The organism is Pseudomonas sp. KU26590 (genome assembly GCF_026153515.1).
Classification (GTDB): domain Bacteria; phylum Pseudomonadota; class Gammaproteobacteria; order Pseudomonadales; family Pseudomonadaceae; genus Aquipseudomonas.
The window spans coordinates 4,529,921-4,645,263 of the sequence record NZ_CP110644.1 but is presented as its reverse complement, the minus strand read 5'-3'; the positions used below and the strand labels follow the sequence as shown (position 1 = coordinate 4,645,263).

Annotated in this window: 100 protein-coding genes, 1 tRNA gene and 3 pseudogenes (2 of these 104 running past the window's edge); 61 read left to right on the top strand and 43 right to left on the bottom strand. The window is 60.4% G+C overall.

The genetic code is table 11. From position 1 onward, the window contains the following. On the bottom strand, positions 1-831 hold the 5' portion of the coding sequence (locus tag OKW98_RS20670) for an FAD-dependent monooxygenase (protein ID WP_265386441.1). The gene continues 318 nt to the left of window position 1, outside the view; only the first 831 of its 1,149 coding nucleotides appear in the window; its start codon is at positions 829-831; its stop codon lies beyond the left edge, outside the window. A gap of 359 nt (positions 832-1,190) precedes the next feature. Here OKW98_RS20670 and OKW98_RS20665 point away from each other — a divergent pair, with 359 nt between their 5' ends. The 4 genes from OKW98_RS20665 to OKW98_RS20650 all read left to right on the top strand — a co-directional run bounded on the left by OKW98_RS20665 (position 1,191) and on the right by OKW98_RS20650 (position 7,457). After that, complete coding sequence (locus OKW98_RS20665; protein WP_265386440.1) at positions 1,191-2,240, top strand: 2,5-dihydroxypyridine 5,6-dioxygenase; 1,050 nt, start codon at positions 1,191-1,193, stop codon at positions 2,238-2,240. A gap of 234 nt (positions 2,241-2,474) precedes the next feature. Then, positions 2,475-2,933 (top strand): MarR family winged helix-turn-helix transcriptional regulator, encoded by a 459-nt coding sequence (locus OKW98_RS20660; RefSeq protein ID WP_265386439.1) that lies wholly within the window; start codon positions 2,475-2,477, stop codon positions 2,931-2,933. A 427-nt stretch (positions 2,934-3,360) separates the two neighbouring features. Beyond that, positions 3,361-3,879 carry a (2Fe-2S)-binding protein gene (locus OKW98_RS20655; RefSeq protein ID WP_265386438.1) on the top strand — a complete coding sequence of 173 codons (519 nt, stop codon included), beginning with the start codon at positions 3,361-3,363 and terminating at the stop codon, positions 3,877-3,879. Continuing rightward, a complete protein-coding gene (locus OKW98_RS20650) occupies positions 3,876-7,457 on the top strand; it encodes a molybdopterin cofactor-binding domain-containing protein (protein WP_265386437.1) in 3,582 nt (1,193 codons plus the stop codon). Before OKW98_RS20655 ends, OKW98_RS20650 begins: the two co-directional genes overlap by 4 nt. A gap of 951 nt (positions 7,458-8,408) precedes the next feature. On the opposite strand, the gene OKW98_RS20645 is transcribed toward OKW98_RS20650, so the two are convergent. The 3 genes from OKW98_RS20645 to OKW98_RS20635 form a co-directional block, all read right to left on the bottom strand. Then, positions 8,409-9,053 (bottom strand): TetR family transcriptional regulator, encoded by a 645-nt coding sequence (locus OKW98_RS20645; RefSeq protein ID WP_416147474.1) that lies wholly within the window; start codon positions 9,051-9,053, stop codon positions 8,409-8,411. A 5-nt stretch (positions 9,054-9,058) separates the two neighbouring features. Then, the gene (gene pssA, locus OKW98_RS20640; RefSeq protein ID WP_265386436.1) at positions 9,059-10,402 is read right to left on the bottom strand and encodes a CDP-diacylglycerol--serine O-phosphatidyltransferase; all 1,344 of its coding nucleotides are present in this window, start codon (positions 10,400-10,402) and stop codon (positions 9,059-9,061) included. Positions 10,403-10,538: 136 nt separating this feature from the next. Beyond that, the gene (locus OKW98_RS20635) at positions 10,539-11,543 is read right to left on the bottom strand and encodes an NADP-dependent oxidoreductase (protein WP_265386435.1); all 1,005 of its coding nucleotides are present in this window, start codon (positions 11,541-11,543) and stop codon (positions 10,539-10,541) included. 251 nt (positions 11,544-11,794) lie between these two features. Here OKW98_RS20635 and OKW98_RS20630 point away from each other — a divergent pair, with 251 nt between their 5' ends. The 9 genes from OKW98_RS20630 (at position 11,795) to OKW98_RS20590 (ending at position 22,074) form a co-directional block, all read left to right on the top strand. Further along, complete coding sequence (locus OKW98_RS20630) at positions 11,795-12,556, top strand: SDR family oxidoreductase (RefSeq protein ID WP_265386434.1); 762 nt, start codon at positions 11,795-11,797, stop codon at positions 12,554-12,556. A 520-nt stretch (positions 12,557-13,076) separates the two neighbouring features. After that, positions 13,077-14,561 (top strand): mechanosensitive ion channel family protein, encoded by a 1,485-nt coding sequence (locus OKW98_RS20625; RefSeq protein ID WP_265386433.1) that lies wholly within the window; start codon positions 13,077-13,079, stop codon positions 14,559-14,561. 312 nt (positions 14,562-14,873) lie between these two features. Then, a complete protein-coding gene (locus tag OKW98_RS20620) occupies positions 14,874-16,304 on the top strand; it encodes a glutamate decarboxylase (RefSeq protein ID WP_265386432.1) in 1,431 nt (476 codons plus the stop codon). A gap of 56 nt (positions 16,305-16,360) precedes the next feature. Further along, entirely contained in the window at positions 16,361-18,073 is a 1,713-nt protein-coding gene (locus OKW98_RS20615; RefSeq protein WP_265386431.1) for an aspartate:alanine exchanger family transporter, read from the top strand. A gap of 563 nt (positions 18,074-18,636) precedes the next feature. Continuing rightward, positions 18,637-19,428: an enhanced serine sensitivity protein SseB gene (gene sseB, locus OKW98_RS20610; protein WP_265386430.1), complete on the top strand. Its 792-nt coding sequence runs from the start codon at positions 18,637-18,639 to the stop codon at positions 19,426-19,428. Beyond that, positions 19,425-20,033, top strand: a complete 609-nt coding sequence (locus tag OKW98_RS20605; RefSeq protein ID WP_265386429.1) for a hypothetical protein — start codon at positions 19,425-19,427, stop codon at positions 20,031-20,033. The genes sseB and OKW98_RS20605 overlap by 4 nt, the downstream gene beginning before the upstream one ends. Positions 20,034-20,263: 230 nt before the next feature. Further along, a complete protein-coding gene (locus OKW98_RS20600; RefSeq protein ID WP_265386428.1) occupies positions 20,264-20,638 on the top strand; it encodes a hypothetical protein in 375 nt (124 codons plus the stop codon). Positions 20,639-20,778: 140 nt separating this feature from the next. After that, complete coding sequence (locus OKW98_RS20595; RefSeq protein WP_265386427.1) at positions 20,779-21,213, top strand: GNAT family N-acetyltransferase; 435 nt, start codon at positions 20,779-20,781, stop codon at positions 21,211-21,213. Between the two features lie 141 nt (positions 21,214-21,354). Beyond that, entirely contained in the window at positions 21,355-22,074 is a 720-nt protein-coding gene (locus OKW98_RS20590; protein ID WP_265386426.1) for a hypothetical protein, read from the top strand. A gap of 51 nt (positions 22,075-22,125) precedes the next feature. Here OKW98_RS20590 and OKW98_RS20585 read toward each other — a convergent pair whose 3' ends face one another. The 6 genes from OKW98_RS20585 to OKW98_RS20560 all read right to left on the bottom strand — a co-directional run bounded on the left by OKW98_RS20585 (position 22,126) and on the right by OKW98_RS20560 (position 29,972). Further along, complete coding sequence (locus OKW98_RS20585; protein WP_265386425.1) at positions 22,126-23,865, bottom strand: hypothetical protein; 1,740 nt, start codon at positions 23,863-23,865, stop codon at positions 22,126-22,128. 355 nt (positions 23,866-24,220) lie between these two features. Further along, complete coding sequence (locus OKW98_RS20580; protein WP_265386424.1) at positions 24,221-24,940, bottom strand: hypothetical protein; 720 nt, start codon at positions 24,938-24,940, stop codon at positions 24,221-24,223. Positions 24,941-25,357: 417 nt separating this feature from the next. Further along, positions 25,358-26,026, bottom strand: a complete 669-nt coding sequence (locus tag OKW98_RS20575; protein WP_265386423.1) for a KilA-N domain-containing protein — start codon at positions 26,024-26,026, stop codon at positions 25,358-25,360. A 292-nt stretch (positions 26,027-26,318) separates the two neighbouring features. After that, positions 26,319-27,278 (bottom strand): hypothetical protein, encoded by a 960-nt coding sequence (locus tag OKW98_RS20570; protein WP_265386422.1) that lies wholly within the window; start codon positions 27,276-27,278, stop codon positions 26,319-26,321. A 22-nt stretch (positions 27,279-27,300) separates the two neighbouring features. Next, the gene (locus OKW98_RS20565) at positions 27,301-28,380 is read right to left on the bottom strand and encodes a phospholipase D family protein (protein ID WP_265386421.1); all 1,080 of its coding nucleotides are present in this window, start codon (positions 28,378-28,380) and stop codon (positions 27,301-27,303) included. Between the two features lie 122 nt (positions 28,381-28,502). After that, positions 28,503-29,972: a hypothetical protein gene (locus tag OKW98_RS20560; RefSeq protein ID WP_265386420.1), complete on the bottom strand. Its 1,470-nt coding sequence runs from the start codon at positions 29,970-29,972 to the stop codon at positions 28,503-28,505. Positions 29,973-30,613: 641 nt separating this feature from the next. Between OKW98_RS20560 and OKW98_RS20555 the strand changes: the two genes are divergently transcribed. The 3 genes and pseudogenes from OKW98_RS20555 (at position 30,614) to OKW98_RS27645 (ending at position 33,679) form a co-directional block, all read left to right on the top strand. After that, a complete protein-coding gene (locus OKW98_RS20555; protein ID WP_265386419.1) occupies positions 30,614-31,543 on the top strand; it encodes a S66 peptidase family protein in 930 nt (309 codons plus the stop codon). A gap of 108 nt (positions 31,544-31,651) precedes the next feature. Next, positions 31,652-32,770, top strand: a pseudogene (locus OKW98_RS27650) (HAMP domain-containing protein); the annotation flags it as partial. A 27-nt stretch (positions 32,771-32,797) separates the two neighbouring features. Further along, positions 32,798-33,679: a methyl-accepting chemotaxis protein gene (locus OKW98_RS27645; protein ID WP_416148525.1), complete on the top strand. Its 882-nt coding sequence runs from the start codon at positions 32,798-32,800 to the stop codon at positions 33,677-33,679. Positions 33,680-34,344: 665 nt separating this feature from the next. On the opposite strand, the gene OKW98_RS20545 is transcribed toward OKW98_RS27645, so the two are convergent. Together OKW98_RS20545 and OKW98_RS20540 are read right to left on the bottom strand one after the other, a co-directional pair. Beyond that, positions 34,345-35,532, bottom strand: a complete 1,188-nt coding sequence (locus OKW98_RS20545) for a benzoate/H(+) symporter BenE family transporter (RefSeq protein WP_265386417.1) — start codon at positions 35,530-35,532, stop codon at positions 34,345-34,347. Positions 35,533-35,660: 128 nt separating this feature from the next. After that, the gene (locus OKW98_RS20540) at positions 35,661-36,104 is read right to left on the bottom strand and encodes a MarR family transcriptional regulator (RefSeq protein WP_265386416.1); all 444 of its coding nucleotides are present in this window, start codon (positions 36,102-36,104) and stop codon (positions 35,661-35,663) included. An 81-nt stretch (positions 36,105-36,185) separates the two neighbouring features. On the opposite strand from OKW98_RS20540, the gene OKW98_RS20535 reads away from it, so the two are divergent. Genes OKW98_RS20535 through OKW98_RS20525 form a run of 3 tightly spaced genes read left to right on the top strand, consistent with a single transcriptional unit; the run spans position 36,186 to position 38,436 of the window. Next, positions 36,186-37,352 carry a PLP-dependent aminotransferase family protein gene (locus OKW98_RS20535; protein WP_265386415.1) on the top strand — a complete coding sequence of 389 codons (1,167 nt, stop codon included), beginning with the start codon at positions 36,186-36,188 and terminating at the stop codon, positions 37,350-37,352. Positions 37,353-37,412: 60 nt separating this feature from the next. After that, positions 37,413-38,015 carry a glutathione S-transferase family protein gene (locus OKW98_RS20530; RefSeq protein WP_265386414.1) on the top strand — a complete coding sequence of 201 codons (603 nt, stop codon included), beginning with the start codon at positions 37,413-37,415 and terminating at the stop codon, positions 38,013-38,015. 34 nt (positions 38,016-38,049) lie between these two features. Then, positions 38,050-38,436: a lysozyme inhibitor LprI family protein gene (locus OKW98_RS20525; protein ID WP_265386413.1), complete on the top strand. Its 387-nt coding sequence runs from the start codon at positions 38,050-38,052 to the stop codon at positions 38,434-38,436. A gap of 279 nt (positions 38,437-38,715) precedes the next feature. On the opposite strand, the gene OKW98_RS20520 is transcribed toward OKW98_RS20525, so the two are convergent. Then, the gene (locus tag OKW98_RS20520; protein ID WP_265386412.1) at positions 38,716-39,081 is read right to left on the bottom strand and encodes a glutaredoxin family protein; all 366 of its coding nucleotides are present in this window, start codon (positions 39,079-39,081) and stop codon (positions 38,716-38,718) included. A gap of 79 nt (positions 39,082-39,160) precedes the next feature. Beyond that, positions 39,161-39,706 carry a GTP cyclohydrolase I FolE gene (gene folE, locus OKW98_RS20515; protein ID WP_265386411.1) on the bottom strand — a complete coding sequence of 182 codons (546 nt, stop codon included), beginning with the start codon at positions 39,704-39,706 and terminating at the stop codon, positions 39,161-39,163. Between the two features lie 235 nt (positions 39,707-39,941). Here folE and OKW98_RS20510 point away from each other — a divergent pair, with 235 nt between their 5' ends. Next, positions 39,942-40,136: a hypothetical protein gene (locus OKW98_RS20510; RefSeq protein WP_410929511.1), complete on the top strand. Its 195-nt coding sequence runs from the start codon at positions 39,942-39,944 to the stop codon at positions 40,134-40,136. A gap of 198 nt (positions 40,137-40,334) precedes the next feature. Continuing rightward, positions 40,335-40,529, top strand: a complete 195-nt coding sequence (locus tag OKW98_RS20505; protein WP_265386410.1) for a hypothetical protein — start codon at positions 40,335-40,337, stop codon at positions 40,527-40,529. A gap of 239 nt (positions 40,530-40,768) precedes the next feature. Here OKW98_RS20505 and OKW98_RS20500 read toward each other — a convergent pair whose 3' ends face one another. The 3 genes from OKW98_RS20500 to OKW98_RS20490 form a co-directional block, all read right to left on the bottom strand. After that, a complete protein-coding gene (locus OKW98_RS20500) occupies positions 40,769-41,329 on the bottom strand; it encodes a Smr/MutS family protein (protein ID WP_065989376.1) in 561 nt (186 codons plus the stop codon). A 106-nt stretch (positions 41,330-41,435) separates the two neighbouring features. Next, a complete protein-coding gene (locus tag OKW98_RS20495) occupies positions 41,436-41,756 on the bottom strand; it encodes a hypothetical protein (RefSeq protein WP_265386409.1) in 321 nt (106 codons plus the stop codon). Positions 41,757-41,988: 232 nt separating this feature from the next. Continuing rightward, entirely contained in the window at positions 41,989-42,612 is a 624-nt protein-coding gene (locus OKW98_RS20490) for a cysteine hydrolase family protein (protein ID WP_265386408.1), read from the bottom strand. 257 nt (positions 42,613-42,869) lie between these two features. Here OKW98_RS20490 and prmB point away from each other — a divergent pair, with 257 nt between their 5' ends. After that, a complete protein-coding gene (gene prmB / locus OKW98_RS20485) occupies positions 42,870-43,778 on the top strand; it encodes a 50S ribosomal protein L3 N(5)-glutamine methyltransferase (RefSeq protein WP_265386407.1) in 909 nt (302 codons plus the stop codon). A 469-nt stretch (positions 43,779-44,247) separates the two neighbouring features. Here prmB and OKW98_RS20480 read toward each other — a convergent pair whose 3' ends face one another. Then, positions 44,248-45,048: a hypothetical protein gene (locus OKW98_RS20480; RefSeq protein WP_265386406.1), complete on the bottom strand. Its 801-nt coding sequence runs from the start codon at positions 45,046-45,048 to the stop codon at positions 44,248-44,250. 128 nt (positions 45,049-45,176) lie between these two features. After that, positions 45,177-46,172 carry an alpha/beta hydrolase gene (locus OKW98_RS20475; RefSeq protein ID WP_265386405.1) on the bottom strand — a complete coding sequence of 332 codons (996 nt, stop codon included), beginning with the start codon at positions 46,170-46,172 and terminating at the stop codon, positions 45,177-45,179. Positions 46,173-46,299: 127 nt separating this feature from the next. Here OKW98_RS20475 and aroC point away from each other — a divergent pair, with 127 nt between their 5' ends. The 6 genes from aroC (at position 46,300) to OKW98_RS20445 (ending at position 51,571) form a co-directional block, all read left to right on the top strand. Beyond that, positions 46,300-47,391 carry a chorismate synthase gene (aroC, locus tag OKW98_RS20470; protein WP_265386404.1) on the top strand — a complete coding sequence of 364 codons (1,092 nt, stop codon included), beginning with the start codon at positions 46,300-46,302 and terminating at the stop codon, positions 47,389-47,391. 37 nt (positions 47,392-47,428) lie between these two features. Then, entirely contained in the window at positions 47,429-48,577 is a 1,149-nt protein-coding gene (locus tag OKW98_RS20465) for an MFS transporter (RefSeq protein WP_265386403.1), read from the top strand. Then, positions 48,574-49,188 carry a methylthioribulose 1-phosphate dehydratase gene (locus OKW98_RS20460; RefSeq protein ID WP_265386402.1) on the top strand — a complete coding sequence of 205 codons (615 nt, stop codon included), beginning with the start codon at positions 48,574-48,576 and terminating at the stop codon, positions 49,186-49,188. The genes OKW98_RS20465 and OKW98_RS20460 overlap by 4 nt, the downstream gene beginning before the upstream one ends. Positions 49,189-49,297: 109 nt before the next feature. Beyond that, positions 49,298-49,843, top strand: a complete 546-nt coding sequence (locus OKW98_RS20455) for a 1,2-dihydroxy-3-keto-5-methylthiopentene dioxygenase (RefSeq protein WP_265386401.1) — start codon at positions 49,298-49,300, stop codon at positions 49,841-49,843. A gap of 6 nt (positions 49,844-49,849) precedes the next feature. After that, complete coding sequence (gene mtnC, locus OKW98_RS20450; RefSeq protein ID WP_265386400.1) at positions 49,850-50,533, top strand: acireductone synthase; 684 nt, start codon at positions 49,850-49,852, stop codon at positions 50,531-50,533. 321 nt (positions 50,534-50,854) lie between these two features. Next, positions 50,855-51,571, top strand: a complete 717-nt coding sequence (locus tag OKW98_RS20445) for a helix-turn-helix transcriptional regulator (RefSeq protein WP_265386399.1) — start codon at positions 50,855-50,857, stop codon at positions 51,569-51,571. Between the two features lie 155 nt (positions 51,572-51,726). Here the strand turns inward: OKW98_RS20445 and OKW98_RS20440 are convergent, their stop codons facing one another. Then, a complete protein-coding gene (locus tag OKW98_RS20440) occupies positions 51,727-52,005 on the bottom strand; it encodes a DUF3509 domain-containing protein (RefSeq protein ID WP_074891912.1) in 279 nt (92 codons plus the stop codon). A gap of 503 nt (positions 52,006-52,508) precedes the next feature. On the opposite strand from OKW98_RS20440, the gene OKW98_RS20435 reads away from it, so the two are divergent. From OKW98_RS20435 to OKW98_RS20365, 15 genes are all read left to right on the top strand, one after another. Beyond that, positions 52,509-53,045: an ankyrin repeat domain-containing protein gene (locus OKW98_RS20435; RefSeq protein WP_265386398.1), complete on the top strand. Its 537-nt coding sequence runs from the start codon at positions 52,509-52,511 to the stop codon at positions 53,043-53,045. A 67-nt stretch (positions 53,046-53,112) separates the two neighbouring features. Beyond that, the gene (locus OKW98_RS20430; protein ID WP_265386397.1) at positions 53,113-53,637 is read left to right on the top strand and encodes a hypothetical protein; all 525 of its coding nucleotides are present in this window, start codon (positions 53,113-53,115) and stop codon (positions 53,635-53,637) included. A 109-nt stretch (positions 53,638-53,746) separates the two neighbouring features. Further along, positions 53,747-53,938, top strand: coding sequence for a PLDc N-terminal domain-containing protein (locus tag OKW98_RS20425; RefSeq protein WP_037009073.1), 192 nt, complete (start codon positions 53,747-53,749; stop codon positions 53,936-53,938). 181 nt (positions 53,939-54,119) lie between these two features. Then, entirely contained in the window at positions 54,120-54,980 is an 861-nt protein-coding gene (gene speE, locus OKW98_RS20420; protein ID WP_265386396.1) for a polyamine aminopropyltransferase, read from the top strand. Between the two features lie 125 nt (positions 54,981-55,105). Further along, positions 55,106-55,357 (top strand): helix-turn-helix domain-containing protein, encoded by a 252-nt coding sequence (locus OKW98_RS20415; RefSeq protein ID WP_265386395.1) that lies wholly within the window; start codon positions 55,106-55,108, stop codon positions 55,355-55,357. Positions 55,358-55,362: 5 nt separating this feature from the next. Next, the gene (locus OKW98_RS20410; RefSeq protein ID WP_265389796.1) at positions 55,363-56,565 is read left to right on the top strand and encodes a type II toxin-antitoxin system HipA family toxin; all 1,203 of its coding nucleotides are present in this window, start codon (positions 55,363-55,365) and stop codon (positions 56,563-56,565) included. Positions 56,566-56,835: 270 nt separating this feature from the next. Beyond that, positions 56,836-58,908: an LTA synthase family protein gene (locus OKW98_RS20405; protein WP_265386394.1), complete on the top strand. Its 2,073-nt coding sequence runs from the start codon at positions 56,836-56,838 to the stop codon at positions 58,906-58,908. A gap of 170 nt (positions 58,909-59,078) precedes the next feature. Continuing rightward, the gene (locus OKW98_RS20400; RefSeq protein ID WP_122535170.1) at positions 59,079-59,315 is read left to right on the top strand and encodes a hypothetical protein; all 237 of its coding nucleotides are present in this window, start codon (positions 59,079-59,081) and stop codon (positions 59,313-59,315) included. A gap of 249 nt (positions 59,316-59,564) precedes the next feature. Next, entirely contained in the window at positions 59,565-59,903 is a 339-nt protein-coding gene (locus OKW98_RS20395) for a ribonuclease E inhibitor RraB (RefSeq protein ID WP_074891900.1), read from the top strand. Positions 59,904-60,350: 447 nt separating this feature from the next. Next, complete coding sequence (locus OKW98_RS20390) at positions 60,351-61,760, top strand: circularly permuted type 2 ATP-grasp protein (RefSeq protein WP_265386393.1); 1,410 nt, start codon at positions 60,351-60,353, stop codon at positions 61,758-61,760. 12 nt (positions 61,761-61,772) lie between these two features. Continuing rightward, the gene (locus tag OKW98_RS20385; protein ID WP_065989404.1) at positions 61,773-62,732 is read left to right on the top strand and encodes an alpha-E domain-containing protein; all 960 of its coding nucleotides are present in this window, start codon (positions 61,773-61,775) and stop codon (positions 62,730-62,732) included. Continuing rightward, the gene (locus OKW98_RS20380) at positions 62,729-63,580 is read left to right on the top strand and encodes a transglutaminase family protein (protein ID WP_265386392.1); all 852 of its coding nucleotides are present in this window, start codon (positions 62,729-62,731) and stop codon (positions 63,578-63,580) included. The genes OKW98_RS20385 and OKW98_RS20380 overlap by 4 nt, the downstream gene beginning before the upstream one ends. Before the next feature lie 811 nt (positions 63,581-64,391). Then, on the top strand, positions 64,392-65,597 hold the full coding sequence (locus tag OKW98_RS20375; RefSeq protein WP_265386391.1) for an acetyl-CoA C-acetyltransferase: 1,206 nt from the start codon (positions 64,392-64,394) through the stop codon (positions 65,595-65,597). A gap of 67 nt (positions 65,598-65,664) precedes the next feature. Beyond that, entirely contained in the window at positions 65,665-67,806 is a 2,142-nt protein-coding gene (locus OKW98_RS20370; protein WP_265386390.1) for a 3-hydroxyacyl-CoA dehydrogenase NAD-binding domain-containing protein, read from the top strand. Between the two features lie 165 nt (positions 67,807-67,971). Further along, entirely contained in the window at positions 67,972-68,694 is a 723-nt protein-coding gene (locus OKW98_RS20365) for an amidotransferase (RefSeq protein WP_265386389.1), read from the top strand. 350 nt (positions 68,695-69,044) lie between these two features. Here OKW98_RS20365 and OKW98_RS20360 read toward each other — a convergent pair. The 8 genes and pseudogenes from OKW98_RS20360 to OKW98_RS20325 all read right to left on the bottom strand — a co-directional run bounded on the left by OKW98_RS20360 (position 69,045) and on the right by OKW98_RS20325 (position 75,609). Continuing rightward, a pseudogene (locus OKW98_RS20360) lies at positions 69,045-70,015 on the bottom strand (magnesium and cobalt transport protein CorA). A gap of 92 nt (positions 70,016-70,107) precedes the next feature. Next, the gene (locus OKW98_RS20355) at positions 70,108-70,863 is read right to left on the bottom strand and encodes a lysophospholipid acyltransferase family protein (protein ID WP_265386388.1); all 756 of its coding nucleotides are present in this window, start codon (positions 70,861-70,863) and stop codon (positions 70,108-70,110) included. 151 nt (positions 70,864-71,014) lie between these two features. Beyond that, a complete protein-coding gene (locus OKW98_RS20350; protein ID WP_265386387.1) occupies positions 71,015-71,704 on the bottom strand; it encodes a crotonase/enoyl-CoA hydratase family protein in 690 nt (229 codons plus the stop codon). 140 nt (positions 71,705-71,844) lie between these two features. Continuing rightward, positions 71,845-72,138, bottom strand: a complete 294-nt coding sequence (locus tag OKW98_RS20345) for a DUF6388 family protein (RefSeq protein ID WP_122537871.1) — start codon at positions 72,136-72,138, stop codon at positions 71,845-71,847. A gap of 215 nt (positions 72,139-72,353) precedes the next feature. Continuing rightward, positions 72,354-73,856 carry a purine-cytosine permease family protein gene (locus tag OKW98_RS20340; protein WP_265386386.1) on the bottom strand — a complete coding sequence of 501 codons (1,503 nt, stop codon included), beginning with the start codon at positions 73,854-73,856 and terminating at the stop codon, positions 72,354-72,356. 184 nt (positions 73,857-74,040) lie between these two features. Beyond that, positions 74,041-74,439: a YybH family protein gene (locus tag OKW98_RS20335; RefSeq protein WP_265386385.1), complete on the bottom strand. Its 399-nt coding sequence runs from the start codon at positions 74,437-74,439 to the stop codon at positions 74,041-74,043. 173 nt (positions 74,440-74,612) lie between these two features. Next, entirely contained in the window at positions 74,613-75,047 is a 435-nt protein-coding gene (locus OKW98_RS20330; RefSeq protein ID WP_265386384.1) for a DUF4124 domain-containing protein, read from the bottom strand. Between the two features lie 67 nt (positions 75,048-75,114). After that, positions 75,115-75,609: a helix-turn-helix domain-containing protein gene (locus tag OKW98_RS20325; protein ID WP_265386383.1), complete on the bottom strand. Its 495-nt coding sequence runs from the start codon at positions 75,607-75,609 to the stop codon at positions 75,115-75,117. A gap of 666 nt (positions 75,610-76,275) precedes the next feature. Between OKW98_RS20325 and OKW98_RS20320 the strand changes: the two genes are divergently transcribed. Further along, positions 76,276-76,734 (top strand): hypothetical protein, encoded by a 459-nt coding sequence (locus OKW98_RS20320; RefSeq protein ID WP_265386382.1) that lies wholly within the window; start codon positions 76,276-76,278, stop codon positions 76,732-76,734. 138 nt (positions 76,735-76,872) lie between these two features. Here OKW98_RS20320 and OKW98_RS20315 read toward each other — a convergent pair. Both OKW98_RS20315 and OKW98_RS20310 read right to left on the bottom strand, forming a co-directional pair. Then, a tRNA-Ser gene (locus OKW98_RS20315) sits at positions 76,873-76,962 on the bottom strand. Positions 76,963-77,126: 164 nt separating this feature from the next. Next, entirely contained in the window at positions 77,127-77,876 is a 750-nt protein-coding gene (locus OKW98_RS20310; RefSeq protein WP_265386381.1) for a 3-oxoacyl-ACP reductase family protein, read from the bottom strand. Positions 77,877-77,995: 119 nt separating this feature from the next. On the opposite strand from OKW98_RS20310, the gene OKW98_RS20305 reads away from it, so the two are divergent. After that, positions 77,996-78,919: a LysR family transcriptional regulator gene (locus OKW98_RS20305; protein WP_265389795.1), complete on the top strand. Its 924-nt coding sequence runs from the start codon at positions 77,996-77,998 to the stop codon at positions 78,917-78,919. 123 nt (positions 78,920-79,042) lie between these two features. Next, positions 79,043-79,603 carry a cysteine hydrolase family protein gene (locus OKW98_RS20300; RefSeq protein ID WP_265386380.1) on the top strand — a complete coding sequence of 187 codons (561 nt, stop codon included), beginning with the start codon at positions 79,043-79,045 and terminating at the stop codon, positions 79,601-79,603. Positions 79,604-79,630: 27 nt separating this feature from the next. On the opposite strand, the gene OKW98_RS20295 is transcribed toward OKW98_RS20300, so the two are convergent. Beyond that, positions 79,631-81,076 (bottom strand): SulP family inorganic anion transporter, encoded by a 1,446-nt coding sequence (locus OKW98_RS20295; RefSeq protein WP_265386379.1) that lies wholly within the window; start codon positions 81,074-81,076, stop codon positions 79,631-79,633. 204 nt (positions 81,077-81,280) lie between these two features. Here OKW98_RS20295 and OKW98_RS20290 point away from each other — a divergent pair, with 204 nt between their 5' ends. Then, the gene (locus OKW98_RS20290; protein WP_265389794.1) at positions 81,281-82,489 is read left to right on the top strand and encodes an MFS transporter; all 1,209 of its coding nucleotides are present in this window, start codon (positions 81,281-81,283) and stop codon (positions 82,487-82,489) included. 9 nt (positions 82,490-82,498) lie between these two features. Further along, positions 82,499-83,620, top strand: coding sequence for a cell division protein ZapE (gene zapE / locus OKW98_RS20285; protein WP_265386378.1), 1,122 nt, complete (start codon positions 82,499-82,501; stop codon positions 83,618-83,620). Positions 83,621-83,644: 24 nt separating this feature from the next. Here zapE and rarD read toward each other — a convergent pair whose 3' ends face one another. After that, the gene (gene rarD / locus OKW98_RS20280; protein ID WP_265386377.1) at positions 83,645-84,529 is read right to left on the bottom strand and encodes an EamA family transporter RarD; all 885 of its coding nucleotides are present in this window, start codon (positions 84,527-84,529) and stop codon (positions 83,645-83,647) included. Positions 84,530-84,835: 306 nt separating this feature from the next. Between rarD and OKW98_RS20275 the strand changes: the two genes are divergently transcribed. Continuing rightward, on the top strand, positions 84,836-85,477 hold the full coding sequence (locus OKW98_RS20275) for an HD domain-containing protein (RefSeq protein ID WP_265389793.1): 642 nt from the start codon (positions 84,836-84,838) through the stop codon (positions 85,475-85,477). Between the two features lie 780 nt (positions 85,478-86,257). Here OKW98_RS20275 and efeO (OKW98_RS20270) read toward each other — a convergent pair. From efeO (OKW98_RS20270) to OKW98_RS20250, 5 genes are all read right to left on the bottom strand, one after another. After that, on the bottom strand, positions 86,258-87,082 hold the full coding sequence (efeO, locus tag OKW98_RS20270) for an iron uptake system protein EfeO (RefSeq protein WP_265386376.1): 825 nt from the start codon (positions 87,080-87,082) through the stop codon (positions 86,258-86,260). Between the two features lie 27 nt (positions 87,083-87,109). Further along, entirely contained in the window at positions 87,110-88,426 is a 1,317-nt protein-coding gene (gene efeB / locus OKW98_RS20265) for an iron uptake transporter deferrochelatase/peroxidase subunit (RefSeq protein ID WP_265386375.1), read from the bottom strand. A 65-nt stretch (positions 88,427-88,491) separates the two neighbouring features. After that, on the bottom strand, positions 88,492-89,703 hold the full coding sequence (efeO, locus tag OKW98_RS20260) for an iron uptake system protein EfeO (protein ID WP_265386374.1): 1,212 nt from the start codon (positions 89,701-89,703) through the stop codon (positions 88,492-88,494). Between the two features lie 8 nt (positions 89,704-89,711). Further along, positions 89,712-90,593 carry an iron uptake transporter permease EfeU gene (gene efeU, locus OKW98_RS20255; protein ID WP_265386373.1) on the bottom strand — a complete coding sequence of 294 codons (882 nt, stop codon included), beginning with the start codon at positions 90,591-90,593 and terminating at the stop codon, positions 89,712-89,714. Positions 90,594-90,866: 273 nt separating this feature from the next. Continuing rightward, positions 90,867-91,760 (bottom strand): LysR family transcriptional regulator, encoded by an 894-nt coding sequence (locus OKW98_RS20250; RefSeq protein WP_265386372.1) that lies wholly within the window; start codon positions 91,758-91,760, stop codon positions 90,867-90,869. Between the two features lie 143 nt (positions 91,761-91,903). Between OKW98_RS20250 and OKW98_RS20245 the strand changes: the two genes are divergently transcribed. The 3 genes from OKW98_RS20245 to OKW98_RS20235 are packed head-to-tail and all read left to right on the top strand — an operon-like array spanning position 91,904 to position 94,905. Beyond that, a complete protein-coding gene (locus OKW98_RS20245) occupies positions 91,904-93,226 on the top strand; it encodes a CitMHS family transporter (RefSeq protein WP_416147455.1) in 1,323 nt (440 codons plus the stop codon). Then, positions 93,227-94,591: an acyclic terpene utilization AtuA family protein gene (locus OKW98_RS20240; protein ID WP_265386370.1), complete on the top strand. Its 1,365-nt coding sequence runs from the start codon at positions 93,227-93,229 to the stop codon at positions 94,589-94,591. After that, a complete protein-coding gene (locus OKW98_RS20235) occupies positions 94,588-94,905 on the top strand; it encodes a hypothetical protein (RefSeq protein WP_265386369.1) in 318 nt (105 codons plus the stop codon). Before OKW98_RS20240 ends, OKW98_RS20235 begins: the two co-directional genes overlap by 4 nt. Before the next feature lie 327 nt (positions 94,906-95,232). Here OKW98_RS20235 and OKW98_RS20230 read toward each other — a convergent pair whose 3' ends face one another. After that, on the bottom strand, positions 95,233-95,973 hold the full coding sequence (locus tag OKW98_RS20230; RefSeq protein WP_265386368.1) for a DUF3142 domain-containing protein: 741 nt from the start codon (positions 95,971-95,973) through the stop codon (positions 95,233-95,235). Beyond that, entirely contained in the window at positions 95,973-98,138 is a 2,166-nt protein-coding gene (locus OKW98_RS20225) for an outer membrane assembly lipoprotein YfiO (RefSeq protein ID WP_265386367.1), read from the bottom strand. Before OKW98_RS20225 ends, OKW98_RS20230 begins: the two co-directional genes overlap by 1 nt. A 268-nt stretch (positions 98,139-98,406) precedes the next feature. Here OKW98_RS20225 and OKW98_RS20220 point away from each other — a divergent pair, with 268 nt between their 5' ends. Both OKW98_RS20220 and OKW98_RS20215 read left to right on the top strand, forming a co-directional pair. Next, positions 98,407-100,533 carry a TonB-dependent siderophore receptor gene (locus OKW98_RS20220; protein ID WP_265389792.1) on the top strand — a complete coding sequence of 709 codons (2,127 nt, stop codon included), beginning with the start codon at positions 98,407-98,409 and terminating at the stop codon, positions 100,531-100,533. A 738-nt stretch (positions 100,534-101,271) separates the two neighbouring features. Then, a pseudogene (locus tag OKW98_RS20215) lies at positions 101,272-101,661 on the top strand (IS110 family transposase); the annotation flags it as partial. 611 nt (positions 101,662-102,272) lie between these two features. Here OKW98_RS20215 and OKW98_RS20210 read toward each other — a convergent pair. The 3 genes from OKW98_RS20210 to OKW98_RS20200 all read right to left on the bottom strand — a co-directional run bounded on the left by OKW98_RS20210 (position 102,273) and on the right by OKW98_RS20200 (position 105,637). Then, a complete protein-coding gene (locus tag OKW98_RS20210; RefSeq protein WP_265386366.1) occupies positions 102,273-103,244 on the bottom strand; it encodes a transposase in 972 nt (323 codons plus the stop codon). Positions 103,245-103,559: 315 nt separating this feature from the next. After that, entirely contained in the window at positions 103,560-104,900 is a 1,341-nt protein-coding gene (locus OKW98_RS20205) for an ATP-binding protein (protein ID WP_265386365.1), read from the bottom strand. After that, positions 104,897-105,637 carry a response regulator gene (locus OKW98_RS20200; RefSeq protein ID WP_265386364.1) on the bottom strand — a complete coding sequence of 247 codons (741 nt, stop codon included), beginning with the start codon at positions 105,635-105,637 and terminating at the stop codon, positions 104,897-104,899. Before OKW98_RS20200 ends, OKW98_RS20205 begins: the two co-directional genes overlap by 4 nt. Positions 105,638-105,940: 303 nt before the next feature. Here OKW98_RS20200 and OKW98_RS20195 point away from each other — a divergent pair, with 303 nt between their 5' ends. The 3 genes from OKW98_RS20195 (at position 105,941) to OKW98_RS20185 (ending at position 109,509) form a co-directional block, all read left to right on the top strand. Beyond that, complete coding sequence (locus OKW98_RS20195) at positions 105,941-106,204, top strand: DUF2790 domain-containing protein (RefSeq protein ID WP_265386363.1); 264 nt, start codon at positions 105,941-105,943, stop codon at positions 106,202-106,204. Between the two features lie 112 nt (positions 106,205-106,316). Further along, complete coding sequence (locus OKW98_RS20190) at positions 106,317-108,266, top strand: AAA family ATPase (RefSeq protein WP_265386362.1); 1,950 nt, start codon at positions 106,317-106,319, stop codon at positions 108,264-108,266. A gap of 157 nt (positions 108,267-108,423) precedes the next feature. Further along, on the top strand, positions 108,424-109,509 hold the full coding sequence (locus OKW98_RS20185; RefSeq protein ID WP_265386361.1) for a DUF6036 family nucleotidyltransferase: 1,086 nt from the start codon (positions 108,424-108,426) through the stop codon (positions 109,507-109,509). Positions 109,510-109,575: 66 nt separating this feature from the next. Here the strand turns inward: OKW98_RS20185 and OKW98_RS20180 are convergent, their stop codons facing one another. Next, positions 109,576-110,652, bottom strand: coding sequence for an AraC family transcriptional regulator (locus OKW98_RS20180; protein WP_265386360.1), 1,077 nt, complete (start codon positions 110,650-110,652; stop codon positions 109,576-109,578). Between the two features lie 451 nt (positions 110,653-111,103). Here OKW98_RS20180 and eat point away from each other — a divergent pair, with 451 nt between their 5' ends. The 4 genes from eat to OKW98_RS20160 form a co-directional block, all read left to right on the top strand. After that, positions 111,104-112,456 (top strand): ethanolamine permease, encoded by a 1,353-nt coding sequence (gene eat / locus OKW98_RS20175; RefSeq protein WP_265386359.1) that lies wholly within the window; start codon positions 111,104-111,106, stop codon positions 112,454-112,456. Positions 112,457-112,483: 27 nt separating this feature from the next. Next, complete coding sequence (locus OKW98_RS20170) at positions 112,484-113,875, top strand: ethanolamine ammonia-lyase subunit EutB (RefSeq protein WP_265386358.1); 1,392 nt, start codon at positions 112,484-112,486, stop codon at positions 113,873-113,875. A 34-nt stretch (positions 113,876-113,909) separates the two neighbouring features. Further along, positions 113,910-114,728 (top strand): ethanolamine ammonia-lyase subunit EutC, encoded by an 819-nt coding sequence (eutC, locus tag OKW98_RS20165; RefSeq protein ID WP_265386357.1) that lies wholly within the window; start codon positions 113,910-113,912, stop codon positions 114,726-114,728. A gap of 287 nt (positions 114,729-115,015) precedes the next feature. Continuing rightward, positions 115,016-115,343: the beginning of a CoA transferase gene (locus tag OKW98_RS20160; protein WP_265386356.1), read on the top strand. 1,103 nt of this gene lie beyond the right edge of the window; the window shows 328 of its 1,431 coding nt (coding positions 1-328); the start codon lies at positions 115,016-115,018; its stop codon lies off the right edge, out of view.

Genomic DNA, 115,343 nt, shown 5'->3' with positions numbered 1-115,343 from the left:
GTTGAGCAGCGGCCACTTGGTCACGCTCTCGGTGGACTCGATCAGGGCCTGCACGGTGGGGTGGTAGCCGGCGAAAGCTTCGTACATTTCGTCCCGGCTGCTGTCGACCCAACTGCCCTCGAAATCCCACGCCGCATGGGGCACGCCGGTGACGTAGTAGTACTCATCGCGCTTGCCGGTGGTGTGATAAACCATCATGTGACGGTCCTCGCTCCACCACTTCACGCAGTTCTCGAAATTCAGGTTGTACTTGCTCAGCACCTCGCTGGGGATCAGCGCGCGGTGGGCGACCCAGCCGCTGTACAGGGGTTTTTCCTGGCCCAGCAGCTCTTCACGAATCTTCGAGTTGATGCCGTCGGCGCCGATCACGATGTCCGCATCGGCGTGGGTGCCGTCGGCAAAGTTCAGGCGCACGCCGTTGTCGCGCTCTTCAAGGGTGGTCAGGCATTTGCTGAAGTGCACGCTGCCCGGCGCCAGTGTCGACATTTGCAGCGCGTGCAGATCACCGCGGTGCACGGTGATGTAGGCCGCGCCGTATTCCTTGAGGGAGAACTCGCCCAGGGCGATGCGCGACAGGTAGTCGCCGGTCGCACCGTCGCGGCTGAACCAGAAATCCGGGTGCGAACCCATGTCGCTCAGCTGTTGCTCGATGCCCATGCGGCGGAAGATTTTCATGATGTTCGGGCCCATGTGGATCCCGGCACCGATGCGTGAAAACGCGGGGGACTGCTCGTAGATGTCGACGTGGAAACCGGCTTTCTGCAACAGCGTCGCAGCCGCAGCGCCTCCCAGACCGGATCCGACGATGGCGATTTTTTGCGTGGTTGGCATGGCGCGCATTCCTTCGTGTTCATGAGCTCTGGATGACAGGCGTTCTGGATGACGGCGAGGCGAGAGTGATCTGTCGCGTCGCTGGGTTTTTAAAGTGTATACGCTGATAATTTTAAAAGTGAACCGATATTTCCAGAAACGTCAGCCGACGTCGTAATCAGGCATGTCACTCTCTGTAACCCTTGTATGCAGGGATCTGTGTGGTCGGGTAACACTGTGGCGTGCCTATTGCAGCGGCGTCCGGATTGATGTCTTATCGCTTTTAATAAGTGTGTACGCTTTAAAAAATGCACTGGTCTGATGCGCGACGCCTTGCAATGGTGCATCTGGCTCGTCATCCGCCCCAGAGGAGAAAAGAGATGCCGGTTAGCGATTGCGAATTGACCCAGATGTTCGAGCACGTGCTGAAGCTGTCGAAAGTGGACTCGACCCAAAGCGTGGCGGTGCTCAAGAGCCACTACTCCGATGCGCGCACCGTGCGCGCTGCGATGGACGCCGCCCAACGCCTGGGCGCCAAGGTGTATGCGGTGGAGCTGCCGTCGTTCAATCACCCCAAAGCCATGGGCAATGACATGACTGCCTACTGCGGCGACACCGCGCTGACCGGCAACATCGCGGCGCAACGTGCCCTGGAGGCGGCTGATCTGATCGTCGACACCATGATGCTGCTGCACTCGCCGGAACAGGAGCAGATCCTCAAGACCGGCACGCGGATTTTGCTGGCGGTCGAGCCCCCGGAAGTGCTGGCGCGGATGCTGCCGACGGTGGCGGACAAGGAACGGGTGCTGGCCGCCGAACAGGTGCTGAAGGCGGCCCGGTCGATTCAAGTGAAGTCCCGCGCCGGCAGCGATTTCCGTGCGCAACTGGGGCAATACCCTTCCGTCACCGAATACGGTTTCGCCGACGAGCCGGGGCGTTGGGACCACTGGCCCAGCGGTTTTCTGTTCTCCTGGCCCAACGAAGAGACCGCCGAGGGCACCCTGGTCATTGATGTCGGCGACATCGTGCTGCCGTTCAAAACCTATTCCCGCGAGCAGATCACCCTGGAAATCGACAAGGGTTTTATCACCGGGATTCATGGCGGATTCGAAGCCGAGTACCTGCGCGAATACCTGAAGTACTTCAACGACCCGGAGGTCTACGGCATTTCCCACATCGGCTGGGGCCTGCAACCCCGCGCGCAGTGGACGGCCATGGGCCTGCACGACAAGAACGACGGCATGTGCATGGACGCCCGGGCGTTCTACGGCAATTTCCTGTTTTCTACAGGGCCGAATACCGAAGTCGGCGGCACCCGCAAAACCCCGTGCCACCTGGATATCCCGCTGCGCCGTTGTGACATTTATCTGGACGACCAGGCCGTGGTGCTGGCCGGCGAAGTGGTGGCGCCAGAGGCTTCAAAGGCCTGAGGCAAATTTCATCCCACCGCAGACCTGTAGGAGCGCGCTTGCCCGCGAGAGGTGTGTCAGACGACATTTACGTCACAGACCCACCGCGATCGCGGGCAAGCGCGCTCCTACATTGGAATCGGATGATCCAGCCAGTTGCGTCTCCCGATGGGGCTTTAGTAGCAGAAGATTCCCCTCAACCCCCGCAAACGTTACTGTAGCCACCACTTCCAGATCCTGCCGAACGAGCCATCCGTGTCCACTGACAACCCTTCCAATAACGATTCGTCCTACACGTTCTCCGAGCAGGTCGGCCATCTGCTGCGCAAGGCCTATCAGCGTCACTTGGCGATCTTCCAGCAAAATGTGGGCGATTCGCAGCTCACGGCGGTGCAGTTCGTGACGTTGTGCGCGCTGCGCGATCACGGCCCCAGTTCTCAAACCGAACTGGTCAAGGCGACGGCCGTGGATCAGGCCACCATTCGCGGCATCGTCGATCGCCTGAAAGCCCGGGACCTGATCAGCCTTGACCCGGACCCGCAGGATCGCCGCAAAGTCATCTGCAGCCTGACCGACAGCGGCCTGCAACGGGTGCAGGAAACCGTGCCCCGCGCCGCGCAGATCAGTGAGCTGACCCTGAGCAAACTCAACCCCGCCGAACGTGTGGCCGTGTTGTTTCTGCTGCGCAAACTGATTGATGAGGGCGACGAATAACGCCGCCTGACGCACACCTGTAAGAGCGCGCTTGCCCGCGATCGTGGCGTGTCAGCCGCTGGATGCTTTGACTGACCCACCGCCATCGCGGGCAAGCGCGCCCCTACATTTACATTGCCTTGCGCCCGAGGCCGCAGCGCCTGACACCGGATATCTCAATGTAGGAGCCGGCTTGCTGGCGAACTCACTCTGCCAGTCGCCACGGGTGTTTCTGATCCACCGCATTCGCGAGCAAGCTCACTCCTACGAAGGACCGTGCCAGATCCGAGTTTCTGCTGCGCAAACTGATCGACGAGGGCGATGACTAACGCCGCCTGACCCACCCCCAATGCTCCAACGTCCTACAGCCTTTTCTCCGCTGGCATGCTTCCTGCTCTCGTTTGATGAAGTAATCACTTCATCAAACGCAAGCTACAGCGGGTAACACATGAACGCGGACACCAGCGAGCGACAGCGGGCGGCGGAGAAGACCGTCACCCTGAACGTCAACGGTCAGGCCACGAGCGTCACGGCAATGCCTGACACGCCACTGTTACTGATCCTGCGCAACGACCTGCACCTCAATGGCCCCAAATACGGTTGCGGCCTGGGCGAGTGCGGCGCCTGCACGGTGATCATCGATGGCGTCGCCGCACGTTCCTGCGTGTTTCCGCTGGCCGGGGCGCAAGGGCGTGAGATCACCACGCTGGAAGGCATCGGCTCGCGGAATCGACCGCATCCGGTGCAGCAAGCCTTCATCGACGAGCAGGCCGCGCAATGCGGTTATTGCATGAACGGCATGATCATGACCGCCAAAGCTTTGCTCGACCGCAACCCGCACCCCACCGAAACGCAGATCCGCAACGAACTGTCGGCCAACCTGTGCCGCTGCGGCACGCACCTGGAAATCCTGAGTGCGGTCATGCGTGCCGCGCGTCATCAGCCCAGCCCGGATCCGGTCCAATGACCCAGACTTTGCCCACGCGCGATGAATTGCTCGCCCAAAATGGGGTGCTGTTGATCGTCGACGACATCCTGCCGCCGTCCGGTCCGGTGGCCAAAGGCGGCACGCCCACGGTCAGGCCCATGGAATTGGGGCTGTTCATCGCCATCGATCAGCACAGCCGCGTCTACGCCTTCAACGGCCATGTCGATCTGGGCACCGGCATCCGCACCTCGCTGACCCAGATCGTCGCCGAAGAGCTGGACCTGCAGATGGATCAGGTGACCATGATCCTCGGTGACACCGAGCGCGCGCCGAATCAGGGCGCGACCATCGCCAGCGCCACCTTGCAGATTTCCGCCATTCCGTTGCGCAACGCTGCCGCCGAGGCGCGGCGCTATCTGCTGCAACAGGCCGCGCAGCGCTGGGCGGTCGGTATGGATTCATTGGTCATTGAAAGCGGGGTGATCAAGGCTCAGGACGGGCGCGAACTGACCTTTGGCCAACTGCTGATTGATCAGCGTGTCGAACTGCGCATCACCGGCAACGCCCCACTCAAGCGGCTGGAGGACTACAAACTGGTAGGGCAGGGCGCCGCCCGCGTGGACATTCCGGGCAAGGCCACCGGCGAATTGACCTATGTGCACGACATGCGTTTGCCGGACATGCTCCACGGCCGCGTCGTACGTCCGCCCTACGCCGGTTATGACACGGGCGACTTCGTCGGCACCAGCCTCTTGGACGTGGACGAATCCTCCATCGCCCACATTCCCGGCATCGTCCGCGTGGTGGTGATCCGCGATTTCGTCGGCATCGTCGCGATGCGTGAAGAGCAGGCAGCCAAGGCGGCGCGCGAACTCAAGGTCACCTGGAAACCGTGGCAGCACAATCTGCCCGACATGAGCAATATCGAGCAGGCGATTCGCGACAACCCGAGCATTCAACGGGTGGTGCTCGATCAGGGCAATGTCGATGAGGCTTTGGCCCAGGCCAGCGAGCGGATGACGCGGACCTATCTGTGGCCCTACCAGATTCACGGCTCCATCGGACCGTCATGTGGGCTGGCGGACTACGGCGAAGAAGGCATTCGGGTCTGGTCCGGTACGCAGAACCCCCACATGCTGCGCGCCGATCTGGCCTGGCTGCTGGAATACCCCGAAGAGCGGATCGAGATCATCCGCATGGAAGCGGCCGGCTGTTACGGGCGCAATTGCGCTGACGATGTCTGCGCCGATGCAGTGTTGCTGTCCCGCGCCGTGGGCCGGCCGGTGCGCGTGCAACTGACTCGCGAGCAGGAGCATGCCTGGGAGCCGAAAGGCACCGCCCAGTTAATGGAAGTCGACGGCGGACTCAACGCCGATGGCGGTATCGCAGGCTATGACTTCAGTACTCGCTACCCGTCGAACAACTCGCCGACGCTGGCCCTGCTGCTGACCGGGCGCGTGGAACCGGTGGCGACGATGTTCGAAATGGGCGACCGCACCTCGATCCCGCCGTACGACATCGAACACATGCGCGTCACCGTTCACGACATGGCGCCGATTGTGCGGGCCTCGTGGATGCGCGGTGTGTCGGCACTTCCCAATACTTTCGCTCATGAGTCCTACATCGACGAGTTGGCGTTCGCCGCCGGCGTCGACCCTATCGAGTACCGGCTTCGTTATTTGCACGACGAGCGCGCCGCCGAACTGGTTCGCGCCACGGCTGCGCGGGCAGACTGGATGCCGCGCACCCAGCCGATGCAGATTCCGGAAGAAGAAGGGGTACTGCGCGGGCGCGGCTTTGCCTACGCGCGCTACATCCACAGCAAGTTTCCCGGCTTCGGCGCGGCGTGGGCGGCGTGGGTCGCGGACGTGGCGATCGACAAGCGCACCGGCGATGTGTCGGTGACTCGGGTTGTGATCGGCCATGACGCCGGCATGATGGTTAATCCGGCGGGCGTGCAGCATCAGATTCACGGCAACGTCATCCAGTCCACCAGCCGCGTGCTCAAAGAGCGGGTGACGTTCGAGGAGTCCACGGTGGCGAGCAAGGAGTGGGGTGGGTACCCGATTCTGACGTTCCCCGAAGTGCCGAAAGTCGACGTTCTGATGATGCCGCGCCAGGCAGAGCCGCCCATGGGCGCCGGGGAGTCAGCGTCGGTGCCGAGTGCGGCGGCCATTGCCAACGCCGTGTATGACGCGACCGGGATTCGCTTTCGCGAGCTGCCGATCACTGCCGAACGCATTCTTGCCGCGCTGAACGGCGCAGGGAATGAAGCCAACCACCACCCGCCGCAATGGCCGAAAGCCAAGCGCTCGAAGTGGCTGTTCGGTTCGCTGTTTGCAGCGTTCGGCGCGTTGCTGGGCATGGCCGCGACCGCGTTGCCCTGGCGCGCGGAGATCGCGCCGATCACACCGCCTTCAGCGGGCACCTGGTCATCGGCGACCCTGGAGCGCGGGCGTTTGCTGGCAGCGGTCGGCGACTGCGCGGTCTGTCATACCGCCCCGAATGGCGCCAGCAATGCCGGCGGGCTGGCGATGCAGACGCCGTTCGGCACTTTATACAGCAGCAACATCACCCCGGACCCGGAGACGGGCATTGGCAACTGGTCCTATCCGGCGTTCGAGCGGGCGATGCGTGACGGCATCAGTCGAGATGGCAAACACCTTTATCCGGCGTTTCCCTACACGGCCTTCAGAAATGTCGAGGACGCCGACATGCAGGCGCTCTACGCGTATCTGATGTCGCAGACGCCGGTCAAACAACTTCAGCCCGCCAATGACATGCGCTTCCCCTTCAATGTGCGGCCGCTGATGGCCGGCTGGAACGCGCTGTACCTGCGCAAAGGCGAGGTGCAGACCCAGCCGCAGCAAAGCGCGCAATGGAATCGCGGCCAGTATCTGGTCAATGGATTGGGGCATTGCGCCGCCTGCCATTCACCCCGGGATCTCTTGGGGGCGGAGAAGGGCGGCACGTCGTTTCTGGCGGGCGGCACGGTGGACGGCTGGGAAGCGCCGGCGCTCAACAGCCTGTCGAAAGCGCCGACGCCGTGGACCGAGGATCAGTTGTTCAACTACCTGAGCAGCGGGTATTCCGATGCCCACGGTGTGGCCGCTGGGCCGATGGGGCCGGTGGTATCGGAACTGGCGAAACTGCCGAAGAGCGACGTGCGGGCGATTGCGGTGTATCTGGCGGCGTTGAATGAGCCTGCGTCCGCCAGTGCTGAGATTCGTCCTGCGCCGGCTACGGTTTCGGTGGCTCAGCCCAGCGTTTCGCCCCAGTCATTGAGCAATGGCCAGCGGGTGTTCGAAGGCTCGTGCCAGGGTTGTCATGCCGACGGTGTGGGGCCGAAGCTGTTTGGCGTGAGCCCGTCGCTGGCGACCAATACCAACGTCCACAGCGCGCTGCCGGACAACCTGATCAAGGTGATTCAACAGGGCATCGACAAACCGGCGACGGCGGATCTGGGTTACATGCCGGGCTTCAAGGACAGCTTGTCCGACACCCAGATCAGCGACCTTGCCGCGTACCTGCGCAGTCGATTTGCACCGAATGAACCGCAGTGGACGGGGTTGTCAGAGAAAGTGGCGCATCTAAAAGCCAATCCCGGAACCCATTAGCGTCACCCCACACAAACAATCTGTGCACCAAGAATGTAAGGGGGCGCCGGCATCGACCTGTAGGCGCCGGCTTGCTGGCGAACCCGTCGTACCGGTCAACATCATCATCGCTGACCCACCGCATTCGCGGGCAAGCGCGCTCCTACAAAGTACGTGTACGCCCAAAATCTCGAACATTGCCGAGACCAACTGTAGGAGCGCGCTTGCCCGCGAAAAATATCAGCCAGCGACAGCCACGCGCCTGACCCACCGCATTCGCCAGCAAGCCGGCTCCCACAAATTACGCGTACGCCGAAAATTGCAGATGTTGCCGAGATCCATTGCGCACCCGCCGCAGGCCTCAGGCATTGCCGAGATCGACTGTAGGAGCCGGCTTGCTGGCGAACCCGTCTTACCGGTAAACATCATCATCACTGACCCACCGCATTCGCGGGCAAGCGCGCTCCTACAGAGTTCGTGTATGCCCAAAATCTCGAAGCTTGCCTAGATCAACTGTAGGAGCGCGCTTGCCCGCGAAAAATATCAGCCCATGACATCTATTCGCCTGACCCACCGCATTCGCCAGCAAGCCGGCTCCCACAGATTATGCGTACGCCGAAAATTGCAGATGTTGCCGAGATCCATTGCGCACCCGCCGCAGGCCTCAGGCATTGCCGAGATCGACTGTAGGAGCCGGCTTGCTGGCGAACCCGTCGTACCGGTCAACATCATCATCGCTGACCCACCGCATTCGCGGGCAAGCGCGCTCCTACAGAGTACGTGTATGCCCAAAATCTCGAACCTTGCCGAGATCAACTGTAGGAGCGCGCTTGCCCGCGAAAAATATCAGCCCATGACATCTATTCGCCTGACCCACCGCATTCGCCAGCAAGCCGGCTCCCACAGGTTATGCGTACGCCGAACACCGCATTCGCGGGCAAGCGCGCTCCTACAAATGCTTCATCGATCAGGCTACTCCGGCAACACCATGACCCCACGCATCACCAGGTCCTGAATAAACGCCAGCCAGTCCGTCCGCTCCCCCTCAGCGGCCATGTCATGACCCAGGAAGGAGGTGAGGGTGTGCAGGTTGGAGTTATAGAAGTAGCACAGCGAGGCGATCATCAAATACACGTGCTTGATGTCGAGGTCCTGCCGAAACAAGCCCTGTGCCTGACCGGCATTGATGATCGGTCTGAGCACGCCGACGGCTTCACCTGACAGACGTCGAAGCTCGCCGGACTGGCGGGCGTGCTTGCCCTTGTGCAGGTTTTCGATGCTGAGGATGGCGACGAATTCCGGGTGGCTGACGTAGTAGTCCCAGACGAACGCCACCAGTTGGCGCAGCGTCTGCACCGGCGTCGACGGGTCCAGGGGCAGCAGGCTTTCGGCGCGGTTGAACTGCTCGTAAGTGTGCTCAAGCACTTTGACGAACAGCTTTTCCTTGCTGCCGAAATAGTAATAAATCATCCGGTCGTTGGATTCGGCCTCGGCGGAGATCTTCTCGATGCGCCCGCCGGAATAGCCATCGCGGGTGAACACCGTGATCGCCGCCTGAAGAATGCGCGCCCGCGTCTGATCCGCCTGTTGCGCACGAACGCCAGTGCTTTTGCCCATGATCGTCAGAGAATCCGGTAGAGCAGGCGCTCGACGCGGACCCGGCTGACCCGGCGCAGAAAGGTGCGCACACCGACCGGGTATTCGCTCAGGGTATCCAACTCGTCGAACTTGCCGACCCGATGGGTATCGCGCATGAGCAGCGCGATTTCCTCGGCGCGCGGCTTTAGCCATTCGCCCTTGGGGTCATCGATCAGCACGGCGTTTTCCAGGTCCAGCTGAAAGGCCCGCGGGTTGAGGTTGTTGCCGGTCAGCAAGGTGTAGCGGTCGTCCGACCACAGGCCCTTGAGGTGATAGGTGTTGTCGCCGTCTTTCCACAGATGGATGTTCAGCTGATGCTTGGCGATCGCCGTCTGATGCTTCTGCATGAAGCGACGCAGGCTGATCTCGTACAGATACGGCAGCGCGGAGATCACCTTGAACGGCTCCTCCGGCGAAATGAAAAAGTCATTGGCAGTCTTGTCGCCGATGATGATGTCGACCTTCACGCCCCGCTTCAGCGCGCGATTGATCTCGCGCTTCACCACCAGCGGCATGTTGAAGTACGGCGTGCACAGCGTCAGTTGCTCATCGGTCGCGGCAATCAGATCGCAGAGGGTTTTGCTCAGCGGGTTCTTGTTGCCGATGCCCAGCAGCGGGATGACGCGCATCTCGCCGTTGTCACGCACGCCATCGTTGACGTCATAACTGGTGCGCTTGAGGTGCTGGCGGAACTGACGAATCTCCCCGCGCAAGCTGCGTGAGCTGGGCGGCGAGGGCAGGTCGAGGCGATGCACGGCGTCGGAAGGCAGAATGTCCTGCTGCACCAAGCGCTGGAATGAGTCCGCCAGGCCTTTGCTCTCGATCAAGTGATAGCGATCAAGCCGGTATTTGCCGAGCTTGTGCAGGTAGACGTTATTGATGCTGGCGCCGCTGTAAATCACGCAATCGTCGATGACGCAGCCCTTGAGGTGCAACACCCCGAACAGCTCGCGGGTTTGCACCGGCACGCCGTACACCGGCACTTCCTGGTCGTGTTCCAGGTTCTGCGCCTGATACCACGCCGAGTTCCCGGCCTGTTTGCCGGCGCCGATCAGGCCCCGTTGGGCGCGGAACCAGTCGACCAGCACCACAACGTCCAGCTCCGGCCGCGCAGCCTTGGCGGCATACAACGCATCGAGCACTTCCTGGCCGGCTTCATCCTGCTGCAGGTACAGGGCGACGATGTAAATCCGCCGGGTGGCGGCGGCAATCTTCGCCAGCAGCGTCTGCCGGTAATCGGCGGCACTCGGCAGAATCGTGATCGCCGTGCCGGAGGATTCAAAACCACGCAGCGCTGCAAGGGTAGAACGTCGGAAAGGAGCCCGCATAAGCCTCTCGATGGGTCGGATCAACAGCGCACGAGCTTACACCAGAGTGCGCCCTCTGGTGGTTTTGGCAGTGTTATCCGAGAGTTGTTCAGCGGATTATCAGCGAGGGTTCACAGGTTGAGCCCACACATTCAGCTCACACCTTCAAGATCAACTTACCGCTGTTTTCGCCCTTGAACAGCATCTGCAACGCTTCGGGGAAGGTTTCCAGGCCCTCGACGATGTGCTCTTTGCTTTTCAGCTTGCCCTGAGCCAGCCAGCCGGCCATTTCCATCCCTGCCTTGGCGAAGTGTTCAGCATGGTCCATCACCACGAAGCCTTCCATGCGCGCGCGGTTGACGAGCAGCGACAGGTAGTTGGCCGGGCCTTTGACCGCTTCCTTGTTGTTGTACTGGCTGATGGCGCCGCAGATCACCACCCGCGCCTTCAACGCCAGGCGGGTAAGGACCGCATCGAGGATGTCGCCGCCGACGTTGTCGAAAAACACGTCCACGCCTTTGGGGCATTCGCGTTTCAGCGCTGCGTGAATGTCCTCGTTCTTGTAGTCGATGGCGCCGTCGAAGCCGAATTCATCGATCAGGGTCTGGCATTTTTCCTTGCCGCCGGCGATGCCGATGACCCGGCAGCCTTTGATTTTGGCGATCTGCCCGGCAATGCTGCCCACCGCGCCGGCCGCGCCGGAAATCACCACAGTCTCACCGGCTTTGGGCTGGCCGACTTCGAGCAGGGCGAAGTAGGCCGACATGCCAGTCATGCCCAGCGCGGCCAGGTACACCGGTAACGGCACGAGTTTGGGGTCGACCTTGTTGAAGCCCTTGGGCTCGCCGACGAAATAATCCTGCACCCCAAGCACGCCCTGAACGTAATCGCCCACGGCGAATTTCGGGTGTTGCGACTCGATCACCTTGCCCGCACCCAACGCGCGCATCACCGCGCCAATCTCGACGGGTGCCATGTAGGACTTGCCTTCGTTCATCCAGCCGCGCATGGCCGGGTCCAGCGACAGGTATTCGCTTTTCACCATTATTTGTCCTGGAGCGAGCTCGGCAACGGGCACGGTCTGGAAGGTGAAATCTTCGCGGCTGGCAGCACCCACCGGGCGGCGGGCGAGGAGGAATTGGCGGTTGTTCAAGGCGGTCATGGCAGGCTCTCGATTATCGACGAAGCGGCAGTGATAGACCGTAAGGGTCCAGACAGCAAGGATTGCCACTGCACCGAATGCCCGCCGATCCATGCGGATGATGGCGCTTGTGGCGGATCATCATCGCCACCAATGGCCCGGCAACCGGCCTCCTGATAGTGCTGACGTTGAGTGTGTCGCGACCGCTAAGCTGCGGCGCATGCCCGGCTTGAGCCGAGCCTTCCATTAATAAGTACAAAAAGGACGATCCCATGAGCATGACGTTTTCCGGCCAGGTCGCGTTGGTCACCGGCGCCGCGGCGGGCATTGGCCGAGCGACTGCGCTGGCGTTCGCCGAACACGGCCTGAAAGTGCTGGCGGTGGATCTGGACCGCGAGGGCGGCGAGGGCACGGCCGAGTTGATTCGTCAGGCGGGCGGTGAAGCGCTGTTTCTGCCGTGTGACGTGACCAAGGACGCTCAGGTGCAGCAGATGATGGCCCAGGCCGTGGACGCTTACGGCCGCGTCGATTACGCCTTCAACAACGCCGGCATCGAAATCGAAAAGGGCCGCCTCGCCGAAGGCAGCGAAGCCGAGTTCGACGCGATCATGGGCGTCAACGTCAAGGGCGTCTGGCTGTGCATGAAATACCAGTTGCCGCTGATGCTGGCCCAGGGTGGCGGGGCGATCGTCAACACCGCGTCGGTCGCCGGGCTGGGCGCGGCGCCGAAGATGAGCATCTACAGCGCCTCCAAGCACGCGGTGATCGGCCTGACCAAATCGGCGGCCATCGAGTACGCCAAAAAGCACATTCGCGTAAACGCCGTGTGCCCGGCGGTGATCGACACCGACATGTTCCGCCGCGCCCACGAAGCCGACCCGCGCAAGGCCGAATTCGCCGCCACCATGCACCCGGTCGGGCGCATCGGCAAAGTCGAAGAAATCGCCGCCGCCGTGCTCTACCTGTGCAGCGACGGCGCCGCGTTCACCACCGGGCACTCACTGGCGGTGGACGGGGGCGTGACGGCGTTCTGATGGGTCCGATCGTCCACCACGCGGTTAACTGACACACCCTCACTCCAAGGAGCCGGCTTGCTGGCGAACCCAGTCTATTGGGCAAAATATCCTTTACTGACCCACCGCATTCGCCAGCAAGCCGGCTCCTACAAATTCATGTACACCGAAGATTTCGGATGTTATCGAGATCAACTGTAGGAGCGCGCTTGCCCGCGAAAAATATCAGCTGCGACATCCAGCCGCCTGACCCCCCGCATTCACCAGCAAGTCGGCTCCTACAAATTCATGTACATCGAAGATTCCGGATGGTGTCGAGATCAATTGTAGGAGCGCGCTTGCCCGCGAAAAATATCAGCTGCGACATCCAGCCGCCTGACCCCCCCGCATTCGCCAGCACGCCGGCCCCTGCAGAGTGGACATCTGCCCACAATCATCCTTCGCCCCGATTCGCTCCACTGTTCCCCCAATGATGTGACCGACACTTCCCTGCAGGGTATTCAGCTAAGCTCCACGGGCTGTCCACCCTCAGGGAACGTTGATGGATCATTTGTGGTTCGCCTATCCGTTGATCAGCGCTGCCGTGCTGCTGGTCATCGACCTCACACTCTGGCAATGGCTGCACCCGCGCTGGCTGCGGCGCAAGCTCGTGTGCCGGCTTGCGCTGTTCGTGCTGTTCAGCATGGCGCTGCTGGATGGCGGGCTCAGTCCGCTGTATCCGGTGCCCGCCGACTGGTCCGTTCCCCGGCATGTGCTCGGCACCATTCTGACCATCGCCTGGTGGCTGTTCGGCGCGCGGACCCTGACCGTGCTCGCCATCGTGGTGATGGAGCCACGGATCGGCGGCAAGGGTCATCTGCTGCAGGACGTCATGGGCGCGATCATCTTCCTCGTCGCATCAGTGGCGGCGGCCGCCTACGTGCTCGACCTGCCGGTCAAAGGACTGCTAGCCACCTCCGGCGCCGTGGCGATCATCCTCGGCCTCGCCGTGCAAAGCACGCTGGGCGACGTGTTCTCCGGCATCGTCCTCAACGCGACCAAGCCGTTCCGGGTGGACGACTGGATTCGCGTCGACGACATCGAAGGCAAGGTCATCGAAATCGACTGGCGCTCCACCCACTTGCTGACGGCCGAGGGCAGCATGGCGGTGATCCCCAACGCCATGGCCGCCAAGACCCGCATCGTCAACTTCAGCCGGCCGGACCATTTCCATTCGGTCACCCTGTCCATTGAGCAGTCCATCCGTCTGCGACCCAGCCTGGTGCTGGACTCCCTGGAGAAAGCGCTGCTGGGCTGCCGTGAATTACTGGCCCAGCCCGCGCCGTCGGCGGTGGTGGTCAAGTCCGGCCTGCGCATCGTCGATTACGAAGTCACCGGCTACGTGAAATCCCGGGATCGGTGTTCAGCGGTACGCAATCAGCTGTTCGACCTGATCCACCGCCAATTGGCGTCCACCGACACCCGCCAGGACCAGCTCCGCCCCGCGACCCGCCAGTCCGCCGTGCTCAATACCGTCAATGCGCTGCGCATGCTCAGCGACGCCGACCGCGCACAACTGGAACAGCACATGCGCCTGGGCGCTTATCCAGCGAAAGACATCGTGCTGGCTGAAGGGGCGGTGCCTGATGCGCTGTTCATTATCGAGTCCGGGGTGGTATCGGCTTCGCTGCAACGGCCGGACGGCTGGCTGGAAGTGGGCCGCATGGGGCCGGGCGAGCTGCTGGGTGAGACGGGTTTTATTGACGCGACGCCGACGGTGGCGCGTTTCTGTGCGTACACCGACTGCATGATTTACCGGATCGACAAGGCTGATCTGGAGCCTTGGCTGGCGGAGCATCCGGAATTAATTGGGGCCTTGGCTGGGCTGGCGAAGTTTCGTGAGAAGGCGCGGGCGGCGATGTTGGAGGCTAAGCCGGTGGTGGCTGATGCCAATGGTTTCATTAGTTGGTTGCGCAAGAATGTGAAGCGATTTGAGGTGACGCGGGGGCAGGGCGCCGATAACGGAAGAGCAAAGAAGAAGGGCTGAAATGCCTGCTGGTTGTTGAGAAGCCGCGTCTGCGAATGCGCATCCAGGAGGCTTTCGCGGCCAGTCCAGGTGCAGATATCTCGGGTGTTAATGATCTTTGTCAATGTACGGGGATAAAAGTCGAGCACCATCGGGCACTGTGAATGCACCGCTGTTTTCCCCCACGCAGGGCGATAGCGGTTAAGTCATTGCTGCTCCACCTGACAGCCGCGGTCTTTTGCAACCCCTCGGTTCGCTCTCTTCCTGACGCAGGCAGATCGATGTTTGTCGATCAACGTCTACGCCATTCCCCTCATTCAAGAGCAGGATTCCATGGCACTTCATAAAACCGTCGAGATTCAAGATCAAGCCATCGAAGACGTTTACTCGAGTGGCTCATCTCAGCATAAATTGCCCAAGTACCGGCTCCCCAATCAGTCAACCACGCCCTCGGCTGCTTACAATCTGGTGCGCGACGAGTTGCTGCTCGACGGCAACTCCCGACAGAACCTGGCGACCTTCTGCACCACCTGGGTCGAGCCGGAGGTCAAGCAGTTGATGGCTGATGCCCTCGACAAAAACATGATCGACAAGGACGAGTACCCACAGACGGCGGAGATCGAAAATCGCTGTGTGCACATCATTGCAGACCTGTGGCATGCCCCGAAATCATGGCAAACCGTAGGCTGTTCAACCACGGGGTCCAGTGAGGCCGCGATGCTCGGCGGCCTGGCCTTGAAGTGGAGCTGGAAAAAACGCAGGGAAGCATCCGGCTTGCCGACTGACAAACCCAATTTCGTGTGCGGTCCGGTACAGATTTGCTGGAAGAAGTTTGCCAGGTATTTCGATGTGGAAATCCGCGAGGTGCCGCTGCGTGGCAACGCGCTGGGACTGCTGCCGGCCGACCTGCGTGAATATTGTGACGAGAACACCATTGGTGTTGTAGCCACGCTAGGCGTGACGTTCACCGGCATCTATGAGCCGGTGGCTGCCCTGGCTGCGGAGTTGGACGCCATGCAACGCGACCTCGGCCTGGATATCCCGATTCATGTTGACGCCGCCAGCGGCGGCTTCATCGCACCGTTTATCCAGCAAGATCTTGTATGGGACTTTGTGATCGAGCGCGTCAAATCCATCAACGCTTCAGGCCACAAATATGGCTTGGCGCCGCTGGGCGTGGGCTGGGTAATCTGGCGCTCCACCGATGACTTGCCGGAAGAGTTGATTTTTTACGTGGACTATCTGGGCGGCAACATGGCGACCTTCGCGCTGAATTTCAGCCGGCCAGGTGGCGAAATCATTGCTCAGTACTACAACTTCCTGCGACTTGGACGCGACGGTTACACGCGCATTCAGCAGGCCTGCTCCGACACCGCGCAGTGGTTGGCGGCAGAAATCCTGAAGTTTCCCTCACTCGAGCTCGTTTACGACGGCAAAGACGGTCTGCCGGCAGTTTGCTACAAGCTTAAGGACGGGATCGACCATGGCTTCACGCTTTATGACCTGTCGGAGCGTGTACGCATGCGCGGCTGGCAGATCGCCTCGTATCCCTTGCCGTCTAATCGCCAAAACACCGTGGTGCAGCGGGTTCTGGTGCGACATGGCGTGAGTCGCGACCTGGTCGCACTGTTGCTGGAGGACCTGCGCAAAGCCCTCACCTACCTGCAAAAGAACCGAGTGGAGCATTCGGACGCGGGACCCAGCTTCAGCCATGGCGCCATAGCGGCTCCGGTGATCCCGGCTGACACCCCAAACGTCGCCTGATTGCACATCAAACTCACCGGGCCTTTGAGGCTCGGTGTCTTAGCGTGACCAGACGGGTGCAAATCGACGTGAATGCTTTCTTTACCTTCCTGCAACACAATCCATACATACTTTTGTTCCTGGTCGTTGGGCTGTCCGTCTGGGTAGGCCGGGGCACGATCAAAGGCTACGGGCTAGGCGCGGTGGCGGGGGCAATTGTCATCGGCTGCGCCATTGCAACCTGGGCGTCGTACTACGGCGTGCATTTCGAGCTGGATAACTTCACCAAAAGCCTTTTCTACTACCTGTTCATGTACGGAGTCGGGCTTCGCGTAGGGCCTTCGTTTATCAACAGCTTGAAAGGTGATGGCCTGAAGTTCACGTTCCTGGCCGTTCTTTCGTCGTTTCTGGGGCTTGGCATCGTGGTGCTAGGCGTTCGCCTGCTGGCCCTTCCAGTTGGCGCGGCGGGTGGCATTCTCGCCGGTTCGCAAACCATGTCTGCCGCTATTGGCTCGGCCGAGCAGGCGATCACCTCAGGGGTCGTAGCCTTGCCCCCCGGCACAACGGCGGCAGCAGCGACGGCGATGATCGCGTTGTCCTATGGCATCACCTATATCTGGGGGACGGTCGGCATCATCCTGATCTGTAAGTACCTGCCACGCTGGTGGCGCGTCGATGCGCGCAAGGCCGCCAAAGACTATGAAGTCGAACACGGTGTGCCCAATGTCGATGACGCAGGGCTCAGCGGTTATCGGCCCTTTGATCTGCGAGCGTACAGGCTGGTGAACAAAGATCTGGCGGGACAAAGCATCGCGCAGTTTCGCGAGCGGTTCGCGCTCTACCAGATCGAGAATGTGGAGCGGGCTGACCAGTTACTGGGTGCCGATCCCGCGTTGGTGCTGCAACTGGGCGACGTGATTGCCCTTGGCGGCAGCCTGGATGCATTGACCGACCACATGGGGCTTATCGGCCCTGAAGTACCAGACGCGCGGGCGCTGAATATACCGCTGGATGAAGCGGTCATCCTGGTGACCCATCACGACGCCATAGGCAAGGCACTGAAGGATTTCAGCCAGTCTCCGATTGCAGGACAAGTCCAGCTGGTGGGTATTGAGCGCGGCGGCGCCCCCATTCCCGTCGGGCTGGAAACGCGCTTGCAGCGACTGGATGTCATGCACCTGATCGGTCTGCGCAGCGCCATTGATAGAGCCACGACGCTGTTGGGCAAAGTAGCCCGGCCAAGTACCGCGACGGATCTGCTGACCCTGTCGTTAGGCATGATACTTGGCCTGTTGATCGGCCTTATTCAAGTGCCGGCATTCGGCGCGGCAGTGGGCCTGGGTAACGCCGGGGGGTTATTGGTCTCGGGGATTATTGTTTCGTCACTGGTGTCGCGGGTTCGATTCTTCGGCAACACCCCCAATGCTGCACGCAATATTCTTGAAGACATGGGACTGATCTTCTTTGTCGCGATTGTCGGCGTGAATGCGGGTGCGAATCTGGTGTCGCAAATCAGCGCAATCATCGCGTTGAAGATCTTTGTGTTGGGCTTCGTCGCCTGCACGATTCCGCCGTTTATCGTCTGGGCGGTGGGTTTTCATGTCTTCAAAATCAACCCGGCCATTCTCATGGGCGGTGTGGCTGGCGCGCGCAGTCATTCCGGACCTGCGCGTGAAGCCGCGAAAGAAATCGACAGCACCGTGCCCTGGATTGGCTTTCCGGTGGCCTATGCCGTGTCTGGCATCCTGCTGACGGTCTTCGGATATTTCGCGATGATTTTGGCGCAGTAAAAAAATCGGGACGGAGCAAAACCCCATATATGTACGCTGCCAAAAGTCCTGCGGATGGCGCTAAAGGCGTCCACGTCCTTTTGCCGAGGACCCCGTGATTCGCAAAAGGAGCGCTTTGGGTCAAAACCCTCCGCCGGTCGCGAACGGCAGCAGTCGGCACAAAGCTGCCGTACCACGCGCATTTGTTACTTGGCGCGTGCTTCATCAGGTAGGCACAGGCGCCCGCGTATTCGCCTCCGGCCCTAAAACGAGTCGTCCACATAGTCTGTAGCGACGGGGTGGGGTTGGGGGTCGCAGGAATGGGGCCAAGCCCTGCGGCCGAATACACCTTGCCAGGGTGAAACGATTTGAACCCCATGCGCTACTTGTAGAGAATTCCCGTCTTTGGTTCTTCGTCCACCATGGCCACGCAGAAGCTCTCCCTGGACGTCCGTTCAGGGTAACTCTTCGCATGATTCAGATTCATTAGCCTACTGTTCTTCCTGTTTTCACAGTCCCGTGAAAAACTACGCGCTGTTTGCGCTCAATTTTCGTCAGTTTTGATGAGGCCACGGATGGATATCATGGACACCCAGCAAGAAAACACCCTCGAAACATCCCTCAGGCTGGCGGCGGATGAACCGGCCCATCGACCTGAGTTTTTCAAGATTCTGTTGGATTCCACTGTCTACGTCCTTGGCACCGCCGGGACTGGCAAAGGCCATGTCACACTCGAAGCGGGCAGCAACATCAGTATCGCGAATTGGCACAGGGCTGACGGCTCACCTGTCATCCCGTTTTTTTCTTCGTTAAAAACGCTGCAAGGATCCATAGATAACGAAGAGTCCTACGTAGAAATCCCGGCCAGATCGCTGTTTGAAATCACACGGGGCGCCCCTCTTTTCCTCAATCCAAAGTCTCCTTACGGGAAAGAGTTTTTGCCGGAGGAAGTGCGCCATCTGCTCTCGGACGGGGTCGGCCAGAAGCCGGCGCAGCGCACGGTTGAAAAAGACACGAACGTGCTGCTCGGGCAGCCGTCGCAATACCCGTCAAGGATGGTCAACTCGCTCACGCAGTTACTCGCCAAACATCGCAACGTAAACCGTGCATTTCTGGCGTTGATGCATGACCCATCGATTGATCAAAAGCCTCATCTCATCATAGGTATTGAAGCGGACGGAGATTTTGAACGGGTCATGCGCGAAGCCGGTACCGTTGCCGGAGATACCGCTCCGGATGGCGAACCCGTTGACCTCTATCGCGTTCAAGAGGGGGGCGCAGGCCTTAGCGATTACTTCCTCAAGGAAACAACGCCTTTCTATGAACGGAAGTCGGCAGGCTGGCTGCGTTCAGTGCTTGGTTTTAGGAAAGGGTGACAGATATCAAGCGCGTGCTAAGCGCAGAGCAGGCCTGTCAAATCGTGCTTGGCCTGTCTGAAGGTGTCATGAGAGATGGCAAACCTGAGCGTTTTGTCATTCAGTCATGTGAGCTTTCCGCCAACGGTGATTACTGGGTTATTCGCAGTAACAGTGAAGATTACGTCGTGCACGGCATGACGGAGTTCTGTTACGTCGGTGTCAACGCGCACTTGATCAACGTCAGCACGGGCGAGCGTGATACCGTCGCCAGTTGCATGAGTGTCGATGAGTATCTGCAAGACAAATACGATCTGGAGGCCGCGGCGGGGAGCAAGTATGTACTGACCCCGGCAATTGACCGAGGCGACAAACCGGCGCTGGTCAATTTGCGTCAAAAACTGCAGTGCACCTACCCGCAAACCCTTTCGTTGCTGACGGGCAAACAACGACATTGGTTGACAGGTAAACGCAGATTTCTTGAAGACGCGCAGCGGCTGCTTCTCGAACAAGCCATAACCACCCAAATCGAGTTAGTGCCTGATGCTGGCGAAGCAGTCGTCATTGGTGTGGACGCCTGGCACATCGAAGCGGTGTTGAGGGCTGTCGGCAAAAGGTTGTGCTGAGCTGACTACAAGAAGCAGTTATATAAAATGCCGAAACCCATTACCGGTAGATGCAGCGGACGCGAAGCCCCGACGCGGTGGGCAGATTTCGGCCCGAAGGAGACGTTCACCACGAACTGTCCAAAGCCGCGCATTAACCAGTGGAGTGCTTAAGGAATTGACGTACGGCGCCGATACTATCGTCAGATTAATAATGCTACTGGCCCGAGCCGTAAACCCAAGGAAGACAAATGCGCAAAACCTACCTCATCGCCGCTCTCATTTCCGTAACTCTTGGCGGATGTACCTCCACCCCCTCTACGCCAACGGCCCAAATCGACTACAGCCGTCAAAGTTACGAAGGCACCAGATTCGAGAAACCGGGAGGGGATTCCTCCTCCCAGCAAGCCATGTTCAAAGCCGATATCAATAGCTGCGAGGCCGAAGCCAGCCGAAATTATCAGGAGTCCATTGCTCGTAGTGCCAAACTGTCGCAACTATACGGTCAAGCGCTGAGTCCTCAAGTGCTTGAGAAAATGAAGCGTCTTCAGGTTGGCGTGTGCATGACAGGTGATAAAGCATCGTCGAGTAAAGGCAAAGGATGGACTGTCGTTCAGCCGGGATGAAGGCGAGAAGTACCTGCGAGCTGGTGAGCGGTACGGGATTGTGGCTGCGAGAGGCAAATGTCGGCCATAAGCAGCCAGTCTAACGCCCATAGGAACGGCACTTGCACGAGATGTTGGTACACCGGACATAAGGAAATGACATGCGGCAATGGCAAACATGCGGCATTCACGAACAGCATCTGAAAGCCGTCTCTGATGGCGTCATAAAACACGGTCAGAACTTGTCCCGCGAGCAGGGCGGCGTCGCGCACCCTATCGCTTGCACGGTGCAGGAAGATGAAATCTTGATAGGCGGCGTCACCGGCCGCACCGAGTTCGGCCGTCTTTTTATCAGTTACCTGTGGGTAGATGCAGCTTGGCGGGGGCGGAAACTCGGCACTGAGCTTTTGCGCCGACTTGAGGCGCTGGCTCTGACGCGTGGCTGCCGGGAAGCACTTATTGAGACCCTCGATGACGGTACGGCTGACTGGTATAAACGCTGCGGTTACCGAATCGTTGCACATCTTCCGCGATACTGCGGGCCGTGGAGTCGCCACACACTTTTGAAAACACTCAATCCCGAGAGTGATGTTTGAGGGGGCGACCCGCCCAAGTCACCTTACCCAGATCAGGCTATTTACTCTCAACGCCCCGGAGCAAAAAGGCTGCACTGTTTGCAGGACGGATGCCTATGCCCTTAGGGTGAACGTACACCCCATTTGAAGACGTGTTGACGTATGAAGTTGGCCCATGAAGGCATTCAAGAGTTTCTAGCTCATGGCATCGTGGTGGGTGATCTTCTATTACCCATGCACTACGCTACATTCGATCGTCTTGATGAATTTCAGGCCGGCTTCCGGACCCACGGGAATACCGGAGAAAACCTGTTATCCGAAGCTGACGGCGGATGGAATCCCGACTGGTATGTCCTCGCGATGACCGGGCTGGATGATCCGGTTTTTATTGCAGCGACCGAAGCCCCGAACGGTTATCCCGTCTATACCGCAGCTCACGGCGCAGGTCGTTGGGATGCAATACAGATCGCACCGAGCCTTATGGCTTTTAGCCGTTTGTTGGAAGTGTTGGCAGCGGTAAGTTATGACACCGTCGAATTCAATCGCCTGATCATGGTCGAGAGCGGCCTCGGGAATCAGTACTGGCGTGAGGTAATCGAGGCGCGTCAGGAAGCAGGGGGGTTGGAGCAGTCGCCGCCCGAAATCGATGCCAATGATCCGGCTGATTTTGAAAGCGGCAACTTGATCGTTATTGCCCCAGGCCTGCACAAGCTCAAGGTCGTTCAGCTAGTCAGCAAAGCACGCGGATTGGCATTGAAAGAAGCGCTGGCACTTGCCGAAGTACCTGGATTCAAGGCCGGAAGCGGCACAAGACTCCAACTGCGTCAGTTGCGCGGCCGGCTGGAGGCCTTGGGCGCAACTGTCGAATTCCAGCCCGACTGACAGCCAAGCGCGGAAGCCCGGGCAGCGCTACAACCTCTTCCGGAGATTCACTTAAGCCGGCGTTTGCGGCGGCGTGTGGTAGACGGATTCGTCATCCGACGAACCCGACGTCGCAGTGTGATAGCTGGCGTCGTCATCCGAGGAATCATCTGCGCGCACCGAGGTTTGAGCCTGGAGCGAGGCAGGTGCCGCCGAAGATGCCGACCCAGGCCGCGCTGCCTCGCTGGAGGGTCCGCCGCTGTTGGTCGGTTGAGCGTGCTCACCCTCGAGACTTGTCCGAGCACTGCCCACCCTAGACTTGATGGAGGAGGGTGCCGAGTTCTCGGCATTCGTGATCCGGTTGCTGGTGAGGCTGGTTCGCGGAAGCGAGTTCGAGTCAGACCCCGCTCGTTGGGACCGTTGACTGGGAGGCCTGCTGACACGGGCTGGCTCTTCGCCGGGAGTCTCCCCGGTAGCCTCGGCCGGATCTTCATGCACGGATTGAGCAGTCTCGGTCGCGTCTGTCGTGGGCTCCGCCGTTTTCTTGCCTTGCGAGCTCAAGTCTCCAACCACTTTGTCTGCAACTGCGACACTGGCGGCGTTGCCGCCGAACACAGCCGCGCCGCCCACTGTATTGACGGCGTGTTTCGCCAATGAACCGAGGGCAGGGTGCTGCTTGCTCAAGGCGTTGACCACAGCGCCTTTACCGGCTTCCAAGCCGGCGAAACCACCGGTCAGTGTGGCGACATTGGCGGCACCGGAAGGGGTGAAGGTAGCTTTGGCGGTTCTCGATATCGCGCCAAGCGGATCGGTTACCAGGGTGCGGCCGGCGTTGGCCAGACGTCCCACTCCATTGGCGAGAGGCGTACGGACGGTTTTCGCGTCCCGCAACGCCTTCAACGCGTCGATCCATTCGGTTTCCTGACTCAGGTCCTGCTTGGGCTCGGCATCTCTGCGTCCCAACAGCAGCGCGGGACCACTGGTGCCTTGCTCGGTGCGCCGACTGTTGGCGAGGTACCCGGTACCGGTACCGGCAGCAAGACCACCCGCGATAGCAAGGGCTGTGTCCACAATGGGCTCGGCCTTCGGATTGATCGCCGCCACTACCGGGCCAACCACCGTCCTGATGCCATTCCGGATCGTGAACGTCTGCGCCTCCTTGGCGTTTTGGATAGCCAGGTTCGCTGTGGTATCGATGGTCTTCAGGGCGACGTTCAACGACTCATGCAGTTTGTCCGCGGGCGCATGCAGGTAGTACGCATCTTCTCGAAGTTTTTTAATGGAAGCGCCGCCGACCTGATCCATCGCTGATGCCGCGGCGAGTGAAATCGTTCCCAGGGCTGCCGCTTTTGCCACCGGGTTTTGTATGTTTGCCCCGATTCCCGTGATCACGGGAATGGCCGCCTGTATCGACGACGCCACCGCAAAAGGCACGCCGCCAGCTGTACCCGACACCATTGAAGCGTTGCGGTCCATTTTCTCGGCTTTTTCCATCAACGTTCCAAGCTCTTGGAACGAGATGTTCTCCTCCATCAGCTTGTTGACTCGGCTCTCGATGATTTGATCGATTTCTTCCCGGTGCCCCGATTCCGGATCCAGACGATCTTTGTAGGGCTGGAACTGACTGCTCACGTAGGTAGTGAGCAAATGCTTCATTTCACGGGCTTGGGTCAGCGCCGCTGCGCTGACCTCACCGGATTGAGGATGACCCTGCCCCACGGAAGCGTGGCCGGTGGCAGCCGTCGAATTTGACCGTTGCTGAAGTTCGATGGAGAGTGAGGAAACGGGGGGTTGCTGGCCAGACACGCGCATGGTGAGGTCCTCTCTGGTTCTGGGGATGCAGCATGACATCGCTGCTAATCAAGGATGGTTTTCCAGAGGGTGTGTGGCTGAATGCGGTGTTCCGGTTCCTGTTGAAACGAAGGTATTTGACGGTTGTGTTTCAGGGTAATGACCTTTTTCTGTCGACAGGGATGCACACGAATGGAGCGCGGTCCAGCGACACTGCCACGTGGGCGAATATGGGAAGCAGGCCATGGCAGCAGCGGAAGTTTACAAGCGGGTCGTTCAGTGTCGTCTTGCACGTGAGGGACGCAGATAAAGAAACGGATTTATTTTCCAGGTAAAAAATCTGCCCCATCATCGTTCCAATTTTGCCTATCCTGCATCACGGTCCGTTCCGTGGTGTTACACCTATACCGAAATCAGGCTCCGTCAACGCTAGACGCCCTCTCGGTGCCACTGTCGTCTGAACTGTCTTGGCTATCTGCAAAAAATCCGGTGAATACTCAAAATCCGAGGATAGAAAAATTACCTCCGAATTGAATTGGTTAAATGCAGTTTTTAAAACTGCCGGCGGATGTCCTCCAACAATCAGTGAAAATTTTATTCCCAGCAGATCGAAGTTGTGAACATAGCAGCCTTTAGTTTTGCCTGCATACGGGATCGAAATAATTCCGTTCAAGGTGGCCGAATTATTTAAAATCACCATTAATCGTACGTCAGCTAGTCCGGCAACCCCTAATAGGAAGCGCCTAAATGCCAATTCGTATTTAACCCCTAGAGCTTTTTTATACGTATCAGTTTGTCTTCCCCAATCCCAAACTTGAGCTCGCCAAAATATGCTCACTGCAAAGTAAAACAGCGCATCTCGAATTTTTTTATCTATTTTTGAAGAATCGTAAATGCTGATTTTTTTTCCAGTAACGATATGCGCTTGTTGTTCAAGCATATCCAGAAGAGGAAATTCGGTGTGCGTAGCCCACAGGTTCCCCATCGCCTTCTCCCCGTTTTTCGAGAAGAGATCCTCACAATTTACACAGAGAAGAAAGCTCGAAATCTGTTTCTCGTTGTAATTCGCAGAGCCCATTCGCGTGTCAATTTTCACGGGTGGATCTCCTCCCTCTCCAAGTGGGTTCCTCACGAATTTGTAGGCTGCTTTCGGAATTAGATGACTATTGATGAGGTTGGCTTCTGATTGACACAGCCGACATTGCATATCCGATCTCCCTAGGCTTGTCTCTTAACTCAAATTAATTACAATTCGGGCGAACCTAACTCTGCATTCACATCCTAAAATTGTTTTCCTTCTCTCTCGGCTCAATCTTCCAATTTGGCGCTGCCGCGTTCTACTCTTTTTTCCAGCCTGTAAAAAACGAGGTCGACCTCGACAGAATGAGGCTGGGTTTATAACGGTCCGTTGCATCATCTCCTTGACTACATGGGAGAGTGAGTTGCGCCCTGTATTTCGGTACCGCTGGGCTCTGGTGAAGGTTGCCTCGCTGAGCGTTCTGCCTATCGGCCATTACAAACGCTGGGCATGAAGCTGCGTACCGGCGTCGCAGAGTTGCGCGTAATACTGGGTTAGGCCGATTTTGCGATCTAGATAGTCTTTCCCCTGACCGAGCAGTAAGACATCGCGATTCTCAAGCAAGGTGATCAGTTCTAGCTCTGCAACCGTCAGTTGGCTACGGTTACGCCCTCGGAATAGCCCTGTCAGAATTTCATTGATTAGCCTCGCCTCATTCATATAGTGGTGCGGTTTTGTTTCCTTCCCGATGACCTGATGATTGATCACCAAGGCTTCACAAAGGCTGCGGTAGCTCATCGAGGCATGGCGGCGCGCCGCCTCCATACCCGCAACGTCCTTCGATAACATCACCTCCATTTGGTCCTCGAACCAGATCTCAAAATCGATCGAAAGCCAGCGCGCGAACTTACCGGCGAGTTTAGGATGCAGCCAAAGTCCGCTCACCTTCTCAGTACCGCGTCGAGTCATTGCCAAATCTCCTAAACTCACATCTTTCTTCCTGGCCAGTCCGTTAATGTACTGTTGGGTTAGATCAAGCCCCAGCCACTCGCGGGGATCTTTGCAGAAACACTCACCGGCATTAGAGGCATTCATCCATCCCTCGAAATCGAAGCTGATCAGCCGATCTGCATATTCATGCGTGAGGATTTTGCGCGCCTTCATGCTGCACCTCCTGATACGAGCTCATCCGCGTCAATTCAATCTCGGACAACTTGGCTTCAATGGTTGTCCCGAGAATGGTTTTAGTCGGAAGGATGCACTGGTCATCGGGGGGCACGATGCGCTGAAGACCGCTTAGCACACAGCCATAAGAAAAAAATAGTAGGAGATGGGTCATTGTCAGGTGCTCCGCGCCGTCAGGATGTCATTGACGATGAGAATGCTGGCACGGTTATCCAACGGCTAAAACTGCCTGACGGGACCGGAAAACTACATATCCGGCCGGTTGTGCGGATTATTTATTAGGATCGGACTTCGAAGGTCTGCCTGCGCGCTTCGCTGAGGCTGGCGCTGCGTCCGCAGATAACCATCTGCCCAACGCTATGTTCGTCGCTGGAAGATGCTCAGAATATTTCCTTTCCAAACTATTACGAACAAGTTGAGCCATTTTTCCAGTCCGGCAATCGGCGAGATCTGGGCTACCCCACAAGGCCCTCGCAAGATTTGCCGCTTCCGCTCTTGCTTGACGGATAGCCGCATTGCGGCGTTCGACATTTGACAATGGGCGTGCAGACACGACGGATGGCGGCAACTGCTTAGAGAGCACCGTCTGTGCCCTGGCCTTGCGAAGCTGATCATTTTCCAGAGTCAGCATCCTTAAGGTCCTTGCGATGGCGGCACTTAGCTCTTCGGCCTGTGACCTAGCCTCCACAAGAGATACAACCTGGGCTTGGAGTTTCTCGATCTCGCGATCGCGTGCATCGATGGCCGGCAGTACACGACTTCGGTCGATCTGAATCCTGAGTCGACGCAGTTCAGCGATCGCAGCTTCTGGCGTTTGATCTTCAAGTTGGGGATAAAGTGGCGTAATACTTGCTTTCAGTGTCCCAGAGGAGCGCAAAGAAATGGTTTGGGCAATGCTTGGTATGAGTGCTATCTGCTCATCTTGGGCAAGCAACCAACCTCGGTTGATGCAGACGTGTTCGGACCGGACGACACCTGCATCTGTCTGTATTAGGACCGAGGCATGCTTGATAACAGCGAGATCAAGATAGGCGCTCAACTGAGCAAAGGTAATGGCGAAGCTAGGGATTGGCTTCCCGTAGGCACGGGAAACAATCAAATCGGCAGAAATGTAGTCGGAGGGCCGGTATGCCTTCATTGCCGTGGCGATAGCAGTGAGAACCATCGGCGCAGTACGCCTCAGGGCGCCAATTGAGAACTCCAGAGGAATGAAATCATCAGGTGTTGGCATCTGCTTGCCTCAAGTGGCCTCGTTAATAGTCCGGCGTAAGCATTGCTAAACTGGCTTGAGCGCTTGATTTCAAATCTCTATCGCCGCTAGCTATCCGCTCTTCCCAATCTAAGAACTCATCAAGGGAAAGACACCTTGCTGTTTCGGGGTCTTGGCCGTTGTATATTTCATCGATCCACGGCTTGAGCCGTCTGGCGAAAACCTTCGAGTCTTCGGCCGAAAGAGACATACCGACAACCGAATCCAACTTACCGAGCATGACTAGTGAGACCTGCTCGCTGGTGACGCTGCTGAGAAATATTCTGTCGAGTTGCGGCACACGAGTCCACGCCCCAAGACGGGTAACTCGCTTCGTCGGCCCGTAACGCATTGCAAGGATGGGAACGTCTCTAGGAAGAGGCTCTTCACTGTCGTCAGGCCAGTCCTCAAAAAAATCCAACTTCACATTTAAGAGCTCTGGGGAATCCGAGCGTCGAGCCTCTTTGTTCGCCAAGCTAGCCTCGACTCGCGCCTGATCGCTAGCGTCCAACCGAAAAATCGCCAAATGGATATCACGGTTCTTGAGACTGGCGGCTGAAGCCTCAACGAGTTTTTTCGCTGATAACGGGCGACTTCCACGATTTTTCATCCATAGATTTTCTGCTATTTTGAGCTTTTCTTCCGTTATTTCTTCACCGTGCATCCACAAATCGTCAAACCACGCCTGCATCTGGAGGCGGAGCGAATTATCACTTATCAGTAGCCCTGCCTCTTGCCACCCCACACATTCGGTGTCTTCAAAACCCAAACCATTGGATGAGATATTCGCTGATCCGACTATTGCAGTTTGCTCACCAATTGCTACCTTTGCATGCAGGTTATCCAACGTTAGCACTTCCAAACCTGGCCGGTCGCAGCTAAGGGCGAGTAAATCGCGAATGACACGGGGATTAGTACCTCCGGTGCCCAGATTGCATAAGATCCTTAAGCTCTCACCTCCCCAAGCTTTCTCCAACAAGTCCTGAGCGCCTTGCCCCCAGAAAGCAACAGCTAGGGAAACGCGACTACCTGTTTGAAGCAGCGACTGAAATTCCTGAAGATAATTTTGGGACGTAAGAAACATCAATTTCCTCGCGACACGTGTCTTGGCGAAAGAATCTATCACAGTATCATTAAGTCGCTGTGGTTTCGACTGCGGCGTGCTTAGGTGGGTGTAGCTCCACCTAAGTTCCAATATTCCAATTATTATACGGTTGGCAACACACCCAATGAGTTCGCGATCGCTTTCACTTTTTCCATCAGCTTTGTTTCCGACTTCATTTTGTCAAGCGGAGCTTTATAGGTTTCAATGATTTGGACAATGTCCAATCCTTGGGGGCTCGTTATTTTTGTCTTCGCAATTTCGACCAGTTCGGCAAATTTTTTCTGCGGTAGTCCAAACTGTAGTTTGCTTGAGATACCCGTTTTCCTGAAAGAAAGTATTGCCAGCAGAGCTTGATCTGGACTGAGCAGGTTAAGCAACCGCTTGTAGATCGGTTCAGCCGCAGCAGTGGTTCCGTGCCCGTTTGTGAGGAACACCTCTACCAAGCCCTCGACATAGTCTTCGACGATAGATGCCGGGATTTCACCCCTTTCGCCAACTAGCGATTCAAGACGCCGAGCAAACGAGGGTTCAATATGGAAATTATTATAGCCCCGATGCGCACTTAGTAACTCCTCCAACGCCGTGCTGATCTCCACCGATCTGATCTCGCTCGGAATGTAACTGGCAGCTCCTACCCCGTCGAGGAATTGTCTGGCCCATGTTGCTTTGGTGGCGTCATTGTTCGCAACGAACTGGCCGTATTTTACACCGAAATTTTTACGCGTTTGTTCGTCGACGAAAGGCCAAAGCTTCGGCGCAAGAAGAACTACGTTGGCACGCGCCAGAGGGACTGAAGAATCATTGGTGTAAATCCCGAACAGACCAGCCATAAGGTTGTTCGCTAGATCATTATTAAGGTTTGTAAAGAAACCACTAACCTGTTGAGCACTTGTGGCATCTAGAGCATGGGCTTTGATGTTCTTGAGCAGCGATTTAATGGTTGTAGTAGCATTTGTTTCCGGAAGAGTAATTACTTCTCTTATGCACGTTTCGAACCACGCTATGAGTTGAAGTCCGGTGATTTGGTTTTGATTTGGATGTGCGGCGCTTGCCCAGTTGCGCATGTAGCGGATGAAGTCTAGGTGTTTATAGCCTAAGCCTGAAATTAGGCCCATTTCTGAGGCCCCACGTACGAGCTCGTTATCATCTAAAAGAGATAAGTCGGCCTCGGTGTTTAATTTTTTGCGTTTATCTATATTTGTTACAGCAAGATCAAAAAAGTACTCGAGATCATATTTAACAATTCTTTTGCGAAGTTCGTGGATGGTTTCATCCCATAAATAGTTTAGCGCGGCGTCAAATAATCCTGAAGCTGCAGCGGCGATGAATTTAGAGATGTACAATGAGTTTTCTTTGTGTTCTGAAGGTAGTAATTCCAATACCACTTCGACGTTGTTGAACACTACAACTCTTTCGTTAACCGGGATAAGTACATTTTGAGTCGGAAGGCCGTGATTTCCTATGAATTTCATCAAACCAGTTTCGAATGCTTGAAGATCTTGTTTATACCCAGCCGCAACGGGTACGGCCGCTGCTGGAGCCATGGGGATTTGATCTGAGGGGTTTGACATCTGGCGCGTCCTTCCGTGGGTGGGTTGCCGTTACGGCGTAGGTGTCAAACTACCATCACGTAAGCCGATTGGAAACCGGGCTAGCCATGGATAGTTTACAAAGCCTCCACCGCCGATACCTGTATCCGATGGATCTCAGGGGCGCCAACGCAGCTTGCCCGGGTGCTTATAACCTTCCATAAAACCACGCCCACTGCAGGCTGTGCAGCCGTCGCCCAGTTCGAGGCGATCACAATATCTTGAGCACTGCGTACCAACTGGTCCATTGGCGGGAGACTGTGAGATTCAGGCGAGTTACCGCTATGGGTCGATAGCTTCCACTCAAATGGCGTTGCAAGGAACTCCGCCCCATACGTCGGCCAAGCAGCTATGAGGCGTTAGTCTCTACCAACTGTCAGTCGAGCAGGCGAGTGTAGAGAGCGTCAGCCACTCCATCGATAACCTCCGCAATAAAGCTGTTTGTCGCAATTTTTAATACATGGCGCGCAGCTTCAATTTCTCAAAATTCACTACAGCGCGCGCTCAAATTCGCAACCACGTCCCCAGTCAATCCTGTCCCGCACATCACCACCCCCCACTAGATTCACTCCCCCCACTGCTCTACATTGCACCATCACCAAACACCCGCCGAGCCGTCAAAAATGCCTGCCTCCCGCCCAACCCTCCACCCACAAGTCCTTCGCGCCGGCGACGCCGTGGCGCTGGTGTCCCCAGCCGGCCCGGTCGCCGAAGCCCGGGTCGAGGCAGCCGTGCGTGAACTCACCGCCTGGGGATTACGCCCCCGCGTCTACCCCCACGCACTGGACAACATTGGGTTCCTTGCAGGCAGCGACGCCAATCGCATTTCCGACCTGAACGACGCCCTGGCCGACCCCGAGATCCGCGCCGTGCTGTGCAACCGTGGCGGCTACGGCGTTCAACGCATCCTCGGGCAACTCGATTACGACGCCGTGCTTCGCGACCCGAAGCTGGTGGTCGGTTTCTCGGACATCACCGCCTTGCACGCCGCACTCTGGACCCACACAGGCCTCGCCACGGTTCACGGCCCAGTCGCCGCGCAGCTTGAGAAGGGCGGCATCTTTGCCAGCACGCTCAAGCATGCATTGATGAGCAACGAGCCTTCCATCATCCATGCCGATCCATCAGAGCCCACCTTCAGCGTGCGCACGTCGGGGGCTGTCGAGGGCGTGTTGCTCGGCGGTAACTTAAGCATGCTGAGCACCTGCATCGGCACGCCGTTCATGCCGGATCTGGAAGGCGCGATTCTGTTGCTCGAAGACGTCGGCGAGCTGGCGTATCGGGTTGACCGCAATCTCACTCACCTGCTCAATTGCGGGATTCTCCAGCGGCTCGGTGGCATCGCGTTGGGTCAGTTCAGCGAGCCCGGTCACGGCAATAATCCGATCCGGCCGCCCGATGTCTTGATCGAGCGCTTGGGCGAGCTGGGCATTCCGGTCTTGGGCGGTCTGTCCATTGGCCACGGTGACCGCAATCTGGCGGTGGCCTTGGGCAGTCGCGCGGTGCTGGATACCGAGGCGGGCACGCTGACGGTGGCTGCGGCCACGCGCTAGTACGACGATGACCGTTCTGGAAGCGACTTCGATCTAGCTATTTGCCATCATTCCGACGTCAACACCTTGTTTTGCCACGTGGGCATTGCGAATCTTCACGGATATTGAATGGCCGCGCGCGGATGGCCTTGCCATGTGCGCCCTCAAGCTGTGGAGCGGAAACTGATGATGTCGGCCGTGAAGACGCGTTTCGCCAATCTGGGGATGGCCAAGAAGCTGGGCATCGGGTTCGTGCTGGTGCTGCTGTTGACGGCGCTGGTCGCGGCCATCGGGGTCTGGTCGTTGCGTTCCATCAGCGCGCATTTCGACAGCCTGAAGGCGATGACCGCGCTCAACAGTGAAGTGGCCCGCGTGCGGCTGCTGGAGCAGGATTACGCCTTGCACGGCGATCCGAAGGTGGTCGATCAGGTTCACGCCGGGCTCGACGGCCTGAATGCCCAGGCGCAGCAGCTCAAAGCCGACGCGCCGATCAACGAGCAGGTGATGGGCCAGGTGCAGCAGGCGCTGGCGGCCTATCGTGCGTCCTTCGACGAATTCGTCAGCATCAGTCAGAGCAAGGACTTGGCGCTGGAAATGGCCAGTTGGTCGGTGTCGAGCGTCGCCAATAACCTTGACGTGTTGCAGGCGGGGCTGGCCGATGATGGTGCCTACACGCTGAAAGATTCCCAGGGCCAGCAGGGTGCGGAGTTCATCGAGCAGGCCGCTCAGGTCAGCCAGGTTGCCAAACTGATGATGCAAGCCATGGACGAGGCCCGGGTGCGCCTCGACAAGAGCCGCAAGACGGGCTCGGGCGAGGAGGTCAAGACCGGCAAGATCGAGCAGGCGGTGCAGGCGCAGGAGCTGGCCGAGACGCTCAAGGGCGTGATCAAGGACGCCGGTTACCTCACGGTGCTGACCGAGGTCGGCGGGCACATCAGTAATTTCAGCGACAAGCTCAACGAATACACCGGGCTGCTGGAGTCGGAAGCGAAGGTCTCGCAACAACTGGCGGGCAACGCCAAAGCCGTGGTGCAGCAGGTCAATCAGGCCTATGACGCGGAGGGCCAGTCGATGCAGAGCGAGTTGCAGGCCAACTCGATGATGATCATCGGCTCTTCCGTGCTGGCGCTGGTGGTCGGGCTGATCGCGGCGCTGGTGATGACACGCCTGATCGTCGCGCCGCTGCGCAGCGTGATTGCCACGGCCCAGCGCATTGCGGCCGGCGACCTGAGCCGGCACGTCAGTGTCACGCGCAAGGACGAAATCGGCCAGTTAATGCAGGCGATGCAGCAGATGGGCGCGGGCTTGAGCACCATCGTCAGCGGGCTGCAGGCGGGCATCGAGCAGTTGGCGACGTCCGCCCATTCCCTGTCGGCCGTGACCGAGCAGACCAATCTGGAAGTCAGCAGCCAGAAGGAAGAAACCGAGCAGGTGGCGACGGCGATGAACCAGATGACCGCCACCGTTCACGACGTTGCACGCAACGCCGAAGAGGCGGCACTCGCCGCACAGACCGCCGACAACAAGGTCGACTCGGGCCAGGCCGTGGTGCGCCAGAGCATGCAGCGGATCGAACAGCTGGCCTCGTCGTCCCGTTCTGCCAGCGATTCGATCGACGCCCTCAGCGCGGAAATCCACAACATCGGCACAGTGCTCGGTGTGATCAAAAGCGTTGCCGAGCAGACCAACCTGCTGGCACTGAACGCCGCCATCGAAGCGGCGCGGGCGGGGGAGCAGGGCAGAGGCTTTGCGGTGGTGGCCGATGAAGTCCGCGCGCTGGCCAAACGCACGCAACAGTCCACCGAAGAAATCGAGCGGCTGGTCACCCGTCTGCAAAGCGGTGCCCAGGCTTCAGTGGCGCAGATTCAGAGCAGTGGCGAGCTGGTCAAACTGGCCGTGAGCGATGCGCTGCAAACCGAGAGCGCGCTGGGCAGCATTGCCGCGGCCGTGTCGATGATTCAGCAGATGAACCAGCAGATTGCCGCAGCGGCCGAAGAGCAGAGTTCGGTGGCGGAAGAGATCAACCGCAGCGTCACCAGCATTCGCGCTAGCGCCGATCAATCCGCGCTGGCGATGCAGGGCAATGCGGCTTCAAGCATCGAGCTGGCGTCGCTGGGGTTGGAATTGAAAGGCATGGTGGGGCATTTCAGGTTGTAACTTCAGGCGTGGTAGACACCTGATCCGACGCAAACTTGTAGGAGCGCGCTTGCCCGCGATTTGCGGTGAGTCAGCTGACATCGATGCAGCGGGTAGATTGCAATCGCGGGCAAGCGCGCTCCTACAGAAGAGTGGCATGCCCGCGATTTGCGGTGAGTCAGCTGACATTGATGCAGCAGGTAGATTGCAATCGCGGGCAAGCGCGCTCCTACAGAAGAGTGGCATGCCCGCTATTGCGGAGAGTCAGCCGACATCGATGCAGCAGGCAGATCGCGTTCGCGGGCAAGCGCGCTCCTACAGAAGAGTGGCTTGCCCGCGATTGCGGTGAGTCAGCTGACATTGATGCAGCAGGCAGATCGCGTTCGCGGGCAAGCGCGCTCCTACAGAAGAGTGGCATGCCCGCTATTGCGGAGAGTCAGCCGACATCGATGCAGCAGGCAGATCGCGTTCGCGGGCAAGCGCGCTCCTACAGAAGAGTGGCTTGCCCGCGATTGCGGTGAGTCAGCCGACAACGATGCAGCAGGCAGATCGCTTTCGCGGGCAAGCGCGCTCCTACAGAAGAGTGGCATGCCCGCGATTTGCGGTGAGTCAGCTGACATTGATGCAGCAGGTAGATTGAATTCGCGGGCAAGCGCGCTCCTACAGAGGTGGCATGCCGCGAGCGCTCATTTGCGATAGTTGAGAATCAGCAGCGTCAACACCCCCGCGACAATCCCCCAGAACGCCGAACCGATGGAGAACAACGTCAGCCCCGACGCGGTGACCATGAAGGTGATCAGCGCGGCTTCGCGTTCCTTCGGTTCGTTCATGGCCACGGTCAGGCCGTTGATGATGGAGCCGAACAGCGCCAGGGCGGCAATCGACAGCACCAGTTCCCGGGGAAACGCCGCGAACAGTGCCGCCAGCGTGGCGCCGAACACCCCCGCAATGGCGTAGAAAATCCCGCACCAGATCGCCGCCGTGTAGCGCTTGTCGCGGTCTTCGTGGGCGTGGGGGCCGGTGCAGATGGCGGCGCTGATGGCCGCGAGGTTGATGCCGTGGGCGCCAAAGGGCGCAGTGATCAGCGAGATGATGCCGGTGGCCGTGATCAGGGGCGAGGCGGGCACTTGATAACCGTCTGCGCGCAACACCGCAACCCCCGGCATGTTCTGTGAAGTCATGGCGACGACGAACAGCGGAATGCCGATGCTGATGGTCGCAGCGATGGAAAACGAAGGCGTGGTCCACACCGGCATCGCCACTTCCAGGGCGAAGCCGCTGAAGTTCAGCAGCCCGAGCATGCCCGACAGCGCGACACCGACCAGCAACGTCACCAGCACGGCATAGCGCGGCGAATAACGTTTGACGATCAGGTAGGTGAAAAACATGCCCAGCACCAGGCCGGTGCGGTGTTGTGCGGCGACGAAGATTTCGCTGCCGATCTTGAACAGAATGCCGGCCAGCAGTGCCGCTGCCAGTGACGTCGGCAGCCGCTTGACCAGCCGTTCGAAGCTGCCGGTGACGCCGCAAATGATCACCAGCACCGCGCTGGTGATGAATGCGCCGATGGCTTCCGGATAGGCAACGCCGCCGAGGCTGGTGATCAGCAACGCCGCGCCCGGTGTCGACCATGCCACGGTGATGGGCGAGCGATAACGCAGCGACAGGCCGATGCTGCACACCGCCATGCCCATGAACAGCGCCCAGATCCACGAGGAAATCTGCGCCGATGTCAGCCCGGCGGCCTGACCGGCCTGGAACATCAACACCAGCGAACTGGTGACGCCGGTCATCATGGCGATGAAGCCGGCGACGATGGCGGAGGGCGAAGAGTCGGTCAGCGGTCGCAATGGCGCGAGGGGCACGTCAGTCATGCGGGTCTATCCTTGGCGCAACGGTTGAACAGAATTGCCAGCCTATACGCAGTGGTCATGACCCGTTGCAATACAGCCATCGGCGCAATGGTCGGCACAGTTTCGGCCGCAGCTTGCAACCCGGCGGGTTAGCCGCGGGTCATCGTGTTGCCCAGCGCCTGATTCACCGCCATCCAGCCATCCACCGCTTCGCGTCCAGCTTCGGCGAACACCCGTTGCAGCAGCTTGACCTGCTCGCGGCGCAGGGACTCTTCAAATTTGCGTCCCTCGGCGGTCAGCTCGAGCAGGCGCTTACGTTTGTCGTCCTCAGGCGCAACGCTGAGCACCAGCTCCATCTCGACTAACTGGCGCAGCGGCGTGTTCAGCGCCTGCTTGCTCACCCCCAGCTTGCCGAGCAGTTCCTTCACGCTCAGGCCCGGATAGCGGGCGATGAAAAACACAATGCGCTGATGCACCCGACTCAGGCCACGACGATCGAGCATTTCATCGGCCTTGGCGGTGAACGCCTGGTAGCCGAAGAAAAACGCTTCCATGGCAATTTGCTGGGTGGATGAATTTTTAAGGTCAAGCATATTGACGTATCCGTGCGCGGCATCGTAATTTCGGTCAACCAGTTTGACGTATTCCCCTTTCATTCCGCCAGCGGTGATCCGATGCCATTTTCCGAACGCGTTACCCGTTTGAAGAGTTCACTGATTCGCGAAATCCTCGCCGCCGCCCAGCGCCCGGAGATGATGTCGTTCGCGGGCGGATTGCCGGCCGAAGCCATGTTGCCGAAGAGTGAATGGTCTGACATGCCGCGCAGCATCGGCCAGTACGGCATGAGCGAAGGCGAGCCGCAATTGCGTGAGGCGCTGGCCGCTCAGGCGCGGGCGTTGGGCATCGACTGCAACGCGAGTCAGGTGATGATCGTCAGCGGTTCCCAGCAGACACTGGACCTGGCCGCCAAGTTGTACATCGACAAGGGCACCGAGATCCTCCTCGAGGCGCCGACCTATCTCGCCGCGCTGCAGATCTTCCAGCTGTTCGGCGCCGATTGCCTGACCGTGCCGCTGCTCGCCGAAGGCCCGGACTTGGTAGCGCTGCGTCAGCGACTGGAGCGGCACTCGCCGTCGTTCGCGTACCTGATTCCCACGTTCCAGAATCCGTCGGCGGTGCGCTACAGCGAAACTGCGCGGGATGCGGTGGCGGCGTTGCTCGATGAATTCGGCGTCACCCTGATCGAAGACGAGCCGTACCGCGAGCTGACGTTCGACGGCGGCAGCGCCCGGCCCATCGTCAGCCGCCTGAAAAAAGCCAGCTGGATCTACACCGGCACCGTGTCGAAAACCCTGATGCCGGGCTTACGCGTGGGTTACCTGATCGCCACGCCGGACCTGTTTCCGCATCTGCTCAAGCTCAAGCAATCGGCGGATCTGCACACCAACCGCGTGGGTCAATGGCAGGCGTTGCAGTGGATCGGCAGCGAGCATTACGAGCAGCATCTGCTGGAGTTGCGCAGCTTCTATCGCACCCGTCGGGATGCGTTTGAAGCCGCGTTGCAGCGGCACTTCGTGGACCTGGCGGAATGGAACAGCCCCCAGGGCGGCCTGTTTTTCTGGCTGACCCTCAAGGACAAGCTCGACACCCGCACGTTGCTCGACAGCGCGCTGGCGCAGAACGTGGCGTTCATGCCGGGCGAGCCGTTCTTTGCCGATCCGGACGCCAACCCGGGTTATCTGCGGCTGAACTTCAGTCACATCGACCCCGAGCGCCTGGACGAAGGTTTGAAACGACTGGCCGCCGTTATTCGGCAAACACAGCTTTCACAGGCGGCCTGATACATTACGCACACGCACGACCGGCACGACTGACTGCACACGATTGAGGGGAGAGGGCTGATGTACAAGGTTTACGGCGATTACAACTCGGGCAACTGCTACAAGATCAAGCTGATGCTCAACCTGGTCGGCGCGGAATATGAGTGGGTGCCGGTAGACATCCTCAAGGGCGAGACCGAAACCGAGGCGTTTCTGGCGAAGAACCCCAACGGCAAGGTTCCGGTGCTTGAGCTCGAAGACGGCACCTGCCTGTGGGAGTCCAACGCGATTCTCAACTTCCTCGCCGAAGGCACGCCTTACCTGCTGACCGAGCCGCGCCTGCGCACGCAGATGCTGCAGTGGCAGTTCTTCGAGCAGTACAGCCATGAGCCGACCCTGGCGGTGGCGCGCTTCATTCAGTTTTATCTGGGGATGCCAGAGGAGCGGATGGAGGAATACCACTCGCTGCACCGGCGCGGTAACAAAGCGCTGAAAGTCATGGAGCAACAGTTGCTGCGCACGCCGTTTCTGGTGGGCGACAGTTTCTCCATCGCCGACATCGCGCTGTACGCCTACACCCACGTGGCCGATCAGGGCGGCTTCGACCTGGCGCAGTTCCCGGCGATTCAAGCCTGGCTCGCGCGGGTCAAGGAGCAACCAGGCTACGTCGGCATGCTGGATTGAAGTTCGGCGTTCCTAATACAAAAGGAGATGAGACATGCAGTACAGGATGATCGTGGTGGGAATGCTGATGGCGCTGGGCATCGGCTGCTCGGCCCAAGCGCAGGACTGCGACGCCAATCAGGCGTCGATGAACCAGTGCGCTAGCCAGGAATACAAGGCGCTGGACGCCGAATTGAACACCCAATACAACGCGCAGATGGGCTACCTGAAGACGCCGGCGCGCAAGAAAGCGCTGCAGGATGCGCAGAAGAAGTGGATCGCGTTTCGTGACGCCGATTGCCAGTATCAGGCCGGTAAGCGGGAGGAGGGCGGGAGCATGTGGCCGCTGGCTCAGGCGCAATGCCTGTCAGCGCAGACCAAAGTGCGGGTTGAGCAGTTGAAGGCGTACGCGGCCTGTCGCGACGAAGGCTGCCCGAAGTAAAGGCAAGCCCTCTGTAGGAGCGCGCTTGCTCGCGAATGCGGTGGGTCAGCGATGCCAATGTTGACCGGTAGAACAGGTTCGCCAGCAAGCCGGCTCAGGTAAATCCCGGCAATACCTGAGGCCTGTGGCGTGTGCACAATCGTTCTCGACACCATCCGGAATCTTCGGCGTACACGTATTCTGTGGGAGCCGGCTTGCTGGCGAATGCGGTGGGTCAGGCGCGTGGATGTCGCAGCTGATATGTTTCGCGGGCAAGCGCGCTCCTACAGGTGATGTGATTCACATTGAGGAGAAGCGGCTCTCCAGGTAATCAACGATCACCTTCGATTCATACATCCACACCGTCTGGCCTTCTTCCTCAATCCGCAGGCACGGCACTTTGATACGGCCGCCGCCACTGAGCAGTGCCTGACGATCCGGCTCGTTGTTCTTCGCGTCACGAAGGGCCACGGGCACATTCAATCGGCGCAGCGCCCGGCGGGTTTTCACGCAGAACGGGCAGGCGTGAAACTGATACAGCGTCAGCGCTTTCGCCGACGCATCGACGGCAGCCTGAGCCTCGGGAGAACGCTTCTTCTTGCTCGGCCGGGTCAGGAAATCGCCCGCGATCACGAGCTGGCCGAGACCGACTCTCACTGCTTTCATCAACACGCTAAAACCTCACTCGGCGGCACGAACCGCCAGACAGCCGCAGCCTGATGCTGCGACCTTCAGGACGCCGTGATCACTTGATCAGGCTGAGAAATTCGCTGCGGGTCGCGGCGTTTTCGCGGAATTCACCCAGCATCACCGAGGTGATCATCGACGAATTCTGCTTCTCGACGCCGCGCATCATCATGCACATGTGCTTGGCTTCGATGACCACTGCCACACCCAGGGCGCCGGTGACCTGCTGAATGGCGTCGGCGATCTGGCGGCTGAGGTTTTCCTGGATCTGCAGGCGACGCGCGTACATGTCGACGATGCGCGCGACCTTGGACAGGCCCAGCACTTTGCCGCTCGGGATATACGCGACGTGGGCCTTGCCGATGAAGGGCAAAAGATGGTGTTCACAGAGCGAATACAGCTCGATGTCCTTGACCACCACCATTTCGCTGTTGTCGGAGCTGAACAGCGCACCGTTGGTGACTTCTTCGAGGGTTTGCTCATAGCCATGGCAAAGGTACTCCATGGCTTTGGCGGCGCGTTTCGGGGTGTCGCGCAGGCCTTCGCGGGAGACGTCTTCGCCGAGTTGACCGAGGATGGCGGTGTAGTTCTGTTCCAGAGTCACAGGGGTGTGTTCCGTGTGGGTTCAAAAAACGCAGGGTTGCGGGCCTGCAAAGGCGCACATAGTAGCGTAGCTGGACGCGCAGGGGTACGGCAGGCGGCCGAGAGGGCTGCGGCATGGCGCCGCCGTGACAGTGTCAACTGACCTTTACCCAACCTTTACCGAGGGGATATGTCGGAATGTGTCGGCTTGATGTCTGAAGTAACGGGTGACAGATGCCCGGATGAAGAGAGTGCTTATGATGGTTAGCCGAATCGCGAAAATCGCACTGGTGATTGCCCTGGCGTCGTCGGTTTCGGGGTGTTTTTTCGGGCCGGGTTGGGGCCGCCACGGCGGTGGCTGGCATGAACACCGTTATTACGACGGCGGCCCATACGATGGCGGGCGGGGCGGTTACGGCCCTGGACCTGGACCGGGTTACTACCGCCGCTGATTTTCACTGATCGTTTGAGCGCATGAAGCACAGGCCGCGACGGGAAGACCCTCCCTCGCGGCCTTTTTGTGGGTGGCTTCGTATCAGTTTCGATACCTGATCATTACCAAACCACGACGCAGTTTCGCAAGCGCGTGCTGTCAGAAGCAGCAGGTGATGAATACCTGTGAACAAGCCCGCTTTGAGAGAGAAATCGAAATGTTGAGTCGTATAGCGAAAGTCGCGATGGTCATCGCGGTGATGTCAGCCATGTCCGGATGCTGGCCGTTCTGGGGCCCGGGCGGTGGCGGCCACGGCGGTGGTGGTGGCGGCGGTGGCGGCGGTCACTACGAAGGCGGCGGCCAGGGTGGTGGTGGTGGTGGCGGTGGTGGCGGTGGTCCAGGTCCGCGTTGATGTGATGGCGCTCTTCGATTGGCGGGACAGCTGATCGAATGAACGCTGCGTAATCCGTAGGAGCCGGCTTGCTGGCGAACGGGTCGGGTCAGTGGGTAAACAGGGTGACTGACCTAACGTCTTCGCGGGCAAGCGCGCTCCTATTCGCGGGCAAGCGCGCTCCTACAGGTGGTTTGCGCCGTCCGTTAATCTGCGTTCCTGTCGGTACTGCGCGCGGGATGACCACCCCGCATCCTGCCTTACTCGTCACGCCCTTCCATCATGGTCCGCTTGAGGATCACGTACACCGCACCTGCCCCGCCATGCTTGGCGATGCACGAAGCAAACCCCAGAACCTGCTGATGCTGACGCAACCACGTGTTGACGTGGCTCTTGATCATCGGCCGCTTGCCGTCCAGCCGCACGGCCTTGCCGTGGGTGATGCGCACGCAACGCACCTCCAGTTTTGCCGCCTCGGCCAGGAACTCCCACATCGTTTCGCGCGCCATTTCGACGCTCATGCCGTGCAGGTCCAGGCTGCCTTCAAAGCTGATCTGCCCAAGCTTGAGCTTGCGCATCTGGCCTTCCTGCACCCCGTCACGTGCCCAGTACAGCGTGTCTTCAGGACCAACATCGATCACGAACTGGTCAGACAAACCGTCAACGGTAATCGTCGCATCGGAGCGCACGGTGGCCGCCTGACGCAATTTGGCCAGGTTCTTACGGTCGGTTTTGGGTTTTCCTACATCCGCATGTTCAGTCTTGATCGGCTTTACGCCGCGAATCTCACTTCTGAACAGGGAAAAATCGTCGTCTTGCATGGTGGTCTCCGCGAAGGGGGCCAGTTTAACCACGTCACGCCAGAATCGGCGCGACTATCGATGATTAGCGCTCTCGATGATTAAACGGCAGCGGATGACGCGAAGGTCAGTCGTGTTTCTTCATCAGATGGGGAGACATATTGAGTTCGCCGGCACGACGACGACGGCGACGACTGCGGCGCCAGAACCAGATGCCGACATACAGCATCAGGAAACCGACAATTACCGTCACCACGGCGCCCGCCGGACTGGCGTTGAGTTCGCCCAGCGCGACGGGGTTGCCGATCAAACTGGCGACGCCGGCCATGGCCAGCAGCACGCCAGCGGTGGCCAGAACGGCCGAAATCGCAGCAATAATGCGCATCCGCCAGCTGCCCTGGCCTTTTGGGCGCAGGCGACGGGCATCAAAACCATCGGATATTTTCATTCCGATTTCCTCTATGGGTATCGGCGCTCTGACCTGCACAGGGTGGGGTGGTTCCCGCCTGGCCAGGTTTCAGGGGCATCATGGGTCGATAACGGATAGGCGGTCAGGTGAACAGGTGACCCTGCCTGACGACTGCATTTGTACGCCTTTTCTACAGGAACTGCCGGAAAATGATCCGCGCAAGGGGCATGCGCAGTCAGCTCGGTCACAACAGCTCCTGTCGAGGGAGGAATCAGATCAGGTCTTTGGTCAGCGCCAGCTTGGCGAAGTTGTCGTTCATGATTGCCATCTCCGCCTGCTGTACCAGCTCGGCCTTGATGACGCCGCTCGGGGTCGGCAGGTCGCGGGTGGCACAGGCGTCTTCAACCAGCGTGCAGCGAAACCCGTAATCCTTGGCCGCGCGCACGGTGGTGCTGACGCTGGAATGGCTCATGAAACCGCACACCACCAGATCCAGCCGGCCACGGCTTTCCAGCAGGCTGTGCAGGGTAGTGCGGTCGTCGGTGGAGACGGTTCCGTTCAGCGCGTTCGGCAGGCGTTTTTCGATGATGATCTCGTCATCCTGCGGCTGCAGTTCAGGCACGAATTGCCCACGTTCGCCTTGAGGATCGAACATGCCGCCTACGGTGCCCAGATGGCGCACGTGAATGATCGGCGACTTCGCGGCACGCGCGGCGGCGACCAGTTTGACGATGTTATTGATGGCGTCCTGAACGCCGGTCAGGGCGAGGGGGCCGCTGAGGTATTCCTTCTGCGCATCGATGATGATCAGGGTGGCATTACTCAAGGTGGCCGCCGCGTATTCGCGGCCACTGAGTTGAAACATGGTCTTCGGACCAGTGTTTGAAACAGACATCGGGGAGGGCTCCTTGGAGTGGGGCTTTTGCCACATTGTCCACTGGCAGAGCGATTCTGTGAATCGCCATGCTCACAGACCTCGCTTTTTTCCGCCGGGCATCATGCCGTCGAGCAGGTCGCGGTTGCTGTCATAGTGCCTGCAAAACGAGGTAAAGACTGCGGAAAGTTTTGCGCCTGGCCACCGCGCCGGGTGCGGGATCGTTTGTTGCGTGGATGGCTGATAGAATCGCCCGTCGTTTTTTCAAGGAGTCTGCCGTGATCACTTCCCGCCTGCGCACCCTGCGCGATCATATCCGTTGGGCTGTCAGCCGTTTCCACGGGGAAGACCTGTTTTTCGGTCATGGCACCGACAACGCGTGGGACGAAGCTCGTCAGTTGGTGCTCGGCGCCCTGCATCTGCCGTGGGAAATTGCCGACAGTTACCTGGACTGCAACCTTGAAGAAGAAGAGCTGGTGGCGGTTCAACGCCTGATCAAGCGACGCATCGAGGAGCGCGTGCCCACGGCGTATCTGCTGGGTGAAGCGTGGTTTTGCGGGATGTCATTCATCGTCGACGAACGCGTGCTGATTCCGCGCTCGCCCATCGGTGAACTGATCGAGCAGCGTTTCGCACCCTGGCTGGGCAGCGAGCCGGCACGCATCCTCGACCTCTGCACCGGCTCCGGCTGCATTGGCATCGCCTGCGCCGACGTGTTCCAGAACGCTGAAGTGGTGTTGGCCGATCTGTCGTTCGAGGCGCTGGAAGTGGCGAATCAGAACATCGAGCGCCATGGCGTGGATCAGCGCGTGTACACCGTGCAGGGCGACGGTTTCGACGGTCTGCCGGGTCAGCGTTTTGACCTGATCGTGTCCAACCCGCCGTATGTCGATGCCGAAGATTTCGCCGACATGCCCGACGAATATCAGCACGAACCCGAGCTGGCGCTGGCCTGCGGTGACGATGGCTTGAATCTGGTGCGGCGCATGCTGGCCCAGGCTGCGGACCATCTGAACGACAAGGGTTTGTTGATCGTGGAAGTCGGCAATAGCCAGGTTCACGTCGAAGCGCTGTACCCGGAAGTGGATTTCGCCTGGCTGGAATTCGAGCGTGGCGGCCACGGTGTGTTCATGCTGACGGCCGAGCAGTGCCGCAATCATCAAGATCTGTTTGCGGCGCGGGTCTAGTCAAGCAATCGGCGGGCCTGTTCCCGGCTAAAGCCGGTCCTACTGACCGCGTGCAACTGTAGGACTGGCTTCAGCCGGGAAGGCGTCGGCATTTACGCCGAAAATTTAATGGCGAGCAGATAGGCCTGTTCCCGGCTAAAGCCGGTCCTACTGACCGCATGCAACTGGAGGACTGGCTTTAGCCGGGAAGGCGTCGGTCATCACGCCGCAAATCTGATGGCGAGCACGCGGGCCTCTTCCCGGCTAAAGCCGGTCCTACTGACCGCGTGCAACTGTAGGACTGGCTTCAGCCGGGAAGGCGTCGGCATTTACGCCGAAAATTTAATGGCGAGCAGATAGGCCTGTTCCCGGCTAAAGCCGGTCCTACTGACCGCATGCAATCTGTAGGACCGGCTTCAGCCGGGAAGGCGTCGGCATTGACACCACAGATCTGACCGCTTGGGTCGGCTTCTCCCTGCTTAACGCCGGGTCACCGATGCGTCGCAATCCAGATCAGCAGGCCGGCCTGAAACACGGCGAAGGTGACCAGGCAGGCGATGGTGAAGCGCAAGCCGGCGTCGTCCCTGCGGTATTTGCTGACCTTGTCTTCGGACTTCTTGATCGTGACGTCCTGTTCCTGAATCTTCTGTTCGGCCTGTTGCAGCATCTGCGCGGCGTCGAGGATCTGCACGATCTGGATTTTGTCGGCGTTCCAGGTGTTATTGAGGTTGCCGACCTTGGCGTCCTTGATGGTGCCTTTGAGGTGCTGCGCATCGGCGTAGACGACTTCGAAACCCTGGGTCTTGAGGAAGTGATCACGACGCAGACGTGTGTCCTCGTTGAGCGCATCCTTGTTGGCCAGGGCAACGCCTTCGATCTTGTACTCGGCGCAACGTTTCTGCGCCCAGGTGATGCCCTGAGCTAGCATGAAACGCCCCAGGCCGCGGTTCCATGGCTCGATCTGCAGGCCTGACGCCGGGCCCACGCGAACGCTGCGATTGGCGTGATCCACCCAGATATCCAGACAATTCTGTTCTTTGCGGGTCTTCTGCCCCGGCAGCTGATAGCTCATGCGCAGCAGGCTGAATTCTTTGTTGTGGCGCTCGGCCTTGCCGAACTCGACGAAGCGCAGCGGGCGGGCGCCGGTCGCGCGGTCGGTGGGCAGGGGCGCCAGACGCAGCATGGAGAAATGCTCGGCGTGCACTTCTTCCCACAAGACAGGCGCGGCGACTTCGCCTTCTTTGGCATCGGTCGGCTCGACCGCGTCGGTTTGCATGGTTGCTTCTGTCATCACGGCGATCCTGTTATCGACATTGCCCGGCACATGGCACCGGCACACGATGCCAGCAGACAGCTATCGGCCGTTTCTGACGAAGCTAAAGGATCGTGCGTCGACTCGCGCGTCGAAAAGCACCCGCCTCAGGCGGCCGGTACCGAGTCGAGAAATTTCAGAATGCGATCGGTCACTTCGCTGGCCAACGGCAACTGGGGATCTTTGTAGGACGCCAACTGCCGCTTGATGTCCATCGGAACGATGCGCAGCACGTGGTTCATGCCGTCGATGATCGCCAGTTGCGAGTCGGGTTTGGCCTTGTGCAGCAGCTCGGCGTCGCCCACGCCCACTTGCATGTCGTTGCGCCCCTGAATGATCAGCGTCGGGATTTTCAGCTGCCCGAACGCCGCCGTCGGGTTCTGCCGGAACAGGGAAATCAGGTAAGGCTGCACGCTTGGGCGAAACACCACCTGAAGGGGCTCTGGCACGTCGTTGTCAGTCTTGCCGGCCTTGATCTCCTCGATCAGTTGCTCACTGCGCGCCAGCAGCGGAGGAGGGAGGCGATCCTGCAGTTGCTCGCGGACCACTTGATCCACCGGCCGACCGGTACCGGCTACGGAGATCAACGCCACGGCGCCCGCACGTTCTGCCGCCAGGGTGGCGACCAGCGCGCCTTCACTGTGGCCCATCAGAATCAGAGGCCCCAGGCGCGAGTCGGTTTTGAGCTTGGCCGCCCAGGCGACCGCGTCGTCGACGTACTTCTCGATGCTCAGATCGCGCTCGTCCGGGGTGGCAGGGCGACTGGCGGCAACGCCGCGCTTGTCGTAACGCACGCTGGCGATATGGTGCTTGGCGAGGATCAGCGCCAGACGCTTCATGCTGTCGTTGCGTCCGCCGTCGGAGTTATTGCCGTCACGGTCGGTCGGCCCCGAGCCCGCGATGATCAACACCACCGGCACGGGTTTCGCCGATTTGGGCAGCAGCAGCGTGCCGAACAGCTCGCCGGTGCCGGTGTCCAGGCTGATGGGGCGCTGCAGCACGACGGGCGTTCCGGCGTGGGCGATGGATGACAGCAGGGTCAGGCTCAAGATGATCGCTCGCAGCGGCCAGAAGCCGCGAATCAGGGGTAAGGCGCTTAGCATTGCAGGACCATCATCAATAAAGTGTCAATTGGACGCGGGCAAATGAATAAGGTTCGAGGATGAACTGCGCCATAAGCCTGCGTATACTGGCGCGCTTGAGTTTTTGAACGTCTTCGGAGCCTCCCGCATGTCCGGCAATACCTACGGCAAGCTGTTCACTGTCACCACTGCCGGCGAAAGCCACGGTCCGGCACTGGTTGCCATCGTTGACGGCTGCCCGCCCGGCATCGAGCTGTCGCTGGAAGACCTGCAGCGTGACCTCGACCGCCGCAAGCCCGGGACCAGCCGCCACACCACCCAGCGTCAGGAGCCCGACGAGGTCGAGATCCTGTCCGGCGTCTTCGAAGGCAAGACCACCGGCGCCTCGATCGGCCTGCTGATCCGCAACACCGATCAGAAGTCCAAGGACTATTCGGCGATCAAAGACCTGTTCCGCCCCGCCCACGCCGATTACACCTACCACCACAAATACGGCATCCGCGATTACCGTGGCGGCGGTCGCAGCTCTGCGCGAGAGACCGCCATGCGCGTCGCCGCCGGGGCCATCGCCAAGAAGTTTCTCGCCACCCAGGGCATTACCGTTCGCGGCTACATGAGCCAGCTCGGCCCGATCGAAATCCCGTTCAAGACCTGGGATTCCGTGGAAGACAACGCGTTCTTCAGCCCCGACCCGAGCAAGGTGCCGGAGCTGGAAGCGTACATGGATCAGCTGCGTCGCGATCAGGATTCTGTGGGCGCGAAGATCACGGTCGTGGCCGAAGGCGTGATGCCGGGCCTGGGCGAGCCGATTTTCGACCGTCTCGATGCTGAACTCGCCCACGCGCTGATGAGCATCAACGCGGTCAAAGGCGTCGAGATCGGCGCCGGCTTTGCCTGCGTTGCCCAACGCGGCACCGAGCACCGCGATGAGATGAGCCCCGAAGGTTTTCTGTCGAACAACGCCGGCGGCATCCTCGGCGGCATTTCGTCCGGCCAGCCAATCGTTGCGCACCTGGCGCTCAAGGCGACTTCCAGCATCACCACGCCGGGGCATTCGATCGACGTCGATGGCAACTCCGTTGAGGTCATCACCAAGGGCCGCCACGACCCGTGCGTGGGCATCCGCGCCACGCCCATCGCCGAAGCGATGATGGCTATCGTGCTGGTCGACCACTTGCTGCGCCATCGCGGGCAAAACGCTGACGTGCGCGTCACGACGCCGATTCTGGGTCAGCTGTAATGCCTGAGCCGCGCGTCGCCGCCGCGGTCATCTGAGCGTGGCGGCGCTTCCTTACTGGCGGCTCGCCAGCTTCTACCTCTTCTATTTCGCCCTGCTTGGGGCCACGGCGCCGTATATGGCGCTGTACTTCAGCCATCTGGGGTTTTCCGCCGCGCGCATCGGCGAGCTGGTGGCGATCCCGATGCTGATGCGTTGCGTCGCGCCCAACGTGTGGGGCTGGCTCGGCGATTACAGCGGCCGACGTCTGACCATCGTGCGCTTCGGCGCCCTCTGCGGACTGGCCTGTTTCAGCCTGATTCTTGTTGACACGTCCTACGCCTGGCTGGCGATGGTCATGGCCCTCTATGCGTTTTTCTGGCACGCCGTGCTGCCGCAATTCGAAGTCATCACGCTGACGCATTTGCAAGGCCAGACTTCACGCTACAGCCAGATCCGGCTGTGGGGATCGATCGGCTTCATCCTTTCGGTGGTCGTGCTCGGCCGGATGCTGGAGTGGTTCAGCCTGCATTACTACCCGCAACTGCTGCTGGTCATTCTGATCGGCATTGTCGCGAGCAGTTGGTGGGTACCGAATGCCCAGCCGGTGGTCTCGAGCGTGCGGGTTGCGGGCGAAGGGTTTCTCAGGCAACTGATCAGGCCGGGCGTAATGGCGTTTTACATCAGCGTCGCTCTGATACAGCTGAGCCACGGGCCGTATAACACCTTTCTCACGCTGCACCTGGAACACCTGGGTTACACCCGCGGCATCATTGGCCTGCTGTGGGCGCTGGGGGTGATTGCTGAAGTGTTGATGTTCATGGTGATGAGCCGTGTGCTTCAGCGGTTCAGTGTCCGTCAGGTGCTGATCACCAGCTTCGTGATCGCCGCATTGCGCTGGCTTTTGCTGGGTAATCTGGCCGATCATCTGGCCATTCTGATCGTCGCCCAACTGATGCACGCGGCCACGTTCGGCAGTTTTCATGCCTCGGCCGTGCATTTCGTGCAACGCAGCTTCGGGCCGCGCCAGCAAGGTCAGGGTCAGGCGTTGTACGCCGCCCTTTCCGGCACCGGCGGGGCGATGGGCGCTTTGTATTCCGGGTACAGCTGGAACGCGCTGGGCGCCAGCTGGACCTTTGCCATTGCGAGTCTGGCGGCCGTGGCCGCTGCTGTTCTGACCGCCACATGTATGAAAGAGGAGCGCGTATGAGTCGCGAAGCACTGGCTCGGGAAATCATCGAAGCGGGGCAGTTTCTGTACGCCCGGGGCTGGTCGCCCGCCACCAGCAGCAATTATTCCGTGCGCCTGTCGCCGACCGAAGCGTTGCTGACCGTCTCCGGAAAGCACAAGGGTCAGTTGGGCATGGACGACGTGCTGGCCACCGACCTTGCCGGCAACAGCCTGGAACCGGGCAAAAAGCCGTCGGCTGAAACCCTGCTGCACACCCAGCTATATAGCTTCAAGCCGGCGGTGGGTGCCGTGCTGCACACCCACTCGGTCAACGCCACCGTGCTGTCCCGGCTCACGGCCGGTGATCATCTGGTGTTCGAGGACTACGAGCTGCAAAAGGCCTTTAGTGGCGTTTCCACCCATGAATCAACCGTGGTGGTGCCGATTTTCGACAACGATCAGGACATCGCCCGGCTCGCAGGCAAGGTTCAGCCCTGGCTGGATCAACACCCTGACTGCGCCGGCTATCTGATTCGCGGTCATGGTTTGTACACCTGGGGCGCGAAGATGAGCGACGCCTTGCGCCAGATCGAAGCCTTCGAATTCTTGTTCGAATGCGAGCTCAAGACGCTGTCCGTGCTCAACCGCTGATCCCTGATCTACGCAACGATCATGCACTCCAGCGTTCCCACTGCCTGAATCAACGCGTCGGATCGGCCCCAGAGCCGAGAGACGCGGACCGAACCGAGGAAGCCCCGAAATGAGCAGTCTGTCCGTTTATCACGTGTCATCCCCCGAGCTGCCCAACAAGGTCCTGACGCACCTGGAAGACATTGCCTCGACCCTGGCCGAGCACGGCGTGGCGTTCGACCGCTGGCAGGCGGCAACGCCAATCACCCCCGGCGCCAGTCAGGAGGAGGTCATCGCGGCCTACCGCACCCAGATCGACAAGCTGATGACCGAGCGTGGTTACGTCACCGTCGATGTGATCAGCCTGAATAGCGATCACCCGCAGAAGGCCGAGCTGCGCGCCAAGTTCCTTGAGGAGCATCAGCATGGCGAGGATGAAGTGCGTTTCTTTGTCGCCGGCCGTGGCCTGTTTACCCTGCACATCGACGACTTCGTCTACGCCGTGCTTTGCGAGAAAAACGACCTGATCTCCGTTCCGGCCGGCACCCGACACTGGTTCGACATGGGCGAACATCCGCATTTCGTCGCCATTCGCCTGTTCAATAACCCGGATGGCTGGGTCGCCAAGTTCACCGGCGAGAGCATCGCCAGCCAGTTCCCGCGTCTGGAGGACTGATTAATCATGACCATCAAAGCGATCCTGACCGACATCGAAGGCACCACCAGCGCGGTGAGCTTCGTCTTCGACGTGCTCTTTCCTTACGCCAAACAGCATCTGCCCGAGTTCGTTCGCGGGCATGCCGGCGAACCCGACGTGGCCGCGCAGTTGCAGACCGTGCGCAACGACAGCGCCGAACCTGACGCGGGTGTCGATCGCGTGATCGAGATCCTCTTGCAATGGATCGCCGAAGACCGCAAAGCCACGCCGCTGAAAGCTTTGCAAGGCATGGTCTGGCAGCAGGGTTATCAGGCCGGTCAGCTCAAGGGGCATGTCTACCCGGATGCCGTTGAAGCGCTCAAAAACTGGCATCAGGCGGGTTACGCGCTTTATGTCTATTCCTCGGGCTCGATCCAGGCGCAGAAGTTGATCTTTGGTTGCTCCGAGGCGGGCGATCTGTCCGGGCTGTTCAGCGGCTACTTCGACACCACCTCCGGGCCGAAGCGCGAGGAGGCGTCCTATCGATCAATTGCGTCGAGCATCGGGCAGCCGGCGGAGGCGATTCTGTTCCTGTCCGATATCGTCGAAGAACTCGATGCGGCGCAACGGGCCGGCATGGCCACCTGCGCACTGGCGCGCGATGGCGGAGCACTGGAGGGGCACGTCAACGTCAGCAGCTTTACGGCGATCGACCCCAGCGCTTTCTGACGATCCAGGCGTGCTGAAAACCGACGGCCGATGTCTCTGACATTGGCCGTTTTTGTATCCAAATGCGGAAAAATGTAAGTTGGTTTTTGTTCGTTTGTGGGAAGTTGCTTGTTTCTCGGTCAGGCATGCCTGTTTGTTTTCGACGCTGTGTTTAACCCTCCTCGACTGTGTAACCCTTCGCCTGTCGGACCCTGACAGCTTTTGAATGCGCCTCGTGCGGTCGTGTTGACGACAGCACCTGACGCCGTTTTCAGCTGCCATGCATAAAAAAACCAATGGGTATCAGGGCCGCGCATTTGATGGTTTTAAACGGGAGGGAACATGAAAAACGCGCAGACAGGGACGCTGAGTCCGTTGATACAACAGATGGTCAGCAGCATCACTGAACAGGATGGCGATGCGGCCATCGCCAACGCACTTGACTGGCTAAGGGCTGAATGCCGCAGCGAAAGGGCCATGCTTTATCAGTACCGAAATGGCGTGCTGCTCAGTTGCATCACGTCGAACGTCGACAGCTACTGGAAGGACCTTTATTGCCAGGGACGCCTGATGATCGAGGACCCGGTCATCCGCTGCTACCGCCACACCATGGGCTTTCTGAATTGGGAAGAGGCCTTCAAGACCTACCCGCCATCTCCCGCCTATATGGCTGCGGTGGAGGATTGCGACCTGCTACCGGCCTTTTCCTACGGGTACAGCAGCCAGACGCGGGCCAATCAGGGTGTCATCACCGTTTGCACCCTCAATGGCATGGAGCGCCCGCTGACCCACAATGATCGTTACCTGCTGACGAGTCTGGTGCCGATGCTTCACGTGGCGGGGAAGGGGCGTCAACTGCAGACGCGTGCGCTGTCGCCCAAGGAGCTCGAAATTCTCAAATGGGCACGGGAAGGCAAGACGGCCTGGGAAATCGGGCTGATAAAAGAAGTCTCTGAGGCGACCGTCAAGCATCACTTCAAGAGCATCTACGCCAAGCTCGGGGTGACCAATCGCGCGCAGGCAGTGGGCGAGGCGTTGTGTCGGGGGATCATCCAGTAGACAGAGGCTCCGGGGTGGCCAGCGCCCGCCGTGAACCCCTCGGAAAAAAGCCCAAAAAAAACCGCGATAGCATCAACTATCGCGGGAATCTACAAGGGATGCTTCGATGAGAGTGAAACGTGCTGCTGCCGGAACGCTATGTTCCGGCCTGGTACTTATCGGGTGTGATAAGTAGGCAAATCAAAACGGTGCTGGCTCTGCAACATCGAGATAGCGGGCAGCTCGCTGGCTTGTGCGGCCAGGTCGCGACGAATCGCGCTGATTACCCATTCCAGTTGCACTGGCGTGTGCAGTTGGGCGTAAGACACGCAGCGGCGGATGTTGGTGCCTTCTTCATTGCGCAGAGTCAACAGAACGCCACCGTCCGGACGCGGTTGGGTGGTGACTTCGAAATCGGAAAATACTGATGCGAATTTTTCTTGGATGAAAGTCATGTCTAGAGGCTCCATTGCTCATGGGATAACAAGCTTGGAATAACTAGTGCAGTGACTGTGCCAGCTTTTGGCGATAAATAAATTTCAATTAAATCAGGGGGTTATGGATTTTTAAAAAATCCTGCCTCGTGCAATTTGCATGAATGCCGCTCGTGCGTCCTGCAATTTACCGGAGTGGGGAGTAAGCGATGGGGGCTGAGAGGAGAGAGACACGCATTGCGTGACATAACTGAGACAGCGGCATCCCTGATTTATTTCCCTTTGTTGCGAAATTTTCTCGTCGGGCGGTCGGTCGACCCTATCGGGCTCATTAAAGCCGGTAGTCAGGCGCCAGTTGCGGTCGCTGGCATCATATATGGCGGCGCCCTCTGCGGTGCGCTAACGGAGTTGTGGCCGTGAGTGGAACTAGACGGTTTATCCATGGCTCATAGATTGCCTGGCCCCTGGATCGCCGCATCCCTTGATTTATCCCGCGCACTGCACTGCGCTACTGGAGTTACATAATGTCTGAAGCCCCCGCCACGCCCGGTTCTGCCACGCGCATGACAGACGATGAAGCCTTGGAATTTGCCGAGCAGGTATTCGACCGAGCCCGTGCTGGCGATGCCCCGATGCTCGACCGGCTGCTGGAAAACGGCTTGACCCCCAACCTTCGCAACCACAAGGGCGACACGCTGTTGATGCTGGCCAGTTATCACGGTCATCAGGACGCCGTGCGGGTGCTGCTCAAGCATAAGGCTGACCCTGAACTGCGCAACGACAATGGCCAGAGTCCGATCGCTGGGGCTGCCTTCAAGGGCGACCTGGAAACCGTGAAGCTCCTTGTGGAAGGCGGCGCAGAGGTCGAGGGCGCATCGGCTGATGGCCGTACGGCATTGATGATGGCGGCGATGTTCAACCGTACGGCGATCGTCGACTACCTGATCTCCAAGGGTGCCAACCCCCACATTCAGGATGCCAAGGGCGTCACGCCGCTGATGGCCGCGCAGACCATGGGCGCGACCGAGACCGCCGAGCAGCTCACCCGTCTGGGGGCGTAAGCGATAGAGGCGCGCAGCATTTCCAGCTATCCTGCGCGCCTGTTTTCCAGCCCTCGGACGATCTGCCATGAAAGCTTCACTCATCGAATTCATCAGCAAGATCAGCTCCGGCTGCATGAGCGATGAAGAAATCGGAAAAATTGCCGACGAGGCCGCCCAGGCTTACGCCGACCCCGAAGCGTTCCTGACCGCCAATCCCGACATCAATTTCGACGACACCTTTCCAATCCCGTTGGGGGAGTGGGTAGTCATCGGCAGCCTTCCCGACACCGTGCTGCTCCAGGCCGATACCTACCCTGACCTGCTCACCGAGGTCATGGCGTCGTTCGGTCCGAGCGTGCCGTTTAACATCAAGCCCAAGCAACTGGTCAAAGCCGAGCCGCTGGTGGCGCTTAACCGCATTCAGGTTCAGCTTTCCAGCATGAACAAGGACATGGGCGGGTATGTGCTGATGGACGTCAGCGAGCCGCTGGACCACGTGTTGCAAACGGTGCTGGTCTACGGCGCCGACGTCGAGCGGGTCATGGCCCTCGGCGTTGAACTCGGCATATTGATCGAACCTGCGCTTGAGGCGCTCAAGGCGCAGGTTTGATCGCCGTCGAGACGGTTTCCTCAGCAGAGAAATATCCCTGCCGACCAACGGAACCCTCGTCTCAGGCCACCACTCTCAAGTGGGCAAGCCTTCAATAAGGAGCAACACCATGGGTTCTACTTTCAACGGTCTGATTGGCCTGATCATCTTGGCGCTGGATATCTGGGCCATCATCAACGTGCTGAAAAGCGGCGCGGAAACCGGGAAGAAAATTCTCTGGATTTTGCTGATCGTGATCCTGCCGGTGCTGGGCCTGATCATCTGGGCAATCGCTGGCCCGCGTGGCAACGTGCGTATCTAGTATCGCGCCAAGGCTTCAGAACACATAACGCTCGACTGGCCTGGCCCGTCGGGCGTTTTTGTTTCGGGCGGGCACCTGGGCCACCACGACATTCGACCTGTCATGCTCCGCGACGTAGAATGCGCGCCTTCTTGTGGGCGGCCTGCCGTCCTGTCATCAGTAGTTATCGGGGACTCCCTCCATGAGCGATTATCAAGAAACGTTGTACGAAGGCTACGGTCAGCGCTTTCGCATTGAAAAAATGCTGCATGAAGTGCGCACCGAGCATCAGCATCTGGTGATCTTCCAGAACCCGCGCATGGGTCGCGTCATGGCGCTGGACGGCGTGATTCAAACCACTGAAGCCGACGAGTTCATCTATCACGAGATGCTCACCCACGTGCCGATCCTGGCCCACGGCCGCGCCAAACGCGTCCTGATCATCGGCGGTGGCGATGGCGGCATGCTGCGCGAAGTCGCCAAGCACGCGACGGTTGAACACATCACCATGGTCGAGATCGACGGCACCGTGGTCGAAATGTGCAAGGAGTACCTGCCGAACCACTCCAAAGGCGCTTTCGATGATGCGCGTCTGAACCTGGTCATCGACGACGGCATGCGGTTCGTTGCCAATACCGAGGAAAAATTTGACGTCATCATTTCCGACTCCACTGACCCGATCGGGCCGGGCGAAGTGCTGTTTTCGGAAAACTTCTATCAGGCCTGCCATCGCTGCCTCAATGAAGGCGGCATTCTGGTCACGCAAAACGGCACGCCGTTCATGCAGCTGAGCGAAGTGCAGACCACGGCAGGGCGCATGAATGGCCTGTTCGCCGACTGGCACTTTTACCAGGCAGCGGTGCCCACCTATATTGGTGGCGCGATGACCTTTGCCTGGGGTTCCACGGATTCCCAGCACCGCAAGATTTCCCTGGATACCCTGCATCAGCGATTCGCCGGCAGTGGCATCGTGACCCGTTACTACAATCCTGAAATCCATATCGGCGCCTTCGCATTGCCGCAATACGTCCTTCAGGCGATCAGCAAGCCAAGCAACGCCTGACCGCTGGTATGTTATGTAAACCTGACATCCATCGATTGATGTCAGGTAAACGTAACTTCTTCTTGATCGCCCTTCATGTCACGTATACATTCCATGCATCGTTGAATGTTATGCAGGCGTGACAAATGGACGCGAAGTTATTGCTTGAGCGGTTGGGCAGTCAGATTGAAGAGATGCGCAAATCCCGCGGTCTCACTCAGGTTCAGCTGGCCTACCAATCGGGCATGACACGGCAAAAGCTCGCAGAAGTCGAAAAAGGCAGCCCGACCGTGGCGGTGAATTTCTACGCCAAGGTGCTGGCTGCGTTGAATGCCGAGATAAAGGTTGTTTCCGCCCGACGCCCGACGTTTGAAGAGCTGCGCGAGGTGTTCCAGTGAAACCGCTGGATCGTGTGCGCATTTTTACCCCGGAAGGTGAGAGCGGTGAGTTGTCCGCGTCGGAGTCCGGCGACTACCTGTTTCGCTATGGCCTGGACGCCAGTCCAGCGTCGCAGATCAGCCTGACCATGGGCGTTCGCGATGCGGCTTACGTATCGCGCAGCCTGCATCCGGTGTTCCAGATGAACCTGCCCGAAGGCTTCGTGCTGGAACAGTTGCGCAATCGCCTCGCCAAAACGACGCCCATCAACCCCATGCTGCTCATGGCGTTGACCGGCAGCGGTTCGCCGGTCGGTCGCGTGGCCGTGGTGTCTCCCATGATCGACGACCTGCTGGGCGGCACGGCTCCCGTCTCAGGCAAAAGTCTTGGGCAGATACTCAGCTGGGACGGAACGCATGATTTGTTTGCCGAACTGGTAGATCAATACATTTTGCGCACCGGGATTTCGGGCGTTCAGCCCAAAGTCATCGTGCCCGATTCGGATTTTGTTACGGACCCGAAAGCCACGCTGCTGATGCCCGAATTGATCGTCAAGTCGGGGAGGGCGGACTTCCCCGGGTTGGCCATCAACGAGTACGTGTGCATGGACGCTGCGCGCAGAGCCGGCATGCCGGTACCGGAATTTTATCTGTCGGATAACCGCCAGCTGTTCGTCATGCGCCGCTTCGATCGGGACGCTGAGCAACGTGCCATCGGTTTCGAGGACATGGCCGTGCTGATGGGCCTTGGCACGGAACAGAAATACGACTCCAGCTACGAAAACATCGCCAAGGCCATTCGCCTGTTTTGCGCGCCTGAGCATGTTCGTGATTCGCTGGATCAGTTCTTCGACATCGTCGCGCTCAGCTGCATGGTGGGCAACGGCGATGCTCATCTTAAGAATTTCGGACTGCTGTATCGCGACCCGCTGGGGGCGGACGCACGACTGGCGCCGGCCTACGACATCGTCAACACCACCGCGTATATAAGTGACGATGCGTTGGCCCTGCGCCTGGATGGCTCGAAAAGCCTGTTCGGATCGAGGCTCGGCATTCTGACGTTGGCGTCGACCTGTGACATCCGCAAACCGAACGTGCGCATCGCGCGGCTGATCGCGGCAGTGCAGGCGTCTCTGCAGGAAAACGCCTCGCTCAACCCCCACGCACCCCATGTCTTCGAAGCCATCGAGCACGCCGTCGAGCGGTATGCGCAGACGTTCAAGGTGTAAACGCGATTCAAGGCTTTGTAAGAAAATATGAGCGGCGGCGTTAATCAACGGAATTTTCACCGTTTCTTCGGGAAGATTCGCGCCGTTCCAGGCATGCCCACTGATTGAGATAAATGTTTGTGCCGATCCGTCATGAAGAATGCGCGGGATCGGTGGTAAACCGCGAGGGTTCACGTAATATTTGGCCCCCGCAGCCCGGACCGGCATTTCGATGTGGTCGGGCGCACCGCTTTTTGAACCTAAACCTGAATCCAACGGATCCCACAACACATGGCCAAAACGGACGCCCCGGCGCGCGCGCCGCAACCTACCGTCAAATCGCACCTGGCCTATACGCTCCTGAGCGGCCTGGTGCTGATGGTCCTGTACACCCTGTTGCGCGTTGCGCTGCTGGTCTATAACCGCGAAGGCATCGGCGCGACGCCGGCTTCCACCTTCATCGAGGCGTTCGGCAATGGCCTGCGGTTCGATTTGCGTCTGGTCGTGTACATCCTGATTCCCCTGCTGCTGTCCCTGTTCAGCGCGCGCATGATGGCCGCCCGTGGGGTGTTTCGCTTCTGGCTGACGGTGGTCGCGAGCCTGACCACGTTCTTCGGCCTGATGGAGATGGATTTCTACCGTGAATTCCACCAGCGCCTCAATGGCCTGGTTTTCCAGTACGTCAAAGAAGACCCGAAAACCGTCCTGAGCATGATCTGGTACGGCTATCCGGTGGTTCGCTATCTGTTGGCGTGGGCGCTGCTGACCTGGTTGCTGAGTCTGGTTTTCAAAGGCGTTGATCGCCTGACCCGGCCGCGTGGCGGGTTCAACGTCGCCAGCGCCGACAACCGTGTGGTCGCGCCGTTGTACAAGCGCGCCGTGGTCTTCCTGCTGTGCCTGGTGGTAGCCGTCATCGCTGCTCGCGGCACCTTGCGCCAGGGCCCGCCGCTGCGTTGGGGCGATGCGTACACCACTGACTCCAACTTCGCCAACACCCTGGGCCTGAACGGCACGCTGACGCTGATCGCCGCGGCGAAGAGCCGGATGTCCGAGGACCGCGACAACATCTGGAAGGCGACTCTGCCTCAGGCCGAAGCCCAGCAGATCGTCCGCGACATGCTGCTGACGGCCAACGAGAAGCTGGTCGATCCAGACAAAGCCGCTGTGCGCCGGGATTTCACGCCGCCAGCGGCCAACACGCTGCCGATCAAGAACGTCGTCGTGATCCTGATGGAAAGCTTCGCCGGCCATTCGGTGGGTGCGCTGGGTGACGAATCGAACATCACGCCTTACTTCGACAAACTGTCCCAGGAAGGTCTGCTGTTTGATCGTTTCTTCTCCAACGGCACGCACACCCATCAGGGCATGTTTGCGACCATGGCCTGCTTCCCGAACCTGCCGGGCTTCGAGTACCTGATGCAGACACCGGAAGGCAGCCACAAGCTGTCCGGTTTGCCGCAGTTGCTCAGTGCGCGCAAGTACGACGACGTCTACGTCTACAACGGTGACTTCGCCTGGGACAACCAGTCAGGCTTCTTCAGCAACCAGGGCATGACCAACTTCATTGGCCGTAATGACTTCGTCAACCCGGTGTTCTCGGACCCGACCTGGGGCGTGTCCGACCAGGACATGTTCGACCGTGGCGCCGAAGAGCTGAAAGCCCGCGAAGCCAAAGGCAAGCCGTTCTATGCCTTGCTGCAAACCCTGTCCAACCACACGCCGTACGCACTGCCGGCGAATCTGCCGGTCGAGCGCGTGACCGGGCATGGCACGCTGGATGAACACCTCACCGCCATGCGTTATGCGGATTGGGCGCTGGGTCAGTTCTTCGAGAAGGCCAAGAAAGAGCCTTACTACAAGGACACGCTGTTTGTGGTCGTCGGTGACCATGGCTTCCCCAATAACGAGCAGATCACCGAGATGGACCTGGGCCGCTTCAACGTGCCGATGCTGATGATCGCCCCGGGCCTGCAAGACAAGTTCGGCAAGCGCAGCAGCATCGTCGGCACGCAGATCGACATCGTGCCGACCATCATGGGCCGCCTGGGTGGTGACACCGTGCATCAGTGCTGGGGTCGCGACTTGCTCAATCTGCCAGCGGGAGACGAGGGCTTTGGTGTGATCAAGCCATCGGGCAGCGAGCAGACCGTGGCGCTGGTCACCGGCAACCGGATCCTGATCGAACCCAAGGACATGGAGCCGAAGGTGTACAGCTACGCGTTGGGCACCAAGCCCCACGCCGAGCTGATGCCGAACGCGCCGGACGTCGCCGAGTTGCGCAGGAAGCTCGACAGCTTCCTGCAGACCGCGACCAAGAGCCTGCTGGACAACACGGCAGGGGTCAAAGACGCCAAGCCACAATGACCGCAGCCTGATGAAAAACGCCCCGAGACCGGGGCGTTTTTTTTTGCCTGCGAATCCATGGCTGCAAGCTGCTGACGTCAGCTGTGCGCTGACGATTCGGGTTGAACGTCGTTGCGCTGCAAGGGTCAAGATCACTAGGCCGTTGTCAGGCCCTTACTGAGGAGAGATTGATGAAAGTGTGGACTATTTCGTTTCTGGACAAAGACGGTGTGCAGCAAACCCTCGATCTTGAATCCGATCACCGTCCCAGTGAAGAAGAGGCTGCGCAGCAACTCCGTCCGATCCTGTTTCCGGTCGCCAGTGATCTTGATCTGAACGACCTCGACGGTCGCACTGCCGAGCCCACTGTAAAGACACTCAAAGAGCAGAACGCGGTACAGATCATCTCCATCGTCGAGGCTTCGTAGGAAGCCTGCATTTCCCGCCCTCCTGCCAATTGGCAACGCACTATCAATGGGGGTACTCTGCCAGCGAGGTCGGTGATGCATCTACCCGAGTCCGCTCGCGTACGTATGCCCGTTTTGTAAAACGCACCGGCCTTGTCAGCGACATGCTTGAGTCCCGGGCGGCAGATGACCTGCCGCTACACGCCTCGCCATCGAGGGGTGTTTCGGGATAGTTGAAACTCTATCTATCGTTGCATAGGAGGACGTTTCATGAGCACAGCCTATCAAGAAGACGTCAGCAGCCATGTACTGCGCTGCATGAAAGAAGGCGGTTTCGACTTCGCACGCATTCACCCCATCGAGTTCTATGCCACCTTTCCGGATGAGGACCGGGCGCGTCAGGCTGCGGAAAAATTTCGTGGCGAGTCAGTCAATGTCCAGCTCAATGCGCTGGAAGACGGTGCCTGGCACCTGGAACTGAGCAAGTTGATGTACGCGACCTACGACGGGATAGGCGATTTCGAGCAGGATTTCCAGACCGCGATTTTCGGTCTGGACGGGGAGGTTGAAGGCTGGGGCGTCAAACAGGTGCTCAAGCGCCTGCATTGACCTGTAGGCGTCGCTAGCAAACGACTGGTAGTCGAACGCAATCTCTCGCCTCTGCGACCCAGCGTGGGGGAGGGAGATGCACCGAGCTGAATCACAGGCAAAAAAAAGCCGCTCTCTTGGGAGCGGCGCAAAGGGAATATCGGGTGGCGTTGCCAATAAGGTTTTGAGCCAATCGCCTTGGGTGATCCGGCGGGTTGGTCTGCGGTATGGGGCGATTATGCTCAGCTCCTGTAACGCGCGGAAATGAACTCTGGCTATGCCTTCGATAGATTTTCAAATCGAGCGACGCTTCGCCATGAAGCGTCGGGCAGCGGGTTAGGGCGCATCGTGCACAGGAATGGTGCGGGCGCTGTGGCTATTTAATTCAACCCATTGATATCAAAGCGTTTATGCCGATGGCACGGGCCTTGCGAAGGCTCTGGTGTCCATGGTGACAAGGAGTACGGCATGATCCGCACCTTTTATGACGAGATGTACGATGCGGGCGGCGTAGTCCGTCCGCATTATCGGGAATTTGCCCGCTGGTTGGGTGAAGCGCCGCCTGAGTTGCTCGCTCAGCGTCGGCGTGAGGCCGATTTATTGTTTCATCGCGCCGGGATCACGTTCACGCTGTACGGCGACGAGCAGGGCACCGAGCGGCTGATCCCGTTCGACACCATTCCGCGCAGCATCCCGGCCAGCGAATGGCGCGTGGTGGAGCGCGGCTGCATTCAGCGCGTCAAGGCGTTGAACATGTTTCTGGCTGACCTCTATCACGATCAGCGCATCATCAAGGCCGGGATCATTCCTGCTGAACAGGTTCTCGCCAACGAGCAATACCAGTTGGCAATGCAGGGCCTGAATCTGCATCGCGACCTGTATTCGCATATCTCCGGCGTCGATCTGGTGCGTGACGGCGATGGCACGTATTACGTGCTCGAAGACAACCTGCGTACGCCAAGCGGCGTGAGCTACATGCTCGAAGACCGCAAGATGATGATGCGGCTGTTCCCCGAGCTGTTCGCCGCGCAACGCATCGCGCCGATCGATCACTACCCGAATCTGTTGCTGGACACCCTGAAAAGTTCGAGCCCGCTGGATAACCCGAGCGTGGTCGTGCTGACCCCCGGGCGCTTCAACAGCGCGTTTTTCGAGCATGCGTTTCTGGCCCGGGAAATGGGCGTCGAGCTGGTGGAAGGCGCTGACCTCTTCGTGCGCGATGACCGCGTGTTCATGCGCACCACCGACGGCCCGAAAGCGGTCGACGTGATTTACCGCAGGCTCGATGACGCGTTCCTTGATCCGCTGGCGTTCAATCCGGATTCGATGCTCGGCGTGCCGGGCCTGCTGGCTGCGTACCGCTCGGGCAATGTGGTGCTGGCCAATGCCATCGGCACTGGCGTGGCGGACGACAAGTCGGTCTACCCCTTCGTGACCGACATGATCCGCTTCTACCTCGACGAAGAGCCGATCCTCAAGAACGTGCCGACCTGGCAGTGCCGCAAGCCCGAAGAGCTGTCCCACGTGCTCGCCAATCTGGGCGATCTGGTGGTCAAGGAAACCCAGGGCTCCGGCGGTTACGGCATGCTCGTGGGCCCTGCCGCCACCGCCGCCGAAATCGAGTCGTTCCGGGCCCGGCTCAAAGCCAAACCCCATGCGTACATCGCGCAACCGACCTTGTGCCTGTCGACCTGTCCGACCTTCGTCGAGAACGGCATCGCGCCGCGCCACATCGACCTGCGCCCGTTCGTCCTGGCTGGCCGCGAAACCCGTGTAGTGCCCGGTGGTCTTACGCGTGTTGCCCTGCGCGAAGGCTCGCTGGTGGTGAACTCGTCGCAGGGTGGCGGAACCAAGGACACCTGGGTGGTCGAGGATTAAGGATGCCTGCCAATGCTAAGTAGAACTGCCTCGGATTTATATTGGATGTCGCGGTACCTGGAGCGCGCCGAGAACCTCGCGCGGATGCTCGACGTCAGTTACTCGCTGTCGTTGATGCCACAGGATGGACGCGGGGATGGCCTCAATGAAATCGCCATGCCACTGCTGATCACCGGAACCCTGGACGATTACCTGGAGCGCCACGGCGACCTGCACGCCGAGCGCTTGCTGCACTTTTTCGCACTGGACGCCGAAAACCCTGCGAGCATCTTCAGCTGCCTGGGCGCGGCGCGGGCCAGTGCCCATGCCGTGCGTGGGCGTATTACTGCGGACATGTGGGAAAACATCAACGCCACTTACCTGGAAATTCGCGGCATCGCCGAACAGGGTTTGAGCCGCTACGGCATGAGCCGTTTCTGTGAGTGGGTCAAGGAGCGTTCGCACCTGTTCCGCGGCGCGACCTACGGCACCATCATGCGCAACGATGCCTTCCGTTTCATTCGCCTGGGCACGTTCATCGAGCGCGCCGACAACACCCTGCGCATGCTCGATGCGCGCTATGAAATGCTCGAATTGCGCGGCCCGTCCGCCAACGCGGCGGCAGACAGTTCCGCCGCCGGCTATTACCAATGGAGTGCGCTGTTGCGCGCATTGTCCTCATTCGAGGCGTACACGGAAGTCTATCGCGATGCACCGGGTGCCCGTCAGGTCGCCGAATTGCTGCTGTTGCGTGCGGACATTCCGCGCTCATTGCGTGCGTGCCTGGAGGAGCTGGACATCATTCTCGCCAGTCTGCCCGGGGCCAATGGCCGTCCCGCCCAGCGTCTGGCCGCCGAGCTGGACGCTCGCCTGCGCTACACCGGCATCGACGAAATTCTCGATGAAGGCCTACATGAGTGGTTGAACGAATTCATCCCACTTTTGGCCCAACTGGGTAGCGTCATTCACACTTCTTACCTGGAGGCTGCATGAGACTCTCAATTAGCCACGAGACCACTTATCACTACGACGATCAGGTCCGCGCCAGCATCCAGTATTTGCGTCTGACCCCCCACGACAGCGAGCGCCAGAAGGTGTTGAGCTGGCAGTTGGCATTGCCGCGCCCGGTGCGTGCGCAGATTGATCCGTTCGGCAATATTCTCCACGTGCTGACGCTGGACGAACCCCACGAAGCCATCGTCATTGGTGCACGTGGCCAGGTCGAGATCGACGAGAAGCGCGAGGCCGAACATGAGACCCAGTCAGCGCTGCCGTTCCTGCGTTTCACCCGCCTGACCGAGGCTGACGAAGCCATCCGCGCCTTTGCCGTTGCGCAGACCCACAAGCGCACCGACCGCACCGCGCTGATCGATATGATGCACGCGCTCAACGAGCACATTACCTACACGCCGGGCTCGACCGCAGTCGATACCAGCGCCGCGCAAGCGTTCGCCAGCCGCGTGGGCGTCTGTCAGGACCACACCCACGCGTTTCTGGCCTGTGCCCGCAGTCTAGGGGTGCCGGCGCGCTATGTGTCGGGTTATCTCTACAGCGACAGCAGCGAACATCTGTCCAGCCATGCATGGGCAGAGGCCTGGATTGACGACGCCTGGTACAGCTTCGATGTGACCAATCAGCTGGCGATCCCGGAGCGGCATCTGAAGCTGGCGGTCGGTCTGGATTATCTGGACGCCTGCCCGGTGCGCGGCATGCGCCGTGGCGGTGGTTGCGAGCAGATGCACGCCAAGGTAGTCGTGTCGCCCTCAGCGCCGATTGCGGTTCCGGCGGCGGCGAAAAAACCTGTCCCGGCGCCGATGATTCAGGTGCAACGCCAGGGTTGATCAGCCCCTCGCGGTCGAGCGTTCAGCTCGGCCGCCTTCCCACGGTCTGTAGGCTGCTCAGTGCGACAGATAGCCTTGCTCTCATCCCATCCAAATCGCTGATCCCACACAATCCGCCCCCACGCAATCGAGATGCAACGACGCGATATACGCACGGCCGACGGTCGCCTGTATGACGCAGGCAACCTGGCGAGTCCGTCGTGGGAGACTGCGCGCAGAGCGCAGGATGCTCAGCCAAACAGCCGCGTCATGTTCGGCAAGATCAGCAGCAGCGTAGTGGCGAAAACGATGAGTCCGGCCTGACGTATCTTCGAGCGCTTGAACTTGAACTTGAACATGATAGATGCCTTTTCTTGTTATTCCTGAGCGACAGAAACCCATGGGCTTTGGGCGTGACCAAGGCGAGGGTTGGCAAAGGTGAGGCAAAAGAGCAGGTGCCCCGATCAGCAGATCGTGGGCGGTGGGCGCTGGTGAATCGATTTAGTTATGGCGCCACTGCTACTGACTAAACCTTAGAGCCCGCGTGCTGTGCGGTTTAGATCATTGAGGATTATGAAATCGCCGCTTTATAACTTCATTAGGATCAGCAAATAGCCATGGCTCAGATACTCGCCTGCTAGACACCTGCGTCCAAAACTGTCCACGCTCATTAGCTCGCTACCGTTCGTCCGAGTCCGAAACTTCCTACAACCAGCTACCCTGTCACTCGATCCGGCGAGACAATGCGCACTGTGCTGGACAGTGCTCCCATGACAGTTCGACTGTCGGCCAGACCTATAAAAAGACATTTCATCGGTTTAGCGAGGACAGCATGACCGAAGCGTTTATTTACGATGCCGTGCGCACGCCGCGGGGCAGGGGCAAGCCGGACGGCGCGTTGTACAGCGTCAAACCGGTGGATCTGGTGGCAGGGCTGTTGAAAGAACTGGAAGTGCGCAATCACCTCGACACCCACCACGTCGATGACATTGTGCTGGGGTGCGTCACGCCCATCGGCGATCAAGGCGCTGATATTGCCAAAACCGCAGCGCTGGTCGCCAATTGGGCCGTGAACGTGGCCGGGGTTCAGGTCAACCGGTTCTGCGCATCGGGGCTGGAAGCGGTGAATCTGGGGGCGATGAAAATCCGTTCCGGGTTCGAGGACCTGGTGGTGGTCGGCGGCGTGGAGTCGATGTCGCGGGTGCCGATGGGCAGTGACGGCGGCGCCTGGGTGCTGGACCCGCAAACCAATCTGCACACCCACTTCACGCCCCAGGGGATCGGCGCCGATCTGATCGCCACCCTTGAAGGCTTCAGCCGCGACGACGTGGACCTGTTCGCCGTGCAATCCCAGCACAAGGCCGCGGGTGCTAGGGAGCGGGGTGCGTTTCGCCGTTCGCTGGTGCCGGTCAAGGACCAGAACGGCATGCTCTTGCTCGACCATGACGAGTTCATCCGCCCCGACACGACGCCGGAGGCGCTGGGCAAACTGCGCCCGAGTTTCGAGGCGATCGGCAAAATGGGCTATGACGCCACGGCGCTGCGCGTCTACAGCCACGTCGAACGCATCGAACACGTGCACACGCCGGGCAACAGCTCCGGCATCGTCGATGGCGCCGCCTTGATGCTGCTCGGCACCGCGCAAAAAGGCCAGGCGCTGGGGCTGCGGCCACGGGCACGCATTGTGGTGACGGCGGTGACCAGCACCGATCCGACCATCATGCTCACGGGCCCTGCGCCGGCCACGCGCAAAGCCTTGGCGCGAGCGGGGCTGACCATCGATGACATCGACCTGTTCGAGGTCAACGAGGCCTTCGCCTCGGTGGTGCTCAAGTTCATCAAGGACATGGGCGTCGACCCCGCCAAGGTCAACGTCAACGGCGGCTCGATTGCCCTCGGCCATCCACTGGGTGCCACGGGCTGCATCATTCTCGGCACGCTGCTCGATGAGCTAGAAGCCCGGCAGTTGCGTTACGGCCTGGCGACCCTGTGCGTCGGCGGCGGGATGGGCATCGCGACGATCATCGAGCGGGTATGAACGTGCAGCACGACAACCGCTTCCCCCACCGCCTTTATCCGATAACCGCTTCAGGAAGAAAGACCGCATGAGCGATGCCATCCGCTACGAAACCGGCCCGGATCAGATTGTCACCCTGACCCTCGACATGCCCGGCCAGCAGGCCAATACCATGAACGCGGCGTATCGTCAGGCGATGGCCGAAACCCTTGAACGCCTGCTGGCGGACAAAGAGTCCATTGCTGGCGTGATCATCCGCTCGGCGAAGAAGACGTTCTTTGCCGGCGGCGACCTCTACGAGCTGAGTCAGGTCGATGCCGCTCGCGCCGCCGCGTTCTACCAGATGACCATGGACCTCAAGGCTCAGCTTCGGGCCCTGGAAACATTCGGCAAACCGGTGGTGGCGGCCATTGAAGGTTCGGCATTGGGCGGTGGCCTGGAGCTGTGCCTGGCCTGCCACCACCGGATCGCACTGAACGGCGCTCACCTGAAACTGGGCTTGCCGGAAGTCACCCTCGGTTTGCTCCCGGGCGGCGGGGGCACCGTGCGGCTGGTGCGCATGTTGGGGCTGGAGAAAGCGCTGCCGTTGCTAATGGAGGGCCGGACGATGGGCGTCGATCAGGCATTGGAGATGGGCGTGATCGATCAGTTGGCCAGCGACTTTGAAGACCTGATGACCAAGGCGCGTGAATGGATTCTGGCTAATCCGGCGCCGGCTAAAGCGTGGGACCAACCGGGGTTTGAGTTGCCCGGCGGCACGCCTGCGCATCCGAAAGTGACGCAGATGCTGGCCATCGCGCCCTCAATCCTGCGCAGCAAAACCCAGGGTTGCTACCCCGCGCCGGAGAAGATCCTGGCCGCGGCCGTGGAAGGCGCCCAGGTGGATTTCCATACGGCGGAGAAAATCGAGGCGCGTTACTTCACCGAACTCGCCACCGGCCCCATCGCCAAGAACATGATCGGCAGCTGGTTTCAGCTCAACCGGGTCAAGGCCGCGGAGGCACGGCCCAAGGCGCCGCCGGTGTTCAACATGCGCAAGGTCGGCATCCTCGGTGCCGGCTTGATGGGTGGCGGGATTGCCTATGTGACGGCGGTGGCAGGCGTCAGCGTGATCCTCAAAGACGTCAACCTGGGGGCGGCCCAGAAGGGCAAGGATTACTCCGCCCGACTGCTGAACAAGCAGGTTGCCAGTGGCCGCATCACCGAAGCTCAGCGCGACGCCGTGCTGGGCCGGATCAAGCCGACGGGCCGCGACAGCGATCTCGAAGGTTGCGATCTGATCATTGAAGCAGTGTTCGAGAATCGCGAGCTGAAAGCGCAGGTCAGCGCCGCCGCCGAGCAAGTGGTAGTGCCCAATGCGGTGATTGCGTCCAACACCTCGACGCTGCCGATCACGGGCCTCGCCAGCGCCATCAGCCGACAGGAGCGCTTCATCGGCCTGCATTTTTTCAGCCCGGTGGAGAAGATGCGTCTGGTGGAAATCATCAAGGGCGCACGCACCAACGACATGACCCTGGCGCGGGCCTTCGACTTCGTTCGGCAGATCGGCAAGACCGCGATTCTGGTCAATGACACGCGCGGCTTCTTCACCTCGCGGGTGTTCGCCACCTACGCCGACGAAGGCATTGCCATGCTGGGTGAGGGCATCAGCGCGCCGATGATCGAGACCGAGGCGCGCAAGGCCGGTATGCCCGTGGGGCCGCTGGCGGTGTCCGATGAAGTGTCGTTGAGGCTGATGAGCCAGATCCGCCAGCAGACGCGCAAGGACCTGGCCGAGCAGGGCGTTGAGCTCGCCGGGCATCCGGCCGACGCGGTGATCGAGCAGCTGTTGCATGAATTCGATCGCGCAGGAAAAACCTCCGGCGGCGGGTTTTACGACTACCCCGACGGCGCGCCCAAGCACTTGTGGCCAGAGCTGAAAATCCGCTTCGAGAAGCCCGACGCACAGATCAGCGGCCAAGATATTCGCGACCGCTTGCTGTTCATTCAAGCCCTCGATACCGTGCGTTGCATGGAGGAGGGTGTGCTGCGATCAACCGCGGACGCCAACGTCGGGTCGATGCTCGGGATCGGCTTTCCGGCCTGGACTGGCGGGGCGTTGCAGTTCATCAATCAATACGGGCTCAAGCTGTTCATTAACCGCGCCCGCGCCTTGGCCGAGCGCTACGGCGAGCGCTTTCAACCGCCTGCATTGCTGCTGGAGAAAGCCGAGCAGGGCTCGCTGTTCTAGCAACGCCTCCTCGTTGTGCCGTATGAAGTGCTGATTCATCAAAGAAAAGTACAGCGTGGGTTCAGCTGACGACAGCGCACTGCTTTAACTGGGCCTTGCCTTGCCCCGGCCTTCAAGGCAGGCTTGGGCCCACGCATTTTCGCTTTTGTCGCATCAGGAATTTTTATGTCGTTACGCATCTGCATTCTGGAAACCGACGTACTTCGCCCGGAACTGGTCGATCAATACCAGGGTTACGGGCGGATGTTCGAGAAGCTCTTCGCGCGCCAGCCGGTGCCTGCGGAATTCGTCGTCTACAACGTCATGCAGGGCGATTACCCGCCGGATGACGAGCAGTTCGACGCGTATCTGGTCACCGGGTCCAAGGCTGATTCCTTCGGTACCGATCCGTGGATCGAAACCCTGAAAACCTACCTGCTTGACCGCTACAAGCGCGGCGACAAGTTGCTGGGTGTGTGTTTCGGTCATCAGTTGCTGGCGCTGCTGCTGGGCGGCAAGACCGAGCGCGCGCCACAGGGGTGGGGCGTCGGCATTCATCATTACAACCTCTCACCCACACAACCGTGGATGACGCCTGCGCTGGACAAGCTCACGTTGCTGATCAGCCATCAGGATCAGGTCACCGCGCTGCCCGAAGGCGCGACGGTCATTGCCACCAGCGAGTTTTGCCCGTTCGCTGCTTATCACATCAACGACCAAGTGCTGTGCTTCCAGGGGCATCCGGAATTCATCCATGACTATTCGCGCACCTTGCTCGATATTCGCCAGGATGCTCTGGGCGAGCAGGTCTACGGCAAAGGCATCGCCAGCCTGGAAGAAGACCACCACGGCACGGCGGTGGCGGAATGGATGATGCGATTTGTGGCGAACAAGCGGCCCGTGAGCTAAAGCGCTGTCTTGCCAGGTGAGGTGATCATTGTAGGACCGGCTTCATTCTGTGGGACCGGCTTCAGCCGGGAAGGCGTCAGTCGCCATGCTGCAAGATTTAGGGTGCTCACACCGGCCTCTTCCCGGCTAAAGCCGGTCCCACTAAAGTACGCGGTGTTTCTGTAGACAGGCTTCAGCCAGGAAAAGACCAGCGTCTGCCACCAGATCTCACTGTTCGCCGCCGATCGGTGTAGGAGCGCGCTTGCCCGCGAAGAGGCCGGTACATCCGACGCATAAGGGTCGTACGTGCCTACGCTTTCGCGGGCAAGCGCGCTCCTACAGGCCGTGTATGAGTCGAAGCAGGAGAATGTTCAAAGCCAACCCGACCGCTTGAAGCTCGCGAACAAGATCCCGCACCCGCCGACGATCACCCCAGCACCATGTAATACCCGTAATGCCAGGTCAGCTCGGGCATGTTCTGGAAATTCATGCCGTAGACCCCGGCGATGGCGGTGGGGAAGGCCAGGATCGCGGCCCACGCGGCAAATTTGCGCTGGGTCAGGCTCTGCCGAGAAGACTCCAGCAGCAGGCTGATTTCGATGGTCTGGCTGGCGATGTCGCGCAGGTTGGACAGGTCTTCCATCTGACGTTTGACGTGGATCTCCACGTCACGGAAGTACGGGCGCATGTTCTTGTCGATGAAGGGGAAGCTGAGCTTCTGCAGCTCCTCGCCAATCTCGACCATGGGCGCCACGTAGCGGCGCAGGCGCAGCAGGTCACGACGCAGCGAGTGGATGCGGTGGATGTCGGATTCGTTGAGGTCTTTGCGCAGGACGTTGTGCTCTAGCTCTTCGAGCTCGCAGTGAATCTGCTCGGTGACCGGCTGGTAGTTCTCGGTGACAAAATCCAGCAACGCATAGAGGACGAAGTCTTCACCGTGCTCCAGCAGCAATGGCCGTGCCTCGCAGCGCTGACGCACCACCCCGTAGGACTTCGAATCGCCGTTGCGCGAGGTGATGACGTAACCCTTGCCGGCGAAGATGTGGGTCTCGATGAACATCAGCTTGCCGTTCTCGCGGATCGGCGCGTAGGTCACGATAAAAAGTGCGTCACCGAAGGTCTCCAGTTTCGGCCGACTGTGAACTTCCAGCGCGTCTTCGATGGCCAGCTCGTGCAGATTGAACTGCCGCTGCAGCGTGGTCAGTTGTTCGAGGTCTGGCTGCTCAAGGCCGATCCAGACGAAATGCCCGGGTTTCGCCGCCCAGGCCGCGCCTTCATCGAGGGAAATATTGGTGACTTTCTTTCCGGCGCTGTAAACGGCAGCGGCAACCACTCGACCCATAATGTCTGCTTCTTCTTTTAGGGAAAACTCTCGCGCAGCTTAGCGCGCTCCCAGATCAGAGTCGGCGGATTTAAACGAGTTCGCAGGTTTTTTCAGTGCTGTTCAGCGTCTGTTTGGAGGGCGGCCGCGGCGCCGCGGACTTGCGCGTCCATGCTGGCGATGCAGGTCTGCATCTGGCCGTGGCAGAGCGCGATGAGCTGCGGGATATCTTCGCTGGTCAGGTTTGCCGTAGGGACGGCGGGCAGGGTGCGGATGATCACCTCGCCGCTGTCCCATCGATTCAAATCCATGCTGCGCACGTAGGTACTCACGCAGACGGGCACGATGGGCACACCGGCCTCGATCGCCATCTGAAACGCCCCACGTTTGAACGGCAGCAATACTTCGCCTTTGTTGCGCGTGCCTTCGGCGAACACCCAGATGGAAGTGTCCTTGTGCTGCAGGGTGTCGGTGGTCTGGAGTATGGCGCGGCGCGCCCGTTGCGGGTTGCCACGGTCAATCAGCACGTTGCCCGCCAGCCAGAACAGCTGGCCGAAAAACGGCACCCATTTGAGACTTTTTTTGCCGATGCAGACCGTGCGCGGCGGCACGATGTTGCCCAGGACGAACAGGTCATAGTTGGATTGATGGTTACAGATGATCACGCAGGGCCTGGCCTGATCGAACTGCGGGCTGAGTTGCGCGTTCAGGCGAAGCCCGAGGATGCGCATGGCGGGGAGGGCGTAGAGGCGGGCACACAGGCGGCTGTTGTCCGGGTTGAACGGGCGGCACAGGCCAAGCAAAAGCCCCAAGGCGCCAGCGACGAGAAAGTGCAGGCTCATCAGCAACATACGCAGTACGAACAGCATGCAAAACCACCCGGTAGGCGAAAAGGCGCGCAGTGTACGGATGTGCACTGGAATCGGCAATCGCCCACGGGCCGGGCGGAGGATCAGGAATTTAACGGGATGTTTCAGGAGGAACGCGCCGCAAGGAATGCGGCGCGTTGTCGGTGATCCCTCAGAGCGGGATCTGACGATCCAGCTCGATGGCCCGGTCGAGGGTCTCGAGGAATTCCTTGCGCACTTTCAGCTTGGTCTGCTTGTGGGCACGCATGTTGATCTTCTTCATCTGCAGCGCCACGGTGCGCGCCGCTTCGGTGAGTGCTTCCGGTGCCACCACTTTGTCGAAGAACCCGGCCTGCAGCGCGCCTTGGGGATCGAACATCTCGCCGCAGATCACCGAACGCCCGAAGGCACTTTTGCGCAAGCGGTCACGGGCCAGTTCGATGCCGGCGTGGTGCATGGTCATGCCGATTTGCACCTCGTTCAGACCGATGCTGAACGGGCCCTCGACGCCGATGCGATAATCCGCCGACAGCAGCAGGAACGCGCCTTTCGCTACAGCATGACCGCTGCACGCGACCACGATGGGGAACGGGAACGACAGCATGCGCCGCGCCAGGGTGGAGCCTTCGGCGACCAGGGCCATGGCGGCTTCCGGCGACGAGGTCATGATTTTCAGATCGTACCCGCCCGAGAGAATGCCCGGCTGACCGGTGATGATCACCACGGCGCGGTCCTGCTCGGCGCGGTCCAGTGCAGCATTGAACGCGGCGACCACGTCGTTGCTGATGGCGTTGACCTTGCCGTTGGTCAAGGTCAGCGTCGCAACGCCGTCATCCAGTTGATAGGCGACCAAATCACTCATGGAGCAAGTCCTTTTTTGTTTTGAAGTGGCGCAGACGTTACCCACCCGGCAGGGCAAGGTAAAGCGTAAAGGATGACTGGCAAGTCAGGGGGTCGGGTCGCCGACGCTGGCGACCCTGAGGGGGTGCGGAGAGGACGCGGTTAAACTTCGACTTCGTTCAGTTCGCAGTACTCTTCCCAGTCCATGTCCAGTGCCTCGGCCGCTTCCTTGTGCGCAGCAAGGCGCAGTTCCTTCAGTTGCTCGGGGGTTTCGGCAATGAAAGTCAGCGCCAGCTCCCAGGTCGGGATGCCCAGATTTTCAGCTTCGTCTTCGAAGGCCCAGAGGGTCTGCTGTTGCTGCTCTTTCGGGCTCAAATCCTGGATTTCAGCCTGCAACATCGGATTGGTCACGATGTACTTCGCCAAGGCAGCTTCGGTCCAGTCGTTTGCGTTCATGCGGGGGTGATCTCCTGTGGGTCGAGCTGACGTGTTGCTGTGGGTGGGATGCTGAGGTGAGGGGCGATTGTGCGTGATGTGAATCACTGGCGCCAGCGGCACACGACCCGTCGGTCGGGGTAGCCCAGGGCTCAGGCCGCTGAGTGAATAGCGTCGTTGCGGACGAATAAAAAGGGCCCGCTTAAAGCGAACCCTCGGTCAACGGCGTCGGAATATCAACCGATCGCCATCGGCTTCTTCACGTTGCGATGGGCGCTGTCGCCCAACAGCGGATGTGGGCCGTGCGAGCCATACACGCCAACCGGTTCCGGAAAGGTGCGCAGCAGGGTGATGTACAACAGCGCCGCCAGGCCAAGGGTGATCGGCAGGCTGATGTCGATCCCGCCCGCCAGATTCCCCAGTGGACCGACAAACTGCCCCGGCAAATTGACGAAGCACAGGCCCACCGCCGCGCTTGGAAGCCACGCGCCCAGACCGCGCCAGTTCCAGCCATTTTCGAACCAATAGTGACCACCGCTCTGGCCCCGGGTAAACACTTGCAGATCCGCCGGGTGATAGAAGCCGCGGCGAACGATCAGTCCCAGGACCATGATGACGATCCATGGCGAGGTGCATGTCACGATCAGCACCGCGAAGGTCGACACGCTCTGCACCAGATTGAAGGCGAAACGGCCGATGAAGATGAAGGCAATCGCCGCGATGCCGATCAGAATCGTCGCCTGGGCGCGATTGAGCAGGCGCGGAAACATGCTCGACATGTCCAGCCCGGTGCCATAGAGCGACGTCGTGCCGGTCGACATCCCGCCGATGATCGCGATCAGGCACACCGGCAGAAAGAACCAGCTGGGCGAGACCGCCAGCAGGCCGCCAACGTAGTTGTTGTCCGTGATGTATTGCGGCGCCTGGGTGGCCACGATGGTCGCCGTGCACAGGCCAAACAGGAACGGAATCAGCGTGCAGATCTGCGCCAGAAACACCGACGCCATGATGCGTTTTTTCGAGGTCTGGCGTGGGATGTAGCGCGACCAGTCCCCGAGAAACGCACCGAACGACACCGGATTGCTCATCGCCAGAAGCGCCGCCCCGATGAACGCTGCCCAGAATCCTTCGCTGCCCCGATTGACCGTACCGGCGAAGCCCGCATCGAAGCTGCCGCCGAAGGCAAACAGGCCGAGCAGGAACAGCAGGCTGGAAGCGAACACCGCGATCTTGTTGACCCACAGCATGAAGCGGAACCCATAGATGCACACCACCAACACCAGCACGGCGAACACACCGTAGGCCAACGCGAGAGTGAAGTCGTTTTCCGGCAGGCCAACCATGCGTTTGGCCCCGCCGATCAACGCATCCCCCGAGCTCCAGACCGACAGCGAGAAGAACGCCACCGCCGTGAGCAGCGACAGAAACGAGCCGACGATGCGTCCGTGAACGCCAAAGTGCGCGCCGGACGAGACCGCGTTGTTGGTGCCGTTCAGGGCGCCGAACAGACCCATTGGCGCGAGGATGATCGACCCGAGCACGACGCCCAACAGGATGGCCCAGACGCCCGCCTGGAACGACAGGCCGAACAGCACCGGAAAACTGCCGAGCACGGCGGTGGCGAAGGTGTTGGCGCCGCCGAAGGTCAGGCGAAACAGGTCGAGGGGCGCAGCGTCGCGCTGATGATCGGGGATCTGTTCGACCCCGAAGGTTTCGATCGTAGTGGTGGGGTGAGCCATGGGATGTGCCTGCGCGCTGTCGTGTTGTTATAAGGCCGGCGCAGAGCGCAGGCCCGTTATCTCGACCGGTGAACCCGATCGTGGCATTGGCAGTGGTCGGCATTGCGACCCTGAATCAGGTAAGGCAGTGCGTTGTGTGTACGGCAGTCTCTGAGGACTGCTCGCCATTGATGGCCCGTCCGCGCTAGCCCGTTTTCACCGACAGGTGTTCGTGGCACGCCAGCCAGCGCGCGCCATGTTGCCGAAAGACAATGGTTTCGCGCTCGCTGAAATGGCTTTCTTCATCGCCGAAGCGGACGTGGGTGTCGACGTCGTGCATGAAAATCGCGACCTCGCCTTGCAGGCTGATGTGCGCGTTGCGCGATTGGCAACCGAGCACGGCAAAACCGTCGGCTTGCCAGCCAGCCCACACATCGCGGTAAGCGGCGCGTGACAGCAGGGGCGCAGGCATGGTGTGAAAGAGGAACGTGGCGTCTTCAGCGAATGCGGCGAAGTAGGCGTCCGTGTCGTTGCTGGCGAACGCGTCGATGAGCGTTTTTGCCGCGTGTTGAACGGCGTCGTGGCGAGTGTCGATGGAGGTCATGGCCGGCTCGTTTTTGTGATTCTGGCGATGGGGCCCGACTGTAAGCAGCTCTCACGGGGCGTCACATCGGCGCCGGTAAAAACTTAGTTCAGAAAATCGAAAAGTAATGGCTGGCGTTCAGCCTCAAGCCTCAAGCGGCAAGCGGCAAGCGGCAAGCGGCAAGTGGTGAGTCGTCAGTTTCCTGAGGATTTCATCAGGCCGCTTTTCACCGGCTGACGAACACGGCCGCCGGAAGGGTCGAAGCAGGCGCTGTCGTAACGAGGGGCGGTGCAGGTGGACGGGAGGCCAGGGGGAGGCGGGCGGATGCTTTGCAGGCGATCGGCGATTTCCCGCTCATTGGTGATGATCAGCTTTCTGCGTCGGCTGACTTGCAGAATCTCGGTAGCGTTCTTGTTCAGGCGATAGGGGAAATCGGTTTCTTCCCATTCGCTGGAAAGCCGGGCCGGAGGCGGGCGCTGTAGGGTGGATTCGCCAACATAGGTCGGGCAAGGGCTGTAGGCGAAGCTGATCGCACCGTTGGCAGCAACGCACTTGAAAACGTCGCTGTGTGCCAGGCTGGTGGCGAGCAGCGCCATGACGGCCGTGGACAGTGTTGAAAATCTTTTCATCGGAACCTCCCTGGATGGCGCAAGGCTACCACCTGGGAGGGACGGCTGTCAGTGGCGCTGAACGGAATCAGTGAGTTTCGTGTGCCGCTTTCTGAACCTTGGCCAAGGCCAGTGCTGCGAACATGTCAGCATCCCCTTGCAAGACCTTCAGGTGATCTTCGACATGATCGGCGCTTGATCGCAGCTCCTCGGAATCCACCAGCCGCGTGACTTCGCATAGCGCATTCGCCGTGATCCACAGGCTCTGGCGCAACTGGCTGATGATTTTCACCATGCTTTCCGAGCTGTCGACATCGGCGTCACCCTCGGTATTCTGGCTCGTCTGGATGGTAGAGAAGGCGGGCAGTTCTGCGCGGGCGGAGGGATCCACCCCGGTGACGACGCGCATGATGTCCACCCCGGCGGCGGCGATCTTGAACAGATAATCCGCCCTGGGCAATCGCTGCCCGCTTTCGTAATGCCCTTGGGCATTAGCTTCCACACCGCCAATGGCGCCCAGTGCGCTTTGTGTCAATTTCAGACGTTTTCTTTCTTGGCGCAAACGTTTACCGATGCCATTCATCAACCTTCTCCTGCGAATTCGCACCCTGCTTGTGTCTGTTTGCGGGTGCGCAATGGGGGCCGGAATACGGACTGTTTTCTTTTGGTTTAGCGCTAGCCGTGTAGGGGAATTGGAGTCATTCACAGTACGACGGGTAGACCTTAGCTGTTCAGACACTCAAATGGCGATTTTTCCGACGCTTTGCGTGGAAAAATCAACGCTGGAGGATTCTAGTTATTCCAGTGGGTTGGGTCACGCGGTCGTTTGCAGGGCGGGGATCGCGCCGGGTACGGGGCTGCGGGGATTAAACATGCTGGCGACAAAAGGCTGCGGAGCATAGGCCGACCGGCCATCCTCTACATGGGCAGCGTTTAACCGGCGATAGCGTGGCCTGAGAACAACTGGCTATCGCCTACAAACAGCGTCTGCTGGTCTTTCAGGATCGGGGCTTTCAAAGCGAGTCAGGCTCACACACAATTTGTCACGCCTTGGAGGCTGCTCTGCATGGTGCGTCCCCACCACGCAACGCCTCGCTTTGCAAACTTCAAGCACCTTCTTGGTGACCACCCGTTCATTGCAGAAGCTGTCTGAGCTCGCGGCGGGGTCTGCACGTTCAGAGGGTTGCCCATTCAATCTGATTGAGCAGAGATGTTTGAGCTGCCGCAGAACTCAAGGAGACATCACGGAATGAACAGCCACGATCAAACGGGCACTAACTCCCCCGCTATTTATAAGTTTCTCTTCTGGGCTTTACTGAGCGTGCTGCTTATTTATTACCTCCTCGAACATGTTCTAGGCGGGATCGCTGATGCGGACGATCTGGTGCTCAAACATCAGCTAAAGCGCGGCGCATGGGTGTACGTCACGTACTACGGCGCACCTGCCACCGACCTGGACACTTTGCGGTTTTATCTGAGCAGCCCGATCCCGGGCCCTGACGAGGAGATACTCAAGGAACTGAATAGGCGGAATTCATTCATGATCACCGACAGCGCCTTAAAAGACGTGGTGATCCGGGATACGGACAATGGCGTGGGTATTGGCGTAAAGGGAGCGGTCTACGACTACTTCAGCAAACAGTACACCCAGACTGATGGACTTCAGTCTTATAGGGTCAGCTTGAACCAGCTAGATGAGAGTGACTGACGAGCGCGGCGGGCGAGTGGCGGCAACTGGAAGACTTGCCACTTTGCCAACTGGCGGGCCCACGCAGGCCCGATGAGCTGAGCTCCCCAAAAACAAAAATCCCCGCACGCCGTAAGCGTTGCGGGGATCTTTTTAATGTGGCGGTGAAGGAGAGATTCGAACTCTCGATACAATTTCTTGTATACACACTTTCCAGGCGTGCTCCTTAAGCCACTCGGACACTTCACCGTATCTCTTCAGACGTTCAGTCTGTCGAGGCGCGCTAATGTAGTCGAAAGCTTTGGCGAAGGCAAAACTTTTTTTCAGAATTTTCATGCGCTTAAGCAAAAAGCGCGAAGTCCCGGGCGCTCACTGAGGTCCGGGGCTTCGCGTCGGCGGCGAGGGCGATGAGATCAGGCGCCGAAGCCGCCGTCGATGGTCAGGCTGGCGCCGGTGACGTAGCCCGCTTCGGGGCCGGCAAGGTAGGCGACCATGGCGGCGATTTCTTCGGATTTGCCGTAGCGCGGGATGGCCATCAGGCCCATCAGTGTTTCGGCGAAGTCGCTGTCGGCCGGGTTCATGTCGGTGTCGACCGGGCCGGGCTGGACGTTGTTGATGGTGATGCCGCGCGGGCCGAGGTCGCGGGCCAGGCCTTTGGTCAGGCCGACCAGCGCCGATTTGCTCATGGCGTAGACGCCGCCACCGGGGAAGGGCATGCGGTCGGCGTTGGTGCTGCCGATGTTGATGATGCGACCGCCGTCTTTCATATGCCGCGCCGCTTCCTGGCTGGCGATGAACACGCTGCGTACGTTGATGGCCAGGGTTCGGTCGAAGTCTTCGAGGGTGAACTCTTCAAGCGGGGCGATGGCCAGCACGCCGGTGTTGTTGACGAGGATGTCGAGGCCGCCGAACGTCTCTACGGTCTTGGCGACGGCGCCGCGAATGTCCTCGGCGTTGGCGCTGTCGGCCTTGATGGCCAGGGCTTTACCGCCGGCTGCGGTGATGCTGTCTTGCAGTTCGCGGGCTTTGGCTTCCGAGCTGACGAAGGTGAAGGCTACCGCAGCGCCTTGTGCGACCAGCCGTTTGACGATCGCTGCGCCGATGCCCCGCGAGCCGCCTTGTACCAGTGCCGTTTTGCCGATCAGATTGGTGGGATGAGTCATGTCGATCTCCGATGTGTGTGAGGAGTGGGTTGATGGACACGAGTATCTGCCGAGGATTACCCGTCCAGTAGCCGGTAATCGAGATAGTCTGTGTAAACCAGAAGTTGTGAGTGAGCGCGATGGAAAACTTCAGCAGCATTGAATGCTTCGTGCGCAGTGCCGAGGTCGGCAGCTTTGCCGAGGCTGCGCGACGCCTGAGCCTGACGCCCGCTGCTGTCGGTAAAAGCGTCGCCAAACTTGAGGCGAAGCTCGGTGTGAGACTGTTCCAGCGCAGCACGCGCAAGTTGACGCTGACCGAAGCGGGCCAGCGTTTTCTCGGGGAGGTCAGCGCCAGCCTCAACACCATCCAGAACGCTGTCGCCAACCTGGCCAGCGCCGAAGGCAGTCCCGCCGGTACCTTGAAGGTCAGCGTCGGCACCATGTTCGGGTGCCTTTATGTGGTGCCGCTGCTGGCTGAGTTTCTGCAGCGTTATCCGGCCATCACCCCGGACTGGCACTTCGATAACCGGCAGGTGGACCTGATCGGGCAGGGCTTCGACGCGGCCATCGGCGGTGGCTTCGATCTGCCCCAGGGCGTCGTCGCGCGTAAACTGGCGCCCGCTCACCGCGTGCTGGTGGCGTCTTCGCAATGGCTGCAAGCTCACGAAGGCATCACGCACCCGGACGATTTGCACGACTGCGACGGCATTCTGATCCGTTCGCCACAAACCGGGCGAATCCGCTCCTGGCCGTTGAGCCATCGCAGTCATGAGCAAAGCCCGCTGCGCATGAAGGTGCGCATGACCCTGAGCGATTCCGAGGCTGCCTGCCGCGCGGCGAGTCAGGGTCTGGGCGTTGCGCTGGTGAGCATGCCGTTTGCCCTGCCGTACCTGCGCAGCGGTGCGCTGCAACGGGTGCTGCCCGAGTGGTATGTCGAGGACGGCAACATTTCCATCTATTACAGTGGGCACGCATTACTGCCGGGCAAGACCCGCGCGTTCGTCGACTTCATCATCGAACAGTTCGCCGAACAGCATTGGGCGCGGCATTTCAGTGCCGTTTGAGCGGCGCAGACTTCTGTAGGAGCGCGCTTGCCCGCGAAGAGGCCGTCTCAGCAGACATTGAAGTTTTTGACACAATGCAATAGCGAGCAAGCTCACTGCACAAAGATCTTGATAGGAAAGCACATGCACATCCAACCAAAAGCCGCGCTGGTCCTCATCGACATGCAGCAGGGCATCAACCACCCGAAGTTGGGCCGGCGCAACAACCCTGACGCCGAGCAGCGGATGCTGGAACTGTTGAGCGCCTGGCGCGACAGCGGGCGCACGGTGATTCACGTGCGGCATTTCTCCCGCTCACCGGACTCGGTGTTCTGGCCCCAGCAGTCCGGGGTCGAGTTTCAGCCGGCGTTTGCGCCGTGGGATGACGAAGGCGAGCTGCACAAACAGGTGCCCGACGCGTTCTGCCATTCAGCGCTGGAAGGTTGGCTGCGTGCGGACGGGATCAATCAGGTGGTGATCGTCGGCGTGGTGACCAACAACTCCGTAGAGTCGACTGCGCGCACTGGTGGCAATCTCGGCTTCGAGGTCATCGTGCCCCACGACGCCTGCTTCACCTTCGACGGCGCGGACTTCTTCGGGCAGCCACGCAGTGCCGAGGACATCCACGCCATGTCGCTGGCGAACCTGCACGGGGAATATGCGCAGGTGGTGGCGACCGAGGCTATTTTGCGGGCGATCAGCTAAACCGTATTTCCAGGCTCAACGCGCACCTTATGCGTGCTGAACGCCCGCGCGCTTGAGCAGCTTTTTGCAGCGTTCCGAGAGGTGGACCACGCGCAGGTGTTTGCCCGCTTTGTCATAGCGCTCGCGCAGGGTTTTCAGCGCAGCGATTGCCGAATAGTCCACGAAGATCAGATGCCGGCAATCCAGCGTAACGAGCTGCGGGTCGTTGACGTGATCGAACTGATCGAGGAACGGCGTGGTGGAGGCGAAGAACAGCGTGCCGTGGAGGTGATACATCTTGCTGCCGTCCGGCTCGATATGGCTGTCGGCGTACAGCTCGCGAGCCTGTTGCCAGGCGAAGTTCAGCGCGGCGATGAGGATGCCGAACAGCACGGCGGTGGCCAGGTCGGTGAGGACGGTGACGATGGTCACGGCGATGATCGCGAAGACATCGTTCAGCGGGACTTTACGCAGCACCCGCAGGGAGGCCCAGGCGAAAGTCTGCTGGGCCACCACGAACATCACGCCGACCAGCGCTGCCAGCGGGATGCGCTCGATGAGGGGCGACAGGAACAGCACGAACATCAGAATCATCACCCCGGCGACGATGCCGGACAGACGACCCCGGCCCCCGGAGCTGAGGTTGATCACGGTCTGGCCGATCATCGCGCAGCCGCCCATGCCGCCGCACAGACCGGACGCCAGGTTGGCGACGCCGAGGGCGACGCACTCGCGGTCGGGGTAGCCGCGACTCTCGGTGATTTCGTCGGTGAGGTTCAGGGTCAGCAGGGTTTCCAGCAGACCGACCAGCGCCATGAGGATCGCGTAGGGCGCGATGATGCGCAGGGTGTCCAGATTCCACGGCACGTCCGGCAGCGACAGGCCCGGCAGACCGCCGGCAATGTGCGCCATGTCGCCGAGGGTGCGCGTCGGCAGATCGAACAGGTACACCAGCAAGCCGACGCCGAGGATGGCGACCAGCGCCGGCGGCACCGATCGGGTCAGGCGCGGCAGCAGATACACCACCGCCATGGTCATGGCCACCAGGCCGATCATCAGGTACAGCGGCGTGCCGCTGAGCCAGGTTTCGCCGCTTTTGAAATGCTCCAGCTGCGCCATGGCGATGACGATCGCGAGGCCATTGACGAATCCGAGCATGACCGGGTACGGCACCATCCGCACCAGCTTGCCCAAGCGCAGCAATCCAAACGCGATCATCACGAGCCCGCCCAGCAAAACTGTCGCCAGCAGGTACTGCACGCCGTGCTGCACCACCAGCGCCACGATGACCACCGCCATCGAACCCGCCGCACCCGAGACCATGCCGGGACGGCCGCCGAACAGCGCGGTCAGCGTGCAGATAATGAAGGCGCCGTACAGGCCCATCAGCGGATTGAGGTGCGCGACCAGCGCGAAGGCGATGCACTCCGGCACCAGGGCGAAAGAGGTGGTGAGTCCGGCGAGGACATCGGCGCGAAGACGGGCGGGTTTCATAGCGGTCCTGGAGGGCGGCGTGCAAAAGGAGGGGATGTTACGGAATGTGAACGCAGACGGCCAGTCGGAGGAATGCCGCACCCTGCCGCGTTTCACTCATTCTGCAGGTGTCCTGTCACTGCCGATTGTGTAACGATGTTTGACTCAAACAGCTCGCCGATGCCTGTCACCAAGGCTCGGCACGTCATGAAGGACAGAACACGGATGCTCGCTGCGCTCAGACACTACCCGGCTTCAGTCAATCTCCTGCTTTCGTCGTCGCTTTTTCTGACCCTGGGCAGGGCGATCACTCTGCCGTACCTGGTGATTTACCTGTCTTCGAATTTCGTCTTGAGCATGAGCGACATCGGCATGGTCGTCGGCGGGGCGCTGATTGTCGGCTCGTTGCTGAGCCTGTATGGCGGCTACCTCACCGACAAACTGTCCAGCTATCGGTTGATCCTCAGTTTCACCGGGTTCTTCGTCGCCGGCTTCATCGGCATGTGCGTGACCAGCAAGCTGTGGCTGTTCTTTCTGTTTCTGGTGTCGTTCAATTTCGCGTATTCAGTCATCGATATCGTGGTCAAGGCAGCGTTCGGCAAACTGTTGCCGGTGGCCGATCAGAGCAAAGTGTTTTCGGTGCGCTACACGCTGATCAACATCGGCTATGCCGTCGGGCCGTTCATTGGCGCAGGGCTGGCGCACTGGAACATGAAGCTGCCGTTTGTGATGTCGGCGGCGTTGGGCCTGGGCTTCTTCCTGGTTTACGCGATGTACGGGGACCGCAAGCTGAGTTCGGCGGACCCGGCCAATGCGCCGATTTCCTTCATCGCCGTCGGACGCATCCTGCTCAAGGACTACCGGCTGGTGTGTTTCACCGTCGGCGGCGTGCTCAGCGCGGTGGTGTTCGGGCAGTTCACGGCGTACCTGTCGCAATACCTGGTCACCACCAGCACGCCGGAATTCACCTATCAGGTGATCAGCTCGGTGGTCGCGGTGAACGCCGCGGTGGTGATCTGCTTGCAGTACCTGGTCGGCAAACGCATCAGCCATCAGTACCTGAATCAGTGGCTGACCGCAGGTTTCAGCCTGTTCCTGATGGGCGTGGTCGGATTTGCCCTGTCGACCACGGTGCTGCACTGGTCGCTGGCGGTGGCGGTGTTCACCCTTGGCGAGATCATCGTGTTCCCGGCCGAGTACATGTTCATCGACCGCATCGCACCCACCCATTTGCGCGGCATGTATTACGGCGCGCAGAACCTCTCCAACCTAGGCGGTGCGCTGGGGCCGGTGTTGTGCGGCTTCGCTCTGGCGACCCAGTCGGCGCATTTCATGTTTTATATGCTGGCGGCATTCATCATTGCCGGCGGCTGTTTCTATCTACTGGGCGCCTCGTATTCCAGAAGCCATGACCAAAATTCCACTGCGCAGTGAAGCGTCTCGATGACCGTTCTGTCTCCACTTGAGGCCTGGCAGCAGGCCGTTGATGCTCAGGGTTTTCAGCCGGACGAAGCCCAGCGTACTGCCGCGCTGCACCTGCAGGCGTGCTGGCAGGCGCTGAACGACGGCAAGCGAGGCGGCGCGGTCAAAGGCGTTTATCTGTGGGGCCCGGTGGGGCGCGGCAAGACTTGGCTCATGGACCGTTTTTACGACAGCCTGCAGGTCCCCGCCCGGCGCCAGCATTTTCATCACTTCATGCGTTGGGTGCATCAGCGCCTGTTCCAGCTCACTGGCGTGGCCAAACCGCTGCAGGTGTTGGCCCGGGAGCTGGCCCGGGACGTGCGCGTGCTGTGCTTCGACGAGTTGTTCGTCAACGACATCGGCGATGCGGTGATCCTCGGCGGTCTGGTGCGGGCGATGTTCGACGAGGGCGTGGTGCTGGTGTGCACCTCCAATCAATTGCCCGAACAGTTGTACGCCACGGGTCATAACCGCGAGCGTTTCGTGCCCGCGATCACGGCGATCAACCACTTCATGGAGGTGGTCTCGGTCGACGGGGGAGAGGACCACCGGCTGCATCCCGGTCAGGCGCAGCAGCGTTATTGGGTGAAGGCGCAGACGCAGCCGAGCGCGCTGGTCGAGGTGTTCGAGGCGCTGAGCGGCGGTGAGTCGGTGTCGATTCAGCCGGTGCCGCTGGGGAGGCGCCATGTGCCGGTGGTGCGCAGCAGTCGAACGGTGATCTGGTGCCGGTATGCGGACCTGTGCGAGCAACCGCTGGCGGCCATGGATTTCATCGAGCTGTGCGATCGCTATAAAGCGGTCTTGTTAAGTGAAGTGCCGGCGTTGAGCGCCCCCCAGCGCGAGGGGCGCATTGCCCGTGGTACCGAGGATGGCGTGGAACAGGTCACGGCGGGGGACCGCGAGCTGCCGCAGCTGTCGCCCTACGACGATGGCGTGCGGCGCTTCATCGCCCTGGTCGACGAGTGCTACGACCGCAAGGTGCCGCTGTACATCGAAGCCGCCCTGCCAATGGCCGAGCTGTACACCGAAGGCTATCTGGCGTTCGCGTATCGGCGCACGTTGAGCCGCTTGCAGGAGATGCAGCTGGCACGCTTCGGGCACTGACGCGGCTGACGGGCAGACTTCAACTCACAGGCTGTTGCGTCGCCGCTGGGCCAGCACGTGTTTGGCGCCTTCTCCCACCAGCACCATGACCGCCAGCCAGATGGGCAGGTAGGTCATCCATTCATCGCGGCCGATGGATTCGCCCAGCAGCAGGGCGACGCCGACCAGCAGCACCGGTTCAACGTAGCTCAGCAAGCCGAACACGCTGAACGCCAACAGGCGGCTGGCGCGAATGTAGCTGACCAATGCCGACGCACTGATCGCCCCCAATACCGGAATCAGCACATAGAAGCGTGGGAATTGTTCCACCACTGACGGGTTGCCCTGGCAGATGAACAGCACCGCGACGGGCAGGATCAGCAGCATGTCCCACCACAGCCCGCCGAGGTTGTCGGTCTTGAGCTTGCGCCGCAGCACGAAGTACAGCGGATAACCCAGGCAGACAAGCAGGGTTTCCCAGGAAAAACTGCCCAGGCGCAGCAGCTCGTTGCCCACCCCGACCAGCGCGCAGCAGGCGGCGATTTTCTGCAGGTGCGACAGGTGCTCGCCGTACACCACACGGCCGGTGAGGATCATGGTCAGCGGCAGCAGAAAATACCCCAGTGATACTTCCAGGCTGCGGCCATGCAGCGGCGCCCACATGAACAGCAACAACTGCGCGCCCATCAATGTCGCCGACAGCGCCATGCCCGCCAGCAGGGCAGGCGTCTGGCGCACCCGGACGGCTAGGGCGCGGGCGAGTTTCCAGTCTCCGCTGGAGAGCATGAACAGGGTCACGCAGGGCAGGGTCAGCAGCATGCGCCAACCGAAGATTTCTTCACCGCTCAATGGCGTGAGCAATGAGGTGTAGTAGTACATGACCGCGAACAGGCAGGAGGCCATGACCGATAACGCAACGCCCTTGTACACAGGGGCTCCTTGTTTTCGATGCATCAGGATTGGGGGTGCAGGCATGCTTTTGTCGGCGGGCTCTGACGGCGCGCTTTGATGGCACTTTTTGAGGCGCTTTTTGAGGCATGGCGCACTGCAACGGCGCAGAGTTTATCCGAGGTCGTGCAGTCGGTCCGCAGCAATCTGGTAAACCGCAGGTGGGCTGGCAGTAAACGATGCACGTTTGGCAGAGAACGAGACCGCGCGCCGATTGAGCCGGTCTGCGCCGTCACCCAGACTTCTCTGCAACGCGCCACACCGGCGCGGCCGCTGGAGAGACTTCCCATGACTCAATCAATCGCCGGTATCAAAATCCCCGACAGCGCGCTGGCCCGCGCCACCACCGAGTACATCCGCGAGCAGGAAGATGACCTGTTGTTCAATCATTCACGCCGGGTGTTTTTGTGGGGCGCGCTGACGGGCGAGCGCAAGGGGCTGACTTACGACGCCGAGCAGCTTTACGTCGGGGCGATGTTTCATGATTTGGGTCTGGTGGCGCCGCATCGCAGTGCGGACCTGCGTTTCGAGGTGGATTCTGCCAACGCGGCGCGGGCGTTCATGCAGCCGTTCGGGTTGTCCGAGGGGGATATGGAGCAGGTCTGGTTGTCCATTGCGCTGCACACGACGCCGGGCGTGCCTGAGCATTTGCGGCCGAATGTGGCGCTGGTGACGGCAGGCGTGGAGATGGATGTGCTGGGCATTCATTACGCACAGTTCAGTGATGAGCAGCGCGAGGTGGTGACCCATGCTCACCCGCGCGGTGAGGGGTTCAAGGAATGCCTTCTGTGTGCGTTTGCCAATGGGTTTAGGCATAAGCCCGATACGACGTTTGGTACGGTGAATGTGGATGTGTTGGTGGATGAGGATCCTTCTTTCAAGGCGCTTAATTTTGTGGAGATCATTCGGCAGTCGGCTTGGATTGGGTGATCAAGATCAAGATCAAGATCAAGGGCGTCGGCCTAACGGCCTCGGGTTTCGCCTTCGGCGAGTTACTTGGAAAAGCACCCCAAGTAACCAAGGGTGCCTGCTCTCGGTTTGGCCCGACTTCGTCGGGTTCCCTCACTCCGGTCTCGCTCCGTGGGCCCGCCGCCATCCGCCATCCATGGCGGGGGGCGGCTCTCGCGGCATCCATGCCGCTCGGCCCACGGACCGAGACCTGCGTTCGGCCTGCACCCAAGTCGCGTTCTGCGGTGTCTGGCCTTTCTGTGTATGAAGATCAAGATCAACCGCAGATCAAAAGCTTCCCGGCTGAAGCCGGTCCCACAGAAACCGCGCTCATTTGTGCTGATCGTGCCCACGCTGCGCGTGGGTATGCATCTAAGGACGCTCCGCGTCCATTACCGGCTGAAGCCAGTCCTACAAACACCGCGTTCACCGTAGGACCGGCTTCAGCCGGGAAGCCCTTGATCTGCTTTAAACGCGCTTTTGATCTTCCTACGCAGGAAGTCCAGACGACACCAATCGCGACTTGGGTGCAGGCTGAGCGCAGGGCCCACGGAGCGGGACCGGAGTGAAGGAACCCCGAGGAACGAGGGGCCAAACCAGGAGCAGGCACCCTTGGTTACTTGGGGTGCTTTTCCAAGTAACTCGCCGAAGGCGAAACGATCTGCCGTTAGGCAGATGCTCTGGATCTGGTTTCTAAATCCCGACAACAAAAAAGCCCGCCTGCCGATCTCTCGGCAAGCGGGCTCTTCACTACCTGACGAATCAGTTCAGACCCAATTTCCCGCGCATCTGCGACAGATCTTCAGCCAACGTATTGACCGGACCTGCCAGCGCCTTGCGATCCTGCTCCTTCACCTTATCGTACGTCTCATAGCCACCGTCCTTGGTCTTGTACTTCGCCAGGATCTTGTCCACGGTCGCAAAGTTCTTCTCCACCTTCGCCACGAACGCCTTGTCCGACTGCTCCAGCTGCGGCTTGAACAGATCAACGATCTTCTTCGAACCGTCAACGTTGCCCTGGAAATCATACAGATCGGTGTGGCTGTAACGATCTTCCTCGCCTGACAGCTTCGTCGCCGCCACTTCTTCCATCAGCGCAGCAGCACCGCCCACGACCTTCTCAGGCGGGAAGGTGATGCTGGCGATACGCGACTGCAGTTCTTTCACATCAGCCAACAGCTTGTCCGCGAACACGCCCTGATCCTTGGTGGTGTTCTGCGAAAACAACGCATATTCCAGACGGTGGAAACCGGTGAAATCGTCGGCCTTCACGCCGTTCTCGTGATCGTCCTCGCGGGAGTCGATCGACGCGTCCAGGTCGCTGAACAGCTCGGCAATCGGCTCGATCGACTCATAAGACAGACGCGTAGTCGGGAACAGTTTTTTCGCCGTCGCCAAATCGCCCTTGTTGATCGCGTCGGTGAACTTCTGCGTGTCGGCAGCCAGGGTGTCGACGTTTTCCGTCACGTAGATCTTGTAATCCGAAACCGGCGTGACCAGGTCCAGCGGCGCGGTGGCGGCGAACGCGGACATCGACGTCTGCAACACGCCAAAGGTAAGCAGCAACGCGAGAGGCGACTTTTTCATAGAGCTTTTCCTGTGAGGTAAGGGGTGTCAGGCAGTTTTTGTTGTTTGAGCAGAGGCGGCCAATAGCGACCGGCCAATGAAATCGTTGTTGTCGACCACGCCCGGCAGGGTGAAGAAATACCCGCCGCCAACCGGCTTGAGGTACTCCTCCAGCGGCTCGCCGTTGAGGCGCGTCTGCACGGTAATGAAGCCTTTCTCCAGATCCGCCTGATAGCAGATGAACAGCAGACCCATGTCCAGCTGACCGTTCTTGTTCACGCCGTTCGAGTAGTTGAACGGGCGACGCAGGATCAGGTTGCGCTGGGTCTCGGCCGTACGCGGGTTGGCCAGGCGGATGTGCGCGTCCAGCTTGGTGACCTTGCCCTCGGGGTCGTTCTGGAAATTCGGAATGTCGGCTTCGGTCTTGCCATGCATCGGGGCGCCCGTGGTTTTGACCCGGCCGATGATCGATTCCTGTTCTTGCAGTGGGGTACGGTCCCAGCGCTCGACGAAGTTGCGGATGATGCGCACCGCCTGGTAGCTGCCGTTGGCGGCCCAAGCCGGTTCGTCGCTGCCCGGTTGCACCCAGACCAGCTCGTTCATGGTCTTCTGGTTGTTCGAATCGGGGTTCGCCGAGCCATCGCGGAAACCCAGGAAGTTGCGCGCGCTTTCCGGCGGCTGGCCCGGTTTCAGCGGGGCCTGGGCGGGCACGGTGCCTTCCTGTTTCCAGCGCACCAGCAGCAGGTCCGGCAGGTTTTTCACGATGTCGCGCAGGGCGTGGATGTTGCTGTCCGGGGCGTTCGAGCAGAACTGGATGCTCAAGTCGCCATGGCAGCAATCGGCCTCCAGCGCATCGTTGGGGAAACCGACCATGCGCTGCAGACGCTTGGGCTTGACGGCTTCCAGACCAAAACGATCGTCGAACAGCGATTCACCCACCGACACGGTAATGGTCAGGTTGTCCGGCGTGACCACCGGGCCGAGGATGCCGGAATCCAGCGGTGGCAGTTTCGGGTCGACCTGGGGCACGGGGCCGCCAGTCATCAGAAACGCGATGCGTTCGTTCAAGGTGCGGAACAGGCGTTCGAGGTCTTCGCGATCCTGGGCCAACACGTCGAAGGAGACCATCATCCCGGCGGTAGGGCGCGGGTTGACGATGCCGCTCTGGTGCGGGCCGTGGAACGCGTTGTGGTCCTGGGTCTTTTCGCTTTTCGGTGCTTCAGTGACCTGCGCCGGCGCGGTGGCGGCGAACGCGTTACCGGTCAGGCTGGCACCGGCCACCGCTGCGCCCGCAGCGCCAAGGCCCAGCAGGACGCGGCGACGGTCAGTGGAGATCGGCGCGTTTTTTGAATCGGAATCTTTCATGTGAATGCTGTCTTCGCTCTGGTTTCAAGGCCAGGCGGGCGCATGGGGCGCCCGCCCGGGCACGCTCACAGGCCTGAGAGGCCGAGGGCCGGATCGATTCCATCGAGTGCGTCGGCCAGTGCCTTGGCCTTGTCTGCTACTTGTTTTCGTTGTTCGGTGCTGACCTGGTCGTACGGTTTGAAGCCGTCGGCGGTCTTGAGCATCAGCAACTGGTCATCCAGTGCGGTGCTCGCGGTGTCGATCTTTTTCAGCACGTCGCCGGAAGACTTGGCCAGCAGCGGACGCAGCAGCTCGATGACCTTGCGCGTGCCTTCCAGGTTGGCGGCAAAACCGTTCACGTCGAGGTGGCTGTAGCGTTCTTCTTCGCCGTTGCTGCGCACCTCGGCGATGCTGCGCATGTTGCGCACGACCATGCTCGCCAGTTGTTCCGGGGCGATGCTCTGGGCCAGCAGTTGCTGTTTCAGGCTGGCGATGTCGGTTTGCAGCTTCTGCACGACCGGCGTCAGGCCGTCGACGGATTTCTGCGAGAACAGGCCGAACTCGATGCGGTGGAAGCCGCCGAAGCCCGGGTCCTGCTCGCGTTTTTCGTAGTAATCGGCGCGGGCGTTGATAGCGTTGTCCAGTTCGGACAGACGTTGGGCGGCAGGGGCGATGCGCTGATAAGCAGCGCGGGCCGGTGCGTAGGCTTTTTGTGCCTGGGCCAGATCGCCGCTGTCGATGGCTTGCTGCAGATCATTCACTGCGCGGATCAACGCGCTGCTCTGGGTGCTCAGGTAGACGCGGTATTCGGACAGCGGGCCGATGAAGGCGACCATCGACGGACGCGCTTTGGCGGCGGCATCCGACTCAGCGGTCGGCGTCACGTGCAGGGTGCCGCGCGGGTTGCTTAGCAGGCCGCAGGTGATGGCGTAGTCGCCTGGCTGCAAGTTGGCGTTGATGATCTGGCTCAGGCCAGGAACGATGTTTTCGCGCTCTTCAACCACGAGCACGCCGTCGAGGATTTCCCATTCCACGGCGCGATCCGAGGCGTTGACGATGCGGAAAGCGTTCTTGCCGGCCGGCACAGTGATCGAATTCGGCTCGCAGCTCTTCGCGTTGATGGTCACCACGGTTTCATTGCCGCTGTTGGCGATGCGCTTTTGCTGCGCGGCCTGGGAGGCGAAATAAAACATGGCGCCCGCCGCGATCATCAGAATCACCGAACCTGCAACGGCGAACTGCAAGGCGCGAGATGGCTTGGCTTTCTTGGGAGGAAGGCCGTTGGCAGTGGAGTTCATGAGTGCCCTTATTTGTTCGTAACTGAATTCGTAACGGAAGAAGTGTGACCGTGTTCATGGGCCGGGCGGGTGGGCAGACTCACCACCCGCGCCTGGGGCTTGAAGAACAGGACCAGCGCAAAGACCAGGTAAGCCAGGTACGCCACCAGCACGCTGACGGTCGGCGCATCCTGGTAACCGAACATGCCGGCCAGCACCGAGCCGGTCGGGCCGTCCATCGGCAGGATCGCGCTGATGTCGAAGACCACGTCCTGGAAGTGGTTCCAGACCCCGGCTTCGTGCAGCGAACGCACGGAATTGGACAGAATGCCCGCCGCGACGACGAGGATGAACAGGCCGGTGTAGCGGAAGAACTTGCTCAGGTTCAGACGCATGCTGCCTTTGTAGATGGCGACGCCGATGCACACCGCAATGATCAGACCGAACAGCGCACCCAGCGGACCGGACACGCCTTCGCTCTGCTGGAAAACAGCGAGCAGAAAGAACACGGTTTCGAGGCTTTCACGGGCGACGGCGAAGAACACCATGCCGATCAGCGCGTAGGTCTGGTTTCTCGACCCGGCCAGCGCGGCGTCCAGGGACTGGTGCAGGTCATGTTTGACCGAGCGTGCGACTTTGCGCATCCACACAACCATGGAACTCAGGATCACCACGGCGACGAGGCCTACGATGCCTTCGAACAGTTCCTGCTGCTTTTGCGGAAATTCAGCGCTGACCATCTCCAGGCCACCGCCGACGAACAGCGCCAGCGCGACAGCCAGAAACACGCCGATCCACACCGCGGGCATCCACTCGCCACGGCCGGTCTGTCTCAGGTAACTGGCAATGATGCCAACGATAAGCGCGGCTTCAATCCCTTCGCGCAGCATGATCAAAAAAGGAACGAGCATTTATCACCGATGCAGATCTGGTAGGGTGTGCGACGTGAATGCGTCATGTAGCCATTCGCATTCAGCCATTGTGTAACATAATGATACTCATTATTGAATGGCTGTACTGGTTTTTTTGCAAAACCCTGCTTCTGTTGCAGGGGTTCAGCTGCCGTTCAGGCGCGGGTAATCGCGGGCTGTAATAGCCGGCTTGCTGCGGGCCGCGATCGGACGAACGCGGTGTGTCATTCGCTATCCGTCTCCAAGACGGCCCATTCGCCAGCAAGCCGGCCCCTACGGTAGTTGCGGTGACAGGGCGTCCTTCATGGTTTCGACGAATCGCTGGGCTGCGGGGCTCAGGCTCACACCCGTCCGGGTAATCAGCCCGATCTCCCGACACACCCCGGGATGCTCGACCCGCACCTGCGTCAAATCGCCGCGGCCTTCGTCGGCGGATTCCGGCAGCAACGTCATCCCCAGGCCTTGCCGCACCAGCGCCATGACCGTCGACATGTAGTTCGCTTCCAGCCCCGGCGTCAGCACAAGCCCTTCTTCGGCAAATAACTGTTCCACCCGCTCGCGCACGCTGCTGTCGCGACCGGTGAGGATGATCGGCTGTCCGGCCAGCGCCTGCAGGGTGATCGAGCGCTCCTGTGCCAGCGGATGATCAACGGGTACGAACAGACTGAGCCGGTCGACCATCACCACCTCGAACGCCAGCCCGTGACCCATGCGTGCCCGCACGCCCAGCCCGAAATCCACTTCGCCCTCACGCACCAGCGCATCAATCCGCTGCGCGACCACGTCCCGCAGGCGCACTTCGACGCCGGGGAATTGCTCGCGGAAGGCTTTCAGGATCGGCGGCAGCGTGCCGGAACACATTGAGGGCAGGGCGGCGATGGTCACCACGCCCCGGCGCAGCGCTGCCAGATCCCGCGAGCCGCTGACGATGTTGTCCAGGTCCAGCAGCAGTTTCTCCATGGGCCCGCGATTGTTCTGGCCGGCAGCGGTCAGGCTGACCTGGCGCGGGCTGCGCGCAAGCAACGCGACGCCGAGCCATTCCTCCAGTTGTTGGACCTGCACCGTCAGGGCAGACGGCGACAGGTTCAGTTCCAGCGCCGCCTTGGCAAAGCTGCCCGTGTTGGCGACCGTCAGAAAGGCGCGGATGTGCTGGATCGAGTTCTTCATGGCTGTTTTCCCATTGCTCGCTTCACCCACTGATTCGGTTTTTCCGAACGCAGAGCGCCGAACATTTCAATTTACAAAGCTTACCCCCGTTTCGATACTCGCTGAAAACAACAACAGCTCGTCCCGCCGCCCGCCGGTCAGGGATGACGAAGGATCAAACCATGCTCGCCACCCTCGGTGTCATTACCATCCTCTGCCTGCTCGCTGCCGTCATGAGCAAGCGCCTCTCGCCCCTGGTCGCCCTGATTGCCCTGCCCATCATCGCCGCGCTGATCGGCGGATTCGGTCTGCAAACCAGCGGCTTCATCATCACCGGCATCAAAAACGTCGCCCCGGTGGTCGGCATGTTCGTGTTCGCCATCCTGTTCTTCGGGGTAATGACCGACGCCGGCATGCTCGACCCGATCATCGACCGCATCCTGCGCACCGTGGGCACGCGTCCTACGCGGATTGTCGTCGGCACTGCCCTCTTGGCGTTGCTGGTGCACCTCGACGGCTCCGGTGCGGTGACCTTTCTGGTGACGATCCCGGCGATGCTGCCGCTGTACACACGGCTGGGCATCGACCGGAGGATTCTGGCCTGCGTCGCGGCGATGGCGGCGGGGGTGAATTTCCTGCCGTGGACCGGGCCGGTGCTGCGCTCGTCTGCGGCCTTGCATGTGCCGGTGTCCGACCTGTTCCAGCCGCTGATTCCGGTGCAGATCGTTGGCCTGGTGTTTGTCTTCTTCTGCGCCTGGATGCTCGGGCGGCGTGAGGAAAAGCGCCTGGGGCTGGGCCGCTTTCAAACCACGGCCGAGCACATCGATGTGGTGCCGCAGCGGGTGCTGACCGAGCAGGAAGCGGTGCTGCGTCGGCCGCGTCTGTTCTGGCTCAACCTGCTGCTGACCATCGCCGTCATGGGGATAATGATCTCCGGCTGGGTCGACCCGGTGGTGATGTTCATGGTTGGTACGGTGCTGGCGCTGTGCATCAACTACCCCAACGTCGACGCCCAGCGCGCGCGCATCGATGCCCACGCCAAGACCGCCCTGACCATGGCCAGCATTCTTCTGGCGGCGGGGGTGTTCACGGGGATCATGCAGGGCACCGGCATGCTCAAGGCCATGGCCGAAGTGGCTGTGGCGCAGATCCCGGCCGGCCACGGCAAGCTGATTCCGATGGTGGTGGGCTTCCTGTCGATGCCGCTGAGCCTGTTGTTCGACCCCGATTCCTTCTACTTCGGCGTGATGCCGGTGATTGCTGAAGTCGGCCGCTCCCTGGGCGTCGATCCTCTTCAGGTGGCCCAGGCGTCGCTGTTGGGCGTGCACACCACCGGCTTCCCGGTCAGCCCGTTGACGCCGGCGACCTTCCTGCTGGTCGGGCTGTGCAAGGTCGAGCTGGCCGACCACCAGCGCTTTACCATTCCGTTTCTGTTTGCCGCATCGGTGCTGATGACCCTGACCGCACTGTTGCTGGGAGTGTTTTAAATGAAGACATTACGTATCGGCTCTGGCGCCGGTTATTCCGGTGATCGCATTGAGCCTGCGGTCGAACTGGCCGAGAAGGGCGAGCTGGATTACCTGGTTTTCGAGTGCCTCGCCGAGCGCACCATTGCCCTGGCGCAGCAGGCCCGGCTCAGCGATCCGGAGGCCGGTTTCGACCCGTTGCTGAGCGAGCGCATGCGTCGCGTGCTGCCGTTCTTGGGGCGCGGGCGCGAAGCGGGGCAGCGTCGGCTGCGGCTGATCAGCAACATGGGCGCGGCCAATCCGTTGGCGGCCGCGCGGGAAGTGCGGCGCATCGCTGTTGAACTGGGGCTGCATGGGCTGAAGGTCGCAGCGGTGACCGGGGATGACGTGCTTACTGTTTTAAAGGCGAGCCCTGAACAGGTGCTGGATAACGGCGCGACGATTGCTTCACTAGGCGACCGGTTGATCTCGGCGAATGCTTATTTAGGCGCGCAGGGAATTGTCGAGGCGCTGGAGGCCGATGCCGATGTGGTGATCACCGGTCGGGTTGCTGATCCGTCGTTGTTTCTCGCCCCGCAGCTCTTTGAGTTCGGCTGGGCAGCAGACGACTGGACGCGGCTGGGACGCGGCACCTTGATCGGCCACTTGCTGGAATGCGCCGGGCAGATCACCGGCGGCTACTTTGCTGATCCGGGGGTCAAGGAGGTGCCGAATCTGGCGCGCCTCGGGTTCCCCCTGGCTGAAGTCGACGCCGAGGGCAGGGCGGTGATCAGCAAGGTCGACGGCTCCGGCGGGCGCATCGATACGGCGACCTGCACCGAGCAGATGATTTATGAAGTGCATGATCCTGCGGCGTACCTCACCCCTGACGTGACGGCGGATTTTTCCGGCGTGTCGTTCCATCCAGTCGCCACCAACGAAGTGCGGGCGGAAGGCGCCGATGGCCGCGCGCGTCCGCAGACGCTCAAGGTCTCGGTCGGTTATCTCGACGGCTGGATCGGCGAAGGGCAGATTTCCTACGGCGGCCCCGGCGCCCTAGCCCGGGCGCAATTGGCGCGGGACGTGGTCCTGGAGCGTTTGCAGCTGACCGGCGTGGTCTTCGATGACGTCCGTGCCGAGCTGATCGGCGTGGACGCGTTGCACGGTGGGGCGCTGGGATCGCGGGCAGCGGCCGAGCCGTGGGAAGTGCGCCTGCGGGTCGCCGCGCGCTGTGCAGACAAGGCCGAGGCCGTGCGCATCGGCAATGAAGTCGAAACTCTGTACACCAACGGACCTTATGGCGGCGGCGGCGCAACCAAGGGCGTGCGCCAGGTGGTGGCGGTGGCGTCGCTGCTGATGCCGCGGGATGCCATCAAGGCGCAGGTTCATCTGGAGGACGCATCGTGAGCACCATGAAATTGCGCGAACTGGCCCATTCCCGAACCGGTGACAAAGGCGACACCTCGAACATTTCGGTTATCGCCTTCAAGCCCGAAGACTACCCGCGATTGCTGCAGGCGCTGACGGTCGAGCGGGTGGCTGAGCATTTCGCCGAACTGCTGGGGGACGATGCCTCGCGGGTGCTTCGGTATGAACTGCCGAAGGTGGGTGCGCTGAATTTTGTGCTGCCGGGCATTCTGAAGGGCGGCGTCACACGATCACTCGCCCTCGATGCCCACGGCAAAGCGCTGGGGGCGGCGTTGCTGGATCTTGAGGTTTGAAATCTTGTTTTGCGGTGTGGCGCCTGACGCTTTCCCGGCTGAAGCCGGTCCTACGGGATGCGCGGTGTGCCAATGGTCCCGGCGCGAACCGCAATTTTTGTAGGACCGGCTTTAGCCGGGAAGAGGCCATTGATCACGGCGCATTGGGCGGATGGACCCACAATCAATGAACGGCGGTCGACGCGATAGCTCGGTTGGATGAAATCAAACTGTAGGAGCGCGCTTGCCCGCGAAGGCGGTGTGTCAGGCAATGGATTCGTTACAGGCAGTACGCGTTCGCGGGCAAGCGCGCTCATGCAGGGTTTTGCATTTCGACGCGGACTTTTGTCACTTCTGATTCAGCAAAAACACCACATACCCGCGAAACCACGGGCTGTCCTGCAAATACCGGGGCGCTTGCCATTCGCCGGCCTGCACCAGACCGATCCTGAACGGCAGGCCCATCCGGCTGATGCGTGGCAGGTAAGCGGCGTAGTCGGGGATGCTGTGGCGTCCCTGGTAGGTCTGCACCACCACTTCATCGACCACGCCTTTCAACGCGCCGATCGCCTGCGAATCCGCGTTGCTGCTCCAGTCCATCAACCCGGTGATGCTCAGCTTCACCTCAGGCGGCAGGCGCTGGCGCAGGTCCTTGAGAAACACCACGTAGTCCTGCAGATAACGGGTGCGCGCATCGAAATCGATCTGCACGCCGGCAACCGCCGTGCCCGTGTCCCGCCAGCGTTGCACCTGGCCCAGTAGCTGTCTGTAAACCGGCTCGGGCCAGCGCAGGGTGTGGGCGCGGTAGACGATCCACACCTCCCGCTGGGGCAAACGCGTCACGCTCATCCCTTGGGCTATCAGCACTGCCGTTTGCCGATCACGACGGGTTGCGCTGATCTGGCCCTGCAACACGTACAGGGTCTTCGCGCGATCCAGCACCGGCTGCGTTGCCACGCCGCTCCACAACCAGAAGGCATCATGCTCGCGGGCGTCCACCGCTGCCGAGGTGGTGCCGCTGCTCAAGCCTGTAATGAGCAAACCGATCAATCCGCCGGCAAGCCCCCGCCAGCGAAACAGCGTGCTCATCACCAGTAATACTGCAGCGATTTGCCCCAGCTGGTGGCGCCGTAGGCGGTTTTCAGTTGCTTGAACCAGCCCTTGCGCACCGCCGGCGCGACGTCCTTGCCGCCGCAGCTGTTGTAGCCGGCGGGCGCGTAGCAGTTGATCGCCCGGAACAGGGCGTAGGCCTTGTCGTCCCGCGCGGCCTTGCTGTCGGCGATAACGGTCTGATAGCCGTTCAGCCGCGAGAACACCGCGCCTTTGAAGCCGGGTTCGCTGCTGCCCAGATCACCCGCGTCGGGCTTCTGATCCAGCGGCATCCCGTCCAGGCCGTTGCGCAGGATGAACTCACCCAGGCAGTTCAGGCCTTTCGGGTCCTTGTCATTGGCCTGCAACTGGGCGGCGATCTCGCCGATGCTCGGGCAGGCGTAACCCGACTCGGCCTTGGCGCCGTTCCAGTGGAACAACGATAGCGTCTGGCCGGCGCCGTAGACATAACCCAGGCTGGTGCCGAGTTTAGTGTCCGCAGGCGTGTCCGGCAGGGCTTTCAAGTCATCGGCGAACGCGGCGTACTGGCTGTGCCGCAGCTCCTTATAGAGCAGGACGAACTGCGCGGTGGCCTTCTCGACGTCGCTGATGCCCTGACCGATCTGCTGGCGCAGCAGCGGCGCATCGGCCACTTTGCCCAGCAGAATCAGCCGCAACTGGGCGGACTGGATCGGCGAATCACTGGCGAACACTTTGGCCAGTTGCCCGCTGCGCTCGTAGTTCATTGCCAGCGCCAGTTCCAGTTGTTCGCGCTGCAAAGGTTGTTGCGCCAGCGGCAGCAGTTTCAGCCACAGCGTCTGGGCGGCAGGCATATCGTTGCCCGCTTCCAGGGCCAGGCCGCGCAAGGTCTGCTGACTGAAGGCCAGATAATCCATTTTTTCGGGGACGTCTTTGGGCAGACGCTTTAGCGCTTCGGCAGGATTGTTGTCGACGTAGAACGCGAAGGCCGCCTGCAAATAGTCGAACATCGCCGGCTGCTGAGCGAACAGCGCTTGTTGCGCATCGAGCTGTTCACGGGTCAGTGGGTTCGGCAGGTGCGGCCGCATGATCATCAGGTCATGGGTCGCGGTGATCAACGGCGATGGTGTGGCGTTGGTCAGGGCGGTCAGCAGCTTGTTGTCGGCTTCCTGAATCAAGGATTCCGGCGAGGCAGACGCGCGGGCTTCGCCGGCTTGCGTCAGTTGCCAGGTGTAATCGGCAGCCAGTTTGTCGGTGTCCCCTGCCAGCCAATGGACCCGGCGCAGCAACCCGGTGGCGGAGCGGCTGTAGCGGCCGTCGGGGTAAGCGCTGAGGTAATGCTCGATGGCTTGACCGACGCTGGCATAAGCGGCGCGATCGTGGTCTTCCTTGAGGCTGCCGTATTCGTCGAACGCATCCTGTTGCGCGGCGTTGAGCCGGGTGCGGGCGACCATGTACAGCGCCGTTTCCTTAAGCCACGGCTGGGTGCTGTCGGCGAGGCCGGTGAATCCGTTTTCAGCGTCGCTGAAGCGCCCGCTGTAGAAGTCCGATGCCGCGCGAAGGTAAGCGACGAAGGCTTTGGCTTCGGACGACTGAACATCGGTCGGCAACAGGCTGGCCTGCTTGTCCGCCTCCCAGGTGCACGCCTCCAGCAGTTGCAGGCGGGCACGGGCCAGGGATTGGCGCTCGGCGGCGGACAACCCTTCGGTGTCGAGCAACTGGCCGATGAAATCAGCGGCGCTCTCATCGCGGTTGCTGCGGCAGCGGCTGCCTTCGCCCTGCAGGAAGGCCTGGCCCGCGGTGTCGTTACTGTCGCGACTGAGGCCGAGTTTGCCCAGCAGGTCAGCCATGGCGGCGGCGCCCGACTCTTCGCTTTCGTCGCCCTCGATCTCCTCATTCGCCAACCTGAACGCCGCAAATGGCACCAGGCCGTAGCCTTCGGACTGCTCCTGCTCGGTCAGCGCGTTGGGCTTGAGCGTCAGCGACTTCTGATCGGCCAGCAGCAGACGCAGGTTGACCCGACTGTCGTTGCCGGGCGTGAGGAAGGGCAGGTTGTTGCAGACGTCCAGCGAATCGCGCAGCAGCGACCAGTTGGGGTAGCAGGAGTCATCACTGCTGGCCTGGGCCTGGCCGCCGAGGGTTGCGCCGACGATCAAAGCAAGAGGAGTCAGGGAGCGGATACGCATGAACAATCCTTGATTTCGCTACGTAAGAAGAGGGGAGCGCGCGGCGAATGATACAGGGTGTTTCGCCTGATCCACTGAGGGCAACTGGCGCCTGGATAAAAAATTATTTTCAGATTCATGTGAGGTAAACCCCGTCGGCATCCGTGTAGTGAGAATCAGATGCGTTTCGTAACGGGCGCATCGCTTCTCGACGCCTCAGGTTCTTGCTTCCATGACAGCTCAATCCGGTTTTCGCGTGCCCGCTTTTCCCGTGCTTCGTCCTGCATCGTTGTTGGGCATGTGCTCAGCCACGGCGCTGTTGTGCTCGCTGGGCATGAGCCCCGTTGCCTGGGCTGAAGAAATGCAGCTGGACGCGGTCAACATCGACGCCACGTCCCAGCCAGAGGTCAGCGAAACCGAGCACAGCCGCGACAGCTATCAGGCGCGAAAGGCCACCGTGGCCACGCGCACCGAAGCGCCGCTGGTGGAAGTGCCGCAGAGCGTCAACGTGGTCACCAACCGGGTCATCGAAGACCGCCAGCCGTCCAGCCTGGACGAGGCGATCAATGCGGTCAGCGGCGTCAAGCAGGGCAACACCCTGGGCGGCACCCAGGACGCGATCCAGAAGCGCGGCTTCGGCACCAACCGCGACAATTCGATCATGCGCGACGGCATGCAATCGGTGCGGGCGCGTAACTTTACCCCGACCACTGAGCGCATCGAAGTGCTCAAGGGCCCGGCGTCGATGCTCTACGGCGTGCAGGACCCGGGCGGCGTGATCAACGTGGTGACAAAGAAACCGGAGTTGGTCGAGGCCCGTTCCATTTCTGCGTTCGGCAGCAGCTTTGGCGGCGGCGGCGAGCAGATCGACCTGACCGGCCCGGTCGGCACCAACGGCCTGGCCTACCGGGTGATCGCCGACAAGCAGAACTACGATTACTGGCGCAATTTCGGCAGCATCGATCAGTCGGTCATCGCGCCGTCGCTGGCCTGGTACGGCGACGACACGACGGTGTCGGTGGCCTACGAGCACATGGAATATTCGGTGCCCTTCGACCGTGGCACGCAGATCAACCCCAAGACCGGCAAGGTCCTGGACATCCCGCGCAGCCGGCGTCTGGACGAGCCGTTCAACGTCACCACCGGGCGCTCCGACTCCCTCGACCTGCGCATGGACCATCGCCTCAACGACACCTGGACCCTGCGCACTGGCTACGCCTACAGCCGCAATTACTACAACGACTACCAGTCGCGCTTCATTTCGGCCAACTACAACACCGGCGCCGTCACCCGTCGCGGTGACGCCACCCGCGATGCGGTGCAGTTCGCCCACACCGCCACCGTCAGCGCGCTCGGCAATCTGTACTGGGGCGATGTGCGCCACGAAGTGCTGATCGGCGCCGATTACATGAAGAACGACCGGGACCTGGGCGACCTGTACCGCAGTACCAACAAGGTCGACTTCAATTACAACGCGCCGGTGTATGGCGTCACTCAGCAACCGACTACGGTCAATGCCGCCCAGAGCGACCAGACCGATCACCTGCGCACCCACGCGTTCTTCGTTCAGGACGCCATGCACTTGGGTGAGAAGTGGATTCTGCAGACCGGCCTGCGCTATGACGCCTTCGACGAGCTGACCGGCAAGGGCCGGCCGTTCGTAGTCGGTGCAGATGTAAAGGACAGCAAAGTCGTGCCCCGCGTCGGGCTGGTGTACCTGATCCAGCCGGACTGGTCGGTGTACGGCAGCTACACCGAGTCGTTCCGCCCGAACACGTCGATTGCTTCGCCGATCGGCGACCTGCCGCCGGAGGAGGGCAAGGCTTACGAAATCGGCACCAAGTTCCAGAACGACGCGATCACCGCGACAGTGGCGCTGTTCAACATCAACAAGCAGAACGTGCAGACCAGCGAAGCGTGCGGCACCGAGACCTGCACGCGAGTGTCCGGCGAGGTGCGCTCGCGCGGGCTGGAAGCGGACATCACCGGGCAGTTGAACGAGTTCTGGAGCGTGACCGGCAGCTACGCGTACACCGACACGAAAGTGCTGGAGGACCCGATCCTCAAGGGCGAGCCGCTGGATGGTGTGTCGAAGCACACTGGTGCGGTGTACCTGACCCGTGACTTCGGCCACGTTGGCGTGGGTGATCTGCGCGCGGGTGCCGGTGCGCGGTTTGCCAGCCGTTGGGGTGTGAACGATGGCGCGGGGAAGGAGTATTACCTGCCGTCGTCGAAAGTCGCCGATGCGTTTGTGGCTTATAAGGTGAAGCTGGACGAGCGGGATGTGACGCTGCAGTTGAATCTGAAGAATGTATTCGACGAGAAGTACTACACCTCGGCGAGTGGGCTGGGATCGCCGGCTATTTCGATCGGTGAGCCGCGGCAGTTGGTGGCACGGGTGAAGCTGGATTTTTGATTTTTCAAGATCAAGATCAAGATCAAGGGCGTCGGCCTAACGGCCTCGGGTTTCGCCTTCGGCGAGTTACTTGGAAAAGCACCCCAAGTAACCAAGGGTGCTTGCTCTCGGTTGGGCCCTTCCTTCGTCAGGGTTCCTTCACTCCGGTCTCGCTCCGTGGGCCCGCGCCGAACGGACATCCATGTCCTGACGGCGCTCTCGCCGCATCCATGCGGCTCGGCCCACTGCGCGAGACCTGCGTTCAGCCTGCACCCAAGTCGCGATGGGTGTCGTCTGGACTTTTTGCGTAGGAAGATCAAAAGCGTAGAGCAGATCAACGGCTTCCCGGCTGAAGCCGGTCCTACGAAGTGTACGCAGTGCTTTTATATGACCGGCTGTAGCAGGGAACAGGCCATTCCCATTGACGGCACTCGTTGCTTTTAGTGGGACCGGCTTTAGCCGGGAAGAGGCCCGTTCAGACGGTGACATTCGATCGTTCCCTCGCTGTGCGTGGTAACGCCGCCCCGGGCGCTTTGCGTCCAGCGGACGACGGGCATTCAGGCGAGGGGGAGTGACGCGGAGCGTCACAGGATGCATCCCCACGCGGAGCGTGGGGACGATCACAGTCCCACGTATTTGCAATCGCCGCTGATTCCGGGCCGTGCCGAGATCCACTGTAATTGGATGGACTCGCCCAGGCCGAGGCGTCAATGCGCCACGGTGGCAGTCTAAACAGCCAACGACAGCGAGGGCGAGTCCATGAAAAAGCATACGACGGTTAATCGGTCTCTGTCTTCATCCGATCTCCCGGCATGCACCACCGTGGCGATTGATCTTGCCAAGCGGGTCTTTCAGATCGCTGGTGAAGATGCCTTGGGCCAGGTGCTCTATGAGGAGCGGATCAAGTCACGAGAAGCCTTCTACGCATTTTTGTGCAATCTCGAACCGCACGTTGTCGTTCTCATGGAAACCGGTCCGGGCGCTCAAGCCTGGGCGCGGCAGCTGCAAGATCAGGGCAATCTGGCACGAATTCTTCCAGCCGGGCGCGTCGCTGATCATCGCAGCGGCGCCAAGAATGATCGCAACGATGCGCTCGCAATATTGCGCGCGGGCCGCGACAGCAGAGTCTCGGCGGTGCCCATCAAAAGTGCCTGCTCTCGGTTGGGCCCTTCCTTCGTCAGGGTTCCTTCACTCCGGTCCCGCTCCGTGGGCCCGCCGCCATCCGCCATCCATGGCGGGGGGCGGCTCTCGCGGCATCCGTGCCGTTCGGCCCACTGCGCGAGACCTGCGTTCAGCCTGCACCCAAGTCGCGCTTGGTGGTGACTGGGCTTTTCGCGTAGGAAGATCAAAAGCGTAGAGCAGATCAACAGCTTCCCGGCTGAAGCCGGTCCCACAGACGGAACGCGGTGTTTTGTAGGACCGGCTTTAGCCGGGAACAGGCCCGTTCAGACGCTGACATTCGATCGTTCCCACGCTCCGCGTGGTAACGCCGCCCCGGACGCTCGGCGCCCAACGGACGACGCGCATTCAGGCTCGTGGGATTGACGCGGAGCGTCACAGGATGCATCCCCACGCAGAGCGTGGGGACGATCACAAGCGGGTAGACAGTGGAGGCGAGTCCATACATAGATATCGTCTTGAAGTCCCGACTGCAACCCCAGCAGCGCGTTAGCGCTGCTGCTTTCAGGCAGGCACGAAGGTACCTCCGCAGCTCACACGGCAGCGACAACCTGGCCATCCAAGTCCTAGTCGATCAGCCTTCAAGCGGCCAAAGCAATTCCAGGGTCGAATGGCTTGTTGCTCTTAAGCACGCCATAGATCAGGTGCAACATCTTGCGCATCACTGCACAGATAACTTGCTTGGGAGCCTTTCCGTTCGCCTTCAATCTCTTGGCGAACTCGCTCAGCACCTCATTGTGTTGAATTCCTACGATCGCGGGCATGTAAAGGCCGCCCCTGAGCCGCGACGAGCCGGTTCGGCTAATGCGGGTTGCACCCACGTAACCTCCAGAACGGTCCTGTCTGGGCGACAATCCAGCGAAGGCAGAGAGCTTTTTCGGTCCCTCGTAATCCAGAGGGTCTCCCAGTTCCGCGAGGATCAGCGCGGCAGTTTTCTCGCCTATGCCATCAATGGAGGTCATCAACTCGCTCTTGCCGCGCAGGTCAGGATCATCGTCGATGTGCTGCTTGATCGCTTTTTCGGTTTCGGTGATTTCTTCCGAGACATGAGCAATCACCGATTCGATCGACGTTACGACGTTCGGGCTGGCAACTTCCAGGCGGTTTTTCTCCATCTGACGGATCTCGTTGAGATCTTCCAGACGGCGGACCAACGCCCTCAGACGGCGCCGCGACTGTGGCTCAGGCACCCAAAGCCTTAGCTTGCGATGCTTCTGCATGGCGAAATCGGAGATGAGTTTGGCATCAGTCTTGTCAGTCTTGTTGCGTGACAACTCCGACTTGGCATGAGCGGCGGTGGTGGCTGGGTTCGCGATATGAAGCCGATATCCCTTTTGAAAAAGGAAATCTGCCAGCGCTTCGTGGTAGTTACCCGTGGCCTCAATGACAATCAGCGCATCCGCGGTGGCATGCTTCTGGAGCCAGGACTCGAACTCGGCAAATCCCTTGGCATCATTGCTCAACTTGCCCTTGGTGCGGTGTTTGCCATTGTCCAACGGCGTTGCAACATCAAAAGTATTCTTGGCCATGTCAACGCCAACGAATGCAGACATGCTGTTCTCCTTTTCAACTGAAGATCAATCATCGCGTCACTCGGCTTCGACCTTGTAAATGCGAGCTCACAACGTGGCTCTAGATATCGTACGAGCTCAATGAGTGAGGTTGGAAAGGCGGAGAATGGATCTACTTCGCAGGCTATAACGCCACTAGGAGCCGGTCGTCTTCACGCCTTTCCCTCGATGATCAGTCGAGAACTTTACCTTCTGAGAAGACAAAGTCGAGATACAAGGAGCCGGCTTGCTGGCGAACGTGGTAGGTCCGAGCCGAACGCATCGACTGACGAAACCGGTTCGCCAGCAAGCCGGATCCTACACATCCTTGATCTTCAATGACCCCGTTGTTATCCGCGCAGGTAGCTTCAAATGCGCACACAACCCACCCCCTTCGCGGTTGGTCAGGCTCAACGTGCCGCCCAGTGCAATCGTCAATTGCTGCGCGATCGCCAGCCCCAGTCCGGTACCTCCGGTGTCGCGGTTGCGTGAGCTTTCGACGCGGTAGAACGGCTTGATCACTTCCGACAATTCCCCTTCGGCAATCCCCGGCCCGCGGTCCAGCACGTGCAGCGACAGGCTCTGGTCGGCGTGGGTCTGCACGTGAATCTCCGCCGCGCCGGCAAATTTCAACGCGTTGTCGGTCAGGTTCACCAGCACCCGGCGCAGGGCGTGGGGGCGGGTGTCGATGACGGCGCCGGTCTTGCCGTTCAATTGCACGTCGCGGCCGACGTCCTGATAGTCGAACACAAGGCTGTCGAGGAATGAATCCATGTCCACGCGTCGTGCTGTCTCGGTTGAGGTGTCCATGCTGCGCGCATAGGCCACGCCTTCCTGGACCAGGTGCTGCATCTCGCTCAGGTCGCTCCACAACTTGTCCTTCTCGACGCCATCGTCCATGAACTCGGCGCGTAGCTTCATGCGGGTGATCGGGGTTTGCAGGTCGTGGGAGATCGCCGCCAGCAGTTGCATGCGCTCTTTCACGTAGGTCGAAATCCGTTGCTGCATGGTGTTGAACGCCACGGCGGCGAAGGCCACTTCGGTCGGGCCGCTTTCATCCAGGCGAATGCCTTCGCCGTTCGGGTCGAGGTTGTCGACGGCGTGGGACAGTCGCGTTAGCGGGCGAATCGCTGTGCGTACGGCCAGCCAGGTGCAGACAAACAGCAGCACGAGTTGGCCGATCAACAGCAGCGGCAGCCAGGGTGACAGCGGGGTGACCCGCGGGTGCATGTCAATCGTCAGCGGGCTCCCGTCTTTCAACGTCAGGTGCGCCTGATAGTGCAGTCGGGTGTCTGGGATGTCCGTAAAAGTCAGCGCGTAATCACGGCCAAGGCTGCGCTGCATGGAATGCACGGACATCGGCGCGTTGCTCATGTTCATCGGCGCGCCGGTCTCTCCGGCACCCAGGACGTAATGACAATTGGAGCTCTCAAAGCGCGGCAGCCAGGCTTGACGCTCGTCGGCTGGCAAGCGTTCCAGAACGGCCACGGCGTTACTCAAGTCCCGTTCCAGATTACCCAGCATCAGCGTCATGGCGCTCTGGTAGCGCTCATAGAATTGCAGGCCGAACGACAGCCCGTGGGCCAGCACCAGGCTGATCAGGAAAATCAACGAAAGCCGTGACGCCAGGGTGCGCGGCCATCCGAAGCTCAGCTTCATGGGCTGTCCCCGAGAATTTCCACGGCGTAGGTGAATACGTAACCCTCGTTACGCACGGTCTTGATGTAGGCCGGGTCGCGGGCGTCGTCGGCCAGGCGCTGACGCAGACGGCTAACCAGCAAGTCGATGGAGCGGTCAAACAGATCGGCGTCACGGCCCTGGGTCAGGTTCAGCAATTGATCGCGGCTCAAGACCCGTTGCGGGTGATCGAGTAAGGTGCGCAGCAGGCGGTATTCCGCGCCGCTGAGAGTAACAACCGTGCCTTGGGCGTCGAGCAAGTGGCGGGCGGTGGTGTCCAGCTTCCATTTGCCGAAGGCCAGCAAACGACCGGCTTCGGTGACGATCAGGTTCGGCGGCAGCATGCGGGTGCGGCGCAGCACGGCGTTAATTCGTGCCAGCAATTCCCGGGCAGCAAAGGGTTTAACCAGATAATCGTCGGCGCCCATTTCCAGGCCGATGATGCGGTCGGTTTCGTCACTGCGGGCGGTGAGCATCAGCACGGGGGTGGTCTTGTGCTTGCCGGTGCGCAGCTCGCGGCACAGCTGCAGGCCGTCGTCGCCCGGCATCATGATGTCGAGCACGATCAGGTCGACAGGCGTCGATTCCAGAAACGAACGCATCTGCCTGCCGTCCGCCACCACGGTGGTGCGCAGGCCGTTCTTTTTCAGGTAGTTGCCGACCAGCTCTCGAATCTCGCGATCGTCATCGACAATCAGAATGTGATCGACGTGCTCCATTGCCGCAGCTCCCGTATTCATGTGTGTGGCGCATCTTAACCAGTCGCGCGTGACTTGCCTGCGGGCGTTTGTATTCCACTGTATCTGGCGCTGCCGGGCATACATGCGCATGCAAAAGGCGGGTTTTTCAGCGCGAATGTATCGCTGTGTATCTGCGGCTGGCTCTGACACGTCAGGATGATTTTCCGGCCGTTCGCGACACAAGCGAGATACCTGCGGGGCGTTCAATGGGACCCATCGAGACGACAGACACACACCGCCTCGAACCCCAACCGAACGACCCTTTGAATACCGGAGAACATCATGAACTGGAAGAACCTCAGCATCGCCACCCTGTTTGCCGCCCTGAGCCTCGGCGCTCTGACCGCACAAGCCCAACCCGTTGCCCAAGCGCACACTTATATGTACGGCGATCACCTGGACATCGCCAAGGCCCTGTCCACCGAAGTCGACTCGACGCCGGTGTGCGGCGTGGTCAATGCCCGCCTGCGCTACCTCGATTCTCAGGGTCAGCACCAGACCCTGAACTACGAAACCGTTGCCCAGAATTGCCCGCAGGACAACTGAGGCTGGCAGAGTGACGGCGACACGCAAGTGGGCGGTGATCGGGTGGCAGGAGTAAGCTGTGCTCCTTTTTGACTGCCCGCGCCCACGCGCCGCCCAGGACCTGACGCCCGCAATGAGATCACCCGCTGCCTTCGCGCCCCCGCCGTCGTTGTTTCTGCCCCTGACCGAAGAGGTGTGCAAGGGCCTGGCCGCTGGCGAATCGCCGGACGATTTCCTGAGTGAGGCAGGCCGACCGCAACTCGCCGCATTGATGCTGCTGCTCAACCTCAACGCGCTGGTTACGCAAAACACCGCCGTCGAACAGCTCGAACGCATGCTCGATGATGTCCTGCGCGCGGCCGCTTCGGTTGAAGAAGCCGGCGGTCGTTTTGCCGATCTGGTGCGCGGCAGGTTCACCGCCGAACATCTGGCCGCAGGGCTCTCTGTGCTTGAAATCGCCGGCGTCAGTCTGCTCGAAGACGCGGATATCGAGCAGCAGGATTACCTCGACGGGGAAGGGCAGTGGGACTTCGGCTTTGGCCTGCGCCATCGCGCCAAACTGGAACCCCTGACCCGCGAGGTCGTGATGCCATCTGGCGATGTTCTGCGCCTGAGTGATCAGCAGAGCCGGATCTTCGACGAGTTCAAGGTCTGCAACGAAGAGTCGTTCCACCTCCAGGCCTACGCAGGCGTGGGCAAGACGTACCTGCTGGCGAAGTTCTTCGAGGTTCTGGTCCCGGAAAAGACGTTGCTCATGGCGACCTTTCCGGGGCAAGTGGCTGCGCTTCAGGCGCGGGTGCGTCAGGCCAACCCCGACGCGCGGATCAACGCCTGCACCTTCGGCCACATGGCCAACCTGTTGCTCAACCGCGATCTCACGGCGCGCGGCTGGCGCAACACCGACATTCAGCGCACCGGCGCCAGCTCGCTGGTTGATGACCGCCAAGTGGCGCAGTGGCTGAACCTGCAAGCGGTGGGCAAGCTGCAGCCGCGGGATGTGGCGAGGGTCTGCCGCAGCACCGTGCACAGTTACAGCCTGTCGCCGCTGGCGAACATCGAAGCGCGGCATTTGCCGTCGCTGGGGCACGCGGCGAGTCAGGCGGACATCGCCCTGCTGCTGGAATACAGCCGCCTGCTCTGGCGCGAAACGGTCAGGCCGTCGGCGCCGCAGATTCGTCTGCCGATCCGCAACAGCCACCGGATCAAGTTTCTGGCGCTGAGCAATGAAGTCATCCCCGAAAACTACAGCCACATAATCATCGACGAAAGCCATGAACTGACGGCGCCGATGGTGCAAATCCTCGACCGCAGCCCCCAGGCGGTCATCACCCTGGGTGACGAATTCCAGCAACTCAGCGGCAAGACCCCGCGCCATGGCGGCTTCATTCGCCAGCGCTTCATGACCCAGTCGATCCGCGCCGGCAAGCAAATGGCCGACGTGCTCAACCCGATGATTCAGTTGCACCCCAGCGATATAAAAGAAGGCTTCGTCGGCCGCGCGCCCCACCCGACGCGGATCATCGGCCACGGCGTCATGCCGATTCCGGAAAAACCCACGACGATTCTGGTCGCCAATGAATGGGGCTTGTTTGCCTGGTTCAAGCGCCTGACCGAGGCGGGGGCGCGCTTTCAAATGCCACTGCGCACCCTTGAAAGCCTGACGCTATTCGTCAAAGGCCTGGACCTGCTCTACCGCGAAGACCTGCGCCCGCAACACCGGCTGATTTTCCGCTACGCCTATTGGGACGCGCTGGCCTCGGCCATGGGCGGCAGCCACGAATTCAAGGCCATGCACGAGTGGCTCGGCCAGGGCAACCGGCTGCAGGACTTCATCGAGACGACCCAGCGTTTCTGCAACGACCCCGCCGCCATTCTCAAACTGGCGAAAGTCGAAGACGTGAAGAACCAGGAATTCGACTCCGTGCTGCTCTCCCGCGACCTCATGCGGCCACCGCGCGAAGGCTCGACGCATTCACTGGCCAGCGTGTGCTCGCTGCTCTACACCGCCAGCTCCCGCGCCCGGCACGAACTGCTGCTGCCGGGGAACATGAATGACTGGTTGCAGGATTTGGGGCGTAAGTAGAGGGCGGACAACTGTCTCGGTAACGATCCGGGTTAAACGGGATTACCTTCGGGTATTTCCGGCGGTTCCTACAGACAGGGACGATCCACGCTGACTTCATAACAGCTCATTCATCGGTAAATTTCTGATCGACCTTTTAGCGATCCAGGGACGAACCGTGAACAAGAGCGCTGCCTATGATGTACGGCCTGCCATCCTTAATTGCGAGACCGCGCTGGGAAGAGCATTGGTGGCCATGTTCAAGTCGGTCGAGAGCGAACTAACGTGTGAAAATGCCCCGCCTGCGGCGCTCACCGTCGTTATCTTTGGTGGATGCGCAGTGCACTTGTACACAAGTCACCGGGTTTCCAGTGATGTCGATGCAGAGTTCTTTGCGGCGGAGTTGCCTTCAAGCGTGGATTTGCAAGCTATGCTGGCGGCTGTCCCCCAGACATTCGTGGATGAGCGAAGCGGTCGTGTCGTTGAATTGTCTTATGACCTCAACTTCACCTCGGGGCTGGGGCCCCTGCATGAGGACTATCTGGAACGGGGAGTGCCGCTTGATGTATTCGGGCCACTGTCGCCATTAAGCGTTCTGATAGCGTCTCCGATCGATCTCGCAATTTCCAAGCTCGGACGCGGGACTGAGCAGGACATCAGCGATATCTTCGCCTTGCTGCGTACCGGCTTCATCCTTGCTGCCGAGTTTGAGCGTTTGGCCCTGCAGGCCATTGATTGCTATGTTGGCAATCACGAACCTCCCACATCCATCCTGACCAACATTTTGCAGGACTACCTGAGACCGCCGATGGACAGCCCGATTGAGCGCCACTTACTTTCCGAAGCAATGGCCAGACTCGCTGATCACCCGCTGAGTCAGGCCGATGATGGAACGTTGGTGAGGCTGGCTCAGGAAGTCTGGTACGAGCACTCAAGCATGGAGTCAGAACTGCGCAGATTTCTCGCCAGCAATCCTGACGAGCTGGCGGCGCGTCGGGTGGGGTACCTTCTGGAAAAGCTGACCCGGTTCCCCTGTGCGACTGACGAACGGGTGCGCGAGACCTTGCACGCGCTGAGTGTGCTGATGCAGCGTTTCCCGCGTCTGGGCGACGCCCCGCAAATTGCGGAGACTCGCCTGCGTGACCGTCGGGACGAGCTTGCGGTGTCATGGGGACTTAGCGAAGGTTTAGGGTTGAAAGTGCAGACCCTGCTTCCCTATCAGACGCGGCATTACGCGGCCGGACGCAACTCGGCTTTCGAATAGCCTGCACCCCGCTCATCCACGTTGAGTCCAATTCTTGGCGGGGAGGGAGGCCAGGAAAGCGGGCTATCAAACGCGGCAGCCGCCACCACGCCACTGCTTAGGACTCACCCCAAACCATCGTTTGAATGCTCGCGAGAACGCGCTGGTCTCCGAGTAGCCGAGCAGCGAGGCGAGCTGGGTGATGCTGAGGTGCTGCTGTTTCAAGTGGCTCAGGGCCGAGTCCTGGCGGATCTGGTCGACCAGCTGTGTGAAGCTGATGCCGTGTTCGCGCAGTTTGCGCTGCAGGGTCCATTCGGACAGGCCTAAGGTGTGGGCGATGTCGTCCAGCGCCGGTTCGCCCAAGTGCAGGGTGGCGAGGATGGTCTGGCGGGCGCGGTCGAGGAGCGTGGCCTCTTGGCTGTTGGCCGTGCCGCTGCCGTTATCGCCCAGTTGACGGATCGCGTCCTTGATCAGCATCAGCAGGACCGGGTCGCTGCCGGGCATGGCTTTACCGACGACATCGCACTTGGGAATCAGCAGTGAATTGCAGCCCTGCCCGAAACAAACGTCCGCGCGAAACACGTCGCGGTGCTCGTGCCAGCCTTGGGGTTGGGCGTGTTCGAAGGCCACCTGTCGAGGTGCCCAGTCCGCGCCGAGCACGTGGCGCACCAGATTCAGCGCCATGCCCATGGTCAGTTCGGCGTCCTGGCGGCGTTCGTTGATCGCGCCGTGGCGCACCTGATAATCGAAGCGGTAGCACTCGCCCTGATCCACCAGCTCGATCAAGGTGCTGTGCTGGTGGAATGGGAAGGCCGCGGAAAAGTTGATCAGCGCGTCTTCCAGCGTCGCCGAGCACAGGCCGATGTAGCCCAGCAGACCGAGCGCCTGTGGCCGGAATTGCTGGCCGTAACGCAAACCGAAATTGTCGCAGCCGGTCTGGCTCGCGGCTTCTTCCAGCACCTTGCAGTAGTTGGTCAGCGGCAGGCTCAGGGTCGGGTGCAGCAGCTGCTCGGGGTCGATGCCGGAGCGGCCGAACACCCGGTCCAGATCACCGCCGTGCTGCACGATGAAGCCATCGAGCCCGTTGGCCGCAGCCGACAGCACGCCGCGATTGCTGGCGGCGGGCGTGTTCGATGCGGCGGCGGGGGCGAGGGTCTGGAGCATGGGTGGGATGGCTCTGACGGTTTATATGCCTACCTTGCAAGCAAATGTCGTACCTTCATGACTTCAGCACGCATTCCGGTGGCCACGCGCCGGCCGGCAGTTCAGTTGCGGGCTTAATCACGTGTCTGCCGCGCGGACGTCTTCGCGGGCAAGGTGGAGCGCCACCCCGGTCGCTCCTACAAGGGGGGTTAGTGCTACTCAACGACTCATCTGCTGCCCAAGCTCTTGGGAACTCCGGTGCCACGCCGGCCAAGCAGCACAGGCATTGCGTGACCCTCAATAAAGCACCGGGCCGTTTTCACGCGCCAGCGTGGCGCACCCCCCGCAGATACCCGGAAAACTTGACCGCAGACGACAGACCGCGCGCCGTACGGTCAAGCCTTGGCCTGTTAGCTGTGACTATGCTCCACGTCAGACAAATACCGTCGCCTGGCTACCGGGGTACACACTCATGACTGCTTCACAACTCAAACCGACCTTGGGAACCCTGCACTTGTGGGGACTGGCCGTGGGCCTGGTGATTTCCGGCGAATACTTCGGCTGGAGTTACGGCTGGGGCACCGCCGGGACGCTGGGCTTTCTGGTGACCACGCTGATGGTTGCGGTGATGTACACCTGTTTCATCTTCAGCTTCACCGAGCTGACCACCGCGATTCCCAACGCGGGCGGGCCGTTTGCCTACAGCCTGCGCGCCTTTGGCGTGACCGGCGGGATGATCGCGGGCCTGGCGACGCTGATCGAATTCGTCTTCGCCCCGCCGGCCATCGCCATGGCGATTGGTGCCTACCTCAACGTGCAATTCCCGTCCCTTGATCCCCGGGTCGCGGCCATTGGCGCGTATTTCGTGTTCATGACCCTGAACATCCTGGGCGTAAGCATCGCCGCGACCTTCGAACTGGTGGTCACCATCCTGGCCGTCGCCGAACTGCTGGTGTTCATGGGCGTTGTCGCGCCGGGCTTCAGCTTCAGTAATTTCGTGCTGGGCGGCTGGGCCGGTTCCGACACCTTCAGCCTGCCGGCCGTCAGCGGCATGTTCGCGGCGATCCCCTTTGCCATCTGGTTCTTCCTCGCCATCGAAGGCGCGGCCATGGCGGCTGAAGAAGCCAAGGACCCGAAGCGCACTATTCCGCGTGCTTACGTAGGCGGCATCCTGACCCTGGTGGTGCTGGCGATCGGCGTGATGATCTTCGCCGGCGGCGTGGGCGACTGGCGCACGCTGGCGAACATCAATGACCCGCTGCCACAGGCGATGAAGGCCGTGGTCGGCGGCAACTCCAACTGGATGCACATGCTGGTGTGGATCGGCCTGTTCGGTCTGGTCGCCAGTTTCCACGGCATCATCCTTGGCTACTCCCGACAGTTCTTTGCTCTGGCGCGGGCCGGTTTCCTGCCCGCGAGCCTGGCGAAACTGTCGCGCTTCCAGACGCCCCACCGCGCCATCCTCGCGGGCGGTGTGATCGGCATCATCGCGATTCTCAGCGACGGCGTGATCAACCTGCAGGGCATGACGCTGACCGCGGCGATGATCACCATGTCGGTGTTTGGCGCTATCGTGATGTACATCATCAGCATGCTCAGCCTGTTCAAGTTGCGCCGCAGCGAACCGAACCTCGAGCGCAGCTTCCGCGCGCCGGGTTATCCGATCGTGCCGGGCATCGCTCTGGTGCTGGCGGTGGTGTGTCTGGTCGCCATGGTCTGGTTCAACCTGCTGATCTGCGCCATATTCATCTGCCTGATGTCCGTGGGCGCGCTGTTCTGCAAAATGGTCCGCGGGCGCCATGCGGCGGTTGTTGTGGCCGGTTAATCACGCGGTTCAAAAAAAGAGGTGTGCATGAGTTTTTCCCACAGCATCGGTGGCATGGTCTGGCGCTTCGACAGCCTGCGGGAACTCATGGCCAAGGCCAGCCCCGCACGCTCCGGCGACTTCCTGGCAGAAGTCGCCGCCAGCAGCGATGCCGAACGTGCGGCGGCGCAAATGACCTTGGCCGATGTGCCGCTCAAGCAATTTCTCACCGAAGCGCTGATTCCCTACGAAGAAGATGAAGTCACCCGCTTGATCGTCGACAGCCATGACCGCGCGGCTTTCGCTCCGGTCAGCCACCTCACCGTCGGCGGCTTTCGCGACTGGCTGCTGGGGGACGACGCCACCGAGGCCAGCCTCAAGGCCCTGGCGCCGGGACTGACCCCGGAGATGGCGGCGGCGGTGTCGAAGATCATGCGCGTGCAGGATCTGGTGCTGGTGGCGCAGAAGATTCGTGTCGTTACCCGCTTTCGCAACACCGTCGGCCTGCGTGGGCGCATGTCCACCCGGCTGCAACCCAATCACCCCACCGATGACCCGGCCGGCATCGCCGCCAGCGTGCTCGACGGTTTGCTGTACGGCAACGGCGACGCCATGATCGGCATCAACCCGGCAACCGACAGCGTCAGCGCCATCAGCGAACTGCTGAAGATGCTCGACGGCGTCATCCGTCATTACGAGATTCCCACCCAGTCCTGCGTGCTGACCCACGTCACCTCCTCGGTCGCTGCCATCGAAAAAGGCGTGCCGCTGGATCTGGTGTTCCAGTCCATCGCCGGCACCGAAGCGGCCAACAGCGGATTCGGCATCAGCCTTGAAATCCTCCGCGAAGGCTATGAAGCGGGCCTCAGTCTCAAGCGCGGGCCGCTGGGCAATAACCTGATGTACTTCGAAACCGGGCAGGGCAGCGCCTTGTCGGCCAACGCGCACCACGGCGTCGATCAACAGACCTGCGAGGCCCGCGCCTACGCCGTCGCCCGGCATTTCAACCCCTTTCTGGTCAACACCGTGGTCGGCTTCATCGGCCCGGAATACTTGTACAACGGCAAGCAGATCATTCGCGCCGGCCTTGAAGACCACTTCTGCGGCAAGCTGCTCGGCGTGCCGATGGGCTGCGACATCTGCTACACCAACCACGCCGAAGCCGATCAGGACGACATGGACGTGCTGCTGACCTTGCTCGGCGTTGCGGGGATCAATTTCATCATGGGCATTCCGGGGTCCGACGACGTGATGCTCAATTACCAGACCACCTCGTTTCACGACGCCTTGTATGCTCGAAAGACCCTCGGCCTGCGCCCGGCGCCGGAGTTCGAGGAATGGCTGACGCGCATGGACATCCTGCGCCAGGATGACGGCGGCGTGCGGCTGGGGCAGGGCGTGCCGCCGTTGTTTCGCAAGGCGCTGGCGCAACTTAATTAGTCGCTGATCAGCAGTTCAGACAAGGGCTTGAGCCATGAGCGATGACAAGAAATCACCCGCACACGCCGATGCCTGGCAGCAGTTGCGCTCGCTGACCTCGGCGCGAATCGCCCTCGGGCATGCGGGCACCAGTCTGCCGACGGCGGCGCAGCTGGATTTCCAGTTTGCCCACGCCCAGGCCCGCGACGCGGTGCATCTGGCGTTCGATCACGCGGCCCTGGCCGAGCAACTGGCGGGCCGGTCCCGCGAAACGCTGACCCTGCAAAGTTCGGCAACCGACCGCCATATGTACCTGCAACGGCCTGATCTGGGGCGGCGGTTGTCCGAGGCATCGGCTGCCCAACTCAAGAATTACGCGGTTGCGCATCCTGAAGGATTTGATCTGGCGCTGGTGGTCGCAGACGGGTTGTCTGCGCTGGCGGTGCAGCGCCACAGCCCGGCGATGCTGGCGCGCATTGATGAAATGGCGGCGGCGGAAGGCTGGAGCCTGGCGCCGGTGGTGCTGGTGGAGCAGGGTCGCGTTGCCGTTGCCGATGAAATCGGCGCACTGCTCAAGGCGCGCATGGTGGTAATTCTGATCGGCGAGCGGCCGGGCCTCAGCTCACCGGACAGCCTCGGCCTGTACTTCACCTACGCACCGCGCGTGGGCCTGAACGACGCTGCGCGCAACTGCATTTCCAACGTGCGGCTTGAAGGCATGAGCTATGCCATGGCAGCGCACAAGTTGCTGTACCTGATGCGCGAGGCCTGGCGCCGGCAATTGTCCGGCGTGAACCTGAAGGACGACGCGCAAGTGCCGGTGCTGGAAGCGGGCGAGGGCAGCCGGCCGGGGAATTTTTTGCTCGGCGGGTGAATGTCTCAGACACTGCGGGGTTTTGTGGGACCGGCTTCAGCCGGGAGAGGCCAGTGCATTCGCTGCATCTCCACTGGCAGAGACACCGCTTTCCCGGCTAAAGCCGGTCCTACATTTTAGGTCACAGCCAGTTTGACTGGATGCACGCGGTGCTTTTAGTAGGACCGGCTTCAGCCGGGAAGAGGCCATCACATCCGCCGCATCTCCAGCGGCAGATACGCCAGCTTCACGCCCCTTCCCACACTCATTTGCTAGGCTGCTCTCACCACTTCCGAGAGCGCCGCCTTATGCCCACTGCCCCTTCCGACACTGCCTGCACGCATTTCCTGCGCGAATTCTGGCTGGCCCTTGGCGGCGAGCCTCGCTATCTCGATCATCTTCAGATCACTGGCGAAGGCGCGCTGGCCTCGGCATTCCCGGTCACCGATTTCGCCACAGCCGCCATCGCTGCCGCGCATCTGGCGGTGGGCGAATTGATTGATCAGACCCACGGCACCTCGCCTGCGATCACCGTCGATCGGCGCTTGGCCTCGTTCTGGTTCGCAACATCCCTTCAACCCCAGGGCTGGTCGCTACCGGCCCAGTGGGATGCGGTGGCGGGGGATTACCGCGCGG

Coding starts and splice junctions, on each gene's coding strand:
- OKW98_RS20645 (WP_416147474.1), bottom strand. CDS start 9,053: ATGGGCAAAAGCACTGGCGTTCGTGCGCAACAGGCGGATCAGACGCGG.
- OKW98_RS20505 (WP_265386410.1), top strand. CDS start 40,335: ATGTTGAGTCGTATAGCGAAAGTCGCGATGGTCATCGCGGTGATGTCA.
- OKW98_RS20570 (WP_265386422.1), bottom strand. CDS start 27,278: ATGCCAACACCTGATGATTTCATTCCTCTGGAGTTCTCAATTGGCGCC.
- OKW98_RS20665 (WP_265386440.1), top strand. CDS start 1,191: ATGCCGGTTAGCGATTGCGAATTGACCCAGATGTTCGAGCACGTGCTG.
- OKW98_RS20225 (WP_265386367.1), bottom strand. CDS start 98,138: ATGCGTATCCGCTCCCTGACTCCTCTTGCTTTGATCGTCGGCGCAACC.
- OKW98_RS20530 (WP_265386414.1), top strand. CDS start 37,413: ATGTACAAGGTTTACGGCGATTACAACTCGGGCAACTGCTACAAGATC.
- OKW98_RS20395 (WP_074891900.1), top strand. CDS start 59,565: ATGAGCACAGCCTATCAAGAAGACGTCAGCAGCCATGTACTGCGCTGC.
- efeO (WP_265386374.1), bottom strand. CDS start 89,703: ATGAACTCCACTGCCAACGGCCTTCCTCCCAAGAAAGCCAAGCCATCT.
- OKW98_RS20455 (WP_265386401.1), top strand. CDS start 49,298: ATGAGCAGTCTGTCCGTTTATCACGTGTCATCCCCCGAGCTGCCCAAC.
- OKW98_RS20545 (WP_265386417.1), bottom strand. CDS start 35,532: ATGACTGACGTGCCCCTCGCGCCATTGCGACCGCTGACCGACTCTTCG.
- OKW98_RS20520 (WP_265386412.1), bottom strand. CDS start 39,081: ATGAAAGCAGTGAGAGTCGGTCTCGGCCAGCTCGTGATCGCGGGCGAT.
- OKW98_RS20290 (WP_265389794.1), top strand. CDS start 81,281: ATGCTCGCTGCGCTCAGACACTACCCGGCTTCAGTCAATCTCCTGCTT.
- OKW98_RS20405 (WP_265386394.1), top strand. CDS start 56,836: ATGGCCAAAACGGACGCCCCGGCGCGCGCGCCGCAACCTACCGTCAAA.
- OKW98_RS20635 (WP_265386435.1), bottom strand. CDS start 11,543: ATGACCGCCTTGAACAACCGCCAATTCCTCCTCGCCCGCCGCCCGGTG.
- OKW98_RS20250 (WP_265386372.1), bottom strand. CDS start 91,760: ATGAAGAACTCGATCCAGCACATCCGCGCCTTTCTGACGGTCGCCAAC.
- OKW98_RS27645 (WP_416148525.1), top strand. CDS start 32,798: ATGCAGGCGATGCAGCAGATGGGCGCGGGCTTGAGCACCATCGTCAGC.
- OKW98_RS20535 (WP_265386415.1), top strand. CDS start 36,186: ATGCCATTTTCCGAACGCGTTACCCGTTTGAAGAGTTCACTGATTCGC.
- OKW98_RS20590 (WP_265386426.1), top strand. CDS start 21,355: ATGAAGTTGGCCCATGAAGGCATTCAAGAGTTTCTAGCTCATGGCATC.
- OKW98_RS20170 (WP_265386358.1), top strand. CDS start 112,484: ATGAGTTTTTCCCACAGCATCGGTGGCATGGTCTGGCGCTTCGACAGC.
- OKW98_RS20510 (WP_410929511.1), top strand. CDS start 39,942: ATGATGGTTAGCCGAATCGCGAAAATCGCACTGGTGATTGCCCTGGCG.
- OKW98_RS20620 (WP_265386432.1), top strand. CDS start 14,874: ATGGCACTTCATAAAACCGTCGAGATTCAAGATCAAGCCATCGAAGAC.
- OKW98_RS20230 (WP_265386368.1), bottom strand. CDS start 95,973: ATGAGCACGCTGTTTCGCTGGCGGGGGCTTGCCGGCGGATTGATCGGT.
- OKW98_RS20330 (WP_265386384.1), bottom strand. CDS start 75,047: ATGAAAAGATTTTCAACACTGTCCACGGCCGTCATGGCGCTGCTCGCC.
- OKW98_RS20490 (WP_265386408.1), bottom strand. CDS start 42,612: ATGTCTGTTTCAAACACTGGTCCGAAGACCATGTTTCAACTCAGTGGC.
- OKW98_RS20440 (WP_074891912.1), bottom strand. CDS start 52,005: ATGACTTTCATCCAAGAAAAATTCGCATCAGTATTTTCCGATTTCGAA.
- OKW98_RS20365 (WP_265386389.1), top strand. CDS start 67,972: ATGTCGTTACGCATCTGCATTCTGGAAACCGACGTACTTCGCCCGGAA.
- pssA (WP_265386436.1), bottom strand. CDS start 10,402: ATGCGGGCTCCTTTCCGACGTTCTACCCTTGCAGCGCTGCGTGGTTTT.
- OKW98_RS20585 (WP_265386425.1), bottom strand. CDS start 23,865: ATGCGCGTGTCTGGCCAGCAACCCCCCGTTTCCTCACTCTCCATCGAA.
- OKW98_RS20310 (WP_265386381.1), bottom strand. CDS start 77,876: ATGACTCATCCCACCAATCTGATCGGCAAAACGGCACTGGTACAAGGC.
- OKW98_RS20340 (WP_265386386.1), bottom strand. CDS start 73,856: ATGGCTCACCCCACCACTACGATCGAAACCTTCGGGGTCGAACAGATC.
- OKW98_RS20200 (WP_265386364.1), bottom strand. CDS start 105,637: ATGGAGCACGTCGATCACATTCTGATTGTCGATGACGATCGCGAGATT.
- efeO (WP_265386376.1), bottom strand. CDS start 87,082: ATGAAAAAGTCGCCTCTCGCGTTGCTGCTTACCTTTGGCGTGTTGCAG.
- OKW98_RS20595 (WP_265386427.1), top strand. CDS start 20,779: ATGCGGCAATGGCAAACATGCGGCATTCACGAACAGCATCTGAAAGCC.
- OKW98_RS20650 (WP_265386437.1), top strand. CDS start 3,876: ATGACCCAGACTTTGCCCACGCGCGATGAATTGCTCGCCCAAAATGGG.
- OKW98_RS20240 (WP_265386370.1), top strand. CDS start 93,227: ATGAAGACATTACGTATCGGCTCTGGCGCCGGTTATTCCGGTGATCGC.
- OKW98_RS20325 (WP_265386383.1), bottom strand. CDS start 75,609: ATGAATGGCATCGGTAAACGTTTGCGCCAAGAAAGAAAACGTCTGAAA.
- OKW98_RS20575 (WP_265386423.1), bottom strand. CDS start 26,026: ATGAAGGCGCGCAAAATCCTCACGCATGAATATGCAGATCGGCTGATC.
- zapE (WP_265386378.1), top strand. CDS start 82,499: ATGACCGTTCTGTCTCCACTTGAGGCCTGGCAGCAGGCCGTTGATGCT.
- OKW98_RS20565 (WP_265386421.1), bottom strand. CDS start 28,380: ATGTTTCTTACGTCCCAAAATTATCTTCAGGAATTTCAGTCGCTGCTT.
- OKW98_RS20295 (WP_265386379.1), bottom strand. CDS start 81,076: ATGAAACCCGCCCGTCTTCGCGCCGATGTCCTCGCCGGACTCACCACC.
- aroC (WP_265386404.1), top strand. CDS start 46,300: ATGTCCGGCAATACCTACGGCAAGCTGTTCACTGTCACCACTGCCGGC.
- OKW98_RS20190 (WP_265386362.1), top strand. CDS start 106,317: ATGAGATCACCCGCTGCCTTCGCGCCCCCGCCGTCGTTGTTTCTGCCC.
- OKW98_RS20375 (WP_265386391.1), top strand. CDS start 64,392: ATGACCGAAGCGTTTATTTACGATGCCGTGCGCACGCCGCGGGGCAGG.
- OKW98_RS20370 (WP_265386390.1), top strand. CDS start 65,665: ATGAGCGATGCCATCCGCTACGAAACCGGCCCGGATCAGATTGTCACC.
- OKW98_RS20320 (WP_265386382.1), top strand. CDS start 76,276: ATGAACAGCCACGATCAAACGGGCACTAACTCCCCCGCTATTTATAAG.
- OKW98_RS20500 (WP_065989376.1), bottom strand. CDS start 41,329: ATGCAAGACGACGATTTTTCCCTGTTCAGAAGTGAGATTCGCGGCGTA.
- OKW98_RS20445 (WP_265386399.1), top strand. CDS start 50,855: ATGAAAAACGCGCAGACAGGGACGCTGAGTCCGTTGATACAACAGATG.
- OKW98_RS20345 (WP_122537871.1), bottom strand. CDS start 72,138: ATGAACGCAAACGACTGGACCGAAGCTGCCTTGGCGAAGTACATCGTG.
- OKW98_RS20625 (WP_265386433.1), top strand. CDS start 13,077: ATGGATCATTTGTGGTTCGCCTATCCGTTGATCAGCGCTGCCGTGCTG.
- OKW98_RS20400 (WP_122535170.1), top strand. CDS start 59,079: ATGAAAGTGTGGACTATTTCGTTTCTGGACAAAGACGGTGTGCAGCAA.
- OKW98_RS20335 (WP_265386385.1), bottom strand. CDS start 74,439: ATGACCTCCATCGACACTCGCCACGACGCCGTTCAACACGCGGCAAAA.
- OKW98_RS20630 (WP_265386434.1), top strand. CDS start 11,795: ATGAGCATGACGTTTTCCGGCCAGGTCGCGTTGGTCACCGGCGCCGCG.
- OKW98_RS20205 (WP_265386365.1), bottom strand. CDS start 104,900: ATGAAGCTGAGCTTCGGATGGCCGCGCACCCTGGCGTCACGGCTTTCG.
- OKW98_RS20415 (WP_265386395.1), top strand. CDS start 55,106: ATGGACGCGAAGTTATTGCTTGAGCGGTTGGGCAGTCAGATTGAAGAG.
- eutC (WP_265386357.1), top strand. CDS start 113,910: ATGAGCGATGACAAGAAATCACCCGCACACGCCGATGCCTGGCAGCAG.
- OKW98_RS20540 (WP_265386416.1), bottom strand. CDS start 36,104: ATGCTTGACCTTAAAAATTCATCCACCCAGCAAATTGCCATGGAAGCG.
- OKW98_RS20425 (WP_037009073.1), top strand. CDS start 53,747: ATGGGTTCTACTTTCAACGGTCTGATTGGCCTGATCATCTTGGCGCTG.
- OKW98_RS20245 (WP_416147455.1), top strand. CDS start 91,904: ATGACGAAGGATCAAACCATGCTCGCCACCCTCGGTGTCATTACCATC.
- efeB (WP_265386375.1), bottom strand. CDS start 88,426: ATGAAAGATTCCGATTCAAAAAACGCGCCGATCTCCACTGACCGTCGC.
- OKW98_RS20355 (WP_265386388.1), bottom strand. CDS start 70,863: ATGCTGTTCGTACTGCGTATGTTGCTGATGAGCCTGCACTTTCTCGTC.
- OKW98_RS20210 (WP_265386366.1), bottom strand. CDS start 103,244: ATGTCTGCATTCGTTGGCGTTGACATGGCCAAGAATACTTTTGATGTT.
- OKW98_RS20475 (WP_265386405.1), bottom strand. CDS start 46,172: ATGCTAAGCGCCTTACCCCTGATTCGCGGCTTCTGGCCGCTGCGAGCG.
- OKW98_RS20380 (WP_265386392.1), top strand. CDS start 62,729: ATGAGACTCTCAATTAGCCACGAGACCACTTATCACTACGACGATCAG.
- OKW98_RS20655 (WP_265386438.1), top strand. CDS start 3,361: ATGAACGCGGACACCAGCGAGCGACAGCGGGCGGCGGAGAAGACCGTC.
- speE (WP_265386396.1), top strand. CDS start 54,120: ATGAGCGATTATCAAGAAACGTTGTACGAAGGCTACGGTCAGCGCTTT.
- OKW98_RS20350 (WP_265386387.1), bottom strand. CDS start 71,704: ATGAGTGATTTGGTCGCCTATCAACTGGATGACGGCGTTGCGACGCTG.
- efeU (WP_265386373.1), bottom strand. CDS start 90,593: ATGCTCGTTCCTTTTTTGATCATGCTGCGCGAAGGGATTGAAGCCGCG.
- OKW98_RS20300 (WP_265386380.1), top strand. CDS start 79,043: ATGCACATCCAACCAAAAGCCGCGCTGGTCCTCATCGACATGCAGCAG.
- OKW98_RS20600 (WP_265386428.1), top strand. CDS start 20,264: ATGCGCAAAACCTACCTCATCGCCGCTCTCATTTCCGTAACTCTTGGC.
- OKW98_RS20385 (WP_065989404.1), top strand. CDS start 61,773: ATGCTAAGTAGAACTGCCTCGGATTTATATTGGATGTCGCGGTACCTG.
- OKW98_RS20480 (WP_265386406.1), bottom strand. CDS start 45,048: ATGACAGAAGCAACCATGCAAACCGACGCGGTCGAGCCGACCGATGCC.
- OKW98_RS20180 (WP_265386360.1), bottom strand. CDS start 110,652: ATGCTCCAGACCCTCGCCCCCGCCGCCGCATCGAACACGCCCGCCGCC.
- mtnC (WP_265386400.1), top strand. CDS start 49,850: ATGACCATCAAAGCGATCCTGACCGACATCGAAGGCACCACCAGCGCG.
- OKW98_RS20435 (WP_265386398.1), top strand. CDS start 52,509: ATGTCTGAAGCCCCCGCCACGCCCGGTTCTGCCACGCGCATGACAGAC.
- OKW98_RS20460 (WP_265386402.1), top strand. CDS start 48,574: ATGAGTCGCGAAGCACTGGCTCGGGAAATCATCGAAGCGGGGCAGTTT.
- OKW98_RS20275 (WP_265389793.1), top strand. CDS start 84,836: ATGACTCAATCAATCGCCGGTATCAAAATCCCCGACAGCGCGCTGGCC.
- sseB (WP_265386430.1), top strand. CDS start 18,637: ATGGACACCCAGCAAGAAAACACCCTCGAAACATCCCTCAGGCTGGCG.
- OKW98_RS20555 (WP_265386419.1), top strand. CDS start 30,614: ATGCCTGCCTCCCGCCCAACCCTCCACCCACAAGTCCTTCGCGCCGGC.
- OKW98_RS20390 (WP_265386393.1), top strand. CDS start 60,351: ATGATCCGCACCTTTTATGACGAGATGTACGATGCGGGCGGCGTAGTC.
- OKW98_RS20430 (WP_265386397.1), top strand. CDS start 53,113: ATGAAAGCTTCACTCATCGAATTCATCAGCAAGATCAGCTCCGGCTGC.
- OKW98_RS20495 (WP_265386409.1), bottom strand. CDS start 41,756: ATGAAAATATCCGATGGTTTTGATGCCCGTCGCCTGCGCCCAAAAGGC.
- OKW98_RS20525 (WP_265386413.1), top strand. CDS start 38,050: ATGCAGTACAGGATGATCGTGGTGGGAATGCTGATGGCGCTGGGCATC.
- OKW98_RS20195 (WP_265386363.1), top strand. CDS start 105,941: ATGAACTGGAAGAACCTCAGCATCGCCACCCTGTTTGCCGCCCTGAGC.
- OKW98_RS20560 (WP_265386420.1), bottom strand. CDS start 29,972: ATGTCAAACCCCTCAGATCAAATCCCCATGGCTCCAGCAGCGGCCGTA.
- OKW98_RS20305 (WP_265389795.1), top strand. CDS start 77,996: ATGGAAAACTTCAGCAGCATTGAATGCTTCGTGCGCAGTGCCGAGGTC.
- eat (WP_265386359.1), top strand. CDS start 111,104: ATGACTGCTTCACAACTCAAACCGACCTTGGGAACCCTGCACTTGTGG.